This is a genomic window from Leptolyngbya sp. KIOST-1 (genome assembly GCF_000763385.1).
Taxonomy (GTDB): Bacteria; Cyanobacteriota; Cyanobacteriia; order Phormidesmidales; family Phormidesmidaceae; genus Nodosilinea.
In genome coordinates this window covers 55706-170806 of record NZ_JQFA01000005.1, presented here as the reverse complement: position 1 = coordinate 170806, position 115101 = coordinate 55706, and the positions used below count along the sequence as shown (strand labels likewise).

Here is a 115101-nt window from a genome sequence, read left to right as displayed (position 1 = left end):
CACTGGGGGCAGGGCTTGGTAGGCGCGGGCTTGCCGCTGCCGCCGCCGTCTTTCTTCACCGGCAGGTGGTAATCCTTGATGTCCTCCGGAAAGCCCAGCCGCTCTAGGTTGCCCGCCTGGTCGAGAATGATGCCGTACTGCTTACCCGTCTGGGGCGAAATTCGCATCACGCGACCAATCTGCTGCAGGTGCAGGGCGCTCGACTGGGTGGGCCGCAGCATCAGCCCCACCTCCACACTGGGCTCGTCAAAGCCGATGCTGATCACGTTGCAGGAGGTGAGTACCAGAATTTTTTCCTCCCGCAGCTCACTGTACATGCGCTTACGGTCTTTGATCGGGGTGCCGCCTTCGACAGTTTCTGAGGGAACACCCGCCGTCTGGAAGGCGTCAGCCACGTGGCGGGCGTGCTCGATGTCGACGCAGAAGGCGATCGTGCGCTTGCCGGGGCACAGGCGCTGCCACTCAGAGACGATTTTTTCGATTAGCTCGGGGCGATCGCAGGCATTCTTCAGCCCGGCTTCGTCGTAGTCCCCCCGCACGGTCTTGACCTCCTTCAGGTTGGCAACGCCATCGGGGGGCATGCTGTAGTACTTCATCGGGGCCAAAAAGCCTCGCTGCTGCAGGTCGCTGGGCACCGGCGAGGCCACCAGAGTATCCATATAGTCGCCCAGCTGCTCCTTGCCTAGGCGCTCCGGTGTCGCTGTCATCACCAGGTGCACCGCATTGGGAAAGGTTTTCAGCACCTTCTTGCCCACCTGGCTGAACAGGGTGATGTGCCCTTCATCGTAGAACACCACATCGGGCACCCACTGCTGCCACCAGCGCCGCTTGGCCATAGTCTGAATGCTGGCAATCTGAATTGGGGCCTCGCGATTTTCTTCCCAACCCGCCTTAATAAAGCCGCAGTGGAGGCCAAAGGCTTTCATCTTTTCGTAGGTCTGACCTACCAGCACGTCCAGGTGGACCAGAAACATCAGCCGTTTGCCTGCCCCCTCGGCGTGGGCGCAGATCTGGCCGCTGATCACCGTTTTGCCCGCCCCGGTACCGGCTACGATCGCCACCCGCTTGTGCCCTTCGTTGAGCTTGCGGTAGAGGTCGTTGATCAGGTCAACCTGGTAAGGGCGGAGTTGGGGAGGCATGGGGAGAGAATTATGGATTTTAGATTTTGAGCTAGCCCCAAAATCTAAAATCCATAATAAACCAGTACTAGCTTCCGCCCCCCGGCTCAAGCCTGGCGTTATCATGCAGGTAACGAAATTCAGGGATGGCGCTTGAGCATGGACAATCGCAGGCTGGGCAACACCGACATTGAGATCACGCCGCTGATCTTTGGTACCTGGCAGGCGGGCAAGAGCGGCTGGGTCGGCATCGAAGACCAGGCGATTATCGAGGCTATGCGGGCCGCGCTTGAGGCGGGCATCACCACCTTTGACACGGCGGAGGTCTACGGCAATGGCTACTCGGAAGAACTGGTGGGCAAGGCGCTGGGGGACAGGCGCGACCAGGTGATTCTGGCCACTAAGGTTTTTGCCAACCACCTGAAGGCTGACCAGGTGATCGAGGCCTGCGAAAATTCGCTCCGGCGCATGCAGACCGACGTGATTGACCTGTACCAGATTCACTGGCCTTCGGGGTCGTTCAACAGCGAGGTAGTGCCCCTTGGCGAAACCATGGGGGCGCTGAACCAGCTCAAAGAGCAGGGCAAAATTCGCGCGATCGGGGTGTCGAACTTTTCGGTCCAGCAGATCGAAGCGGCCATGCAGTTTGGCCGCATCGATAGCCTTCAGCCGCCCTACTCCCTCTTCTGGCGCGGGGTCGAGACCGAGCTGCTGCCCTACTGCGTCGAGAACAATCTCACCATTCTGGCCTACTCGTCCCTGGCCCAGGGGCTGCTGACGGGTAAGTTTGGCCCCGACCACCAGTTTCCGAAAGAAGACATTCGCAGCAAAAACAAGCTGTTTCAGCCGCCGCTCTACGACAAGGCCCAGGCGGCCCTGGACCGGCTGCGGCCCATTGCAGAACGCCACCACACCACCCTGGGCAACCTGGCCCTGGCCTGGCTCGTCGCTCAGCCCCAGACAACGGCGATTGTCGGGGCGCGCAACGGTTCGCAAGCTACGGAGAATGCTAAAGCTGCGATGGTGAACCTTTCCGCCACCGACCTGGCGGAAATCGACGCCATCAGCCGCACCGTCACCGACCACCTTCCCGCCGACCCGGTGATGTGGGCCTTTGGGTGATGGGCCACCCCAGACAGGCTTTGCGGCGGCGAGAAACACCCTGCCCAATGGGCTCGACTGGATTGTATTACAGTAATTGAGGGTGGATGGCTCAACTGCCCCCAAACATTCTCCTGTGCCTATGAAAATTCCGGTTTTTGGCCGTATTTATAACAGTTTGCTCAAGCATCCTCGCTACCGCTGGGTGGTGATGGGGGCATCGCTGATTTACTTGATCAGCCCCATCGACATTTCCCCCGACCTGATTCCTGTGGTGGGCTGGATTGACGATGGTGTGGTGGCAACCCTGCTGGCGACCGGCATTACCCAGGTGCTGCTCGATCGCCGCCAGGCGGTGAAAGAGCAAAAGGCCCTGACCAAACAGGACGATACGGCGGCCGTATCGGTTGATTCTGAGGTCTTGTAATGGACTGGCTGCTTGACCCGCTGAGCTACGAATTTATGCGCCAGGCCTTGCTGGCCAGCCTGCTGGTGGGGGTGTTGTGTCCTATTGTAGGTACCTACCTGATTGTGCAGCGCATGGCTATGCTAGGGGACGTGGTGGCCCATGGGGTGCTGCCGGGACTGGCGATCGCCAGCTTCTTCAACCTGCCCGTTTTACTGGGGGCCTTCGCCTGCGGCCTGTTGAGCACCGGCGTGATCGCCTGGATTCGCACCCAATCGCGCATCAAAGCCGATACCGCGATGGCAATTACCTTTTCCACCTTTTTCTCTCTGGGCATTACCCTGCTGACGGTGCTTCGCAGCCGGGTATCCCTGGAGCAACTCCTGTTTGGCGACATCCTCAGCATTAGCGCCAGCGATGTCTGGCAGATTGGGGCGATCGCAGCCCTGGTGCTGGTCGGTGTCGGCCTGTTTTACAAAGAGCTGCTCTTCTTCACCTTCGACCCCCTAGGTGCCGAAGCTCTAGGGCTACCCGTCAACCGCATCAACCTGGGCCTGATGGCGGGCATCACCCTCGCCATTATCGCTGGCATCAAAACTGTCGGGGTGATTCTGGTAGTAGCGCTGATGGTAGGCCCTGCCGCCACCGCCTATCTGCTAGTTAAGGAGCTGCACTGGATGATGGGTTTGGGTGCTACCCTAGGTGTGCTGTTTAGTGTGGTAGGTATGTACGGCAGCTACTATCTGGATATACCGTCGGGACCTGCGATCGGTTTGACGGTATTTACTGGTTTCTTGCTTGCCCTACTGTTCAGCCCCTACCAGGGAATTATTAGCCGACAGATTAGCGACAATTGTTAAAATTTTTGATGCTAAATTTCTTCATAAATGCAGGATGCAAGAGTAGATGATTTTGAGTGTTTATAGGGGGCGAGAAAGATACACATTATTTTCTGTCATTCTCTCATATAAAATTTGAGGGCTAGTTTGCGTAGCTTGCTGGCTTTCTTATTTTACGTAACATAAATAGACTAGAACCAATGCAAAACTTTAGTTCCTCTCCACATGAATTGGTAGCTAGCTTCTGGCGACATCGCGAGCTAATTAGAGCTCTTACTCAGCGTGAGATTATAGGTCGTTATCGTGGTTCTACTCTGGGTATTGTATGGTCATTTATCCATCCAATGTTCATGCTAGCTGTATACACTTTTGTATTCAGTGTTGTTTTTCAAGCAAGATGGGGAGGAGGCAGTGACTCAAGAGCTGAATTTGCTCTAGTGCTTTTCGCGGGATTGATTATTTTTAATCTTTTTGCAGAATGTATTAATCGAGCACCTAGCTTAATTGTTTCGAATGCTAATTATGTTAAGCGAGTCGTGTTCCCATTGGAGATATTACCGTGGATATCCTTAGGCTCAGCCCTATTCCATGGATTGATTAGTATCCTTGTATGGATAATATTTTATTTTATACTCTTTGGCGTACCGCAAGCAAGTATATTATTATTGCCACTTGTTATTCTTCCACCTATTTTATTGACAATTGGAGTCTCGTGGTTTTTTTCAGCACTAGGGGTATACCTGCGTGATGTTTCACAGGTTACAACGATTCTAACTACAGTCTTAATGTTCATGTCTCCAATTTTTTATCCTGTCTCAGCTTTACCCGAGAACATTCAGCCTTTATTAATATTGAACCCTTTGGCTCCTGCCCTTGAGCAGTTCAGGGGAATTCTGATATGGGGTGAAGTACCCAGCTTACGCGTATGGTTGCTTTATTCAGCTGCAACGGCTGCTGTAGCCTGGTTTGGTTTTGCATGGTTTCAAAAAGTTCGTGGGGGCTTTTCTGATGTCCTCTGAAATCGCTATCAAAGTTGAAAATATCAGCAAGTGCTACCAAATTTACGAAAAACCTCAAGATCGCTTACTTCAATTTTTTTCAAGGGGAAATAAGCAGTACTATAAAGAGTTTTGGGCACTTAAAAATATATCTTTCGAGGTTAAAAGGGGCGAAACCTTTGGAATTATTGGTCAAAATGGTAGTGGCAAGAGTACACTCCTACAGATACTTGCGGGAACCTTAGCTCAAACAAGTGGCGAAGCCATTGTCAATGGTCGAATTGCGGCCCTATTAGAGCTAGGTAGTGGCTTTAACCCCGATTTTACAGGGAAAGAAAATGTTTATTTAAATGGCAGTATTTTAGGTTTAAGTCACCAAGAAATAGAAGGTCGATACGATCAAATTGTCAAATTTGCAGATATTGGCGATTTTATTGATCAACCTGTGAAGACTTACTCCAGCGGCATGTTTGTACGACTTGCATTTGCCGTTCAAGCACATATTGATGCCAGTATCGTTATTATTGATGAAGCTTTAGCTGTAGGAGATGTGTTCTTTAGGCAGAAATGCTATTCTCGCCTTGAGCAGTTGCGAAACTCCGGGGCTGCAATTCTTCTAGTGTCTCACTCTATGCCTGACATAGAACAGTATTGCGAACGGGCCGTTTTGCTGGATCATGGCCACCAAAAATTTATTGGGGAAGCGTCAGAGGCAAGCAAATACTATTACTTGTTGCATCAAGAAAGAACTGAAAGGCATGAAAATAAATCATACAATTCGAGTGGTGAACTTCAAAACACTAACAGAAAATCTAGCATTTCTTCTGATCGACCACCAGTTGAAGCTTTCATAAATTTATCAGACAAACCTCAAGTCAGTAATGGACAAGCTAGCTGTTCAGGAGTTGCGTTAACCAATGTAAAAAACGAACCTTGTAATATATTCAGGCAAGGCGAGATTCTTGTTTTATATTATGAATTCTTGCTAACTTCTGATATAGGAATTCCTATATGTGGAGCTGTTATTTCCAACGAGAGAGGCATTATTGTCCATGGCAAAAACAATTGGGAAGCTGACACAATGATTAAAACCAACCTTCATAAAGAAGATATTTTTTCATGCAGACAAGAAATTGTATTAGATATTGCTCCAGGTGATTACATAATTGAAGTTGGTTTTGCCTCAATTGTCTTATCTGAACCTGAGCGTTTTTTTGACCTTTCAAATGAGGAATTTAGTGCCGGAGAAAATCGCATCTGTCATGTCCCTAATGCCGCACATTTTTCGGTAGGCCTAGCGGTACGAAATAACAAATATTTCTTGAAGCATCACGGAGTCGCTGATTTACCAACTAAGTTTAAATTGTCTACTGTTTCAAACGGAGATAAAGAATGGCTAAGTCAATAATTTGTTGGTGCGGTTGCGATGACTTTAAACCATTCTCTCCTGAATATTTAGAATGCAAAGCTTGCAGAACGCTAGTATCCTTAACCCCCTTGTCTGAGGAGGAACTAGTAGTCAATGATGATGATGTGGATTTTTATGGTAAGCAATATTGGCTTAATCATCAAAATCAAGATTTAGGTTTTCCTGACATTTTTGCTCGAACTCGTAATGATTTAACCGAGCGCAACCTTCATTGGCTCAAAATTTTGATGAAGTATCGTTTGCCCTCTTCAGATGTCTTAGAACTAGGGTGTAGCCACGGCAGTTTTGTAGCACTTATGCAACAAGCTGGATATTGTGCTGCTGGTGTCGAAATGAGCCCGTGGGTTGTTTCTTTTGGAAAAGAAACTTTTGACGTACCTATTTATTTAGGGCCTGTAGAAAATCTTGATTTAGCTGAAGGTAGCTTAGACGTAATTGCTTTAATGGATGTGCTAGAACATCTGCCTGACCCAGAAGCAACTCTCAAGCACTGTTCTCGGCTTCTTAAACCGGATGGTTTTTTCCTAATTCAAACTCCAGACTTCAAGGAAGACCTGAGCTATCAAACTCTGAGAGATAATGATTCTTCGTTCCTAGAGCAACTTAAAGCTGATGAACACTTATTTTTATTTAGCCAACGATCAGTTAGTCAACTCTTAAACCAAATCGGATTTGAGCACATTCATTTCGAACCCGCTATTTTTTCTGGTTATGACATGTGTTTTGTCGCTGGAAGAGAATCCTTTACTGTTCATTCAGTTGATGAGAGGGAAAAGTCTCTCTTAAGTAATCTTTCTGGAAGAATGGTGTTAGCGCTACTAGATATTCGAGAACGGGAACTGGCTTTGACAGAACAGTTGACTGCTTGCGACGCTGATCGGATAGATAAATTAAGTCAAATTAGCAATTTGTCGGATTGGCTCAAGCAAACCAAAGCTTCACTGCAAGAAACTCAAGCTTTGTTAGAGGCAGCTCAATACAAAATGTCTAATCCCTTGACCAAAGCTTCGATCAAGATATCTTCCTTGTGCGATCGCGTATTGAGAAAATTATTGAAGGAGTAATAACCAGAAGATAGAGTTTTAACTTTTCTGTGGCATAAAAAAGCTTGGACGCTGTATCCACACAGTGAAAAGTTAAGGAACATAAAGTTTAGAGAACGCCCTAACGCTTGAAAAATTTTTTCAACTTGAAGAAGTTACTATTCTTCATCCACTCTAACTTTGATTTTGCCTGAACTAGTTGAACAGAAAAAGGGCTATTGTAATCAATCTGTGGTCCTGGCTGTATATATTCTCCACGCATTTTCTTAAATCGAAAGGCAAAATTTCTAATTTTCCAAAGTTTACTATTCTCTACAGCTTTGATTTCCTCAAGATATTTATAAAGTAATCTAATATCGCTCGAATCCCAGTTTTGGAGAAGCATAAAAATCTCTGCATCACTGCCAGACGCGACTCCTTGCTCTTGAGCTTGGCAAGCCCGCAATTCTTTCCAGAGCCATGTTGATCGACTAGAGAACCCTTTATTATTCCTGATTGTAGCGAGTAAAAATTGTGAAATCTTGGTAGCCATTTCGGCCCAAGAGAACTTTTGTGCCTGGAGTATTCCTATTTCTATCATAGACTGCCGAACTTTAGGATTTTGAACTCTTTTTAGAGCTTCCTTCATTTCATCTACAGAATGCTCACTGACATACAGAGCTGCTTGACCAGCAACTTCAGGAATAGAAGAATTTCTACAAGTTATGACAGGACAACCGCATGCCATAGCTTCTGCAATTGGCATGCCAAATCCTTCATATTTAGATGGATATACCAGTGCCATAGCACCAGAATATGCAACTGCAAGTTCCTCATCAGGAACCCTGAGCAAAAATACGTCCACTCCTTGAGTTAAATGACAAAATTCCTGTTCTAGAGAATCACTTCCACCTAAACAGACAATGGAAAAATCTGATTTGTTGTCCAATTTACTAATGGCTTCAAAGAATAGCTCTGCATTCTTGTAGCCATTGAAACCACTCCGCTCTCCAACAGTACAGAAAAAAGGCTTTCTGATTCCGTACTTACTACAAAAATTTTGAATCTCTTTAGTAGACTTAGGCTTAAAACATGGCGAAACACCACAGTAGGCTACTTCTATCTGACTACTTTCAATGAGATGGGGATAGAAAAACTCCAAATCATCAGCGGTATTTCGAGAAATTGCTACGTAGCCCGAAGCATGATGCAAAGAGTATACTTTCTCGCTCCAACCACTTAGATCATTCCCCATAATCTCAGGGATCATATCGTACACTAACGAGATAGATGGTGTACTAATAGGAGTTGTGTAGTAAGTAGACAGAAATAGATCTGCACTTTCTTCATCGCATATCTTTTGCAGTAAAAAACTATCAATACTTGGAAACCCTTGGAGATAAGCAGGGATCTTTATATAACGAATTCCCTCAACTTTAGGGGATGTACCATCTCTATCTAAGACAACCAGGGAATCAGAAAAATCTGTACCTGACCATTCTTCAAGTAAAGTCCTCCAAACGCGACCAATACCAGAATTTAGTAATTGAAAGAAAACTCCATCAATTAAAATCTTAGGGCCAGCAATTTTAAATTTATTATTTCCCGCATGAGCATTTGCTTGCAGCGAAAAACTAAAATTCTCCTCTCCATCTGTCTGAATTAGCGGGGTGATGCCGCATTTGCTAGCAATATCTACTGTTGCTTCATCTGTGACCCACTCAAAATAATCTCTTAAGAAAACTGGAAATTTTGTTTTACTATTTAAATGCAACCAGTTCTGAAGTGCATTTTTATAGCCGTAATATTTTTCTTTGAATAGCAATTGATCACGAATGAAATATGCGAAATGTTGAAACACAAGCCCTTCTCTCTCGGTTCTTGAGTGAGAAAACGGATCGATTCTCGCTACATTCTGCTTCTCATTATCCTTTGATACTTGGCATAGAGTAGGAGGTTCATGAGCAGCCCAAAACATTCCAGGTTTAAAGCGCCAGGTTCTAAGCCAATCCTGGTTTGGATCTTGTGAATAACAGTTTCGACTATTCACGACTAGATTTGGGCCTACAAAGTAATGGCACCAATAATAAGCAGCTGTTTTATGAGGATATTTTATGAATAGTTCCCTACCTTTTATGAGTTGTTCAACAGACCAAAACTCATCAACATCAACCTGCCAAAGCACGCATTCTTCGTTAATGTTTTTTAGCGGAGCATTAACCATCTCACACTTACCATTCCAAAATTCACCCTTAGGCTTCCGATACAAAGTTATCTTGTCAGGAAACTCAGAGGACAAATCATCCAAAAGTTCTGTAGTACCGTCTAAGCTTAAGCCATCACGGTGTAACGACTCATCTACCCGGCCTCCTTTAGCTAGACTCCAAGCAGTGTCATGCTTAAGTTCTGCGACTCCCTCAACAATATGCCAATGCCAATTAAAGGGAAGTTGCTTGAAAATATTTAGATGATATTCAATAAAAGGTTTTCCATTAAGAACAATAGTCAAAAAATTTACAGGAATGTCAATGTCCTGTTTTGGCTTTTCCCCAATCCTTTTGAAAATAGAAAATCCATTACGAACCTCCCTGTCTTCTACAAGGAGTTGATAGTGAGAATCTGACGCCAAGGAAAAATGGCTGTCGTAATTTTTGAAAGTATTAATGTCATCTAAAAGTATGTACTTAGCTCCATATACTTCATCTAGCTCCGGCTTCCCAGTAAACTCAGAGCCATCGATTAAAACGACATCAAAAAAATCTATTTCATTTTCTGCCTTAATATGCTCAATTCCATTGTCTAGTACATTTTGAGCGGTAATATAATCAATATCTTGCTGAAGCCATTTGAGGACTTCCTTAAGATCAAACTTTCTTAGTCCTGTACTCTTCGAAAAGTAAAAATTTACAACCTCTTCTAATGTAGGAAAAGCATCAAGAGGTACAGAAGAGCAGTTATAACAGTGAACAAAATCTTGATTTTTATAAAAACCTCGGAGCGCATCAAATCTTACCTTAGAGACTTCAAGACAGAATAAGCGTTTGTCACCTTCTCTATTGGCTAACCCCGTTACAAATGCTAGAGTACTTCCTTGACCCGCGGAAGATCCAATTTCTAAAACAGTATTGATTGACGGATCGCTACATATTTCAACGATGTGCTTGTAAAAATCATCGTGGGAAATTTCGGGAGGAATTATCTGATTGAGTGATGAATTTTGGTTTGACATTAGATTCGCCGTAAGGATTGCTTCCAACAAACTAAACAATGATTTTGTTTCTAGCCTGAAAATACGTTTTGGCTCGGTTTTTGATTAAAACAGCCGCCAATTTCGCTCCTACCTTTTAGCTATCCTTTTTAGCATATATTTGAGACTACGTTTCAGTGGCAAAGAAAGATGGCTTAGTCTATTTCTGAATTCAAAGAAGTAAGATTTACTCTCTAGCTTCTCTAGCCGAAATAGACCCCAGCGCCCTTTAGGATTCCTAATAATCTCTTGGTAGACTCTTATTCTTTCATTTGTCCAGTATTCTGACTGATATATTTGAGCATTATTTTGAACATCAAACATTTCTCTTAATGCCACGTCAATGTTACTAGACTTACCTCCAATAAAGTAAGATGCTACTGTGCGCTTGACGTAGAATTTTTGAATGGTGTCATCTGATGCTACTCTTAACCACCACTCATAGTCGCCAACCGATTTGAAAGTTTCTTGAAATAAGCCAACTTTTTGGAAAACTGTACTGCACGCAAAAGTTGCTTGATGGTGCATAGCGCCGTCTATTAAAGTTCTCAAAATTTCTTCTGGCGGCGGAGAGTTTAGTTGCCAATGATTCATGTCGTCAACTCTAGCCTCAATGTCTCCATAAACGATTTCGCAATTTGGAGTCTTTTCAATAAAGGTGACAATATCTTCGATAACCTTTTCATCAACTAAAAAATCATCTGAATTTAAAAAGTATAGAAAATCTCCTGAGGCATTTTTAATCCCTTTATTCATGGCAGAAAATATTCCATTGTCAGGCTCACTGATGTAAACAGACAGGTGATTAATATACTTTCTAACAATTCCATTTGTTCCGTCATTGGATTGTCCATCTATAACAATATACTCAATATTTTTATAGGTTTGACTAAGTACGCTATTGATCGTTTTCTCGATCGTTTTTTCTGAATTTCGGGAAACAGTAATAATTGAGATAAGGGGTTCTTTATACATTGTGGTGAATAATACCTGTGAGATAGAGGTTTAGAGCAAAAACATTAAAAATTTTTATAGCGGTTTTCAATCGCATGAAGTACAGGTCAGTTGGGTGCATCCCACTTTTGTCATCCTGAGCGGAACGGAGTGTAGCGAAGGATATCAGTCCTTGGGCAAGACCGAGATCCTTCACTTCGCTATCGCTACGTTCAGAATGACATGTACATAACTGGGATGCACCCGGTCAGTTGCTCCAACCTATTCATTTTAACGGCTTCAGGTACTGAGGTGCACCTCATCCGCCCGAAACAGCTATATACTTGTGCCCCATCTTATTCCCTATGCTTTTGTGAAAGAGAAAGTTGGATTTTAGAGTCCTCTCCTTTAGAATATAGATTCAGATGGAGGTTGTAAAACTGGGTTACGCTCTTCAGAAGGTGTCACATCTCGCAAAGGCTGAAGTTGGATAAATGCCCAATCCAAGTAGGCTTGAGGTATAAGCTAAAATGGCTTCGTGAAATCATCCTTGACAAGAAGGCTTAGCAGTTGATTATGGTGGTCTGAGGAGCAAAGTATAGAGATTGTCACCTTGCTCAGAAATGAATTATACATCAAAGGTTCCTCGCTTTTGGTGCCGCCAGTGAGACTTATTCCTTTGAGCTTCACTAGCAGTGGTACTCTTCCGTAGTAATAAATAGGTCAGGGAGGCCTGTTAAGTTCCAGTCATTGCCTGGTTGACTGACCGACACCATTATCCCAAAGTATGAGTTTGGTTGTTCTAATGCTTGATTTAAGAGCTCCAACTTCTGGGGCAGCAAGCCTTACTGTGACGTGTTTTTGGGGAAATGCATCTGACGAGAGGTCAGGACTTTCCAGAGACAAAACAAGTGATTGGGAGGCATGGGCTCGGTTGATCGGAACTATTCCTCAGAACGGTTAAAGGTTATCATAATTCTTAAATGATTTAGATAAGCAGGAATGGATCGAAAAGGCATTGCTAAGCTAAAGGGGCAGCATCAGGTAAGATTACTCTCAAGAAAACCTCGGTTAATTGACCTCGTAAAGTTATGGTAAGTAATTTGCCGCATTGTTATGCATAAGCTTAGAGCGATAGAATACATGTAAAGGTATTAATCTTTGAATTCGGCTTCTTCAATTGGTTTAGTCACTATTGGTGGCTGAAAGGGAATCAGGGATTTATGCAGATATTCTTACGGGTTATCAATTTTAGGGATCTGCGCTTCGATAGCTAGCTTTGGTTCACTTTCTGCGTTCTGGATATGACTGAAACGGAACCTTACCTAAATTCGAATATAGGTTTCAGGGCATGAAAGTTACTTGGTCTGCATATAGCTTGACATCATGAATTCACTGAGGAAGATAAAAGTAGCTGTTGATCTAACGCCCATGAGGCCGGGGGGAGAAAATGGCGGAGCTAAAATACTAGTACTTACTCTTCTAAAAGAATTTTCTTTGCAAAAATGTGCTTGTTTTGAATACTTGATTATCACCGAATCCTGGAATCATGAAGAAATTGTGGCACTTCAAGCAGGCAATATTACATGCATACCTAAATCCGAGATTTTTTCAGTCAAACGCCCCATAATAGATGGCTTCGAAAGTGGACTTAACTTGCCCAAGCTCATCTTAAAATGGTCAACTTTTCAAGCAAGAAGATTAACTTTTGTTGTTTGGAAAATTGTTAAAAGGCTGGAATCTTATTTGCCCTCTGTTTTTTACATAAAGCATACCCCAGGATCTGAATGCCCAAAGATATTCGCTTTAGTTATACACTCAATTATATCCTTTGCCATTCATGTTTTAAGGTTTTACCCAGGCTTAAATATTCTTCAAGAAAAGCATAGAGTAGACCTCCTATTCTGTCCATTCTCTAGCCCAAACCTTTCGGAAAGGGGCTTGCCGATAGTTTCTACTATTTATGACTTGCAACATTTGGACATTCCTGATTTTTTCGATAAAGGTGAGTGCCTAATCCGAACAAGATTTTTGGAAGATTTATCGACCAAGGCAAACAGAATTATTTGCATTTCTGATTTTACTCGGCAATCTTACTTAAATTATTTCCACGTTGTTTCTGATAAACTGATATGTATTCCGGTTTGTATTCATGAGAGATTGAAGCATCAGACGAGAGAAAATGTAACTCGATCTTTAGATAAGCTAGGACTTGCCAAAAGACCTTATCTCTTTTTTCCTGCTAATTTCTGGCCTCACAAAAATCATTGTGCACTTTTAGAAGCCTACTCAAGATATTGGAATGAATACTCACTCTGTGAAGTGGACCTAGTATTTACTGGGGCACTAGAATCAGCTCAAAAGGATATTGAAAGTATTGCAAACACTTTGGGATTGCGTGATAATATCCATTTTATGGGATTTTTGTCTGAGAATGAAGTAATTTCTATCTGGCAAGGTTCTCAAGGTCTTATCTTTCCTTCATTATACGAAGGCTTTGGGATTCCTTTGCTTGAAGCTATGTGGTTTCAAAAGCCTATTGCTTGCAGTAAGGTTGCTAGCCTTTATGAGGTTGGTGGCGATGCAGCAATTTACTTTGATCCAAAGAATCTTGAAGAGATGGCTGTTGCTATGGCGCGTATAATTTTTGACGAATTGTTAGTAAAAGAATTGATATTGAATGGTCAAAAGCGTCTGCATATATTTGATCAAAAATCTATGGCAAAAATGTACTTAGAGACTTTTGAGATTGCTGTTGAAAGCGGCTAGCCTTTTTGGATTTCGAGTTTTTGCTCTAAAGGTAGATGCTTTGTCTGATTACTAAAATGTCTCTTAACTTTAGTGTTATTACTCCTTCCTATAACCAATGCCAATTCATTGAGCAAACGATCTTAAGTGTTTTAGCACAGTCAGGTGTTGAAATTGATTATAGGATATTTGACGGTGGTAGTTCTGATAATACATTAGATATCCTCGCTAGGTATCAGGATAAAGTTCGATGGGTTAGTCAAGCCGATGGAGGTCAAGCTGATGCTGTCAACAAGGGCATTCGAGCTACCTCTGGAGATATAATTGCTTGGATTAATTCTGACGATATTTACTATCCTTATGCTTTACAAAAGGTTCGAAGGGTCTTCGAGGCTATCCCAAGTGTTCAAGTCGTTTATGGTAATGCCCATCATATTGATAAAGAAGGAAAATTTATTAATGCTTATCCAACAGAAAAATGGAATTATAAACGTTTGAAGGAGAGGTGTTTTCTTTGTCAGCCAGCTACATTCTTCCGTCGCCAAGTCGTGAATGATTATGGATACCTTGACAATAGTTTAAACTTTTGTATGGACTATGAGCTTTGGCTGCGTTACGGTCAAAACACTGATTTCTTTTATCTCCCAGAGCTACTTGCCGGTTCCCGTTTTTACCAAGGAACGAAAACTTTAGGGCAGCGCGCAGCAGTGCACTATGAGATTAATGATATGATGGTGAAGAAGTTTTCGCTTTCCCCTGAGAGATGGGTGTTAGCCTATGCTTCCGTATTAATTGACGAGCAGGATAAGACTGAAAGTCGAGATATCAGCGATCCGAAGGTTCAGGTTCAGCGCGCTAATACTTTTTTCCTGGAAGTGTTCAAGAGCTACAGACGTTGGCGTAAGCTGATGATATCTCCAGTGTTTGCCTGGAGAATACTTCGTTGGACTGGTGCCTATATTAACTTTGTCAAAAGCAAATTCAACCTAGTTTTCCTAAAAAAGATTGATTAAAGAGCAATTCATGTTGGTTTTTTGACTGCTAGTAAGAGCTATTTCTTATAGCATTACTTTTCTTTCAATTCTTTCAATAAGAATTCCCATCGGTAAAATTTATATCTATTTTTCTGTTTTCAGTGGTGCTAAGCATTTATTTGAGAAGTATGTCGAGAATATGGTTTAGGGGTTGCTTCTACATGAGAGGCTAGCTGCGCGATCACTCTTTTGAGGGGTAAAACTCAGGCATATGAAGGTTGTTGTTGAAGCTACTCCAGTGCTGCCCAACCCGAGTGGTGTCGGGTTATATGTTCTAAACCTGTTAGCTGCGTTAGAAAAGTTACAGGTATCAGAGTCTTTTGAGCTTGGGCTTGCTTACCAACCGGGCTTGCGGAAATGGTTGCGCGGCGATTTGGTAGTGCCTAGGGTGTTAGACTGCTACGACAATATAAGTGTGCTACCCGTGCCAGTGCGTCTACAAAATGTGATAGCCCGAGTTCCCGGACAGCCGCTGCTAGGGCTGCTCGAACATCGATTTGGGAACCCTGATATATTCCATGGTACTAACTACTCGGTGTATCCCTGTCGGCGTAGTTTGCGAGTGATGACAATTTACGATCTTTCGTTCATTCGTTATCCTCAGTACGCAACGGCAGTAGTGCGCAGCTACAGGCAGCGAGTGCGACAGTGCTTAATCTGGACTGATCTAGTAGTAACAATTTCTGAAAGCTCTAAACGTGACATTGTAGAGCTACTGAGAGTACCTCCAGAGCAGGTATGGGTTACGCCGCTGGCTAGCCGCTATGCGACTGATACCCAAGGTAGTTCTAAAGGGATAATGGCGGTTGATCTGGGCGATCGCCCCTATATTCTCTTCGTTAGCACCCTGGAACCTCGCAAGAATGTAGTGCGCCTGATTCAGGCCTTTGACCAATTGAAGACTCAGCACCAGATCAATCATCAGCTAGTGTTAGTGGGTCAAAAAGGGTGGCAGTTTGAGCCGATCTTTGAGGCGATCGCGGCCTCTCCCTGGCGGCACCACATCCGCCACCTCGACTATCTCTCCGATGCTGAGGTAGCTTATTGCTACCAAAACGCTGATGTGTTTGCCTACCCATCTCTTTACGAAGGGTTTGGGCTGCCGGTGCTGGAGGCCATGACCCTGGGCTGCCCGGTGGTCACAGCCAATACATCGTCTCTGCCCGAGGTGGCTGGCGATGCGGCCCTGATGGTAGACCCTACCAGCGTGGAAGAGCTAGCCGAGGCGCTGGGGCGGGTAATTGGCGATCGCGCCCTGCGTCAAACCCTGATTGAGCGGGGATACCAGCAGGCGGATCAGTTTTCCTGGACTCGGACGGCCAAATCGACTCTGGCGGCCTATCGTTCATTACTATAGGTAAGCCTAGCCCTTTGACCTAACAAGCAGCAATGGCCAAAAAAGCACTGATTACGGGCCTCACCGGCCAGGACGGATCGTATCTTGCCGAGCTGTTGTTGGCACAGGGGTATGAGGTCTGTGGTATGGTCAGGCGCTCCAGTTCCAGCAGTTTTGAGCGCATCAGTCATTTTTCGAACCAGATCGAGGTCATTTCTGGCGACCTGCTCGATCAGTTCTCGCTAATTGATGCCATTGAGCAGACGCAGCCCGATGAGATCTATAATCTGGCTTCTCAGAGTTATGTGCCTCTGTCCTGGACCCAACCGGCCCTGACCGCTGAGTACACAGCGCTGGGGGTGTCCCGGCTGCTGGAGGCGATCCGCCGCTGCAAGCCCGATACCCGCTTTTATCAAGCGTCGAGCAGTGAGGTATTTGGCCAACCCGATGAGTCACCGCAGACAGAGCGAACGGCCTTTCGGCCCCGGAACCCCTACGGGGTGGCCAAGGCCTACGCCCACTGGATGACGATCAACTACCGCCAAAAGTACGACCTGTACGCCTGCTGCGGCATCACCTATACCCACGAGTCGCCGCGGCGGGGGGCTGAGTTTGTCTTTCGCAAAATCACCCGCGGGGCGGTGGAGATTAAGCTGGGCCTGGCCAACGAGTTGCGCCTGGGCAATTTGGATGCTCGGCGCGACTGGTGCCACGCCCAGGACGTGGTGACCGCCATGTGGCTGATGCTGCAGCAGGAGAGCCCCGATGACTACATCATTGCCAGTGGCGAAACCCATTCTGTGCGCGAACTGGTAGACTGCGCGTTTAGCTACCTGGGTCTGGACTACCAGCAGTACGTCAGCGTTGACCCCGCTTTTTATCGCCCCGATGAGGACGTACAGCTGGTCGGGTCGATTGACAAGATTAAAACCCAGCTGAATTGGCAGCCTCAGTACTCGTTTCAGCGGCTAGTAGAATCAATGGTGGATAACGATCTCAAACTGCTGAGCGAGTAAAGGGGGCAAGCCGATCGCAGGTATAGCCCCCCCCCATCGAACGACGATTGCATGAACAACTGCGTGACTGAGGCCTCGCTGCTGATCAACCTGGCGTTTGTGCCCACCAAACCGACGGGGCTGGGGGTCTATGCGCTCAACCTGGTGCAGCACCTTCCCAAAGCAGACAGCTGCATTCTCAGCGATCGCGCGATCGCCGGCCACCACCACTGGCCCTCGCCCCAGCGAACCACGACGGATGCAGGTAAGTGGGGCCACGCCCAGCGGCTGTGGTGGACCCAGTTTCAGGTGCCCCGCATTTACCGGCGGCTGAAGGCGAACCTGTTTTTTTCTCCCGTTCCCGAAGCGCCACTGTGGACAGCGTGCCGCACGGTCGTCACGGTGCACGATTTGATTCCGCTGCACTTTCCCCAACCGGGATCGCCGCTCACGTTGTACTGCCGGTACTACTTGCCTGAGGTCATTCGTCAGGCAAAGCACATCATTTGCGATTCTGAGTCAACCTTGCGGGATATTCACCACTTTTTTGGGTCGCCAACTGGGGCTACGACGGTTATTCCGCTGGCCTACGATGACAGCCACTATCGGTTTCTGGACTTGCCCCGGCAGCCCTATTTTCTCTACGTGGGTAGCCACTACACCTACAAAAATTTGGAGCGCCTGATTGAGGCCTTTGCTCAAGTCAGACTGCCTGAGTTTAAGCTTTTAATCGCCGGGGTGCCTGACCCCCGCTATACGCCAGCGCTACAGGCGCAGGTAGAGGCGATGGGGCTGGGCGATTCCGTCCAGTTTTTGGCCTACGTGCCCTACGGCGAACTGCCCCGGCTGATCAATCAGGCGATCGCGCTGGTGTTTCCCAGCCTGTGGGAAGGGTTTGGTCTGCCCGTACTGGAGGCGATGGCCTGCGGCACTCCGGTAATTACCTCTAGGGTGTCATCCCTGCCCGAGGTGGCGGGCGATGCGGCCATTTTGGTTGATCCCTACAACACTGGCGAACTGGCCGAGGCGATGGTTGCTGTCGCAAACGATTCACACCTCTGGCAGCGGCTCCATCAACAGGGATTGGCACGGGCAAACCAGTTTAGCTGGGCGAAAACCGGACAGCAGACCAGTGCTATTCTGCAGCAGTATTTGTAGGCCAGCCCGTGACCAGACGACTGACAAAACCTGCGGATTCTGGTCCTAGGCGTAGGTTGGGGGGCGCGCTAGCAGAACCTAACAAAACTAGCCTGGTGTTGGGTGGAACGGAGTGGAACCCAATCTACATTTTAAAATTTGGTGGTTCAGGGTTAGCGGTGGCTCGATCGCACAATCCAGTAGCTAATCGCCAGGGCCAAGATGGCGATCGCAAGCCCAATCAGGGTTGTGCCCGTCACTTTGTCTAGATCGAGAATAATAAATTTTCGCCCCACAGCCGTCAGGGCTGTAACAATCACCAGCTCGACCTGCACCACATGTTTTTGAATGTAGGCGGTGATATTTTCTAAAATCTCCAGGGCGATGAGCACGGTTAAAAAGAGGCCAAAAATATCGATCACGGTCTGGCCTAGAAACGCGCCGGGGGCTGTGGTGAAAATGGCCCGCACCAGCACTACCGCCAGGTCGAATACAATCGCCAAAATAACCAACACCATGCCCAAGCACAGCACTTTAGAAAGGGTGCCTTCAAACTGGTGTAGCCGCGATAGAAAGGTTTCATTGCTGAGCTGATCGATCAGTCGTCTGGCCCGTTTCGCCATAGAGGGTAGCTGCTCAGGGAGTGGGTGCTGCTGAGAGAATAGACGATCCCAGGGCCTGGGGTAAAGCCTCGGGTAGGGCCGTTTGCTCGGCGCTGAGACGGTTTAGGGGCACCACCTGCACGGCACAGGCCTTCAGCTCGGGCTGGCCCGAGATTGGGCAGGCTAACGGATGGGTGAGGGCGTTGCACTCGGCATCCTTGGCCCACAGGCTACCCCAGTGCATGGGTACAAACAGGCTGCCCCGGCGAATGTTTTGGGTGACCAGCACCGGCAGTCGGGCGCTGCCCCGGGGCGATCGCACCTCCACCCATTCCCCCCCCTGCACCTGCAACTGCTGGGCGTCGCGGGGGTTCATTTCGAGAAACGGGGCCGGATGCATCTTCTGAATTTTTTCGATCCGGCCGGTGCGGGTCTGGGTGTGCCAGTGGCCGTAGAGCCGTCCGGTGGTGAGCACGAAGGGATACTGGTCATCGGGGGGTTCAGCCAACCCGTTGGAGTGCAGGGCGGCAAAGCGGGCGCGGCGATCGGGGGTGGCAAAGATACCTTTGGTATAGAGGCGCTTGTCGTATTTGGTGGCGGCGGTTTCAGCGGTTTCGGGGTCGGGACAGGGCCACTGGATGGGGCCGTGGGCGGCGAGGCGATCGTGGCTGATCCCGGTCATATCGCAGGGCTGGCCTCGGGTGATGGCAGCAAATTCACGGTGTACCGCTGCACTGTCTGCAAAGGCAAACCGATCGGCAAAGCCCAGGCGGCGACCCACCTCAGCAAAAATTTCCCAGTCGGGGCGGGCCTCGCCCGGCGGGGGCCGGAAGGCGGGGCAGAGGGTGACCACCCGTTCAGAATTCGTCATGGTGCCGGTTTTTTCGCCCCACTGGGCGGCGGGCAGCAGCAGGTGGGCAAACTCGGCGGTTTCGGTGGGGTAGTAGGCGTCCTGATACACCGTAAAGGGCGACTGGCGCAGGGCGGCCTTGGTGCGGTTGAGGTCGGGCAGGCTGACCGCCGGGTTGGTGGCGGCAATCCACAGCAGGCCCACCTGCTGCTGCTCCAGGGCCAGCATCATCTCGCCTACGGCCAGCCCCGGCGTCGCCGAGATCTGCCCGGCGGGCAGGCCCCAGAAGGCCTCGACCTGGCGGCGGTGGTCGGCGTTTTTGACCAGGCGGTAGCCCGGCAGAATGTGGGATAGCCCCCCGGCCTCGCGGCCCCCCATGGCGTTGGGCTGGCCGGTGAGGGAAAACGGCCCCGCCCCCGGACGACCGATGTGGCCAGTCATCAGGTGCAGGTTGATTAGTGACCTGACCTTGGCGGTGCCCTCCGATGACTGGTTTAGCCCCATCGACCACAGCGAAAGCACCGCCTTGGCCTGGGCCCAGGTGCGGGCAGCGGTTTCGAGATCGGCGACCGTAATGCCGCAGCGATCGGCCACAATTTCTGGGCTGTAGTGGCGCAGCACCTCGGTATAGCTGGCAAAGCCTTGGGTGCAGCCGTCGATAAACTCTGGGTCGATCGCTCCCCAGCGCAGCAGCAGGTGGCCAATGCCGTTGAGCAGGGTGATGTCGGTGCCGGGGCGAATGGCCAGGTGCAGGTCGGCGGCCTTGGCGGTGTCGGTGCGGCGGGGGTCGACCACGATCAGCTTCACGTGGCTGTGGCGCTTGTGGTACTTGCGCAGCCGGTTGAACACAATCGGGTGGCACTCGGCGGTGTTGGTGCCGATCAAAAAGGCGCAGTCGGTGGCCTCCAGGTCGGCGTAGCAGCAGGGGGGACCGTCGGCCCCAAAGCTCTGAATATAGCCCGCCACCGCCGAGGACATGCACAACCGCGAGTTGGCGTCGAAGTTGTTGGTGCCCAGGCAGCCCTTCACCAGCTTCTGGGCCACGTAGTAGTCTTCGGTTTGAAACTGCCCTGAGCCGTAGACGCAGATGCCGTCCGGTCCCATCGTGTCGCGCACGGTTTGAATGCGGCTCGCGATCGCATCCAGCGCCACATTCCACGACACCCGCTCAAAGGGGGCGTCGAGCGAGGCCCGCAGCATAGGGTACTTGAGCCGATCGCGATCGAGAGACTCGGCCACGGTGGCCCCCTTGACGCACACCATCCCCTGGCTGGAGGGATGGGCGCGATCGCCCCTGGTCTGCCACAGCGGATGGCCCGCTGCATCGCGGTTGGTGGGCTTGTTGGGCTGGGCCGGGGGGAGAACTTCCAGGCCGCAACCCACGCCGCAGTAAGGACACAGGGTTTTGGCGGGGTCAGGCATAGGGGGGAATGGGTAGGAGGGTGGAGGGGTGAGGGCGGGGCTGAGGCATCGCCTCTGGTGACGCTGTGGTGAAAAGCTGACGTTTGCTCTCGCCACGGACCCACTGACTGTGCTACGTTTGCTTCAAATGCAAACTGTGTGTCCTGGGGCCCTTGGCCAGCAGGGCATTTTTTTTAGTCCGCCGTCACCATTGCGCCGTTGCGGGAGGGGCTGGATGCCGCCTTCGGCTGAGCGCCAAAGTTGTCGATCAGCAGCGATCGCAGCACCCCGTGCAGCTCATCGCAGGGAACGCCCTGCTGCACTTTTTCCCCCAGGTGAGCTTCTTTGCCCACTTTGCCGCCCATAAAAATATCCACCCCCTCCACGGTTTTGCCGTCCTTGCGCACTTTGGTGCCCATCAGGCCAATGTCGGCCACCTGGGGCTGGCCGCAGGAGTTGGGGCAACCCGTCCAGTGAATCCGCACCGGCTGGGTCAGGGTGAGTTCGGCGTCCAGGGCGTGGGCCAGGGCCAGGGCCCGCTGCTTGGTTTCGACCAGGGCAAAGTTGCAGAACTGCGCCCCGGTGCAGGAAACCAGCGATCGCGTCAGGGCGGAGGGAGCAATGGAAAACCGCTCCAGCAGCGGCTCCTGCAGCAGCACCGCCAGCCGCGAGTCCGGCACGTTGGGGATGATTACATTCTGCTCCACCGTCAGCCGCAGTTCGCCATTGCCGTAGACCTCCGCCAGCCGAGCCAGGTCGAACAGGTCGCTAGCCACCAGGCGTCCCACGGGCACGTGCAGGCCCACGTAGTTGAGCCCCACCTGCTTCTGGCGGTAGACGCCGATGTGGTCGCGCTTGTCCCAGTCCATCTCGTCGGTGGGGGCGGCACTCAGCAGCGGCTGACCGTAGGCCGCCTCCACCGCCGCCCGAAACCGCTCCAGCCCCCACTCGTCGATCAGCCACATCAGGCGAGCCTTCTGGCGGTTGGTGCGGGGGCCGTTGTCGCGGTAGACCTCCAGAATGGCGCGGCACAGCTCCACCACGCTGTCGTCGGGGGTTACCCAGGCATTGAGCGGAATCGCCGCCTCACAGCGCCGGGCCGAAAAGAACCCGCCCACCAGCACGTTAAAGCCCAGCACCCCCTCGCGGTAGGCGGGCACAAAGGCAATGTCGTTGATTTCAGCGTGGATAGAGTTGTCGCGGCCCCCCTCGATGGCGATGTTGAACTTGCGGGGCAGGTTGGTAAAGGCCGGGTTGCCCTCCCCGTTGGCGGTGATCATGTCCTGCACCTTGCGCACCAGCCCCTGGGTGTCGATCAGCTCGTCGGCGTCGAGGCCTGCCACGGGCGACCCGGTGATGTTGCGCACATTGTCCATGCCCGACTGCACCGAGGTCAGTCCTGCGGCGTGCATGCGGCGAAAGATGTCGGGAATGTCTTCGAGCAGAATGCCCCGCAGCTGGAGGTTTTGCCGGGTGGTGATGTCGGCACTGCCGTCCTCGCCGTAGCGCTGCACGATTTCCGCCAGGGTGCGGGCCTTGTAGCCCGTCAGCAGCCCGTTGGGCAGCCGCAGGCGCAGCATGAACTTGCCGGGGGTGACCGGGCGAAAGAAAATACCCAGCCATTTGAGCCGGTGGGTGAGGTCGGTATCGTCAACGGCTTCCCACCCCATTTGGGCAAACTGCTCTAGCTCGTGCTTGACCAGCAGTCCGTCTTTGGCGGCCTTGAATTGTTCAAATTTGTTGAGTTTGGCATTGGCCGTTGGGTTGGCCGTGTCGAGGGAAGTGGTCACAGGCTACACCGTAGTTGCAAGACGTTTGGGGCGCGATCTACCGGCCAAAGGAATTCCTGAAGAACCCAACCGGATCCCGGTTTGTTCACTAAAAACCAGTGTGGCTAGCCTAGTCCCGCTCCAGGGAGGTGTTTGTATAGGTTCATACGTTTTTGGCCACCCCATGCAGCCTCCGCAAGGGCTGGCTGCGCGGATTGCATAGCGCCCGGTTGGGAAAACTCGGCACAGCGCCTATGGTGGAGGGAGTTGGCCCAGGGCGTCGTCAGGAGTATGGCTGTGTCTGCGTTTAATGAGTTTTTACCCAATTCGGTGACCCTCGACGACCAGGCGATCGCGGTTCGAGCTGCCGTGGCCGAACTGGGGCGGGGCAACTTTCACGATCGCTGGGATCAGTCCCGGCAGGTGGCCCACCTGGGTGAGGCAGCCCTGGCCGATCTGCTGGCTCTGCTGGAGGATGAGGACAGCGACTGGGAGGCCCGCTGGTTTGCCGCCCGCGCCCTGGGCGAGTTCAGCCACCCCCAGGTGATTCAGGCCCTGATCGCCACCTTTGCCGCCACCACCGACGACGACCTGCGCCAGTCGGTGGCCACCGCCCTCACCCAGATTGGCCACCCCGCGATCGCGGCCCTGGGGGAGCAGCTGGCGCACCCCGCCCTGCGTCCGGTGGCGGTGCAGGCCCTGGCCCGCATTCCCCACCCCGCCACCCTACCGCTGCTGATCGAGGCCACTGGCGACCCGCGATCGCCTGTGCGGGCGACGGCCCTGGATGCCCTCAGCCCCTTTGCCGATCCCACCACCTGGCCGATCGTGGAGCGGGGCCTGCGAGATCCGGCGGCGGCGGTGCGGGCGGCGGCGATTCGCGGGGTGCTGGGTCTGCGCGGCCACCTCAGCCCTCAGACCGTGGTTGAGGCCCTGGCTCCGCTGGTTGACGATGTCGACCAGGGCATTGCCCAGCAGGCGATCTATGCCCTGGGGCGACTGGCCCAGCCCCCTGCGACGGCGGTGCTGCTTGGGGGGCTGGACACCCGGCCCCCAGACCCCCGTCAGACGGCCCTGGTGCAGGCGTTGCTCTGGCAGAACAGCGCCGCCGCTCTGACGGGCCTAATCGAAGCCTGGGCCGAGCTGACCGCCGCCGCCCGTCTGGTCCTGATTCAAGGGCTGCCGACCCTGGGGGCCGACCTGCACCAGCGGGCAGGGCTGACCCTCCAGGATTGGCTGGAAGAGCTGCCCGCCACCGCTGACCACAGCGCCCTGCGGCGGCACCTGGTGCTGGCCCTGGGCCAGGTGGGCCAGGCCGATGCCGAGCCGCTGCTGCGATCGCTGCTGCACGACCCCGACCGGGGAGTGCAGATCCACGCCGAGGCGGCTCTGCGCCAGCTACAGCAGCAGCAATCCTAAGCGTTTCTTTGGCTTGAGGGCATTTCAATGCTCGCGATCGCACGGGCTTGCGCCTGCCCGGCTCGCTCTGGCGAAGCCTCCCTACAGTAAGAGGCGCGATCGCCCCCATCGGTTTAGCATGGTCAATAGAAATTCCCAATTGCAAATCGGTTCTACAGCAATATTGACAGCGCTATCGACGGGGAGGGCAGCTCGCACGGGGGAGCGCGGCGACGGCACGGTGGCAACGGATGTGCCAAGACCCTGGATGGCCCTTCGAAAAATGCTCAGGTACTGCCGCCTGAATTAGGAAATATGGCTATGTCTCGTCGCTTACGTCTTCACAACGTTTACAAACTGGTAGCCAGCGCTGGGGTTCTGGTTGCTCTAGGCCTGGGAGGCGTGCCCGCGATCGCGCAGCCGGAGTCATACTGTGACGATCCCGGTTCCGTCGCAGCCGCAGACACCACCCGTGAACTAGAGCTGAAGCAATTTGGCGTGGAACTCGCCATTCCCTCAAACTTTAGAGCCATGTTGCTGAATAGCGGCACCGTCAAAATTGTCGATCCGGGCACCTACGAACTGCTGGTTTGCATCGCCAGGGGAGGTGAAGCCCTGGGGCGGGGGTATGCCCAAACCCGAGTCCGCACCGAAGAGAACCCCGACAACTTAGATCTTCGCCAATTGGTGGAACAAAACATCCACGAGAATCAGGACATTTCCCCATACAGCTTTGACGGTCAACAGGGCTATTTAGTCACGCAGGCATCGAACGATCAGCCCGTAGGGATTCCAGATAGCTATGCGGCCCTGTGGATTGAAACTGATGAAGCTCACGGGGCGGTTGTCATCTCCAGAAGCTGCGATTGCTCAGGACAACGCGATCGCCTGCTGTCTCTGCTGGAGCGCTCAACTATGCTGGATAGCAGCCAAGCTACTCTGCCCTGAACCTGAGTTGGGTTACGGCTACTTTCGATACCAAGCGCGAGGGTACTATCTGCTAATCAAAGACAGGGCTTGTCGGCGGCAGCTCGCCGTCCAAGTCCTGGTTAGCAGTGGTGTGGGTACAATTCGAGCATGCGTATTGAACAGCTCCAGGCGTTTTTATCGGTGGCCGAAACCGGCAGTTTTCAGGCGGCGGCCCAGCAGTGCCAGGTGACTCAGTCCACGGTCAGCCGCCAGGTGCAGGCCCTGGAGGCCGAACTGGACGCGCCGCTGTTCCACCGCGGGGCCCAGGCCAAGCTAACCGTGGCCGGAGAGCGACTGCTGCCCAAGGCTCGCCGGATTCAGCAGGACTGGACTCAGGTGTCGAAGGATATTGCCGACCTGATGGCGGGCAAGCAGCCAGAGCTGTGCGTGGCGGCGATTCAGTCGGTGTGTGCCACGGTGTTGCCCCCTGTCCTGCAGCAGTTTTGCGCCGAGTATCCCCAGGTGCAGCTACGGGTGACGGCCCTGGGCAGCGATCGCTCCCTCAAGGTGTTGCGCGATGGCCTGGTGGACCTGGCCATTGTGATGGACAACCCGCGCCTCACCACCCAGCCCGAAATGGTGGTCACCCCCCTGTTTGAAGAACCGGTAGAGGTGCTGATGGGGGCCGACCACGACCTGGCCAACCAGCCCGCGATCGCCTGGGAGATGCTGTCGCGGTTTCCTCAAATTTTGTTCAAAGACGGCTACGGCATGCAGCGGCTGGTGCAGCAGCAGTTTCAGGACCGGGGCGAAACCTTCAATGCCGCCCTCGAACTCAACACCCTCGATGCCTTTCGGGGGGTGATTCGCCAGGGCAACTTTGTGGCGCTACTGCCCCAGTCCGCCCTGACCGACTGCCGCGACGACCCTACCCTGGCGGTGCGCCCCACCGAGGCTCCGGTGCTCACTCGCTCGGTGGTGCTGGTCACCACCCGCGATCGCCTGGGGATTCCGCCCATTCAGCGCTTCCACGCCCTGGTGCAGAGTCTGTCCAGCCCCAGCTGGCAGCGCTCGCGAGCCGCCGCCGTATCCTATACCTGACCCCCAACACCTGACACCTGAGACCTGAGACCTGAGACCTGACACCAAATCCCGCTCCCTGACACCGACGAATCCAACAGCCCCTCTGCCCTGACGGGTTATGATTTGCAAATCAATACCCCCTGGGGGTCAGACCAACTATGAGTAACGAGTTTCGGGAATTGCTCAAGCACGTGGGCAGTGGCAGCCACACCTCCAGGGCCCTGACCCGCGCCGAGGCCGAAGCCGCCACCCGCATGATGCTGACCCAAACTGCCACCCCGGCCCAGATTGGCGCGTTCATGATTGCCCATCGGATCAAGCGCCCCACCGCCGAAGAACTGGCGGGCACTCTGGACGCTTACCAAGCCTTGGGGCCAACCCTACCGGCGATCGCCCCCGACAGTCCCTACAGCGGCCGCGCCCTCGTGCTCAGCTGCCCCTACGACGGGCGATCGCGCACCGCCCCGGTCACCCCCGTTACGGCCCTGGTGCTGATGGCGGCGGGGATTCCCGTGGTGCTTCACGGCGGCGATCGGATGCCCACCAAGGCCGGCATTCCCCTGGTGAAGCTGTGGCAACAGCTGGGGGTAGACCTCAGCTGTCACAATCTGGAGCAGGCCCACGCCCTGCTCAACGGCACCGGTCTGGGGTTTGTCTATCTGCCCCAGCACTTTCCGGCTGCCCACGGCCTGGTGCCCTACCGCGACCAGATTGGCAAGCGCCCCCCCTTCGCCACGGTGGAGCTGATGTGGTCGCCCTACGCGGGGTCCCACACCCTGGTGATGGGGTTTGTCCACCCGCCCACCGAAGACTTTGCTAAGGGCACCTTTGGCCTGCGCGGCCACGCCGATTGGATCAGCGTCAAGGGGCTGGAGGGCAGCTGCGATCTGGCCCGGGGCCGCACCGCGATCGTGGGTGTCAACCGCCAGGGCGACTTTGAGCGCCTGCTGCTGCACCCCCGCGACTACGGGCTGGAGGGGGACGATGTGGAGCTGGACGACGAGGTCACCCTGGGCCAGCGGCTGCGATCGGTGCTGGCGGGCCAGCCCACAGAGCTGTACAAAACCGCCCTGTGGAACGCTGGATTTTACCTGTGGCAGGGGGGCGCAGCGGCGTCGCTGACGGAGGGGTTGGCCCAGGCCGACGCCCTGCTGACTACCGGCAAGGCGCTGAGTCAGCTAGAAGCCCTGCGCCAGCAGGCCACCGCGCTGCAACCTACTCTCACCTATAGCCACGGCTGACCGATCCGGGCCACCGGGGCGGTGGAGAGGACAGTCGATACCGGCCCGGTGGCCTGAATTATCCTTGGGTATAGAATATTGACCCCTGGAACCATACCCCAGCTAGAGCGCAAGGGGCTTTGACCCCTTCTACGCTGGAGGAATCGCCAGACCGGGGTGCCGATCGCGGAGGGCGATGTCTCCACTGCCCTGTCCAACACCGGAATGGCTAAAGGTTCGCAACAGCTTGCCCATCGGGTCGATTTCGATCGCGCTCTGGCCGAGGTTACCACTGAGGCCCCAATCCAGGCCGCCCGCGCGGCGGGACTGCGCTACGTCAGCGACGGTCGCCCCGGCCTGGGGCGGCGGCGCTGCGGGCGCGGGTTTATCTATTTCGACGCCAAGGGCGATCGCATTTCCGACCCCGCCGAGCTGAAGCGGCTGAAGGCCCTGGTGATTCCGCCGGCCTGGGAGGAGGTGTGGATTTGCCCCTACCCCAACGGTCACTTGCTGGCCACCGGGCGCGACGCCAAAGGCCGCAAGGTCTACCGCTACCACCCCAACTGGCGGGAGGTGCGCAACCAGACCAAGTTTGATCGGCTGATTCCCTTCGGCTATGCCCGCCCGCTGATCCGCGAGGTCACCGATGGCCACCTGCGCCAGCGCCAGCTGTCGCGCCAGAAGCTGCTGGCGATCGTGGTGCGGCTGCTGGATGCCACCGTCATTCGGATTGGCAACGATGAGTACCGCGAGCAAAACCAGTCCTTTGGCCTGACCACCCTACAACAGGAGCATGTGGAAGTGGGCTCGAGCACCATCAGCTTTCACTTCATTGGCAAAAGCGGCGTGGAGCACGAGATCGAGGTGAGCGATCGCCGCCTGGCCCGGGCGATCAAGCGCTGCCAGGAACTCCCCGGTCAGCAGCTGTTTCAGTACGTCGATGAGGACGGCGATCGCCGCGCCATCGACTCGGCCGATGTGAATGAGTACCTGCAAACCATCACTGGAGCAGAGTTTACCTCCAAAGACTTCCGCACCTGGGCCGGCACCGCCTGCGCTGCCGAAATTCTCAACGACCTGGGGGAACCCACCTCCGCCACCAACGCCCAGGCCAATATTCGTGAGGCGATCAAAGCGGCGGCGGCACACCTGGGCAACCGGGTGGCCACCTGCCGCAAGTTCTACGTTCACCCCACCGTGACCCAGGCCTACGCGGACGGCTGGCTGCTGGAGGTCTGGCGCGAGGCGGCCGAGGCCCCCAGCCAGCTGGATCTGACCGCCGAGGAGAAGGCCCTAATCGCGGTGCTGAGCCATCCCCAGGCCCAGCGGTAGCGCCATGGCGAAGGGGACTACCGCGCCAGTTTTTATCGTCGGGGCACCGCGATCGGGCACCACCCTGCTGGCCACCCTGCTGGCCAGCCACAGCCAGATCAGCTGCGGTCCAGAGACCCACTTTTTTCCGTACCTGGAGGCCAACTACCAGCACCTGGCGGCCGTGCTCAGGGATGGGGACTGGCCGAGCAAGGCGACCGAATTTGTGGGGGCGATCGCCGTCGAAGACCGCCCAGTCGCCGATCTGTTTGGCGTTTCGCCCCAGGCCATTCATGGCTACCTGGCCGCCCACAAACCCTCGCCCCAGGCCCTGCTCGAAAGCCTGACCGAGCCGCACAGGCTGGCCCTGGGTAAGCACCGCTGGGCCGAAAAGACCCCCAACCACATCCTGCACCTGGCCACCCTGCGGCGGCTGTACCCCACCGCCAGGGTGGTGCGGATTGTGCGCGACCCCCGCGACGTGGCCCTGTCGATGGCGACCAGGCTGCCCTGGACCAGCGATGTGCCCCTGCACAGCGCCTACCTGATCGAGCGGTGGTATCGCCAGAGCAAGGGGTTTTTTGAGCGCGATCGGCTGGCCTACACGCTGCGGTACGAAACCCTGATAGCCGAACCAACCGAGACCCTGCACCAGCTGTGCTGCTTTCTCCAGGTTCCCTTTGAGCCCGCCATGCTCCACACCGAAGCCGCCGCCCGCCACACCGCCCCCGCCCACGAACCCTGGAAAAATCAGGTCGCCCAGGGGCTGGATTCGTCCCGCTGTTTGGTCTGGCAGCGGCGACAGCCCGACGACTCCCTGCAAGCCATCAGCACCGTCTGCCGGGAGATGATTGCCGACTTTGGCTACCGCCCGCTTGCAGGTGACTTTGCACCGATTTTGGCCCACCACACCAGCGAACGCTTTGTGCGCGATCGCCATCAGGAAATAGATCAACTCCTGGCCCACAACCACCTTTTAGTTCCCTGCGATCCGCTTCAACTGTCTAGCGGTGAACAGGTGGTCTATTGCGATGTGCCGATTAGTGGCCACAACTATGGCAAGAGCCTGAGAAAATTCTGGCAATTCTGCCTAACGCTGGTAGCGCTGTGGCTCAAGGGGGTGGCGATCGCCTTTAGCGCCTTTGGCCCCAGCCCCGAAGCTGAAAAGAATCGGCTCGGCCAACTGGCGGCACACCTGCTGAAGCGCCTGGGTTCGCCCGCAGAACTGTTGGCTATGATAGGGCAGTCCAGCTCTCAACAGTAACCACCATGGCGGCACAGGCACAGATCGGCATCATCGGCGGCAGCGGTCTCTATCAAATGGAAGCCCTCACCGACATTGAAGAAGTTCGCGTAGATACCCCCTTTGGCGCTCCCTCCGATGCCATCATCCTGGGCACGCTGGATGGTACCCGCGTAGCGTTTTTGGCCCGCCACGGGCGCGGCCACACCCTGATACCCACCGAGCTGCCCTTTCGCGCCAACATCTACGCCATGAAGTCCCTCGGGGTGGAGTACCTGATCTCCGCCTCCGCCGTGGGCTCGCTCAAAGAAGCCGCCAAACCGCTGGATATGGTGGTGCCCGACCAGTTCATCGATCGCACCCGCAACCGGGTCAACACCTTCTTTGGCGAGGGGCTGGTGGGCCACATCACCTTTGGCGACCCAGTGTGTAACGCTCTGGCAAAGGTGCTGGCCGACGCGGTCGAAAGCCTGGAGCTGCCCGATGTGGACCTGCACCGGGGCGGTACCTACGTCTGCATGGAGGGGCCAGCCTTCTCGACTAAGGCCGAGTCGGAGCTGTACCGCAGCTGGGGGGCCACCATCATCGGCATGACCAACCTGCCCGAGGCCAAGCTGGCCCGCGAGGCCGAAATCGCCTACGCCACCCTGGCCCTGGTCACCGACTACGACTGCTGGCACCCCGACCACGACAGCGTCACCGTCGAGATGGTGATCGGCAACCTGCAAAAGAACGCCGTCAATGCCCAGCGGGTGATTCGCGAGGTGGTCAACCGCATTGCCGCCAATCCACCCGAGTCGGAGGCCCACTCGGCGCTGAAGTATGCCATCATTACGCCGTTGGATAAAGCGCCCCAGGCCACCCTCGACAAGCTCAACCTGTTGATTAAAAAGTATTTGCCTTAGCCTGTTGGTCAGGATAGTGCTGGCGGCCAATCAGAGGATTGCGGCTGCCGAAGCGGGCTGAATCGATTTGATTAAGCCCTGCGGTAGAACCTGATTGGTGCGAAACCGTTCATTCAATAGAGGGGCTTTTGGGAGTCCACGATTAGATTGAACGTACTGATTCGTACGATTTAATCGAGGTTATCCCCATGACTGATAAAGAGCATAAGTCCTACGCCGAGAAGAACGAAGAGCGCATTACCAACTTCGTCGAAAAGGTTAACGAAAAAGGTGAGCAGAAGAAAGAAGCCAAGAAGCAGGAATCCGAAGCCGAGGTGTATGAGTAAGGCCGGCCCTGCCCTCAGCGGTGACTGAGGCGATCGCCCAGTAACACCGAGGCCAGACGGGGTGCGTCACGACTCTACGTGGGGCACCCCGGTTGTTATTAGTACAGCAAGGCAGAAAAACGCCCGCCGCTCAGGAGGCTTGAAAACTGAGCCATTGACAATTTTTCACTTTGAATTTTTGATTTTGAACGTTGAACCGCGCATAGCTGTACTAAATACCGCCCCTGTGCCTAACTCACTACAATAAATAGGCTCCCCCAACGGTTAGACCTGCGCTGTGACGGCTGATTCGCGCCTCACCCCAGTTATCGACTACTTTGCCACCCGAAGCTGGCAGCCCCTGACCTTTCAGGCGCAAACCTGGGCGGCCTACCTGGCGGGCCACAGCGGGCTGGTGCAGGTGCCTACCGGGTCGGGCAAAACCTACGCCGCTGTCATGGGGCCAGTCGCCGAGATGATTGCCGCCCCCGCCGAGGGCCTGCAGCTGCTCTACATCACCCCCCTGCGCGCCCTGTCGCGGGACATTGAGCAGGCGATCAGAGCGCCGATTGAGACGATGGGCTGGAACCTCACCGTCGAGTCGCGCACGGGCGATACCAGTTCGTCGCGCAAGACCAGGCAGCTCAAACATATGCCGAATATCCTCATCACCACGCCGGAGTCGCTGGCGGTGATGCTGTCGTACCCAGACGGAGCCAAGCGGTTTGGCCACCTGCGGGCGGTGATTCTCGACGAGTGGCACGAGCTGATGAGCTCGAAGCGGGGTACCCAGGCGGAACTGTGTCTGGGATACCTGCGATCGCTGCAACCCCAGCTCCGCACCTGGGCCATCTCGGCCACCCTGGGCAATCTGGAGGAGGCCGCCCAGACCGCTGTGGGTCTGGGCATCAACCCAGTAATCATTCGTTCAAATCTAAAGCGCGAGACGGTGATCACCAGCATTCGCCCCGACTCGGTGGACACCTTTCCCTGGGCGGGGCACCTGGGCCTGCGCATGTTTGAAACCCTGGTGGAGGCGCTGGACCTGGAAAAGTCCACCCTGATCTTTACCAACACCCGCAACCAGGCCGAGCGCTGGTACCAGGCGCTGAGCTTTGCCCTGCCCGAGGCGGCCGAGAAAATTGCCCTGCACCACGGCTCGATCGATGTCAAAGAGCGGGAGGCGATCGAGGCGGGGGTGAAGTCGGGCGACATCCGGTGGGTGGTCTGCACCTCATCGCTGGACCTGGGCGTCGATTTTCAGCCGGTGGAGCGGGTGGTGCAGATCGGCAGCGCCAAGAACCTGGCCCGCCTGCTCCAGCGGGCCGGCCGCAGCGCCCATATTCCGGAGGGCACCTCGGAGGTGTTTTTTCTGCCCACCAACGCCCTGGAGCTGCTAGAGATCTCTGCTTTTCGCCGGGGGCTGGCCCTGGGCGATATGGAAACCCGCCGTCCCCAGCAGAAGCCCTACGACGTGCTGGTGCAGCACCTGGTCACCCTGGCCTGCGGCGATGGATTTGAGCCAGCATCCACCTTAGAGAAACTCCGCCAGACCGTGGCCTACGCTGACCTCACCGAGGCCGAGTACCAGTGGATTTTGGACTTTATTGAAACCGGCGGGCGGTGCCTGGGGGCCTATCCCCGCTACAAAAAGGTGGTGCGCGAAGACGGACTGTGCAAGGTCAGCGACACCAAACTGGCCCGCATTCACCGCATGGGTATTGGCACCATCACCTCCAACACCCCAGTCAAAATTGTCTACACCAACCGCAAAGCGATCGGCACCGTCGAAGAAGCCTTGGTGTCGCGGCTAAAGAAAGGGGACGTGTTCTTCTTCGCCGGACGACAGCTGGAATACTTTCAGATGAAGGACATGGTGCTGTACGTCAAAGGCACCCGGCGCAAGTCCACAGTGACCCCCAGCTGGGGCGGCGGACAGCTGGCCATTTCCGACACCCTCAGCCACCACCTGCGCCAGGAGGTGGAGTGGGTGCGATCGCTGCTCAAGGATGCCAACGGTATGGCTTTCCCCCAGTCGGCAGAATTTACTGCTGACGAGACCCTACCCTCCCAGGCTCTCGCGGTAGCCGCTTCCTCCATTACCCCCCTTATCAAGGGGGGGAGGGGGGATCGCGCCAACGCAGAAATTCTCACCATCGCGCCCATTCTGGCAGCCCAGCAGCGGCTCTCTACCCTGCCCAGCGCCGACGAGCTACTGGTGGAAAGCTGCAAAACCCGCGAGGGCCAGCACCTCTACGTGTTTCCCTTCGAGGGACGCTTCGTCCACGAAGGCCTGGGCTTTCTCTGGGGCTACCGCTTCGCCAGGCAAAAGACGGCCACCTTCACCATTTCGGTCAACGACTACGGCTTTGAAATTCTCGGTCCTAAGGGGTACCCCTACCGGGATCTGTTCTCCAGCGATTTCTTTAGCCTGGAGAATCTGGCCGACGACATCCGCGCCAGCCTCAATATTTCAGAACTGACCCAGCGTAAGTTTCGCGGCGTGGCCCAGGTGGCGGGGCTGGTGTTCAAGGGCTATCCGGGTTCGCGCAAAACCTCTAGTCAGCTCCAGATCAGCACGTCGCTGCTCTATGATGTCTTCACCAAGTACGAACCCGACAATCTGCTGTTGAGGCAGGCCGAGCGCGAGGTGCTGCAAGACCAGCTCGAAACCCACCGCCTGACTCAAACCCTGAGCCGGCTGGACCAGCGATCTGTGGTCTGGAAAGACACTAAGCGCCCCTCCCCACTGGCGTTTCCGCTGCTGGTGGAGCGGCTCAACTCGCGCCTGTCAAATGAAACTCTACTCGAGCGCATTCAACGGATGAAGGAACAGTGGGACAAGCGGTAGTAGTCTGCTGACGACCAACATCCAGGGCCGTTCATCGGTGTGGATGTTGAAGTAGATGCCGTCGGCCCAGGTGTAGCCGTAGTGTGGTGGCCGTGGCGTGTAGCCATAGCGGCCAGCAAATTGGTCATGACTAACGGTTCTGACGATGGCTATGATGACAGCCTTTGGGGCATTACGGAGGTCCTCTCCTGCAAATGACATCGCCGGGGAAAGTCTGCTGAAGACCTTCCCCGGCGATCGCTCTCATTAAACAGACATCAGGCCATCTAAAGCCTAGGGATCGGTGCGCAGTTCCTGAGGCTGCAAAAATGCGATCATCTCGTCTACTCCGCGCTGAATGCGACGGGTCACGGTCATGGGGCTGACACCGATCTTCTCGGCCACCTCTTTGCGCGATAGGCCTTTGAAAAAGACGAACTCAATGGCGGTGCGGGTTTTAGCTTCCAGCTGATTCAGGGCTCGCTGGATCTGCTGGCGGTCCTCTTCTAGGGCCTGCATGAGTTGGTAGTGGGTGTCGGGCAGCGTTTCACCCAGGGTGATGTTGGAGTCTACCTGTTGGCACACGGTGGCATCGAGGCTCAGGGGTAGACGGTTCTTGTGGGCCATCTTGACTTCCCGCCACTCTTTAACCGAGACTTCGAGGGCATCGGCCATCTCATGGTCGCTAGGATTCCGCCCCAGGGTGCGCATCAGTTCCAGCTGTAGTTTTTGGGATTCTTTTTGCAGATCTTGCCAGCGGCGGGGAATTTTAACTGTAGTGCCGCGATCGCGCAGGAAGTGCAGCATCTCGCCACGAATGTAGGGAACGGCGAAGGAGCTAAAAGCACAGCCCTGACCAGGGTTAAAGCGTTCGATAGCGCGAATGAGACCAATGTAACCGATTTGTTCCAAATCTTCGTAGGGTTCAGAGCACTGGTGACTGACCCGGTGAGCAATTTTTCGAACCAGGCCCGCGTTGAGTTGCACCAGTCTGTTACGCAACTGTACCGAGGGAGACTGCTTGTACTGCATCAGCAGTTCCATGCCACGAGAGCGAATTGTCGAAGTTTGGGTAGCCATATCTGCGGATGTCCTTACGAGAGCGGGTTCGCTGGGAACTGTCCTTATTCTCGGGAGAGACACCGGCATTCACCATCGTTGATCTACGGTACTCTAGCGAAGGTCGAGCGCCGATCTCCGTAGTTCTACGGGAGAGCGGCAGGGGGAGCAACGCAAAACCTGTCGCCTAGAAGCCAGGGGCTATCGGCTTAGGGTTCCCAACGACAACTCCCAGGGCACGGCCCAAAAGCCCAAACGTGAAGCATGGAGCTGTAGTCTAGCGGCTTCAAAACCGGGCTAAGCTAGCAGGAGGCATGCCTAAGTTGCATTGCTTAATATTTCTCTGGCTAGGTTAATGGTTCTCAAAGCAGTTTTACTGGACTTTAACGGCGTTATCATTGACGACGAAGGCATCCACGGGCGTTTGATTGAGGAATTGCTCTTAGAAGAAAACCTGCGTCCCAACTCTCAGGACCTGACTGAGTGTTGCCTGGGTCGATCTGATGCCGCCTGTCTCAGGGATTTACTTGCGCGTCAGGGGCGAGTAATCTCTGAGGACTATTTGGCAAAACTGCTCGACCGCAAGGCGGCCCGCTACCAGGCGGTCCTCCAGGGCTTAGATCCCTTACCCCTGTATCCCGGCCTGGACGACCTGATTTACCACATCCGGACGGCGCAGCTTAAACTGGCCATCGTGTCTGGAGCCCGCCGCCGCGAAATTGAAACCGTTCTGTCCCTCGTTCCCTGGGGCGACTACGTAGGCCTAATTGTCTCAGCCGATGAGGTCGCCCCAGGAGTGAGCAAACCCGCCCCCGATGGCTACCGCCTCGCCGTGGAACAACTCAACCAGCAGTTTGCCGATCTGGCCCTCAGCCCGGCCGATTGTCTGGCCATTGAAGATTCATTTGCCGGGATTGAAGCCGCTAAGCGGGCTGCCGTACCCGTGCTGGGCGTTGCCCACGCCTACCCCTACCAGTTGATTCACCGCCGAGCGACCTGGGCCATTGACCACCTCTACGAGTTCAGCCTGGATTGGCTTACCCCCTACTATGGCGCGGTCAGCCCTACGGCCAGCGGCCAGTCAAAGTGACGCCAGTTTTTCCAGATAAGGCTTGGCCAGGTAGTAACTGGCGATAGATTTGGCGTCCACCGCTTCCCCTGCCAGAATCGCTTTTTCTAGCTGAAGAGGGGTAAACAGGACCACTTCAATGTCTTCGTCGGCATCGGTGTCGGGGGGCGTTTCAATTGGTTCAAGGTCAGTGGCCAGAAAGGCGTAAATAATTTCGTCGGAGTAGCCGGGGGCCAGGGGGAAGTTACCGATGGGCAGCCAGGTTTGGGCGCTGTAACCAATCTCCTCCTGAATTTCTCGGCGAATGGTGTCGCCAGCCGCCTCGTTGACCTCGATGGTGCCGGCGGGAAACTCCAGCAGTCGCCCCATGACGGCAAAACGATACTGGCGCACCATGACCAGTTCGCCCCTGGCGGTGACGGGTACAGCCAGGGCTCCCCCGGGATGACGAATACATTCCCAGTCGCCTTCGGCCCGGTTGGGCAACCGCAGTCGGTTGACCTCAAAGTTAAATTTGCGCCCTTCATAGAACAATCGCTGCTTTAGCAGTTGAGGAGGTTCTTGACCAAGCGGCATAGGTAGAGGCTCAGAAAGGGTACCGGTGATCACCCCATTGTAGGAGCTTGGACCCCTTAATTGAAAGGCAGTGGAATAGCCCCTAAATGCGTTACCCCTGCCGGGTCTACCCGCTCACAGAGCTGTTTGACCAACTCACCACTGACAGGATCCCGCCAGTTGGGCGCTATTTCCGCCAGGGGAATGAGGACAAAGGCACGGTCCCGCATGCGGGGGTGGGGAATGTGCAGGTTGGGTTCAGTTAGACAGACCTGGCCATAGAAAATAAGGTCAAGATCGAGGGTGCGAGGCCCCCAGCGCTGACGGCGCACGCGACCAAAGCGCTGTTCGATGTCTAACAGTTGAGCGAGTAAATGCTGGGGCGACAGGGTGGTTTTGACAATGGCACAGGCATTCAAAATGTCGGGCTGGGGTGGACCAATAGCAACGGTTTGGTAAACGCTGGACTGGGCTAAGAGTTCGATTGTTGGGGGGGTATGGAGGGCGGCCAAGGCCGCCTGCAGAATGTGCTGCGAATTGCCCAGGTTGCTGCCCAGGGCGATCGCGCAAGATACCGCAGCCATGCTAACTCAGATGCGCCCGCAGGCGGGCTACCAACTGGGGTGCGGCCAATACGCCTTCGATTCGATCCACAGGTTTTCCGGCCTTGAACAAAACCAGGGTCGGCAGAGCCGCAATTTGGTGCTGAGAGGCAATTTGAGGGTACTTATCGGTGTCAATTTTGACGATTTTGAGCTGGCCTTTTAGCTCGTTATTGACCTCGGCAAGAATGCCCGCCATCATCTGGCAGGGGCCGCACCAGGTGGCGTAGAAATCGACTAGAACAGGAGTTTTCGCTTCAGCTAAAAGATCTGCAAAGCTTTGAAATTGTTGTTTGACGGCCATTAAAAGCTCCTTGGGTCAAGGCAGCCCCAGCAGGGCCTGTAGCTCCAGCATAAACTATGGACTCGGCCTCTCTAAGGTGGGCTGGGCGGCTTGCCTGGATGACACGCCCTAAGGAACCATCTGGCGCAAAAACCCATCGAGGGCTGTCGCCACCTTTTCGGCCCAGTCCTCCTGGGCATAGTGGCCCACCTGCTCCAGGGTTTGCAGCTCACCGTTGGCCAATTTTTGGACTGCGGCTTCGGCCAGGCTGACCGGCAGCCAGGGGTCACTCAGGCCCCAGAGCGCCAGCGTAGGATGGTCCCAGCCCGGCAGACCAGCAGCGATGCTCTGCCTCACCTCCTCGATGGCAAGGCGGCGTACCGTTGTCATCAATGCCCGACCGACATCTGAACTTTTGAGGAAAGGCCGTCGATAGACATCTAAATCCGCATCGTCGATCTGGTAAGGGCCGCCCCCTTCCAGGGTGCGATCGACCAGCAGCGGGTCCTGAGTGATCATGTCTCCGGCCAGGGGCAAGCCCATTTGACGGATCTTCCAGGGCAGCTTGGCCTCTGGCCCAATGGGAGCGTTGATCATCACCAGGCGATCGACCCGCTCCGGGTGCTGTAGGGCGTACTGGATGCCGGCCGACCCCAGAAAGCCCTGGGCCACCAGGTGTACCCGGGACAGGCCCAGGGCATCGAGGAAGGCTCCCAGGGCGTTGACAAACGCCTCGGGGGTGTAGGCAAAGTCGCGGCGATCGGGCTTGTCAGAAAAACCGTGGCCGATCCAGTCGGGGGAGATGGTGCGAAACCCCTGCTGCGCCAGCGTGGGCATGACCTCGCGCCAGCTGTAGCTCTGAGACACCAGGCCGTGCAGCAGGAGCACGGGCAGCCGATTTGCATTGGCCATTGGTTCGTGTTCCCGGTAGAACCAGGTCAACCCATCAACCGTTACGGTGTGCTCGGCGATCGCGGCATTCTGCCCCATAGCTTTACCTCCTTCAGGCCCATCAGCTTACCGCTCCAGCGAAGGGGAAGGCAAGGGTCTTACAAGCGGTCAATCGTTAGGGCAGCAGTGGCGTAGTTTTATCAGTTCCGCGGCGATCGCGTTCCCTTGGCCCCCCGGTCTGGACGACGAACTCGCTCACTATCGCTACAGTAATGAAGGAAATGAAGGAGCAATCTCCCAGGTCAGACCCTGCCCGCCTGGGCATTCACCGCCAAAGGACGCACCCCCCGACTGTGATGAACTGGCAAGAGGTATCGGGCAACTGGATTTTAGTGCCCCCTAACCCAAGGGCGATCGTACATTTTTTAGGTGGGGCTTTTGTGGCCGCGGCCCCCAATGTCACCTACCAGTGGCTCCTCGAAAACCTGGCTCGGCAGGGGTTTGCGATCGTAGCCACCCCGTTTATCAACACCTTTGATCACAGCGTTATTGCCCAGGAAGTGCTGATTACCTTTGACCAGGCAATGCGCTATCTGGAGAAGCGCGTGCTGGGTAACGGTAGCAACTTGCCGATCTATGGTTTGGGTCACAGCATGGGCTGCAAGGTCCATCTATTGATCAACTGCCTCTGGGAGGTGGAGCGGGCTGGCAATATCTATATGAGTTTCAACAACTATCCGGCCCGGCGATCGATTCCGTTTTTGGAGCAGGCGGTGCAGTTCAATCCCGCGTTTAATGTTGAGTTTACCCCCGACCCAGAGACCACCCTGGGCCTGGTGCGCGATCGCTATCCCGTGCCCCATAACCTGCTGATCAAGTTTCGCAGCGACAACCTCGATCAAACCCGTCCTCTATCAGAGGTGCTGATCCGGCGCTTTGCCGAGTGCACCACCGTTCAGTTGCTGCCAGGGTCCCATACCACCCCCATCGCCCAGGAGTTTGGCTGGCAGCCGGGTACGTCGTTTAGTCCCCTCGATGCTCTGGGGCAGTTTGTCCAGCAAGAATTTTATCGTGACCTGAATCGGCTGCGTCGCAACCTGCTGGCCTGGCTGAACCCTTCCCAGTTTTAAGGGCTGTGTTCAATTTCCTCCAATAGGGAAAATATCAAAGATCTTAGCCCTTAGCCTATGGCTTGAGTCGCCCATAGCAACCCTGGCGCTAACGTTTGTTGGGCCCAAAATTGACGACATGCCCAAAGCCCGGGGCGAAAGCAAAAATAGATTTAAAACTCTTTGATTGAAAGCTTTTGCCGGGGTGGGCTTCGGCCTATGATGCAAAGGTGAGCGATCTAGCCCTAGCCTGTTTTGACCTACCAGCACACCAGCCAGATTGAAACTCAAACTGACCCTGCGGCCCTCAAGTCAGTCCTGGCGTGGTTCGATCAGTTTCAGGCTGCTCCAATTCCGCACAATATCTGGTTGCAATGCCAACTCGCCCTGATCGAAGGTTTTACCAACGCTGTACGCCATGCCCACACTGGGCTCCCGCTCGATACCCCAGTTCGCATTGAAGTAGCCATCAGCGATCGCACCATCGACATCCGCATTTGGGATCAGGGCCCCGGCTTTGATTTGGCCTCGGTGCTGCGCCAGCGAATTACCGCCAACAATACAGACTCCGAGGGAGGGCGAGGGCTTAAAATTATGTATTTGGTAGCCGATCGCTTGACCTACGAACCAGCCCTTGAGTCAGGCCATTGTCTCCACCTGCACAAGGCCTTTGCCCTGTAGGTAGAGCGTTGCGCGATCGTTGAGGGCTTTATCTATGGCGACATTCAAGCTATGGCACTCGATTTTTTATCTCCCCAGATGACGGGATGGCTGATTGGTATCTTGCTCAACACAGCCCTGCTGCTGCTGGCCTGGGGGCTGCCCAAAAAGCTGCTCACACCAGCGGGTTATTTCCACGCCTGGGTCTTGGGAGTGATCATTTGGGGTTGTATGGGCTGGCCAGGCTACCTGGTCGTCATGGCTTACTTTATAGCCGGGTCGGCCGTCACCCGCCTGGGGCGGCGGCGCAAAGAAGCTGCTGGTATTGCCGAAGGGCGTTCGGGGGTAAGGGGGCCCGAAAATGTCTGGGGTTCGGCCCTGGCTGCGGCCCTCTGCGCGATCGCGATCGCCCTGGTCAGCGCCTTTGCCCCGCCCGCGCGCCAGCAACTATGGCTGCCGCTGCTGGCCCTGGCCTACGTCAGCAGCCTCAGCACCAAACTCTCGGACACCACCGCCAGTGAAGTAGGCAAAGCCTACGGGCGGCATACCTTTTTGATCACCTCGCTTAAACCCGTGCCTGCCGGTACCGAGGGAGCCGTTAGCCTGGAGGGCACGCTGGCAGGCGTGGTCGGATCCCTGGTTATCGCGCTGGTGGGCTGGGGGGTAGGCTTGATCGGCCCCTGGGCGATAGTCCTTTGCCTGGGAGCGGCTTTTCTGGCCACCACCCTCGAAAGCCTGATTGGCGCCACCCTCCAACACCGATTCGCCTGGCTGACCAATGAGGTGGTCAACGGCATTAACACGGCAACTGGCGCAGTCCTGGCCCTGCTACTGGGTTTGGTTTTGCTGTGAGATAGAAAAGCCAAACTACAGCTGTGGTTTTACCGGAGTTCCGTAGGTTTACGGATGGTTTGGCTAGGGTTTTACCGAGAGCATTGGGTCAGATAGTGCTGCCAGCGCTAGCTTTGGCAAAATCCGGAAAGTTTTAGGGAATTTTACAAAATCCTCATACATCTCCGGCAGGCCAGGACAAAATCTCCGTGAATTCTCGCAACACTCAGTTCAGTGGGTCCCCTGTCGATGGTCTGGATGCACCTCGGCCTTAATAGATTTAAGCTTCGCTGATGGCCGTAGGTTGCTGCCTGCCGTGGTCAACGCAAGCCCGGGTCATCTTGTTGTTTAGGGAGCGTCTACCCTCAGGCTGAGCTCACCGAATCCTGGGGTTACAACGATACATCTCATGCAAACTCCGTTCGGACATACCGTTCGTTCTCGCCATTCAGCCCTCGCTCTGGGGACGCTATCGTTGACAGCTATTGTTGTTTTTCAGGCCTTCGGGGTAGAGTCGGTCGCCAGCGCCAAGAGCCGGGACGAGTTCCCAGGCCGACGTCAGGGCGGCGGTACCCACTGGGTCACACCCAGTCCGGCCAGGGTAGAGTAGGCTGGCCGGAACGCCTTCCATGCCTGGAGCTATAATCCCGCGCCAGTGAAGCATTATATAAAGTATCCTGCGGTGGCGGCGGACTCTAACCTGAGTCTGCCGCCACCGGTGTTTAGGCCGGGGAGAGAACGTTGATGGGATCGACAGGCAATAGATAGACCTGTTTACCAATAAGAAAGCTATAACACTGGCAAAAGGATCGTCGATCTGGGCATGCTTGACACCAGTTCTGCTCCCCTGGCGTCTTGACTAAGGACAGGGAAGCCCTGGTGTGTTACCTGAGCCATTCTCCGTCGTTAGTTTCTGTCTTTACAAAGGCCCAGCAATTGTGAAAGGGACGATCCACAGAATCAGCCATCGGCTGCGCCGAGACGTCGTACCTCAGACGCTGCAATGGTGGGGACGCACCCCGCTCAACAGCGGCGGCAAGATAGTGCTGTTGGCTAGTATCCTGGCCAGCACCCTGGTGACGGGGGTAAAGCTGCTCAACGTTCTAGAACCAGCGGAACTGTTTCTATTTGATCAACTGGTGCGGTTTCTCCCGAGTGAAGAGCTCGACCCGCGGATGACCATTGTGGGGATTACCGAGGCCGATATTCGCCAGTATGGCTGGCCTCTCAGCGATGCCCTGCTGGCTGAAGTGATTCAGACCCTTCAGGCCCAAAACCCCAGGGTGGTTGGCCTGGACCTCTACCGAAGCACCCTGCGCCCGCCGGGCTCGGCTGCCCTGATTGACGCCCTAGCTGCCCCCAATCTGATCGCCATCATGAATGTGGGCAGTTCCCAGGGCCAGGGTGAAGTGCCGCCGCCACCCACCGTTGAGCCAGAGCGGGTAGGGTTCAACGATTTTCCCACCGACTCCGACGGCGTGATCCGCCGCAACCTGATCTTCGTGCGCAGTCCTGAGGGTGGCTACTACTCCTTTGCCCTGCGCGTGATCATGGCCTTTCAGGGTTATGCTGCTGGGGCTCTGAAGGCGGAGGCCAATCACCTGATTTTGGGCGATCGCGCCATTCGAGTCCTCTCTTCCCAGGATGGTGGCTATCAAAACGTTGACAGCAGTGGCTACCAAATCCTGTTGCGCTACCACACCGACCACCTGCCAGCCCGCCACCTTTCCATCAGTCAGGTGTTAAGTCAGCAGTTTGAACCCGACTGGATCGAGGGCAACATCGTCCTGATTGGCACGACGGCCGCCAGCCTTAAGGATCGCTTTTTTACCCCGTTTAGCTTCAACCAGGACACAGAGTTGACCATGCCTGGGGTCGTCATCCACGGGCAAATGATTCGCCAACTGCTTGACATCATTACCGATCGGCCCGCCCAGTACCGGTTTCTGCCCCCCTGGAGCGAATGGCTGTGGCTATGGGGCTGGTGTTTGGCCGCCGGTAGCCTGGTCTGGTTCGCCCGGGGGCCCAGCGGTTTGCTGCTGTCGGGCGGTCTGCTGCTGGGAGCCTTGGGCGGCAGCGGTTGGCTGGGAATCAATGAGCTGGTGTGGCTTCCCCTAGCGGAACCGGCTACCGGCATAGTGGCGACTACCGCCGTGGTGCTGGCCTACAAGCTGCTCTACCGTACCACCCACGACGCTTTGACCGGCCTGCCTAACCGAGAGGCTTTTATCGGCACAATTCAGCATGCCCTGCACTACCGTCAAAATCCTGAACTGCCAGTGATTGTGGCCTTTATGGGTATTGATCGCTTTAAGGTAATTAACGAAAGTCTGGGGCACCAGGTGGGCGACGAAGTGCTGCAGATCATGACCCAGCGCCTGGTGCAGCACATGCCCCCCGAAGCCCAGGTGGCGAGGGTGGGCGGCGATGAATTTGCGCTGCTGCTCACCCATCTGCCCGGTGCTGCCGCTGGAGAGGTGATGGATCGGTTGCAGTACGCCCTCTCTGAACCGCTCCATCTACACGGCCAAAAGCTGCCCAGCACCCTCAGCATTGGCGTAGCCATCAGTCAACCGGGGCTGGCCTACAAACCCGCCAATCTCCTGCGGGATGCCCACACGGCCATGTACCGGGCTAAAGCCCTGGGCAAGTCACGCTTTGAGGTGTTTGCCCAGGGCATGCTCACCGAAGCCGTCAACCGACTACAGCTCGAAAGCGACCTGATCAACGCCCTCGACAACCAAGAGTTTCTGCTCTACTACCAGCCCATTGTCAATCTCAAAACTGGAGCCTTAGCTGGGTTTGAAGCCCTGGTTCGGTGGCATCAGAAAGACCGTGGCTTTGTGCTGCCCAGTGCCTTTATTCCGGCAGCAGAGGAAACTGGGTTAATTATGGCCCTGGGTCAGTGGATCTTTCAGGAGGCCTGTCGACAGTTGCGCCACTGGCACCTGCTGTTTCCGCACCATCGCCATCTGACCATGAGCATAAACCTCTCCAACCGCCAGTTTGGCCAGGCCGATCTGGTCAGTCAGATCGAGGCTGCCCTGCAGGAAACCCAGGTGGATGGTCGCTGCATCCGCCTGGAGATCACCGAAAGCATGGTGATGGGAGACGTCGATGCCGCGATCGACCTGATGCTCAAACTCAAGGCCCTGGACCTCAAGTTAGCCATCGACGACTTTGGCACCGGGTACTCCTCCCTCAGCTACCTGCACCGCTTTCCGATGGATACCCTAAAAGTTGACAAGTCCTTTGTGGGTCGGTTGGAGAAGAGTAATGAAGACCGGGCCATTATCAACACCATTTTGACCCTGGGCCAAAAGCTGGGTATGGACGTGGTCGCCGAGGGGGTCGAGACAGCTACCCAGATGGTTATTCTGCAGCAGGAAGGCTGCGACTACGGGCAGGGCTACTTTTTCGCTAAGCCCCTGCCCGCCGCCGATGCCCTGGACCTGCTCCGGCAGCACCAGCCTATCGAGTGTCCATAGCATGCTGGAAGCGTTGGAGCTGGGCGATCGCAGCCTGTCGGCCATAGCCTGATTATTCCTGGCCCTCCCGGGTTCCCGTTAGGCAGGGCTGTGTTAGGAATTTGGCACAATCGTTATTTTTGCCCATTAACTTCCATTCTCAACTGGTCTACAATGATCCCAATAGCAAACATAATATTTTCTCATTACCCTCAAACGTTACAGTCGAACGCTACAGTTTTCCGTGGGTGCTCCTGAGAGGGGATCCCAGACGGTTAGTCAAGCTCCTTTTATATAACCAATGTTAATGTCTGTTGGCGAAGCCACGTTTAGAACAGTCGTACTTGAGTCTGAGCTGCCTGTTCTCGTCCATTTTTGGGCTCCCTGGTGCGGGCTCTGTAAGCTAATTACCCCAGTTTTGCAAAGTTTTCAGGCCGAATGGGACGACCAGGTGCGGCTGGTCGATGTCAATGCTGACGAAAATCTGCGGTTGGCCAATACCTACCGGCTTTCCAATTTGCCCACGCTGCTGCTGTTTGACCAGGGCGAGGTCTCCCGGCGGCTGGAGTCATTTCGCGGTAAGGACGACCTGCGCCTGACGCTGGACGGGTTCATGCGCAGTCGGGAGCTCATCTACGACCTTCCCCGGCTGGTCCGTATTTATCCCTAGCCCTGAATCCCCTAGTTCTGAACCAGGTACGCCTCCAGCAGTAGGTCGTCCCCCAGGGTGCGCCAGGTGGTGCGCTCCAGGGTGAGTGCCTGCCCCATGTGCCGAATTCCCAGGTCCCCCACGGGTCCGGGGGCGGCGTCGCCCCCCACCAGCTTGGGCGCGACAAAGGCCCATAGCTTGTCGATAACACCATCTGCGATGGCTTGGGCGGAGAGCCGTCCGCCGCACTCCCACAGCACGGCGGCACAGCCCCGTTGATACAGCGCCTCGGTGACCAGGCGGGGGTTCAAGGCCGGAAGGGTCACCACCTCTACTCCCTGGGCGACCAGCCGCTCTTGCCTGGCTGGGTCGGCTGCGGTGGCGGTAAACACCACCGTTGGCGCCACCTCTACGGACCATAGATGGGCCTGGGCAGGCAATTCGAGTTCGCGGCTCATCACCACCCGGAGCGGGTTGTGGGCACTTTGCCCGTGGCTGGTCAGCTGAGGGTTGTCGCGGCGGACCGTATTGCCCCCTACCACTACCGCATCACAGGTTGAGCGCAGCTGATGAACGGCGGCTCGGGCCATCGGTCCAGTTACCCAGGCGCTGTGACCGCCCGTGGCCGCAATTTTGCCGTCCAGGGTCATGGCATATTTCAGCAGCCCCAGGGGGCGCTGGCGGGTGACCCGCTGAATAAACGCTTCATTGAGGCGCTGGCAGGCGGCTGCTTCTACCCCGACTTCAACCTCGATACCGGCCTGCTGCAGGCGCTGAATACCCGTGCCAGACACCCTGGGGTCTGGATCGACCATGCCGACCACCACCCGACGCACCCCCGCTTTGATCACGGCCTCGGTACAGGGGGGCGTGCGACCGGTGTGGTTGCAGGGCTCCAGGTTGACGAAGAGGGTGGAGTCTCTGGCCCGATCGCCCGCCTGAGCCAGGGCAAACACCTCGGCGTGGGGGTGTCCAGCCCCTGGGTGGAACCCTTCCCCCACCACCAGCCCCTGGTTCAGCACAACGCACCCGACCATTGGGTTAGGGGCGGTTTGGCCGGCGGCCCGGCGCGCCAGTTCCAGACAGCGCCGCATCCAGCGAGCCTGATCGGCCTGGGGAGACCTATCCTGGGCAAAATCGGGGGCGTGGGAAAAAATGGGCAAGTCAGTCAAGGCATTCTCCTGGGTTGGCGCAGCGGTAGATAGGGGGGATGGGCCGGTGCCTACCCCTGGGCTCTCTCGGACTCCGATGCAGCCATGGGGTAGGGTAAACTAGGCCTATCCACTAGATGAGTGTGAGCGAGTGAGTGTAATTCCTCCTGTCGATCTTACGGAGCAGTTTCGGACCATTCAATCTGACGTCAATGCTGCCGTAGCAGAGGTGCTAGCTTCTGGACAGTACATCAACGGCCCCATCGTCGGCACCTTTGCCCAGGCCTTTGGTAACTACGTCGGCACCGAGCACTGCATTGTGTGTAATTCTGGCACTGACGCTCTGTATCTGGCGCTGCGATCGCTAAATATTGGCCCCGGAGACGAAGTCATTACCTCGCCGTTTACCTTTATTGCCACGGCAGAGGCCATCAGTGCGGTAGGGGCAACGCCAGTCTTTGTCGATATTGATCCCAGCACATTCAATTTAGATGTGGCCAAGATTGAGGCTGCCATCGGCGATCGCACCCGAGCGATCATGCCCGTGCACCTGTTTGGTCGGCCCGTGGATATGGGGCCGGTGATGGATCTGGCTACACGCTACGACCTGAAGGTGATCGAAGACTGCGCCCAGGCTACCGGTGCCGAGTGGATGGGGCAGCAGGTCGGCTGCATCGGCCATGTGGGCTGCTTTAGCTTCTTTCCGACCAAAAACCTGGGGGGCTGTGGCGACGGCGGGGCCCTGACTACCGAGGATGAAAATCTTGCTGCCACCGCCCGGATGCTGGGAGAGCACGGCAGCCGGGTCAAGTATCACCACGAGGCGATCGGGGTAAACAGCCGCCTAGACTCCGTTCAAGCGGCCATTCTAGCCATCAAGCTGCGTCACCTCGACACCTGGAACCAGCAGCGCAGGGCCGTCGCCGAGCGCTACCATAGCCTGCTGGAGCCCATTGACGAAATCGTTTGCCCACAGCCAGTGACCTTCGGGCGCTCGGTCTGGAACCAGTACACCCTGAGGCTGCCCCAGGCCACCGCCGCAGGACAGGAGCGCAATCAGGTGCAGCAGCTCCTGCGCGAGGCCGGGGTGATCTGCATGGTCTACTACCCCGTACCGCTCCATTTGCAGCCGGTCTACAGCCACCTCGGCTATAAACCCGGTGACCTGCCCGAGGCCGAAACTGCGGCCCACCAGGTGCTGTCGCTACCCATGTTTCCCGAGCTGGGAGAAGCCGCCCAAACCCAAGTTGTTCAAACCCTGAAGGACACCCTGGCCCAGGTGGGCTTCAAGGCGACTCAATACTGCTGATCCCCAAGCTGGGCCAATCCAGCCTCAGTCCGGCGGGGCGCCAGCCCCTAGCCCCTGGCGTTGGAACGTTGGGACAGACTCGTCAAGGTTGTTTGTAGTTTTCTATACTATTATTAAAGGTGAATTAACCCAACTCAGGGGTTTTCGATCCTCGTTGGCCGCAACAGCTGTTGTTGGCGTCAGTGGGTCCGCGATCGACCCCGTCAATTTGGGCCGCACCGTACAGAGACGTAACTGTGACGTAGGGGGCAAGTAGGCGCAGTGGCAGCGACAGATCCAGCTTTATTGGGCACCTACGATGCAGGGGCGATCGCCCGCTACTTCCGCTGGCGATTGATCACCCTGGGCTGGCGGGTCTTGCAGATTTCCTGGTGGCTGGGCACCTTTGTGCTGGGCCTCCAGACGGACCGCTGGCTGAAGCAGGAAGCTCAAAACCGTCCGCGCCGCGCCGCCCAGCTGCGGCAGGTGCTCACCAATTTGGGCCCCACCTTTATTAAAGTCGGCCAGGCCCTTTCCACTCGGCCCGACCTGGTGCGGCAGGATTTTCTCGACGAGCTGACCAAGCTCCAGGACCAGCTGCCGCCTTTTCCAACCGCCGAGGCGATGGCCATTGTTGAGGCGGAGCTGGACTACAGTCCCCAGGAAATTTTCAGCCAGCTCTCGCCGCTGCCGGTAGCGGCGGCAAGCTTGGGGCAGGTGTATCGGGGGCGGCTGTTTTCCGGCGAAGAGGTGGCTGTGAAGGTGCAGCGACCGAATCTGCGTCCGGTCCTGTGCCGCGATCTCTACCTGATGCGCTGGGCCGCCAGCTGGCTGGGCCGGTTTTTGCCCCTCAACCTGGGGCACGACCTGACCCTGATCGTCGATGAGTTTGGCACCAAGCTGTTTGAGGAGATCGACTACCTCAATGAGGGCCGCAATGCGGAGCGGTTTGCCGCCAACTTTAAGGAGGATCCCACCGTCAAAGTGCCGATCATCTACTGGCCCTACTGTAGTCAGCGGGTGCTCACCCTGGAGTGGATTGACGGCTGTAAGCTCACCGACACCGCAGCGCTGCAGCGAGACAATCTGGACCCCAATCGTCTAATTGAAATTGGCGTTACGGCAGGGCTGCGCCAACTGCTGGAGTTTGGCTTCTTCCACGCCGACCCCCACCCGGGCAACCTGTTTGCGATGGCCGATGGCCGGATGGCCTACATCGACTTCGGCATGATGGATCAGCTCGATCAGATTACCAAGGAAACCCTGGTCGATGCTGTCGTGCACCTGATCAACCAGGACTTTGAGAGTCTGGGGCAGGATTTTGTCAAACTGGGCTTTTTAACTCCCGAAACCGACCTCGGCCCCATTGTGCCGGCCCTCAATCGAGTACTGGGCGATGCCCTGGGCTCCAGGGTCAGCGACTTTAACTTTAAAACGGTTACTGATCAGTTTTCGGAGCTGATGTACGAGTATCCGTTTCGGGTACCGGCTAAGTTTGCCCTGATCATTCGCTCCCTGGTGACCCAGGAGGGCCTGGCCTTGAGCCTCAATCCCGACTTCAAGATTATCAATGTGGCCTACCCCTACGTGGCTCGCCGCCTGCTGCTGGGCGAAACCCCGGCTCTCCGGCAGCGGCTGCTGGAGGTGCTGTTTCAGGACGGTCAGCTGCAGTGGCAGCGGTTGGAAAACATGCTGGCGATCGCCCGCGGCGACACTGGCTTTGACCTGCTGCCCACTGCCGGGCTGGGCCTGCGGTACCTGATGTCTGAGGAGGGCGTGCACCTGCGCCAAATGCTTGTCCTGGCTCTCACGGAGGACGACCGGCTCCATACCCAGGAGGTGCAGCGACTCTGGACCCTGGTCAAAGACGATATCACCTTCGATCGGGTGCTGGGGGTTGCCTGGGGAGCCCTGACGAACTATTCCCTGGAGCGGGCTGAACAACTGGTGCCAGTGGTCGGCGGTCTGCGCCAGGCACTGCAACCCTGATCATAGATCCAGGCTTGGCCTTGCAGGCAAGGGTTGCCACTGCTATTTACCCGAAAAACCTGTCGGTTGAGGAGCAGCTCTCCCCTATAATCAGGGGAAGTAAATTATTGTTTCGGTTTTTAAGCCTGTGTACTCACAACCGCCCTACGTTTTACTTCTGGCTGGTTTTTTGGCTGCGGTGACTTCGGGCTATGCCTTTAGCACCGCACTACAGCAGTCGGTTAGCGAATGGAACAGCAAACGGTCTACCCGCATTTTGGCAACGCTGCGGGGGCCACAGCTCCAGGTTCCCTTCTTCGGTATCTGTGCTGGCGTGTGCGTGTTTTTAGCCTCCGGGATCGAGCTCTTTGGCTTTTCGACCAAAGCGGCCTATGCCATGGGGGCCCCCATGACCCTGCTGTGCGGCTTGCTGATCTGGTCCCAGCTGGGCAGAATTTTGCTGCTAATCGAAGAGGGGGGGTCTAAAGCCCTCGACCTGGACGCTTTCTAGGGCGCCTCATCAATTGAGGCTAAAAGCTCGGTATATCCAGCTTTGCCACGCCCGACCCAAACACCAGGCTAGGGGCTGTAACCCTTCATTTTTGGGCGTTTGGCAGCTAATTGATAACAGACTCTATGAGTCGGCCATCGGCCCAGGGGCTGGCCGACTGAAGTCCTCCCCCTGGTCAGCGAAATAGGCGACTCAGGTGGCGCTGGTCAGGGGGAGCGCTACCGTCACTTCGGTCCCATCCTGGCTGGAGGAAATGCTCAGTTGCCCCTGATGGGCCTCGACAATGCGCTTGGTGATGGCTAACCCCAGACCGTTGCCCGAGGCTTTGGTGGTGAAGAACGGCTGGGTTAGCTTGGGCAAGACCTCGGGCGCGATGGGCTCCCCATCGTTGTGAACGGTGATGAACACCTGTCCGGCCGCGGGTGGTCGCACCGCCCAGGTAATAGCTCCGGTGGCGGTGCAGGCCTCACGGGCATTGGTCAACAGGTTGATGAACACCTGCTTGAGCTTGTCGCGATCGCCACTGACAATTACCCGGTAAGGCAGGGTTTTTACGGCCAGAGCCGGCAAGCGATCGCCCTCATTCTGCCCCAGGGTGGCGGCCAGATGCTGCACAAAGCTGTTGATGTCGATCGGCTCCAGCACCAGGGCCGGATCGCGCGAATACATCAAAATGCTGTTGAGCAGTTTTTGCAGCCGCTCAGACTCCTCTAGCGCCAGGGCCAGGCGACGCTGATAGCGATCGGGCAGATCCAGGGATCGAAACGCATTCAGCCCCAGCAGTACCGTGGTCAGCGGACTGCGCACCTCGTGGACAATCATGGCTGCCAGCTCGCCGATTTCGGCCAGGCGAGCCTGGGCCGCTTCGGAGGCCCTGCGATCGCGAATGTCGCGGGCCAGGGCCAGCCCGTAGCGATCGCCGCCCAGGTCAAGCACCCCCAGCCGTACCTCCACCGGAAAGCCCAGGCCATCCTTGCGCTGGTGCCAGCCCTCAAGGGTTAGCGGTGCCCCGGGTCTGAGCTGCTGCCAAATGGCCTCAAAGTCGCTCTGGCTATAGGTGGTTTGAATCTCGGTCACGCTCAGGCGCAGCAGTTCATCGCGGCTGTAGCCCAGGCTATCGCAGGCGTTCTGGTTCACGTCCCGAACCCGTCCACCGGCATCGACCACAAAAAATGCGTCCACCGCCTGCTCGACCAGGGTGCGAAAGCGGGTTTCGCTCTGCTTGCGGGTCGCCACGGCAGCGGTAATCTGCCCAAACATTTGCTCAAAGGCGACGATGACATCCCCCAACTCATCGGCGCTGGCGTAGGGCAGCGACGCAAAGGCCAGGGCTTGGGGGTCGCAGTCATCGCCAATGGCCCGACCGGCGGCGATCAAATCCTGCCGCAGCAGCATAATCGGTTTGATCAGCAGTTGCCGCAGCACCACCAGGGTGGCCCCGGTCACAAATATAGAAATAATGACCACCAGCCCGAGAATGCGCCCCACAAAGGCGAAAAACTCCCGCTGCACTCCCCGGGCGTCGTGGCGCACAATCAGCACGTAGCGACCGCGCAGGGGCGGCATGTCCCAGGGGGCGTCGTAGCGGTGCTGGCGGCGGTAGTAGCGATCGGGACGCCAGCGCTGCTCGCTCTCGGCCAGGGTCAGCTGGGGTGCTTCGCCAAAGCTGCCCACCCGAGCGCCATACTGGTCGTAGATTGCCCCCCCCAGGATGACTTGATTGGTTTCCAGCCCCTGGAGGTGGTCGATCAGCATCTCGTCCTCAAGGCTGGCCAGGGTAGCGGCATTGAGACGGCCTGCGACCTGAGCTGTAGACAGCGATCGGAGGGAGTTCAGCAGCTCCCACTCGCGCCGCATTACCGAGGGCACCAAAATCACGGCCTCAATCACGACAATGCTCAAAAACACCCAGTAGGCAATGCGCTTAGACAGCCTGGCCGTTAAAAATTCACCGATGGATTGCAGCGTTGGGCTCTGTCCAGCCATGCTAAATGTGGCTCTACTAGAGATCTTTTTGAATTTTTTGAGCACAATACTAGCATTCGCGACGGTGCAGCCATGCAGGCCCTTACCGTCGCAGTCGATGATCGCATCCTAACGAGACAGATACCCATGGGGCCCTCTGACCATCTACCTGATTCTTCTACTCCCCAGCCGGACACCCGGTCAGCTGAGGCCATTTTGCGGGTGCTGGGGCAAGACCTGGAGGTGCTGCGTCATCAAGTTGCGGACGACCTGTCCAACGATATTGCCCATCTCCAGGCCAAAAAGCAGCGGCTGATGGCCGACATCGAAGCCCTGGAAGGGGACTACGAGGTCCTACGGGGTCAGCATCAGCAGCTCCAAACCACCTACGCTGAAGGTCTGTCGCAGCAGCAGATTGCCCAGCAGCAGGCCTGGGCCAAACGACTGGCGGTGGCTCTGGCCACCCATTTGCAGGGGCGGCTAGAGACGGCCCTGGCCCAAGCTCATCCCAGGGGTATGCCCAGCCTCCCCCAGATCGAGGGGCTGGCTCCGTCAGCCCATGCCATCCAGGGGCTGTCCGACCTGGATGCAACCCTTCAGAACACCTTCAATTCGATTCAGCAGGATTTGACCAGCTACCACAGCAACCTCTCGCAGCAGATCAATCGCATGCAGAGCGTAGAGCAGCAGGGAGAAGCCATTCTAGAAGCCCTGGTGGCCAGGCTGAGCCAGCAACTCCAGGGACAGATGACATCGCCACCGGCCCAAACCGGCTATAGCCTGCCGCTCTCGGAGGCAACCCCTGCCGGACTGACCCTGCCCCCCAGGACCTACCGCAGTCCGCGGCCCCATCCGGGTTCGGCTGCCTCGGTGGACCAGCGCCAGCCCTCGCCTGACCCCGGTCCGCCCGGCGCGGCCCAGGCTCGTCCTCGGTCCCAGCCCCAGGCCAGTTCTTTAGGAGTTGGCCCGGCGGGGATTGCCTCCCCAGGAGCCCCGGTCTCTGAGCGGAGCAGCCCTCCCACCCAATCCCAGCTTCAGTTGGGACTGATCCTGGTGGTGCTGTCGACCCTGGCTCTTTCGCTGCACAACGTCATCGTCGGCGTCATTGGCTATGGAGGACAGCTTTTAGGGCAATTGCCCATTGAATCAGTGCTGCCCCTCACCATTCCCAACTCCCTGCTGCTGCTGTGGCTGCGAATGGTAGTGGTGGTGCCCCTGCTGGCTCTGGTAGCCCCACGCCTCTACCCCCGAGTAGGGGGCGATCTGCGGCAACTCTTCCAGAACCCCGACCGCCGACCCCTGGCGCAGGTCGTGGCCAGCGGCAGTTTTTTGTTTCTGTCCCAGGTGCTGATTTACAAAGCTATTGCCGATGTCGGCCCGGGGGTCGCGGTGACGCTGCTGTTTATGTACCCGCTGATCACGGTACCCCTGGCCTGGTTTCTGTTTGGCGATCGCCCCACCCCACTGCGGTTGGTGGTCATGTTTGCCATCAGCATGGGCATTGTGTTTACGGCCCTACCGCGGATCTATAGCGATCTGACCGGCAGCGGCGTGTCGCTCTGGGGCGTGGGCGCGGCTCTCCTGGCCAGCGTCGCCTTTGCGCTCTTTTTGATCGCCATGCAGCTTAGCTTTAAGCGGCTACACCCGGTTTCGGTCAGCCTGATGCAGTTTTCGACGATCTTTATCCTCACCAGTCTCATCTTGATCGTTGGCACGTTCTTTGGGCTGGACCCTGGCCAACCTAACCAACCCCTGAACCTCTACATTGGAGCCGGGCTGCTGGGACTGCTGACCCTGCTGGGGTATTTGTTCAATAACTACGGCGTCAAGCTGCTGGGTGCTTCCCAGGCCTCGATTGTGGCCGCCAGTGGGCCAGTGGTTACGGCGCTGCTGGCTTACATTATCACCCCCGGTGAAAAGTCCACCCTGCTTTTTATTCAGTGGATGGGCGTCATTTTGGTCACCCTGGGGGTGATCTCGCTCAGCCTGGAACGCCTGGCCAGCCAACGCCGTCAGACCAGACGCCGCAGCGCAGTACCCACCAACACCGGGCAGTGGCACTAACAAGATATATCTAAAACGGAGAGAGAGGGATTCGAACCCTCGTTAGAGTCACCCCTAAACAGCATTTCCAGTGCTGCGCCTTCAACCGCTCGGCCATCTCTCCAGGGGGAGTGGTTCAACACCACCGAGAGGCTATCGTAGCAAACAATGGAGCGCGATAACAGGGGCCAGGGCGGATTCTGGGATGAGGTGGCCAAATTTGCCCAGGGACAATTTTTCGTGCGACCATGGAAAGGCAGACACTGCGGCGATCGCCTTATCCTGCCCGTTCCCCTAGCGCCACTTCCCCGACCCCATGGTTCGTACCCACACCGTTACCATTCACCATCGCCAGACCGGGCGTTTCTACACCGTAGAGGTGCCCGAGGACCGCTACATTCTCCAGTCGGCTGAGAGCCAGGGGGTAGAGCTGCCGTTTGCCTGCCGCAATGGAGCCTGCACCGCCTGCGCCGTGCGCCTGCTCGAGGGCGAAGTCGAGCAGCCCGAGGCCATGGGGCTATCCCCCGACCTGCGCCGTCAGGGGTACGCGCTGCTGTGCGTGAGCTATCCCCGCAGCGATCTGCGGGCCGAAACCCAGGACGAGGACGAGGTGTACGAACTGCAGTTTGGTCGTTACTTTGGCAAGGGCAAGGTGCGCAGGGGTCTACCGCTGGAAGACGATTGAGGGCTGAACCTCCCCCCTCTACCCACTCTTTAGTTGCTAAATTTCAGCCCTCTGTTTCCTATGCCGCTTCCCCCTGCATCCGATCTACAGCGGTGGCTCGACAGTGCCACCGAGGCCGCCCTGGCCGCCGGAGCTGTGCTCCAGCACCACTGGGGCAACCTCAGCCACATTGATGAAAAGGGGCGATCGGGCGACCTGGTCACCGAGGCTGACCGGGGAGCCGAGGCGGCGGTGATGGCGGTGCTGGAACGGCACCTGCCTGCCAACCACGGTATTTTGGCCGAAGAATCGGGGGTGATTCGCGATCGCGAGGCCAGTCTGCTCTGGGCGATCGATCCCCTCGACGGCACCACCAACTACACCCACCAGTACCCCTTCTGTGCGGTTTCCATTGGCCTGCTGGCCGAGGGAGAGCCGGTTTTGGGCGTCATTTACGACCCCATCCATCGCGATTTATTTCGCGCCGCGGCTGGGTTGGGGGCCACGCTCAACCGCCGCCCAATTCATGTTTCCAAGACAGAGCACCTGGCCCAAAGCCTCCTGGTAACCGGGTTTGCCTACGATCGCCGCGAAACCGCAGACAACAACTATGCCGAATTTTGCCACTTCACCCATCTGACCCAGGGGGTCCGCCGCGGCGGGGCGGCTGCCATTGATCTGGCCTACGTGGCCTGCGGGCGGTTGGACGGCTACTGGGAGCGCGGCCTGGCCCCCTGGGATATTGCCGCAGGCATTGCCCTGGTGCGGGAGGCGGGCGGCAAAGTCACCGCCTACGACGGCACCCCCATCGACGTAATGGCTGGTCGGCTGCTGGCCACCAACGGCCACCTTCACCAGGCTATGAGCCATACCCTGGGCCAAATTAAGCCCCTGGAGCTGCCGCCCTTACTCGAAGGGCCCAACCCTGGGGCGTGAGTTTAGCTCACCTCTGCCAATAAAAACGGCTGGAGCTGGTTAAACTGAGGTTGGCTGGGTAGAGTAAGGAGCCCTTTACCCCCTGTATCCATTGACGTACTTTTCCTAGGCCGTCCCTGCAGTAGGTGACTATGAAACCAGAACAAGGGCTGTTTCAAGCTGACTTTGACGACCATCACGCGGTGCTGGGGGTGCCCATTACTGCCGATGCCAAAGCCGTCCGCAAGCGCTACCTAGCCATTGCCCGCAGGCTACATCCCGACAGTTTGTCAGGGTCTTCTCCCGAGGAGGCCCAGCGGGCCAGCGAAGTTCTCTCAAAACTGGTCAACCCCGCCTACGAAGCCCTGAGCCAGGAAAAATCGAGCACCGAGCACGGACTGATGCTCAAGCTCAAGGGCCAGACCCTCCGCCGCGGCGGCAAGGCCCCCGCCGTGACCTCGACAACCGCCCAGGATCTGCTCAAAGCGCCCCACCTCGATGCCGCCTATCGCCAGGCGGTCACCGGTCTGGCCGCGCAGCAGTTCGACCAGCTCGAGTCCCTCACGGAGGTGATGGGCACGTTGAGCGAGCTAAATGTGATTTATCTGTACCGCAGCAGCGGGGATGCAGGCACTCCAGCCAGTGCCCCGGTCACGTCCGCTCGGCCGGCGACGCGATCGCAGCCAGCCACCGCTGCCCCTCCCCCGCCCCCCACGCCGCGCCAAAACCAGGCCGCTATTCTGGGCAGCTACATCAACCGAGCCCAGGAGTACGAGCTGAACAAAGACTACAGCCGCGCCATTCTGGAGCTCCGCGAAGCGGTCAAAGTCTATCCCAACGACGTCAATTGCCACAGCTATCTATCGGCCCTTTACCTCAAGGCCGGTCAGGGCACCATGGCCCGCATCCATGCCAAGCGAGCGTTAGAAATTGACCCTAACGACGAACGAGCCAAAACTGTTCAGGCCCGAGTCGATCGATCCGCTGGGGCGGCCTCCGGTGGAGCCAAGACCAACGCCAAAGCCTCCAGCGCTAAACCAGCCAACAAGGGAGCCTCTGACAAAGGCGGTGGTTTCTTTGGTCTGTTTGGAGGAAAGAAAAAGTGATCGCCTACCAACCCCCTGCCGGAGCGCGCGACCTGCTGCCCCTGGATGTCGCTCAAAAACACTGGATTGAAAATCGCCTGGAGCAAGTTTTTCAGCGCTGGGGCTATCACCGCATCATCACCTCCACCGTGGAGCGGATGGATACGCTGATGGCGGGCGGAGCGATTGATCAGGCCGCTGTGATTGAGCTTCAGCCCGTGGCCGGCAAGCGCCTGGGACTGCGGCCTGAGCTTACCGCCTCGATCGCCCGGACCGCCGTGACCCGCCTGGCCAGGGTGACCTACCCCCAGCGCCTCTACTACAACGCCAATGTCTTTCGCCAGGCCACCGAGACCAGCCACGGCGGCCAGCAGGAGTTCTACCAGGCCGGGGTAGAACTGCTGGGAGCAGGGGCCACGGTGGCCGATGCCGAGATTGTGCTGCTACTGCTGGATTGTCTCCACCACCTGCACCTCGACTCCTGGTGTCTAATTTTGGGGGATGCCCAGCTGACCCAGGCGCTGCTGGCCCCTTTTGCCGCCGACCAGCGGCAGGCCGTGCGGCAGGCCCTGGCCAACCTCGACCGGGTAGCCCTGGAGGCGATGGAACTGCCCCCAGAGCTACACCGGCATGCCCTCAACCTGCTGGACCTACGGGGCCACCCCGAGGACGTCCTCCAGTCCCTGGGGCAGCTGCCTCTGGACGGTGATACCCAGGCGGCGGTGGAGCGGCTCAAGTCGCTGGTGGCCCTGGTGCGCGAGGTCACCCAGGCCCAGCCAGCCAGCCGACTGGCCCCAGGGGGCGATCGCGCTGCCCCAGCCCTAACCCTAGACCTGAGCTTGATTCAGCCCTTCGACTACTACACCGGTCTGGTCTTTGAAGTAGTCACCGGCCCCGCCCAGGGGTGCCAGGTCCTTGGCCAGGGCGGCCGCTACGACAACCTGCTGGGGGTGTTTCAGGGTCAGGGTCAGGGGTTCCCGGGGATTGGCTTTGTGCTCAACATCGAGGCGCTGCACCAGGCGCTGCTGCCCGCCGGACAGCTGCCGCAGGACACTCCCCCCAGCGACTGGCTGGTGGTCCCCACCGCACCCCAGGCGGCGGCGGCAGCCTTTACCTACGCCCAAACCCTGCGCTCCTCGGCCAGCCTGGTACGGGCCGAGGTCCACCTGGCCACCGATGAATCGCCCGCCGCCACCCGCGCCCTGGCCCGCCAGCGCCACATCAGCCGCATTGCCTGGATTGGCCCCGACGGGTTGCCAGATATTGAAGCCCTGAACTAACGTAGGGGATGGCTGCCGCCCCTGACCCGAAGGCTCGATGGCAAAAGGGTCGTAGCGGAAACAGTCCAATATGTCCACACTGGGGAAACAGAAATTCCCTGGTTGTTGGCTTGCGCTGCTAAGTTGTTTTGCCCTGGTAAGGAGAGCCTGTGGCCCACACCATTGTGACAAACGTCTGTGAAGGGGTAGCCGACTGCGTCGATGCCTGTCCGGTAGCCTGTATCCATGAGGGGCCGGGCAAAAATACCAAGGGCACCGACTGGTACTGGATTGACTTTTCCACCTGCATTGACTGCGGCATTTGCCTCCAGGTCTGCCCCGTAGACGGGGCAATTTTGCCGGAAGAACAGCCTGATTTGCAGCAAACTCCAGCCTGAGCGCCCTCCGGTTCTGTTTTTGCCAGGGGGCGATCGCAGCTTTGGGCCTGTCGCTCTAAAACCTGCGATAGGTCTTTGGTTGGAACTCTGCCTCCTGATCTAGCCTAGAGGTCTGACCTCCCCTGCCCTGGCTCAGCCCTGCGTTTTTGTCTATGGCCAAAGTTAGTCTACGGAGTCGCCTGTTTTTCTCTCACCTGGCGGTGATGGGAATTGGCATTTTGACCCTGGCGGTGATTGGCCGTCTCTACACCCCCCGTCTGTTTGTCGTTTCGCTGGAGCGCTACGAGAACGGGGTGCTCAGCGTGCAGCGCCGAACCCAGCTGGTGAAGGGGTTTGAAGCGGCCTGGAGCCGGGGCATGCTGTGGGCTATTTTGGTCGGTGGCGGCACGGCGGGCGGGCTGAGCTACTGGGTGTCGAGGCGCATCATTCGACCCCTGGACCAGATGACTGAGGTGACGCGATCGTTTGCCTCTGGCCGCCTGGACTCCCGTGTCCCGCCGTCAGAGATCCTGGAAATTCAGCGCTTGGCCAACAGCTTTAACCGGATGGCCGCTGACCTGGAGGGGGTGGAGGAACATCGGCGCGAGCTGATCGGCGACCTCACCCACGAATTGCGTACGCCCCTGACCATTATCCACGGTTACCTGGAGGGTTTAGCCGACGGCACCGTGAGCCCTGAGCCCGAGCTTTACCAGCGGCTGGCGGGAGAAACCACCCGCCTTCAGCGCCTGGTCAACGACCTGCAGGAGCTCTCCAAGCTGGAGGCGGGCTACCTACCGATTCAGGCCCAAACGGTTGCCCTGTGCCCTCTGCTGGCGGCGGTGGTGCACCCCTTCAGCGATCAGTTTGTCAGCAGCGATCGGGTCGCCATCACCCTCCAGTGTCCGCCGGATCTGCCTTCGGTCAATGCTGATCCCAGCCGGATTGAGCAAATTTTGATCAATCTGTTGGGCAATGCGCTGCGCTACACCGAAAAGGGATCGGTGACGGTGAACGCCTGGGCGGAACCCGAGCGAGTTTACGTCAGCGTGGCCGATACCGGCATTGGCATCGCCGAAGAAGATGTACCCTACGTGTTTGAACGGTTTTGGCGGGCCGATCGCTCCCGCAACCGCAGTTCTGGAGGAACCGGTCTGGGCCTGACCATCTGTCGTCGCCTGGTGGAGGTGCAGGGGGGCAAAATTGAGGTGAAAAGCCAGCTGGGGGAGGGGAGCGAGTTTACCTTTTGGCTTCCCCAGGCGAAGAAAACCTGAGTCTAGAGGTCTTACCCCGGCTCGCTGGGCAACGGGATTACATTACGGCGTGTCTATTCCGAGCTGGAGCAGCTGGGCTGGCGGGGTCAGCAGCTGTTGCCGGATGTGGTTGGACTGCTTGCGATCGCACTGTACCTCCAGCAGCCGCGCCCCGCGCTCAGGCAGGGTGCTAAGGCTGGCCTCCAACTGGCTCCAGGTGAAAACCCGCTCGTAGTTGACCCCGTAGGCAGCGCAGAGGCGGCTGAGATCAACGGTTTGAGGCGTCGTAAAACAGTCCTCAAACCAGGTGTCGCCGGGGGCTGAGGCGGTGGCAATCGGCAACCGCTCAAAGATGCCGCCGCCCCGGTTGTTGATCACCACCACGCTCAGGTGCCCCCGCAGGCGGGGCAGGCTGAGCCAGCCGTTGGTGTCGTGCAGCAGCGCCAGGTCGCCCGTCAGCAGCACCGTGGGCGGGCCGCCGTGGGCGATGCCCAAAGCGGTGGACAGCGTACCATCGATGCCGTTGGCCCCCCGGTTGCAGTAGGGGCGCAGGGCGCGATCGCCCGGCGGCCAAAACCACTCCACATCGCGGATCGGCATACTGTTGGCGATTACCAGGGGGGTCCCCGACGGCAAGCAGCGGGCCAGCAGCCAGGGTACCTTGCCCTCAAAGCTCTCCTCCAGCCCGCCCAGAGCGGTATCCAGGTGGTGGCGCAGTCTGCGCTCCAGGGTCAGCCACTGCTGCAAGTAGGGGCTGCCTTGGTCTGTGCTCCACTTCGGCGGGCGGGGCTGGAGGGTGGCGATGGCGCTCCCCAGGTTCTCGGGGGCCAGGGGCACGGCGGTGGCTGGACCGTGGAGGGGGTCGAGGTTGGCCCCCAGGGGGTCGATTACCCAGCGGCGAGGCTGGGTGGTTTGCAGCCACTCGCGCAGGCGCTTGCTGGTCGGCAGCGGCCCCATCTGGATCACCTGCTCCGGCACCAGGGCCTGGGCCGCCTGGGCCACCCCCTCCGGTTCACCCAGGGCCAGGTCGTAGGTGCTGACCAGGTAGGGATTGAGGAGGGCGGCCTGGCGGAGGGGAGACAGCCCCTCCGCCAGCACCGGCCAGCCCAGGTAGGCGGCCAGGGCCGCCACCGCTTTACAGTAGGCCAGCGGCTCGACGGGCTGGGCCGGGCCAGCAACAATCAGGCCGCGATCGCACGTTCGCCAAATTTCCAGCAGCGGCGTAACGGCGAGGCTGTACTCCCCTGCGGTCCTGGCTGGGGCTGCAACGGTCGCTAAAAAGCCCTCGTCCAGCACCTGCTTCAGGCCCACCGCCGAATCGTCCGCCATAGGGGCCAGGGGGTCGCGCAGGGGACAGTTGAGGTGCACAGGCCCAGGCACCGGGTAGAGCGATCGGCCCCAGGCCTGTCCTAGGGTCTGTCGTAGGTAGCGCAGCATGGGCTCGGTCGCCACGGGCACCGCCAGCTCGGCGTACCAGTTGGGAAATGACCCAAACAGCCGCTGCTGATCGATGGTCTGGCCCGAGGCGCAGTCGCGCAGCTCCGGTGGGCGATCGGCGGTCAGCAACAGCAGAGGAATACGGCTCTCCTTCGCCTCAATGACGGCGGGGTAGTAGTTGGCTCCGGCCGTGCCCGAGGTGCATACCAGCGCCACCGGCAGCCCCGTTCGCCGCGCTACCCCCAGGGCAAAAAAGGCCGCCGAGCGCTCATCGAGCACAGGCACCACCTCAACGTCGGGGTGCTGGGCCAGGGCCAGGGTGAGCGGAGCGGAGCGCGAGCCGGGGGAAATTACGGCGGTCTCTAACCCCAGGCGCACCAGGGTAGCCACCAGCACCGAGGCCCAGAGGGTATTTGTGTTGCGAAAGTCAAAGGTCATGGATGGAGGTCAGGGGCAGAGGGGCTACACCAGCGACTCGCCCAGGGCGCGCAGCTTGAGCTTGATCTCGGCCCACTCGCGATCGGCATCGGACCCTGCCACAATACCAGCCCCAGCGTACAGCCGCACCCAGGTTTTCGTCACCAGCGCCGAGCGAATGCCCACCACAAATTCGCTGTCACCGTTGGCCCCTACCCACCCCAGCGGCGCGGCATACAGACCCCGATCGAAATCCTCAAAGCGCAAAATTTGATCGCACGCCTCCCGGGTGGGAACGCCCGCCACGGCCGGGGTAGGGTGGAGTGCCGCCACAATGTGCAGCGGGTGAATGTGGCGGGGAACTCGGGCCCGCATCGGCGTGTGCAAATGCTGAATATTGGAGAGCCGCCGCACCCCCGGCCAGGGCTGATACTGGGGCTGTAGCCCCACCCCCGCCAGCTGCCGCGCCAGAAACTCCACCACCAGGCGGTGCTCGCCCCGCTCCTTGGGATTGTGCAGCAGCCCCTGGGCCAGGCGGTCATCCTGGCGGCGGTGGGCCCCCCGGGGAGCCGACCCCGCCAGCGCATCGGTAATTAGCTGTCCCTGGGTCAAACTCAGCAACCGCTCCGGGCTGGCCCCCATAAAGGTCTTGCCATTGCCCTGCCCTACCGAAAAAATATGGCAGTCGGGATAGCGCTGTCGCAGGCAGCCCAGGGCGGCCAGGGGCTGAACGGGGTCGGCGCTGACCCAGTCCAGGGCATGGGCCAGCACAATTTTCTGAACCGGGTTTTGGGTCATATACCCCAGCGCTCGGTTGACCGCCGCTTTGAAGCGCTGACCCGCCTCGGTGGTGGGCTGCACCGTTAACCTGGCTGAGGGCCGAGGATCTTGCCAGAGGGTATTGCCCAGACGATCCACCGATCGCAGCTGGTTGGCCAGACCGTCCAGGAGGGTCTCCAGACCGGTGGTTGCCGTCACCAGGTGGTTGAGGGTCAGCACCCCCTGGGAACCCTGACGCACCAGCTGCCACTGGGGCAGCACTACCAGGGCCGCCGGGAAAGTGACCTCGCCACCGCACGGGTCGGCAAAAAAGGTAAACGCGCAAAAAAATCGGGCCCAGTCGGCCCCGCTGAGGGAAGCAGCTACCCCTGCTTCGCTGTAGCGGTGGGTTTTGCCCCGCCACTGCTCAATATACTGACGCGCCTGGGCAAACCGATCCACCCCTGCGGTTTCGTAAGCCAGCGCGGTGCCAAAGCCGACCATGGAGGTTTGAGCGACGGGGTTTTCCAGGTACAGGTGGCGATCGCTGCGGGGAGCCAACCGGGCCAGCACCAGCAGCGGGTCCACCGGGGGAATGTCAAAACTCAGGGTCACCAGCTGGGGCTGATGGGTCTGCTTTACCTGAGCGAGCCGACGCTCTAAAAACCGATGGACCGATTGCAGCGTTTGACCGCGATCGGAGCAGTGAGAAACAACGGGCATACACTTTGTAACTTTAAAGCAGTTTGCTTAACGTTGCAGTCGGCGGAAGGGGCCAAACCAGACCAAATCACCCCGGCACTCCAGGCTTAATAAACCCAAACTACCGGCGCCACAACTGCGTTGCCCTGACCCACCAGGCCTAAGATCCTAGGCCCCATAGCAGGCCGAAACGTGCTCCGGCTCAGCCGCTCAGCCCTTTGGGCAGTATCCTTACTCGTAGCATATTCAGTTCTGGCGTAGTCAATTCAGCGCCAGTCGTTCACGCAGCTTAATAGTGTGTACCAGTATTGCGGTAGTGAACGGCGGTTTTGCCGTCGCCGTCCAGGACTCGGCCGGCCTGTACCGTGGCATAGACCAGCCAGTGGTCACCACACTCCATGCGCTGGTCGACGGTGCACTCCAGGTACGCGATCGCCTCGGTGAGAATTGGCGCACCATTCTCAGCCACCTCGGTATCCACCGCCGCAAAGCGGTCTTCGCCGGGGGCAAAGGGCTTGAGAAAATGCTTCATCGGCCCCAGGTGCCGCCCCTCTGCCAAAATATTTAGCACAAAGCCATGGCCGGGATACAGCAGTGACTCAATGGCACGATCCTTGGCCACCGCCACCGTGAACCCCGGCGGCGCAAAGGAGGCCTGGGACACCCAGGAGGCGAGCATGGCGCTCGACACCTCGCCTTGGCGGGCGGTCACGATACACAGCGACCCGACGATGCGCCCCACCGCCTGCTCCACCGCCGAGGCTGGGGTGCGGGGTTGCTTGGCCCGCTTGGCCTTTTTCAAAGCCTGGGCAAAGTCGGTACCCACCTCTTCGCAGTACTTGAGGGTGACATCGGTGGGCTTGAACTTGACCCGAATTGATTCAAACCCCAGACTGTAGCCACCGTCTTTGAGCTTATTCTCCAGTAGGTCGATGGCTTCGCCACTCCAACCAAAGGACCCAAACACCCCGGCCAGCTGAGTCTTAGAGGCGGTTGAGAGCACGATGCCCAGGGCTGTCTGCATTGGGGTAGGGGCATGGCCACCCAGGGTGGGCGACCCCATTAAAAATCCCGCTGAGGTCTCCACAGCGGCCTTGATGTCCTCGGGGTGGGCCTGCTCGGCATTGATCGACTCCACCGACACCCCGGCTTTGGTGATGCCCCGCGCCAGCGCCTGGGCAATGGTGGCCGTATTGCCGTAGGCCGACGCGTAGATGAGCGCTACGGAGAGATCCTGGGTCGTTTGGGCCTGGCCCCAGTCCCGGTAGCTCTGCATCAGCTCTCGAGGGCTATAGCGCACCACCGGCCCATGGCCCGGGGCCAACACTTGAAAGGGCAGCAGGGTCAGTCGGCCCAGGGCGGCCAGCACCTGGCGGGTGCTGGCCGCAAACAGACAGTCGAAATAGTAACGCCGATCTTCCAGCAGATCCTGCCAGCTGAGGTCAAAAACCGCATCGTCGCAGCGGTGGGCCCCAAAAAATTTGTCGGAGTAGAGCACACCAGAATAGGGGTCAAAGGTGGCCAGCCCACCGGGATAGCGCGGCGTCGGAATGAGTTCAAACTGAAGCAGATGCCCCTGCCCCAGATCGAGGCGATCGTCGCCACTGCGCACCACCCGCAGCCGGGGCGACGCATCGGGTAGCAGATCCTTGAGGGCCAGGGCCGCTGGGTTTGAGCACACTACTGTGACATCTGGCAACCGTCTTAGCAAAATCTTTAAAGTTTCGGCACGGTTGGGATTGATATGCCCCAGGACAATGTAGTTGAGCTGATAGAGATCGATATTGCGCTCTAGCGCCGCCAAAAATATCTCGCCAAAGGACTCGCCCGGCGGGTCAATCAGGGCGGTGCGATCGGCCTGGATGAGGTAGCTATTTGCCGTAGTTCCTCGTTCAAGTCCGTATTCAATCTCAAACTGCAGGCGATTCCAACTGCGGCAGCGAAATACGGTCGTACCGGCTGCCATAGCGTAAAGCTGAACATCGCGGGGAGGAGAAGTCATGGGGAATGCCAGGTTTATAGGGCACTGGGGGTAATCTGTACGTAGCCCGCCGTTACAGACGAATGACCGGCCTTAAAGCAACGTCCCGCTCAGGGGAGTGAACAAGACAACAGCTTAAACAGCTACCGACTCAATTTTATAAGGATCAGGGGCGGCATCCCGGTTTTAGGGCAGGTTTGTCTGCTCAACAACGGTCCTAACCATAGCTATCACGGGAAAGCTCAGGGGCAATGTCTAGCTTTACAAAGGTATTCAGCTTTTATGAACTCCGCTGCGAATCTCCGTGCTTTCTCGCACCCTACCCTAGGATGAATGAGCCATCCCCAAGGATTGGCGAACCGACTGAGCAAGTCAAGCGGGGACTTACCCCAGGTCCAGAAATCATCCGGCGATCGCCCTGACTGCTTCCGCAAACATACTGATATGAGTAGTCGTTTTTATTACTCTGAGTTAGCCTGTAGCCATGATCGCATCTGCTGTAAAACTTGAACTATGGAGAGGCCGGTATGGGAGAAACAACCTGAAATTGGGCTGACAGTGGCCTCAGCACTGTAGTCAAGCGGTTATCTCTCTAGTTCTAGGTATTGGACTATCCTTATGGAGCCACAATCTACTGGACATGTTTTCGCACCAGCTATTGATCACGCGGTCAACGGCAGCTCAGGGGGCAGTAATAGGGTGATTAAAGACACTCTCAGCCAAGAATCGATGAGTGACGATGTGCGGCTGGTCGCCTCCAGCGACCCTACTGAGCCTGAGGCCACGGTCCTACAGGTGGGCCCAAACGTGCCTGCTACCGAGGTCAGGCAGCTCTATCGGCAGTTTCGCAAGGCAGCCCTGGAGTCCACGGCCCGCGAACTGCGCAAGCAGCAGTACGAGCGCATTCAGACTCAGGTCGAAATTCTCAGCATTCCCATCGACAATATTTCGGTCAATGACTTTTTAAGTCAGCTCAAGCGGGGTGTCGTGTTTACCCCCAACGTCGATCACCTGATGAAGCTGCAAAAAGACATGGATTTTGTCCGGGCCTACAGCCAGGCTGATTACCGCGTCTGTGATAGCCAGGTGTTGATGTTTGCCTCAAAGTTTTTAGGTACGCCGCTAAAGGCTAAGATTTCGGGTTCCGATTTGTTCCCGATGTTCTGCGAACACCATCGCCACAACGAGGCGATTAAGATCTTTTTGATGGGGGGGGCTGAAGGGGTTGCGGCCCTGGCCATGGAGCGCATCAATGCGCGCATCGGCCGCCAAATTATTGTGCAGGCTCACTCGCCGTCCTTTGGCTTTGAAAAAGATGAGGCGGAGTGCGAGCGCATTCTAGAGATGATTCGTCAGTCACCCGCCAACGTCCTGGTGGTGGGGGTAGGGGCACCTAAGCAGGAGAAGTGGATTGCCAAGTACCGCGACCAGTTGCCCAATATCGATATTTTTCTAGCCGTAGGGGCCGCCATCGATTTTGAGGCGGGCAACAAGCCTCGGGCCCCAGAGCTGCTGAGCAAGCTAGGGTTAGAGTGGCTCTACCGGCTGAGCACTGAGCCCGGGCGGCTGTGGAAGCGTTACCTGCTAGACGACTTTCCCTTCCTGTGGCTGGTGCTCAAGGAGCGCTTTGTCCGTCTACGCCGTCGGCCTGCCTCCGAAGACAGCTGAATTGGGCGCTGGCACGGTCTGGGGGCTGTCATCAATTAGCTGCCTAAACGCTCAAAAATTAAGGGTTACAGTCCCTGGCCTGTCGTTTGGGTCGGGGGTTGCAAAGCTTGATACACCGGGCTTTCGACCACAATTGATGACAAGCCCTAGGGCCGCTACGCAGAGTTCAAAATGCAAAGGGCAAAATGTGGCACCCTAGGAGGGTTCCCTGCGGTAGTGCACTATGGTTCCTGTGTCGGTGGGCGGCATGGCTCAGTCTGCGCTTTTTACGGATCAATTGCTGGCCTACTATCGCCAGTTGCCCGAAACGACTCTGACCGTGGTGGATGTAGAAACCACCGGGTCTCGCCCGCCCGATGCCAGAGTGATCGAGATTGCGGTAGTGCAGGGTTCGCTGGAGCAGGGGATTACCTACGAGGCGACGTTTTTGGTCAACGCTCAGGTGCGGGTACCCGCTACCATCACCAGGCTGACGGGCATTACCACCGCCATGGTTGAGCAGGGTACCGATGCCGACAGCGTCTGGCAGGCGCTGCGATCGCCCCTCGACCAGGGGGTGCTGACCGGCCACAACCTGGCCTTTGACTATAGCTTTATTCAGGCTGAGTATCAGCGGCTGGGCCAGGGGTTTAAGCGCCCTGCGGCTCAGCAGTTTTGCACGGTGATTTTGTCGCGGCTACTGCTGGCGGACTTGCCATCCCGCAGTCTGCCTCAGCTGGTGCAGCATTTTGGCTTTGATGTGGGGCGATCGCATCGGGCCATGGCCGATACCAAAGCCTGTTGGCTGCTGGCTAACCTATTGCTGGAGCGCCTTAGCCACACCTCAGATCAGGCCTTGCGGCAGCAGTTCGAGGAGCAGTGGGTTCCTCTGCGGGAGGCGGCCAAGGTGTTTGACCACCCTCGCATGGAGCTACAGCAAAGACTTGACGCCTGCGGCTGTGAGCGGCGCACCTCGCGGCGGGGCAACCGCCACATGTACCGCCGCCGCGACCTGGAAGCCCTCTACCGGGAACTGCACCCGGCCCAGCTGACCCTAAACCTGAGTGACTGATAGCGATTAGCAGGGCAGAGCCCCTTGCCCAGCTTAAAGAGGAGCCAGGTTTGAGGCGTTGTGGCTCTGACGCGATGCTCCTATGGATAGATTTTGGCCCAGCAACCTGAGCTTTTCTTAAAATTCCTCCCCGATGGCAAAAAGATCCGTCATGGTGAAAAAGGAAGAAGGGTTGTTTTAGGCATTTTGCAAACGCTGAGGGGAAGCAATGGCGCGATCGCACAGAGCCTGGGGGCGGGGATGTGGCTTGATTGGGCTGGGGTGTGTAGTTCTGGCCGCCTGTGCTCCGCTGGCCGAAAACCGCGATCGCCCATCGCAACAGGCCACGACAATGCTACAGTTCATAAACCCTCAGCCCGTCGCTCTGGCCAGCGCCATGACCAGCCCTCTGCTTTTTGATACGGTGTCAAACTTTGCCGAAGGGGTGGCCCTGGTGCGGCTGAAATCGCGGCTGGGCTACATCGATCGCGAGGGCAAGCTCGACGTCCGCATCGCCGACAGCAACGTAACCGTGGCCGCCGACTACGCTGAGGGGCTGGCCGTCGCCCAGGTGGGGTTGTACCTCGGCTACCTGAACCGTCAGGGAGAATGGGCCATTCCGGTGCAGTTTCGCCAGGCCAAGTCCTTTTCTGAGGGGTTAGCGGCGGTGCAGGGGGGCACTAAGTACGGCTACATCAACCCCGAGGGCGAGTGGGTGATTGAGCCCCAGTTTGACCTGGCCGAGCGCTTTGTCGACGGTCGTGCCCTGGTCAAGCTGGGTGACGACTACGGCTACGTTGACCCCGACGGCCGCCTTGCCATCCCCCTGACCCTGAGCAATGCCTGGAGCTTTTCTGAGTCCCTGGCGGTGGCCAGGGTAGACGGGCTCTACGGCTACATCGACCCCAGCGGCACCATGGCCGTTGCCCCCCGCTACGACGGAGCCTTTAGCTTTTCGGAGGGGCTGGCGCGGGTGCGCCAGGGGCGCACCTTTGGCTTTATCGACACGGCTGGCACCCCGGTAATTGAGCCGACGCTCTCCTTTGCCTCCGACTTTTCGGAGGGGCTGGCCGCCGTGCTGATCGATGGCCAGTGGGGCTACCTTGACCGCACGGGGGACGTGGTGATTGCCCCTCAGTTTGCCTACGCCGCCGACTTTTCCGAGGGGTTAGCCGTTGTGCAGCAAGACGGGCGCTACGGCTTTATTAACCGCCGGGGAGACTGGGTGGTAGAACCGGAGTACAGCAACGCTGGACCGTTCGTGGAGGGGCGGGCGCGGGTACAGGTGGACAACCTGTGGGGGTTCATAGACCCGGAGGGCAATCTGCTGACTGGGGGCTTGCCCAGTCTGCAATAATCCTGTCCCAACGCTGACAGAGCAAAGTTTTTGCAAAATTTCTCCTACTTGTCCCTATTGTCGAATAGCGGTCCCACGACTCTGCCCTGACCGCTGGCTAAGCCACCCAATCACTTAGACATTGCTGAATCAGCCCGATGGTCAGCCCCGGTTGCTCCAGCTGGGGGGTTAGCCCCACTCCGGGCAGCACCTCCAGCCGAGTAGCGATGGGGTTGAGGGCCGTCAGACGGCGACCCATTTCCACCGGAGTAAACTGGGCCATTTCGCCCCAAAGCATAACGGTGGGAGTAGTCAGCTGGGTCAGGTAGGGGGCCAGATCAAAACTTAGATCGCCCCGGACAAAAGCGAGGGCAGCGACCTCGGCCCTGGGCTGCTGAGCCGACTCGAGGTAGGCCGCCACCATATCTTCAGAAATTTTGCTGGGGTCGGCAAACTGACGCTGGGCCAAAAACAGGCGAATGCCCTCGCTGGTGGCGATCGCTCCCCGATAGATCAGCTGATCGACCAGGGGCAGGTTGACGATCTGGTTGACAAAGGCCGCTCGGGGGGATTGGCCGAAATCCGCCAGTCCGGCAGGAGTCACTAGAATTAGCCCCCGCAGGCGATCGGGGTGGTTGACAGCCCCTCGTACCACCATGGCGGCACTGAGGGAGGAGGCTATCACCACGGGGGGCTGTGGGCAGAGTTGTGTCACCATGGCCTCTAGCAGGGCCAGGTAGTCGGCGGTGGTGAGGGGGCGGTCCGGATGGTCGGACTGGCCCCAGCCGATCAGGTCCGGGGCCAGCACCGGGTGCTCTGCCGCAAAGGCTGGATAGACCTTGGACCACTCAAAGCTGGATGAACCACCCCCAAACCCGTGGACAAACAGCAGGGGCACCGATGTCGACGGCGGCTCAGGCCAGAAACCGGGATCGGCCTCGACATAGGCCACCGTGCCCTGGTCGAAGACAGCCGATCGCTGGATAAAACCCGGAGGGATGAACATAGCACCACGGTGTTACTGCCTTCTGATTACCACGAAGCCGGGCTGCTTGCCCAGCGATCGGTGGCAATTCTCCAGCGACGGGAGTGGGTTTGCCGCCTGCCTGTTTGCCGCCCTGCAAATTTTATTTTTGATCTATCCTTCGCCCAGCAAATGGTGGACTGATCGCCGTTCCCGCCTTTACCCAGGAGGCTCCTGCCCAGAACGATCCTGCCTCGGGCCAGGGCTGAGTGCCCCATTCTCCCAGCCCAGGATCGCTCCAGATGGCTTGAGCTCCCTAGCGAAAGGCGTCGGGGTTGAGGGGCCGACCGGCGGGACGGCCGCCGCTCAGGCGAGCCCCGGTACCGCCATCAGCAGGGTCGAGGAAGGGCTTGAGGTAAATGCCGTTGGTACGACGGCTGGGGGACATTGCGCCCGGCAACCCCAGCACGCTGCCGATCTGGTCCAGGATGTCGCTGTTGCCGCCGGTAAAGGTGGTCACCCCCTGGGTTTGGTCGCCCCGGTCAGCAACGGTCAGGTTGTCAAACACGCGATCGCGCGTCAGGGCCGGATCTTGCCCCTGGGGCACCGTAAACACAATCCGACAGCCGGACACCGCTTCGGTGGTCACACAGACGGTGTTGTAGCCATTTTCCACCGAGGTTTCCAGGGCCAGCATGCCGTCGGGGCGATAGCGCTCCAGGCGGGCGCTAATTTCCGCACAGCGGCGATCGGCGGGCCAGGCGCTGCCCATGTCCTGGGGCACGGCCCAGGGGTAGACCTGCCCTGGCTGGCTGGTAGGGGCGTACATGACCGTGTACTGGCCGTTTTGGAGCTGACAGGTGAAGCGCGGGGTGCTATCGGCCTCTGCCGGGGGCGTTTCGGGCGTGCCGGTCTCTGTTTGGGCCTGCCCTACCCCCGCCAATGGCCCCAAAAGGAGCGCGGTGGCCAATCCACCCCTTAGTAACTTCACAAACGTAGCGGTCGTAGAACCGGCCATGGTGTGCTGCCTCCAGTCAATTGGCGTAGGTGTACATCTTTGCCCAGGGTGCCCCGGCGGCTAGGAATTGGACCAAGCCTCAGCGTTGTTTCATTCCCAGCGTTGCTCGACCCAGGACTCAAACGTCTCTCTCTTCTCCCGCGACGCGATCGCTCTTTGACAAGTTCCCCCAATGCCTTTACATCCGCGTTTTGGCCCAGCTCAGCGGCCCGCTGGTCCCATGTCCCTGGAAATGCTCAGCCCCCTTGAAATTCTCAAAATTGTGCGTATCCTTAGTTAGGCTTTGGGTTCACGCTGCATTTAGGCGATCGAGAGTGGACGCTTACGCTGCATCTAGCGTTTAGCCAACACGCAGCGATCGCCTGCTCCAGGTCACACCAGGTTCACATCACACCATGCACCAGAGGGGGACAAAACCCATGGAACACGCCAATCAACCATTCGCATTGACCGGCCCAGGGGCGATCGCCCATCGTCTCGGGGGCTGGGCAGGGACAGGCTTAATGGTGTCTACCCTGCTGGTGATCAGCCCTGCGGCCCGGGCCGATACCCTTGCCGCCTGGCAGTTTGACCCGGCCACGCAGCAGCTGACCCTGACGTTGCCTAGCGGCATCACTCCCCAGTACACCGTCGAGGCCAACCCGGCCCGAATTGTGCTGACGCTGCCCCAGACCCAACTGGGGGCGATCGCTTCGTCCCAGACCTATAGCGGAGCCGTGAGCCGAGTGCACCTCAGCCCGGTTGACGGCGCCACGGTGATAGTGCTGGAGCTGGCCGATAACGCCGTGCTGGCGGCAGAGGGAGCCAGCCTGGTTGCGATCGCCGCTGGGGATCAAACCCGCTGGGTGCTCACTGCCCTGGCCACCGTTCCAGGGGCGACCCCGCTGGCGGCTGTCCCCGGCAGTGGGGCCAATCCAGCCATGATTGTGGAGCTGCCCGTCATTCCAGGCAATGACCCACGGCTGGGCTTTCCCGCTGCCGGGACCGGGCGACTGAGCACTTCAGCCGCCAACCTGATGCTGCCCAGCGATGTCAACAGCCTGGCGAACCTGCCCGAAACCCTGCCCGTCGATCCCTTCAACCTGGGCCGACCGGGGGAGCAGGTGACGGTCCCCAGCCTGGCCGAACTCGATGCCGCCGTGGGCCCCGTCGCCACCGCACCCCAGACCGCCAGCCCAGCCGAGCTAGAACCGCCTGCGGCCGGGGCCCCGGTCCAGCCGGGTGGGATCGCCACTGCGTCCGTTCCGGCCTCCGCCGCTAGTGCCGCTCCGGTGCTGACCCAGGAACCCCCAGCCACCCCCGGCACGGCCCCGGCCACCCCTGTCGCTGGAGCCCCGGTGCCTGCGGAGGCCGTGGCCACCCAGCCCGCCGAACAGCCCGAGTCCCAGCCCCTGCCCACCATCGATAGCGAAACCAGCGGAGTCCCGATCGCGGTAACACCACCGGAGCTGCCGACCCCAGCCCAGCCCGCCGTGCAGCCAGAGGCGATCGCCGCCGATCCGCCTGATGCCCCCAGCCCCGAGGTCAGCACTCCGGCGGTGGCGCTGACGGCCGAGCCGCCGAGCTTGCCCGACCTGGCCACGGAGTCCGCGATCGCCCCCCAGTTCACCCCTAGCAGCTCCACTCCCAGCAGCCCCACCCCCAGTAGCCCCGTTATCAGCCAGGAACCCCCGCCCGTAGCCTCGGTGCCCGTTGAAGTCACCGGCACCGATCCCAATCTGCTGGCCGTACCCGCCGCCCCCACCACCACCAGCCAGGGCAGCGTGGTTCCTCCCGATAGCTCGCTGGTCTTAGCGGCCGCCGGAGAGCCAATCTTGTTTGGCAGCCCGCTGCCGGACAGCGGTGACCAGGCCGCCCTGCCCCAGGTCATTAACCCCACTCCCCCCGGAGCGCCCCCTCTCCCCTGATACTCTGGTGGCAGCAGGCACCATTCTGCAGCTGCGCTACGTAGGTAGCGAGCCCCTCGATCTCAACACCGGCTCCAGCCAAAGCCAGGTGCTGCTGCTGGCCCACGACCTCCGCGACCCCATCACCAACGGCATTGTCGCTCCGGCGGGCAGCCAGCTAATCGGCCAGTTTGAGCCGACCCCCGAGGGACAGCGCTGGGTGAGCACCATGCTGATTTCCCCGGCCGGGCAGCGGGTGGACTTTGCCAGCACCACCGAGTACATGGTGGGCAGCCCTGAGGTCAGCAGTCCTCGGATGGCCGCTGGGGCCGGCCTGGGGGCCCTGGCCCTGATGCTGGTGACGGGCTTTAGCGGCATTGGCCTGATTGGTGGTGCCCTGGTCGGAGCCACTACAGTGGTCGGCACCTCGCCCCAGACCGTTGTCATCGCCCCCAACCAAATTATCCAGGTGCAGGTAATTCAGGACGTGCCCCGGGCCATACCCATCGCTGCCGCCCCCGAGCAGAGTCGGGAGTGGGGTACGGGTGGGTGGTAGTCCCACCCCCTTGCATCCACAATTAGCGATGGACCAAAAATTAATTGTCATACCCCTAGGGGCTGTCATCAATTAGCTGCCAAACGCTCATAAATCAAGGATTACAGCCCCTAGCCTGGCTTTTGGGTCGGGCATGGCAAGGCCTGATATACCCGCCTCTTGGCCACAATTTGATGACACGCCCCAGGCTGCTTCCTGAGTTGGGCGTGGTAAAGCTGGCAGTAAAGGAATTTGGACCAGAAGCCTTAGGCATGGCATCAGTTCTGGTCAACCATGAATTCTGGATTACAGCGACGGGCAGTTTTTGTGGCTCTAACATCTCTGAATTGCCATTCTGTGGCACTCTGGGAGGTAGAGCGTGCAATCGCTACAAACCCTGTTAATCAGCACCGGCAACCATTGAGCAAAGGCTATGCAAACGCTTCCCAACCCTATTTCCCCGACCTCCGCTACCCCCGCCTTTGACCCCTTCGACACCACCATCCATCGCCGCAAAACCCGCCCGGTGCCGGTGGGCAGCGTTACCATTGGCGGCGGTCACCCGGTAGTGGTGCAGTCAATGATCAACGAAGACACCCTCGACATCCAAGGGGCCGCCGCTGCCATTCGCCGCCTGCACGAGATCGGTTGTGAAATTGTGCGGGTGACGGTGCCCAGCATGGCCCACGCCAAAGCTCTGGCCGACATTCGCAAAATTTTGGCAGACACCTACCAGCCCGTACCCCTGGTGGCTGACGTGCACCACAACGGCATGAAGATCGCTCTGGAAGTGGCCAAACACGTTGACAAGGTGCGCATCAACCCTGGCCTCTACGTGTTTGAAAAGCCCCAGGCGGGCCGTACCGACTACTCCCAATCCGAATTTGACGCCATCGGCAGCAAAATTCGCGAAACTTTAGAGCCCCTGGTGGTCTCCCTGCGCGACCAGGGCAAGTCAATGCGGATTGGCGTCAACCACGGGTCGCTGGCCGAGCGCATGCTGTTCACCTACGGCGACACCCCCGAGGGTATGGTGGAGAGCGCCCTGGAGTTCATTCGCATCTGTGAGTCTCTCGACTTTCGCAACCTGGTCGTGTCCCTGAAGGCGTCGCGGGTGCCGGTGATGGTGGCCGCCTACCGGCTGATGGCCCATCGCATGGACGAGCTGGGGATGGACTACCCCCTGCACTTGGGGGTCACCGAAGCGGGCGACGGGGAGTATGGCCGCATCAAGTCGACGGCAGGTATTGCCACCTTGCTGGCCCAGGGCATTGGCGACACCATTCGCGTCTCACTCACCGAAGCGCCTGAGAAGGAGATTCCGGTCTGCTACAGCATTTTGCAGGCCCTGGGGCTGCGCAAAACCATGGTGGAATACGTGGCCTGCCCGTCCTGCGGTCGTACCCTGTTCAATCTCGAAGACGTGCTCCACGAGGTGCGCGAAGCCACCAAGCACCTAACCGGGCTCGATATTGCGGTGATGGGTTGTATTGTCAATGGCCCTGGCGAAATGGCTGATGCTGACTACGGTTACGTGGGCAAAACCCCTGGCTATATCTCGCTGTACCGTGGCCGCGACGAGATTAAGAAGGTGCCAGAAGATCAGGGCGTAGCGGAGCTAATCAACCTGATTAAAGCCGATGGACGCTGGGTAGATCCCTAGGATGTGTTATCGATTTTGACCAAAAGTCTTCCCTGGGGGACTACGGGCTTATAGACAGCGAAACTCTGTTTATCCTTGGATAAACAGAGTTTCGCCGTAGGGAGCTGAAGGATTGGAACGGTATCTGTTCCAAAAATCCTGCCAAGAATGCTTGTTTAGCGTTCTTCAGAAACAGGGCGGATGATGGGAATCGAACCCACGAATGGTGGAACCACAATCCACTGCCTTAACCACTTGGCTACACCCGCCACAATTGCGTTTTTCAATATAGCACCCAAGACGGTGCTTAAGCCATCAAAATTCGACTTTTTGGTTGGTGGCAAGGTCAGCAGCCTAGACCTTAGGATTACAGGGGACAGCGATCGCCTATCCCATGCCCACTGCGCCCCTTCTCTGGCTTCGGGCAGTTGGAATGGCGGCTCCGAGTTGAGAATTTGGCCATATGTCTGTTTCGATCATCATTCCTACCTGGAACGAGGCCGCCTGTTTGGGCCGCACCCTGGGCGTGCTGGAAAGCCTCAATCCGTCGCCTGCTGAGATTTTGGTGGTAGATGGCGGCAGCGGCGATCGCACCGTGGCGATCGCCCAGACCTGGGCCAGCTGCCTGCCTCTGCGCGTCATTCATGCTCCGGCGCGGGGGCGATCGGTGCAGATGAACCTGGGGACCGAGGCCGCTGAGAGCGACATCCTCTGCTTTCTCCACGCCGATACCCTGGTGCCCGACGACCTGGTCAAGCTCGTCCAGAGTACTCTGGATGACCCGGCGGTGGCTGGGGGCGGCTTTGTGTCACTCATGGCGGGAGCTGAAACAACCCGCTGGGGCATCTCGCTGCACAATGCGGTCAAAACCTACTACGCGCCGCTGCTGTTTCGACCCCACCTGTTCTTTGGGCGGGGGCTGCGGCTGCTGTTTGGCGACCAGGTGATGTTTTGCCGCCGCGCCGATTTTCACGCCTGTGGCGGTTTCGACCCGGCTATGCCGATCATGGAAGAGGCCGATCTGTGCCTCAAACTCTGCCGTCGAGGGCGCCTGCGTCAGCTCAGCCGGGTGGTGCAGTGCTCTGACCGTCGGGTAGCCGCCTGGGGTGCCCTCAAGGCCAACGCCATCTACCTGATGATCGGATTGCTCTGGGCGTTGGGGGTCCCGGCTGTTGCCCTGAAGCAGTTTTATGAGGAGGTGCGGTAGGGGCGGGGCATGCCCCTTCATCCCCTCACCCCGGCTGCCGGTTCAGGCTCCAGTCGTAGGGGAGGTGGCGCACCTCGATCGGGGCAGACGGCGACGGGCTGAGGTTGAGGTAGGTGCCGATGTAATTCGTCACTGAGGGAGCTACCCGCAAGAAGTCTTCTCGGTACCATTTAAAAATTTTGCTGCAGTAGAGCACTCCGGCCTCGCTGTCGTAGCGCACCTTGGCAGGGTTATGGATGAAGCGGTGGGCGTCGGTTTCGAGCTGGGCCTCGACGATGTCGGGCCAGTAGGCTTCGTTGCGCAGAATGGGGTAGCTGCCCGAGGCACAGACGAGGGCAAAGTGAATGCGTGGCTCTTTGAACTGGGGCCGCAGCAGGTCGTGTTCCAGGTGGTTTAAGCTGATGGCTCTACCGTCGAGCGGGTAGACGGAGCGGCTAAAAAAGCGCCAGAAGGCCAGCCAGTTGGGCAGCCCCAACACCCGCGGCAACACTGACTCGATAGGGTAGTGCTTCAGCACCTGCTGAATGGTGAGGGCGTTGTAGAGGTTGATTAAAGTTGTAGAGGTTGATTAAAAGCGCCAGGGAGTCCTCTGGCGCCAGGCCATCGAGGCTGTTGGGGAGCGAGGCCAGCCAGGTCTCCAGCTCCGGTTGGGCCTGCTGTTGCCAGCGGGCGTAGTCAACCCGCCCCTGGTCGTCCACGTAGGTCTGAAGCAAGGTATTCCAGGGGGTAAAATCTAGCATGGCCTGTCTCCTGCCTCTGCGCGTAATGCCTGTCCTCTCGACGTTCCCCCCCCGGCTGTGGGCCGCTGCCCGCCCGGTAGCCTGGTGGGGGATAAAGCACTGGATACAGCGATCCTTTCCGGAGGTGTCCAGCCTGACGCCCCAGAATCTTGACCACTGGTTGAGCCAGGGCAACGCCCCTATACCTATTTTGCTCGATGTACGCCGAGACGATGAATTTGCGGTTAGCCATCTGCCTGGAGCCTACTCTGCCCCCGACCTGAAGGCCGCGCTGGCCCTGGACCTAGCCCGCGATCGCCCGATTGTGGCCTACTGCTCGGTGGGATATCGATCGGCTCGGCTGGCGGCTCAGCTAAAGGCGGCGGGCTACACCCAGGTATACAACCTGGCCGGGTCCCTTTTTCAGTGGGCCAACGACGGGCGATCGCTCGTCCAGGCGGGGCAACCCACATCGGTGGTACACCCCTACAACCGGTGCTGGGGGCTGCTGCTCAGGCCAGGGCTGGCTGCCCTGCCCCATTCTCCCCCTGCCGCCGAGGAGTAGGTCAAGGCCTCGGCAAACCTCAGCCCGACCCGCCCACGATCGCCTCCCACTGGGGCAGATCCTCGGGCCGATCGATGTCGGTGAGGGGGGGCAGTAGCTCTACGCTGAGGCCCTGGGCCTTAGCGGCAGCGAGGGTCTGCTCCAGCACCCGGTCGGTGCCCCAGTCGATCGCGGCAAACAGCGCCCGGTTAAGCTGCCGCAGGCCAATCAGGTAGTAGCCGCCGTCGGTGGCGGGGCCAAGCACGACATCCACCTGGTGCAGCGCCTCGATCGCCATTCCCAGGTGGCGGGCCGTCAGGGCAGGGCAATCGCTGCCAATGGCGATCGCCCCCGGTCGGCCCTGGTCAAAACTTTGGCTAAAGGCAGCGATCAGGCGATCGCCCAGTCCCCCCTGGGCCTGGGGGTAGTAAACTCCCGCTACCCCCAGCCAGGCCTGCATCTGCTCCCCATTCCCACCGGCAAAGTGAACCTCCACGGCCAGGGGCAATTGCTGGGCGGCGACCTGCACCTGCCCCAGCACATACTCGGTCATCTGGCGCTGCACCGCCGCCGCCCCCATCGCCCCCAGCTGGGGTATCAGGCGGGTTTTGGTACGGCCCGGTTCGGGGTAGCGGGTAAACAGCATCAGACCAAAGGGTGGCTGTCCAGGCTGTGAGGTTGGGGCGGGTGCAGACAAGGGCATGGAAATCAAAGGTTTTCTCTACCTAAAACTAATTGTGACCGGAGGGTAGCTTTTGGGCTCGGTTTGGGCACCCTAGGTCGAAATACACAAAACCATGGGTTGCATGGCTCACAGTCTATCTACGTGTACGGGGGTTTAGGCGTACCAGAGCCAATCTAGCCATGACACAGCCAACATCGACTGCCCCCATTCGGGTGGGCGTTCTCCACTCTATAACCGGGCCGATGGCGTTCAGCGAGGCTCCCCTGGTAGACGCCGCTCTGATGGCCATTGACGAAATCAACCAGGCTGGAGGGGTGCTGGGCCGCCCGATCATCCCCCAGATTGGGGACGGGGCCTCCGACCCCGGTGGCTTTGCCGCCGCCGCGCAACACCTGCTGACGGTAAACAGGGTAGACGCAATTTTTGGCGGCTGGACCTCCATGAGTCGCAAGGCGGTGCTGCCGGTGCTGGAGGCCCACAATTGCCTGCTCTGGTACCCCGTCCACTACGAGGGCTTAGAGCAGTCGCCCTGGGTGTTTTATACCGGGTCCTGCCTCAACCAGCAGGTGGAGCCAGCCCTGGACTGGTTGCTGGGCCAGGGCTACCGCCGCCTGTTTTTGCTGGGGTCTGACCACCTGTTCCCCCGCGTTACTCACAAAGTGCTGAAGGGCCAGCTCAAACACCGCCAGGGCAGCATTGTGGCCGAAACCTACCTGCCCCTGGGAGCGACTGACTTTAGCGATACGGTTGAAGCAATTTTGGCGGCCCAGCCCGATGCTGTGTTCAGCACCCTGAATGGCGCCAGCAACCTGCCGTTTTATCGCCAGTGCCAGGCCCAGGGGCTCAGCCCCGATCGCATTCCTATTCTGACCGTCAGCATCGGTGAGCTGGAGCTGCGACAGATTGGCGCGGCAGCGGCCGGACACTATGCCTGCTGGAGCTACTTTCAAAGCCTGGAAACCGCTGCCAACCAGAGCTTTGTGGCGCGCTTTAAGCAGCGCTATGGGAGCGATCGCGTCACCACTGACTCCATTGAGGCCGCCTACACCCAGGTTTACCTGTGGCGGGCTGCCGTCATCGCCGCCCAAACCACCGCCACCGACCCGGTGCGCCAGGCCGCCTACCACCAGCGCTGGGCCGCCCCCAGTGGCACCGTCTGCTGCGAGCCCAACCACCACCTGCAAAAGCGCTGTCATGTGGGGCAGGCCCAGGTCGACGGTCAGTTTCGGATTGTCTACTCCAGCCCTGGCCCCATCCGCCCTCAGCCCTGGCTGGGGATGGAGGATCAGGACTTTCCCACAGCGGCGGTGGTGGTGGAGATGCTGGGGGAGGTATCTACCTGTGTGCAGTCCAGCTGGGAACTGGAGCAGCAATCGCAGCGGCTGGAGCAGGCCCTGACCCAGCTGCGCCAGGAGGTGGCCCAGCGACAGCAGGCCGAGGCTGCCCTGCGGGCCGCCAACGCCGAAATCACCAGCCTCAACCAGGCTCTCCAGGCCGACAACAGCCGCATGAGTGCCGAACTGTCGGTAGCCCGCCAGATTCAGCGTATGGTGCTGCCCCGGCCCGAGGAACTGGCGGCGATCGCCGATCTGGAGATAGCCGGGTTTATGGATGCCGCCACCGAGGTGGGGGGCGACTACTACGACGTTTTGTCGGACGACGAGCACCCGGGCCAGGCTATGCTGGCCATCGGCGATGTCACCGGCCACGGTCTGGAGAGCGGCGTGCTGATGATTATGGCTCAAACCGCCGTGCGGACCCTGCAGGCGCTGGGGGTACAGCGGGGCAACCTCGATCCGGCTAAAGCCTTTCAGGCGCTCAATACCGTGCTCTATCAAAACCGACTGCGAATGGGGTCGCAGCGCCACCTCTCCCTAGCTCTGCTTGACTATTGCGAGGGAACGCTCACCATCAGTGGCCAGCACGAGGAGGTGATTGTGGTGCGCAACGGCAGGGCCGAGCGGGTCGACACCCTGGACCTGGGCTACCCCGTCGGTTTGATTGCGGACATCACCCCCTTTGTGGCCCAGTACCGCCTGACCCTGGCGGTGGGCGATGGCGTGGTGCTCTACAGCGACGGCATCACTGAAGCTGAAAACAGCCAGCGCGAATTCTACGGCCTCGATCGCCTGGTTGCCACCGTGCAGCGCGCCTGGAACGGTTCCGCCCAGGCGATCGAGGCCGCCGTGATCGAGGATGTCCAAGCCCATGTGAAAGGTCATACCGTCTATGACGACATCACCCTGGTGGTCCTCAAACGCCGCGCCTAGTTGGTTTGCCCCTAAACCCTGACCCCAACCCTGACCTTTGTCCTACCGATGCCCCCTACCATGGCCCCCGACCCGTCCACTGATCCCCCGTCTCTATTGGACCTACCCGAGGTGCTTCGGGAAAACGAGCAGCTGCGCCAGGACAATCAGCAGCTGCGCCAGGAGAACGAAGACCTCCGCATCGCCCTGCTGACCACCGCTGAACACGGCGACCTGATCGAGGCCGATCTGCACAGCACCAACCAGCGCCTCCAGGCCGAGATGGCTGAGCGCCTGCGGGCCGAGGCCACCCTCAAAACCCTGGTGGATCTAATCTCGCGCCAAAAGGCCGATCTGGAGATCATCATGCACACCATCATGGAGCATGGCGATACCCTCGACACCCAGTGGCACCAAAAGTTTTGCGCTGCCATGGTGCGCGCCGACATCGACGGGCTGACCCAAATTCATAACCGCCGCCGGTTTGATGAGTACCTGGTGCAGCAGTGGCAGGACATGGCGCGGGAGCAAAGTCCGCTGGCGGTAATTCTCTGCGACCTCGACGCCTTTAAGATCTACAACGACACCTACGGCCACCTGGCGGGAGACACCTGCCTGGTGCAGGTGGCCACTGTGCTGCGCCACTGCCTGCACCACGCCAGCGATATGGTGGCCCGCTACGGGGGGGAGGAATTTGTGGCTATTTTGCCTCGCACCACCCTGGCCGAGGCCCAGGTGGTAGCCCAGCGCATCCAGCGGGAAGTCTTAGGGTTGCGGATTCCCCATCAGTTTTCCACTGTGGCCCCGGTGGTTACAGTCAGCATCGGCGTCGCTGGCACCATTCCCCAACCCCACACCAGTAGCGCCGATCTGCTGCAACGGGCCGACGAGCAGCTGTATCAGGCTAAGCGGCTGGGAAAAAACCAAATTTTCTCGGCCAGTGTTTGACCGCCTCTATTCATCGTTTGCTTTTCCCTGTAGGGACTGATTTTATGATGTCTACGTCTGCCTCTGTGTCTAATCAATTTGGCCGCTTCGCCACCTGCTTAGACCACAGCAAAGAATACCTCACCATTTGCTTTTCGCCCTCGGCTTCGGCGCGGCAGCAGCGGTGGCGCAACTACGGTCTATCGGCCGATTTTCTGGGCGACTACTTTGCCACCTTTTTTCCGGGCAGCCCCCAGAAGGGCGGTGCTGATGAGGATCTGATGCAGCGGGATACGGTCAAGTCAGCGATCAGCTACATCGCCAACGAACTGCTCGAAAATGCGATCAAGTACCACGCCGATCGCTCCCCCGAGCCGATCAGCATTTCGCTGTTTCTCTACGAGGACTACATTGTATTTCAGTCGCTCAACCTGGTTGAGCCAGGAGCGGCCGAGCAGTTTATGGGGTTTATTCAGAGCATTTTGAGCGCCGCCGACCTGGATACTCTGTTTGCCCAACAGCTGGAAAAGACGGCGATGGGCGAAGGGGATTCCCACATGGGCTTCTTGACCATGATGTGTGACTACGGCGTGGAGTTTGGCTGGGGATTTAGCCCCAACCCGGGGCTACCGGAGTTTACCCAGGTGGATGTGCAGGCCTACCTCTACCTCAAATCAGCATTTTGACCCAAACATCGGTATTTTGTAGGGGAATAGGCACGTCCCAGCGTGTAGTTACCCCCATGCCTGGCCCCAACGGTTTTCCTGGCCTGAGTTCACTGTCAATCCCTGCCATAGCGCCTGATCCCATGATTGAAACTGAAGACTACCGCGTGTACTACCAGGCAGAAACGGCCACTGTTGTAATGGAGGGGTTTCTGCGGCTGGACGGTATCGAGGCTTACCAACCCGTCATGGATCTGCTGCTGGCGGCGGCGATGGAGGAGGCCTGTACGGTTGACTTGCACCAGCTAGAGTTTCTCAACAGTTCGGGCATCAGCATGCTGTCGATGTTTGTGGTCAAGGTGCGCGATCGCGGCACCACCCGGCTCAGCTTTCGCGGCTCTGAGGGCATTCTCTGGCAGACGCGATCGCTCAAAAACCTGAAGCGACTGATGCCCGAACTGCACATTGAAATGCTGGCTGCCCCGAACAGTTCCGCCTGAGCCGGATTGAGCGCAAACCAGAAAAAAGGGCGCGGCAGTCTGCCGCGCCCCCTGCATCAACTCCGCTCAGCAACCTGAACGGAGCCGGGTAGATGCATTACTGGTTGGGGATGTTGCCGGGACGCACCGTGACGGTCTGCTCGCGACCACCGCGCCGCAGGGTGAGGGACAGGTTTTGTCCCACCCGGGAGCGCTCCACGGCCTGCTGAACAGCAATGCTCTCAGTCACGGGGCGACCCTCAACCGCCGTAATGATATCGCCCTCTCGCAGACCCCCCTGAGCGGCCGGGGAGTTGGGCAGAACGCGCCCAATCAGGACGCCAGAGTCTGTATCAACAGAGAAGGATCGGTTGGGGTTGCTGTTGATGTTCTGGCGCAGCTCCGGGGTCAGATTCACCATTTGAATGCCCAGGTAGGCGTGCTCAACCCGGCCATTCTGAATCAGTTCGGCGCTGATGCGCTGCACGGTGTTGATGGGAATGGCAAAGCCCAGCCCCTGAGCCCCCTGGATAATGGCGGTGTTGACACCGATTACCTCGCCGTTGAGGTTGAGCAGCGGGCCTCCAGAGTTGCCGGGGTTGATGGCGGCATCGGTTTGAATGAAGTCGACCCGCTTGTCGGGCACCCCCACCTGGCGGCTGGAGCGCCCCGTGGCGCTGATGATGCCGGCGGTTACGGTGCTGTCGAGGCCCAGGGGATTGCCAATGGCGATCGCCCACTCCCCGGGCCGAATCCGGTCGGAGTCGCTGATCGAGACCGTGGGCAGGTTCTGCGCATCGATTTGAATCACGGCAATGTCGGTCACCGAGTCGGCACCCACCACCCGACCCCTGAAGGTGCGCCCGTCGGACAGGGTGACCTGGACCTCGTTAGCTCCGGCCACAACGTGGGCATTGGTGATGATGCGGCCGTCTGCGGAGGTGATGAACCCAGAGCCCACGCCCCGCTGCACCTGCTGCCGCTGGGGCGCCGGCAGGTTGTTGCCAAAGAACTGGCGGAAGAAGGGGTCCTGAAACATGGGCGGCAGACTGGTCTGCACCGTACGGGCAGCGTCGATGCGCACAACCGACGGTTCTACGCGCCCCACAATGTCGGCAATCAGGTTGGGGCTAGACAGCGAAGGGGCCACAGCCACATTAACGCCGCTGGACTGGGGAGCCTGGGCCTGAATGTTGGCGGCCGGAGGAGCCTGTTCACTGCTATTCCAAAAGCCGTTGTCCCAAAAAACGGGGGTGGCGGTGGGAGCCTCGGCCCCGGTAGGCTGCCCCAGACCGCTGAGGGCTTGCCCGCCAGCGGTGGCTATTCCTGCACCCAAGAGCACCAGGGCCAGCGACCGAGCCCCTGGCCGCAATTTACGCCCAGAAGCCTGGTCAGAGCCCTGCCCAGAGGTACGCCCAGAAGCCTGCCTTGTCATTGCTGTTACCTCGCTTGAATCTCGCATGATATTGACAACAGTAAAGGTATGGTATTGCGTCTGCATGGCATGACCATGGCGAAGCTGTGACACTTTACCGCCGTTCACTGTGCCAATTCGGTGGCAAGACCAGGGACTAGTAGTCTGCCAAGCCAAAGATGACAGGTTAGTGGGGCTCACGGTGCACGGTGTACGGTTCCCGGCAGTCCTTAAACCGTACACCGTGTACCCTGCACCGTTAGACCGTTGGAGCCTGTCACAATCAGGTTGGTCAAGGACTAGTACTTAATGCGATCGCGGTCTTTGCCGGGGGCCGCGTGTTTGACCACAAAGTCGATGATCTTGCCTGCCACATCGATATCGGTGGCTTTTTCAATTCCCTCCAGGCCGGGGGATGAGTTGACCTCCATCACCACCGGACCGTGGTTGGAGCGCAGCAGGTCCACCCCGGCCACCCGCAGGCCCATGGCTTTGGCGGCGCGAATGGCGGTGCTGCGCTCCTCGGGGGTGAGGCGCACCCGGCTGGCCGAGCCGCCCCGGTGCAGGTTGGATCGAAACTCACCGGGGGCTCCCTGGCGCTTCATGGCGGCCACCACCTTGTCGCCGATCACAAAGCAGCGGATGTCCATGCCCCCCGCCTCTTTGATAAATTCCTGCACCAGAATGTTGGCGTCGAGGCCGCGAAAGGCCTCGATCACCGACTTGGCCGCCTGCTGAGTTTCGGCCAGCACCACGCCGATGCCCTGGGTGCCTTCCAGCAGCTTGATCACCAGGGGAGCACCGCCAACGATATCCACCAGGCCGTCGATGTCCTTGGTGGAGTGGGCAAAGCCTGTCACCGGCAGGCCGATGCCCCGGCGAGCCATGATTTGTAGCGATCGCAGTTTGTCGCGCGATCGCGAGATGGCCATTGAGGTATTGGCGGTAAACACCCCCATGATTTCAAACTGCCGCACCACCGCCGTACCGTAGAACGTGTTCGATGCCCCAATCCGGGGGATCACCGCCTCAATGTCCACCAGCGGCTGGCTCTGGTACATGACCTTGGGCTGATGGGAGGTGATATTCATGTAGCAGCGCAGGTGGTCGATTACCTGCATTTCGTGGCCACGCTCTTCCCCTGCCTGTTTCAGTCGTCGGGTTGAGTAGAGGGTGGCGTCCCTGGATAAAATCGCAATCTTCATAGCGCTTCAGGAGTCATCCTCGGGGATAGTTTAGGGGGAAATCGGGAATCAGGCGGGGGGGACGGGCAGGGGCTGCAGGTACGATCGGCCCGGATCCACCAGGTAGCGACGGCGCACCGCCTGCCGCCCCAGCAGCATGCGAAACCCCATCTCGTCGCGATTGGTCAGGGTCAGCTCGATGGTCCAGACGGCCTGGCCCACCTGTACCTGGGTTTCGATCACCGGTCGCAGCTCTGCCTGCCCCCCCGAATTGCGCACCTCACGCTCTTCCAGCAGCACCGCCACCGCTGTGATGAGGTAGTCGTCGTTGCGCTGCAGGGGGTGGGCCTGAAAGCGCACCATGGCGCGGCCTGCCTGCTCGAACCGCTCCACGTCAAAGGCGTGCAGCGCCGACGATCGCGCGCCGGTATCGATCTTGGCCTTGATCGCTGGAACCCCCAGCCCCGGCAGGGCTACCCACTCTCGCCAGCCAATGATCGCAGCCGATACAGTGCCAGAACTCATACCGCCGTTAAGACCATATCAGGGAGCATAGCAGGAGAGGAGAGGGTTTGAACCTGGGGAGTTTTAACCTAGGGAGCCAGGGGCGCAGCGGGGGGATCGTCACCCTCGAACGCGGGGTCCGAGGGGGGGGCTGCCGGGGCGATAGGGAGAGGGCTGATCAGGCTCAGCTCGTAGGGATCTGTTTGGATGGCGTTGGCAAAGGCCGCCTGGAGGGCAGGGCGAAACCGCTGGTCGCCCTCCAGAGTAAGCTTGAAGTAGGCCAGCCCCAGCACCTGCATGTAGGCCCACACCAGCTCGGGGCGCAGCCCAATAATGTCGGGAGGAATGGGCAGGGGCTGATCGCCTGCGACCACATCGCCGATGGTGGAAAAGTGGGTACCCCGGCTGATCAACAGCAGGTAGCGATCGGGGGTGGTCAGCCAGCTAAAGGGTTCGATCTGTTCTGGAAACGCTGGTGCCACGGTGTCGGCGGTGCCCGCCACCACCATCACCGGCAGGTCGAGCTGACTGTACCCCGTCGGCCCAAACAGCACGCTGCCCACCGGATTCATGACAAAGATTGACCTCACCCTGGGATCGACTAAGCTGTTGCCGGGGTTGCCCAGGCGCAGGGCCTGACACTGGAGCAACAGGGAGGGATTGAAGGAGAGGGTGCCGGGGGGACAGGCCGCCGCCAGCCTGGCCAGGTCAAAGCTGGCTCCGGCCAGGGCCAGGGCCGTGTAGCCGCCAAAGGATTGCCCCACCACCCCCACCCGGCTCAGGTCGAGCTGATTTTGAATCACAGAAGGGTTGCGGCTGAGGTTTTCCAGGGCGTTGAGGGTGAGCGACACATCGCGGGGACGGCGCAAAAATTCTTCGTCCTGCACCACCGCATCCGACTGGCCCGCCAGCAGCGCGTAGAGCTGCTGATCGTTGCTGCCGGGGTGCTCCAGGGTAGCGACGGCAATCCCCCCAGTCACCAGGTATTCGGCCAGGTAGCTGTAGCTGTCGCGGGTGCCCCCCAGTCCGTGGGAAATGACCACCAAGGGAAAGCCGCCGGGCGGTACCGGCGGCCCGCCTGGCTGCACCTGGGGCAGATAGAGCAGCGCCGGCCGAGGCAGCCCCGGCACTACCACTTGAATTAAATCGATGCCATACCGGCGCTCGCTCTCGATCAGCTGTAGCAGGGCTCCCACATCGACCGGGTTGGCCTCGGCCTGCTGGCGGGCCAGGGTCTGCACCTGCTCAAAGGCCGCCTCCGACTGCAAAATGGCCTGATTGATCTCCTGGGCGATCGCCAGTCCCTCGGCCAGATCGATGCGGATAGCAACCGTGGGGTAGGTTTTAAGCACGTTGAGCAGGGTAAAGCCGGTCTCAGGGTCGGCCGCCGCCAGAATCAGCGCCCCCCGCAGCGCCTGCACGTTGGCCTGGCGCACCGGCGTTTGCACCACCCGGCTCACCTGCTCCAGCAGCAGGATACCCTGCTCGGTGTAGAGGAACTGGGCCACCCCCACCGCGCTGATACTGGCCGGGGTGACTAGAACCTCGCGAATTTGGCTGAGCTGGTCGTCGGTGATCTGGAGCTGCCGACGGTAGATCTGCAGCTGGGTAGTGAGCTCTCCGGTGGTGGCAAACCGCTCCAGATCGGCGATCGGAATCGAGCGCTCCAGAATGCCGTAGGACACCAGCAGCGCCTCTGCCGCCTGACCGGGGGTGGCCGTTGCCAGCGCCCCCGCCAGCCCCAGCAGCCATGCCAAACAGCGCCGCCGCCACGATCGGGCAAACGGTATCGATGGTTGCCGAGGGGCAGGACTGTTGAGCGTCACAGGATTACCAGCTTGCTAGCGAGAGGGTACCACCGGGTGGTCAAAGATGTGATCGAGGAACCCCTCACAGGCATCGAACAGCAGTTCAATCACGTAGGTGAACCCTTCGGCCCCCCCGTAGTAGGGGTCGGGCACGTCGCGATCGGGATGGGTGCGGCAAAAGTCACACATCAACCGCACCTTCTCGGTGTGCTGGCTGGCCGGGTCGAGGGCCACAATGTCGCGGTAGTTCTGCCGGTCCATGGCTAGAATGTGGTCGAAGCGTTCGAAATCGGCAACTTCGAACTGGCGGGCGCACCCCACCAGTTCAAGGCCTCTGGCCCTGGCGGCCTGAGCCATGCGGCGATCGGGAGGGCTGCCCACATGGTAGCTGGCGGTGCCCGCCGAGTCGCACACCACTCGATTGCCCAGCTGCCGCTGAGCAATCAGGTAATTCATGATGTTTTCAGCTGAGGGCGATCTGCAGATGTTGCCCAGGCAGACGAACAAAAGACGAGTGGTCATGGCGTTCGAGGCCTAGAGACCGGGCAGGTTGAGGCCGCCGGTGAGTAGCTCCATGCGATCGCGCATGGTGGCCGTCGATTTTTCGTAGGCATCTTTCATCGCCGCCGCCACCAGGTCGGAGAGCACCTCGGCCCCTTCGTTGAGGGCTTCGGGGGCAATCGTCACGCCCTTGGGCTCCTGGTTGCCGCTCATGGTCACCTTGACCAGGCCGCCGCCCGACTCGCCCTCAATCTCCATTTGCTCCAGTTCTTCCTGCAGCTGCTTGGCCCCCTCTTGAATCTGCTGGGCTTTTTTGAAGGCTTCGGTCAGCTCCTTCATCTTGCCTAACCCAAACCCAAACCCTTGACCTTGTGACATGGAGTTTCTCTCGAACGTACGGCGTGCTGGCAGCGGCCAAGTGGGTGGCGGCAATCAGCTCTACGATTCTAACTCCCAGCGACAAAATCGCAGAGATTAAGTAGGGTTATCTACCCTTGGCCGGGGGCTCGCCCAAACCTTAGGCTTTTAGTATTGAAAGTCTCGATACACAACCACTCTGGTTTGCCGTCTGGGTTCTCCTTCTGGGTGTGACGAGGGTATTGACCATAGCGCTCAGCGTAAAACGCATAGAACCATGGGATTTTTTGATTCAGATATTGTCCAGCAAGAGGCCATGCAGCTGTTTCAGGATTACCAGTCACTGGTGCAGCTGGGGGGGAATTACGGCAAGTTCGACCGCGAGGGCAAGAAGATGTACATCGCCCAGATGGAGGCGATGATGGATCGCTACCACATCTTTATGAAGCGCTTTGAGCTGTCCGAGGACTTCATGGCCAAAATGACCGTCGAGCAGCTCAAGACCCAGCTGGGTCAGTTTGGCATGACCCCCGACATGATGTTTCAGCAGATGCAGCAAACCCTGGAGCGCATGAAGGCCGAGATCGAGGCATAATTGGATTTTTTCCTATGCCAGATTTAGCCGCCGCCCAGGGGGACGTGCAGCGCTACCGCCAGTGCCTCGACGCTCTCTTGCTCTACGGCAGCGCCTTCCACAACCCCGTTGGCCAGGCCTTTGACGCGCTACTGCGGGCGCTGCAGGGGGGAGAGGCCACCCCGGTGCTTAAAGCCTACGCCACCTGGTTTCAGGCCCTGGCCAGCACGGGCTATAGCTGGGGCACCTATCTGCTGTGCCAGATTGCCTATGCCGAGAATCCGTTTACGACCCAGGCCCAGGCCCAGGATTTTAACCATCTGCCCACCGCCCTGGTTGCCGCCGCCCGCCACGACCTGGAGCGGCTCCAGGCGCTGTACCATCTCAGTGGCGAGCAGGTGGCTGGGTGGGTGGGGGCGATCGCCGCTCTACCCCAGCCCCCGGTAGCCTGGGCCACGGCCTCAGCTGCGCCCTCGCCGCTGCCGCTGCCGCCCGCCTCGCCCTGGGCGGGGGCCATTGCCGCGCTGGCGGCCCACTACCGCCGCCACGGGGCCGGGCTACTGGCCCAGTACCGCGCTTTGAGCTGGCGGGACGGCGCGCTGCGGGGCATTGCCGACCCCGATCCCATTGGCCTGGACCAGCTCACTGCCTACGACCACCCCCGCCAGCAGCTGGTGCAAAATACCCTGGCCCTGCTGAAGGGCTACCGCGCCCTCAACGTGCTGCTCTACGGCAGTCGGGGGTCGGGTAAGTCCTCGCTGGTGAAGGCGCTGGTGAACGAGTACGCGCCCCAGGGGCTGCGGCTGGTGGAGGTGGCCAAGGGCGATCTGCGGGCTCTGCCCCAGATTGTGGAGGATTTGCGATCGCGGCCGCAGCGGTTCATCATTTTTGTGGATGACCTCTCATTTGAGGAGGACGACGACACCTTTAAAGCGCTCAAGGTAGTGCTGGAGGGCAGCGCCACGGCCCGTCCTGCCAATGTGGTGGTCTATGCCACCTCCAACCGTCGCCATCTGGTGCGGGAATTTTTTAGCGATCGCCCCCGCCCCAGCGATCAGGACGAAGTGCAGGCCTGGGACACGGTGCAGGAAAAGCTGTCCTTTAGCGATCGCTTTGGGCTCACCCTCACCTTCGAGCCCGCCGACCAGCCCACTTACCTGGCCATTGTCCGGCACCTGGCCCAGCAGGCTAACCTCACGCTAGCCGACGACGACCTCACCGCCCGGGCGCTACAGTGGGCCACCCGCCACAATGGCCGATCGGGTCGGGCGGCGCGGCAGTTTATCGACTGGCTGACAGCAGAGCTCGATCTGGCGCAGCCCTAGCCGAAACCCGCACGAAAAAAGCGATCGCAGCTGCTGCGATCGCTTCAAAACACCACTACCAGTTAAGCTTTCAAGCTGGGGCTTTAGCGCTTTTCGGTACCCTGGTTAGGAGCGCCTTCTACACCTGTGTTGCTGCTGCCACCCTCGGGCTGGGCTTCGTCTTTGCCATCGCCAGCTTCGTACATGCCGGTGTGGCGCTGCATAGGATCGATAGGCGTGTTATACCCATCTTGCTCTTCGCTGCTGCTCTTAGCCTTGCTTTTATCCTCTGCCATAATATTTGACCTCTAAGTCAGGTTTCTTCTATCAGGCTAAGGCGATCGCAGGTTATCTCAATCCCTCTCTGGAAAGGAGTAGCTCTCACCCCAAAGGCAGACGTTGGCAACCCGGCGCTGGGGCTTTTGCCCTCAGGTCATCCTAAACCCGCGTCACCCAACCCCGATTCAAACCCGATACCTTCCAGGGAGCATTGCCCTGCAACGCCCCGACAAACCGGGGGTATACCGATAAGATTCAGGATCAGATAGGAAGGTCTCACTGGCCGTTGGGGCCGGTGAATGGCCCTGGGGAGGTTCGCGTTTTTATCGCCCTTTACTGACCTGATCGCCCCCCATTGCAGGCGTCGCTGGAGGTCTAGAGGTTTTCTGTAGAGCGGCCAGGGAAGCTTGCAGATTATGGCGCGCCTGCTGCTCCAGTCGGGACCGGAAAAAATCAAGGCCAAAAATCGCGGGGCGGGCCAGAAAGGCGCGCATCAGCTCAGCTCGTCTGTGGCGAAACACCGCCTCAGGCACCCAGGCATACTCCTGGCGAATTTGGGCTTCATACTGCTTAAAGCGGCAGGGGGATGCGCCCAGGATGGCCAGGTCGCTATCCAGAACGGCGCCGATGTCGCCCCCAGGGGAAGAATTGTGGTGCCTGGTGGCCAAAATCATGCCGTGCACCGTCTGCTGCAGCCGGAGGCTACCACCGACGCTGGCAATCACCCGCACCGCCCAGTCTGCGCTCTGTTCCTCATTGTCTGTGCAGTGGGGATCGTAAATCCCATCGTGGAACCAGAGGGCCAGTTCCACCGCGGCTGGATCCTGGAGACAGGGAGTGCTGCGATCGCACCAGGCCAGGCAGTCCCTCAGGTGCTGCAGGGTGTGGTAAGCGCGGTGGGGTTCGGTGTAGCGATCGCACAGCTGCCCTAGAACCGCTGGCGCAGGCAGGTGCAGGCTGCGCCACAGGGTATGCCAGCGATCGCCTAACCGCCCCGGCAATTACAACAGCCCCCGGTAGCGAATAAACAGCAGCGTCACCGCCCAGGACCCCAGGGCCACCTTGAGCGCCACCAGCACATTCAACAGAGGAATCATGCCGCCGCTGAGCAGGGTGCCAAACTGCGCCGAAGGTAGGCTAAAGCCCATGAGGGTAAACACTGACAGGGCAATAAATACCAGCACCGACACCTTCTCCCAGGTGGCCGCGTGCCAGCGTTCGTAGATCGCCTGCATCCACTCCGGCGAGGCGGCGGTGATGGCAATTAGCCCGATCGCGGTGCCACCCGCCACCCCCGCCGCAAACCCACCGCCGGGGCTGAGGTGGCCGCGAATCGCCAGCTCAATCCCCACCAGGGCCGCGATGGTGGCCCCCAGCCGCGCCAGCACAATAGATGGCTCATCGGTGAAGCTATAGAACGCTGCCGTAGGGGTTTCGTCGGCCAGCAAATACTTGGCCCCCATAACGGCGATGGTAAACACCACGACCTCAAAGATGGTGTCGTAGAGACGGTTGCGAAGGATGATGCCCGATACTGCATTGGGCACAGCGCTCTCGGTGGCAACCGCCTCGGCGATCTGCACTTCCAGCCCCTCGGCCACGGGGTCAGGAAACACCACCATTTTGATAAACAGCAGTGCCCCGGCTACTAGATAAACCCACTTCATTGCTTTTCCTCCATCAAGCCTTCGGGGGGCAATACGTTGGGGGTTGCCATCTGCTGGCGATCGCCTTTGGCCATGGTGACCTCCGCCATTACCGGCGGCAGCTCCAGGGAAAATATTTCGTAGAGGCGCGGCACTCGGGTAATCAGCTGATAGGGAGCCTGATCCAGCGACTTTGCCGAGTGGTGGTGTTCTGCCTCTGGCTCGTCCCCGCTGCTCCAGCCCAACGCCCCCAGGCTCAGGCAGCTGCTGTGAATGGCCTTTTCCGCCAGAGCCTGTTGCAGTGCCGCTTTGTCGGCGTAGGGCACCAGCTCCAGCCGCAGCTGGTAGCGCTTGAGCATCGCCCGCAGGTAGTCGAGCAGCGGTTGCCATTCCAGGCCGTCTTTGACGCGGTCCTCCTCCAGCACCCCCAGGCGCATTACCAGCGAAGATCGCACCGCCACCGCGCAGAGGGTGACCGCCAGCATCGTACCCACCAGGGCCTCGGTCAGAGCCACATCGGCTCCCCCCAGCATGGCGTAGACCAGGGCCGCCACCGCCCCCAAAATTCCCCGCATCACCATTGCCTGGTAGGGGTTTTGCTGCACGATTACCATCGTTGCCGCCAGGGGCAGCAGCAGCACAATTGCATAGATGTAGTTAGGCATCATAGCTACTGTCCCCCGTTGAGCAGTAGGCCAGCACGTAGCCCAGTACCGTATTCCAGATGGCCAGGGAGATCAGCCCCAGCACCAGCAGCGGCCATTCCTCGGGAATGCGCAGCAGCAGCCCCACGATGATCGCCATCGATCCCAGGGTGTCGGCCACCGACAGCCCGTGGAGCTTGTAGAGCACCGACCGTCGCCCCAGCAGCGGCCAGGTGCCCCAGTACCAAAACACCAGGCCCACAGCGATGCAGGTGTAGCTGAGAAAATTGATCATGCTGAGTCTCCTGCTAAAACTGTTCGTATAAAGTGGGTTCCAACCTCACGTCCCGAGCTGCATTTCACGTTATAAAGCAATCCCATAACGACCCTCACCGATCCATCACGTCGTTGACCCGCTTGATAATTTGGGCCAGCAACATCAGTGCCGCATTGCCCACGCTGAGAATGATCACCCCCACCACGCCGATCATCCAGTCGTCCTGCAGAACGGCAATCACCAGGATCATCACCGAGGTCTTGGTGGCGATACTGGCAAAGGCCAGCATCCGCTGCCAAATGTCTTCGTCCTGCAGCGCCTCAACCATGGGAATCAGCAGTGCGCCAATCATGGCAATCAAAATTAGGGTCATGGGTTGGGCCTCCGGCTAATGCGGTGCACCTCGTACCAGCCCTGCTCGCGGTAGTGCTGCACGATGGTTTTGGGGGTGAAGGTGATCAAAAAGATATCAAGGAACAGCAGGCTGGGGGTGCGGCGGGGTTTGGCGCGATCGATCGTCACCACCTCGTGGCGGTGAGGCCGCACCATAATTTCCACGGCTTCGGCGTAGGCCTGGGGAATGGCCACCACCACCTCCCCCAGGGTGCGTAGCCAGTCCTTCAGCGTGCCGGGGTTGGTTACCCCCCGTGGCAGCAGCACCGACACCGTTACCCCGATCAAAATGTTTGCCCAGCTCAGGTCAGCGGTGAGCAAAAACCAGATTAACAACCGCAGCAGCAGGTTTAGATAGCCAGCCATGACCACACCATCCAGAACAACACGACTAAGGTCAAACTCATGCCGCCAATCAGGTGCTCAAAGTCTTCCAGCCCCCGAGGTAAGGCGACCTTCACCCGCTTTATCAGCAGCAGATGAATGGCCAGACCACCGCCGATGGTGGCCAGCGCCGCCAGCAGCTTTGGCCCGTTGTAGGCATCTAGATAGACCACGTTGGAGAGAATGAGCGCCCCCAGCAGCAGCACCAGTGCTGTCCACAGCCCTGGGTTGGTGGTGGGTTTGCCGCTGGGCTGGTGGGGCAGCACCATAAACTTGGCGTAGATCACCGCCGTACCCAAGGCCGCCAGACCCAGGGGTCTACCCTGCCAGGGAAGGGCGTACTCCAGCGTCAGGGCCTTGGCCCCAAAGCCGACAAACAGCGGTAGGCCTGCGATCGCCAGACTGCCTACCAGCAGCGGCAGCCACAGACTGGTGGCCATGGGCCGCTGCTCAAGCACCGTCAGATCGCGGCTGGGCAGGTTGCCCACGGTCAAAAACAGCGCCGCCTTGACCAGCCCGTGGGCCAGGGCGTAGACTCCGGCCACTGGGGGGGCCGCCATCACCCAGCCCACCTGGGAAACCGTGCTCAGGGCCAGCACGCGCTTGGCGTCGGTTTCGACCAGGGCGTAGACTACCCCCAGCACCGCCGTAGCCACCCCAAACAGCCGCACCAGGGGGTCAATCTCCTCCACCAGCAGGGCAAAGCGCACCAGGGGAAATACCCCGGCTTTCACCACGACCCCCGACAGCAGGGCCGACACGGGGCTTTCGGCCTCGGCGTGGGTGAGGGGCAGCCATAGCCCCGACACGAACACCCCCCCCTTCACCAGCAGGCCCAGCACAATCAATACCACCGCTTCTATGGGGGCACCGCGCAGGCCCGTGAAGGCAAAGGACTGGTGGGCCTGGTACACCAGCACCGCCCCTACCAGGTAAAACAGCATCGCCGTGTTGCTGATGAACAGGTAGCGCAGGGCCACCCACAGGGTGCGGTTCTGGCGCGGATAGGCAATCAGCAAAAATGCCGCAATGCCAATCACCTCCAGGGCCACGTAGAGGCTAATAAAGTCGGCGCAGATAAAGGTCGCATTGATGCTGCCGTGGAGAATGATCGCTTTGGTGTAAAAAAAGGCCGTCTTGCCGGTGTCCCAGCAGTAGAGAATCACGGCCGCCGTCACCAGGGCATTGGTGAGAATAAAATAGGCGCTGAGCTGATCGGCCAGCAGGGTGACGCCAAAGCTATCCAGCAGGTGCAGATCGATGGGACCGGGCTGGCCAAATAGAGCCGCTGCATAGGCCAGCGAGGCCAGCGTCACAGCCAGGGTGAGCAGACGCGCCGTTTGGGGAAACAGGTACACCGTAAACCCGATGAAGAAGGGCAGTGCTACCCAAACAATCGTGATGTTGGTCATGGGCACCGCTCCTGGGGCTCCGGTTGCCCCCCTGGGCTTTGCTCAGCTGGCGCGGGGACAATACGGGCTGCTGCGCCTGGATAACAGCCTAGATAACTGACCATGACCACACCATCCAAAACAGCACAACTAACATCACACCCATGCCTCCCAGCAAATGGTCAAACCCCTCCGGGCCAGGGGGCAGCTCCAGCGCCACCCGCTGTCGCAGCTGGCCGTAGACAAACCATCCCGCCGCGATCAGCCCCACGGCCTTGAGTAGCTTGGGCCAGGTGTAGGCGTCGAGGTAGGCGACGTTGGCCGCGATCGCCCCCCCCAGCAGCAGGCCTGCGGCCAGTCCCATACCCGGCGATGGCGGTGTCCACCCCGGTGCCGGTGGGCCGTCTTGGTGGGGTAGGCCAATCAGCTTGGCGTATACCGCCGCTGTACCGATCGCCGCGCCGTTCATCACCAGCTCTGGCCCCAGCCCCAACGCCTCCAGGGTCAGGGTCTTGGCCCCAAACCCGGCCAGCAGAGGGGCTCCCGAAATCGAGAGACCGCCCAGGGTGAGTGGCAGCCACAGGGCGGTGGGCATGGGCTGCTGCCGCAGGGTGGCCAGGTCGCGCTGGGGAAACTGCCCCACCGTAAGAAAGAGCGCCGCCTTGGCCAGACCGTGGGCCAGGGCGTAGAAGCCCGCCACTGCCGGGGCCACCAGCAGCCAACCCAGCTGCGAGAGGGTGCTACAGGCCAGCACCCGCTTGGCGTCGGACGCGGCCAGGGCATAGGTCACCCCCAGCACCGCCGTCGCCATCCCAAACGCCTGCACAATCGGCTCAAACTCCTCCAGCACCAGGGAGATCCGCAGCAGCGGAAACACCCCGGCTTTTTCCACGGCCCCTGACATCATGGCCGAGATTTGGCTCTCGGCGGCGGTGTTGGTAGCGGGCAGCCACAGCCCTGAGACAAAAATGCCGCCCTTGGTCAATAGCCCCATCAAAATCAGCGCCGGGGCCTCGGCGGGGACACCGCGCAGCCCTTCAAAGGCAAAGGACTGGTGGGTGCGGTAGACCAGCACGGCCCCCACCAGATAAAACAGCATGGCGACATTGCTGATGAACAGGTACCGAAGACCGACCCACAGGGTCCGGTCGGTGCGGGGGTAGGCAATCAGCAAAAAGGTGGTCATGCCCACCACCTCCAGGGCCACGTAGAGGCTGATCAGATCGGCACAGACAAAGGTGGCGTTGACGCTGCCGTGGAGCACGATCAGCTGGGTATAAAAGAAGTCGGTTTTGGGGCTATTCCAGCTGTAGATCAGCACCACCGCTGTCACCAGGGCATTGGTGAGAATAAACCAGGCGCTGAGCTGATCGGCCCGCAGCGCCACCCCGAAGCTGTCCAGCAGGCTTAGATAGAGGGGCGCAGGCTGGAGAAAGACCGCCGTGGCGTAGGCCCCAGAGAGCAGCGGCACCCCCAGAGTGAGCAGCCGGGCCGCCGGAGGCAGCAGGTGAATGCTGAAGCCGATGAACAGGGGTAGGGCGATCCAGAGAATCGTAAATTCGCTCATCGCCGGTACTCCTCCTCAATAGCGCGGGTCTCGAGGGTGGGGTTGTCGCGGGCTAGCTTCATGACCCCCACCAGCATCAGCGCCTGAATCGAAAACCCAATCACGATCGCCGTCAAAATCACCGCTTGGGGCACCGGGTCGGCATAGCCCTCCTCCGGCAAGAAGCCCACAATCGGGGTCCGCATCCCGGTTCTGGCCGCCACCAGCACAAACAGCGCGATCGCCCCGGTGCTCATGACATCCATAGCAATGATTTTCATCACCAGGTTCTCCTTAAAGATGATGCCGAAGAAACCTAGCAGGATTGTGGCGTAAACGCAGGCGTGGAGCATTTTGAGTGGATGGGTAGGGGGTGGGCAGGTGGGTGGGCGAGTGGATGAGTAGGTGGGTGGATGGGTAGGTGGGTAGGCGAGTGGATGGGGGGGCGGGTGGATGGGTAAAAGTGGTGGATGACTTCAGGGTTTAAAGCCGCCTACCAGTCGGTTGGCAGAACAGGGGTTTAAACCGATGATCGATCAGTCCTTTCCGTGAGGTGAAGGACGGCCGATTTTGGTTTGCGCCCCTCAGGGGCGACGTCCTTCTCGTAGGCCGTAGGACGCGCGGAGCCGGGGGTCTGGGGCCAGCGAAATGGCCCCAGCAGCAGATCTGGCTTTAACCCCCAACTGTGCGCCGCAAAACCAACTGCAAAATCAACCCGACCAAAGACTATTGAGGTGATTTCAGCAAAACAACCTCTTCAATGGTGGGCCGTGCCCAGCCTACGGCGACTAACTAGGCAGACACCGTTAGGACGCCACGTCGGCGGGTTCGGGGGCCGCCTCTGCGGCGATCGCCTCCGCCTCACTGCCCTTAAAGGCAATCCGCAAAAACGGCGGAGCCAGAAACGTGGTGGCAATCACCATGATGATAATCGCTGCCTCCAGGGGCTTCGTCAGCACCCCGCTGGCCGAGCCAATGCCCGCAAACACCAGCCCCACCTCGCCCCGAGGCACCATGCCGATACCGATCGCCAGCTTATTCAACGGCTGACCAAAGGCCGTCCAGCCCGTGATCACCTTGCCCACGATCGCTACCGCCAGCAGGAACACGGCAATTACCAGGCCCTCCCGGTTGGCCGCCACGGCGGGGTTCAGCACCCCCAGGTCGGCCTTGGCTCCCACCGTAACAAAGAAGATGGGCACCAGAATGTCAGCGATGGGCATTATCTGGCGATCGAGTTCCTTGCGCTTGTCGGTTTCATCCAGCACCAGACCCGCCGCAAAGGCCCCCAAAATGGCCTCCAGGTGAATCACGTTGGCGAAAAAGGCCATCAGAAAGGCAAAGGTAATCGCTGGAATCACCAGGTTGCCGCGGGTTTGCAGCTTGTCTGCGATCGCCACAAAAGACGTATTGAAAAACTTACCCAGGAAAATTGCCCCCAGCAGGAACCCCGTGGCGCTGACAATCAGGTACACCACATTCAGCACATCCACCTCGCCGGTCTTGGCCAGACTGGCCACCACCGCCAGCACGATAATGCCCAGCACATCGTCAATCACCGCCGCGCCGACAATGATTTGGCCCTCAGCGGACTTCAGCTGGCCAATTTCCGACAGCACCTTTGAGGTAATGCCAATGCTGGTCGCCGTCAGCGCCGCCCCGGCAAAAATTGCCGGAATCGTCGGCACGTGGAACAGCGCCATCAGCCCCGCTGTGCCCAGGGCAAAGGGAGCCGCTACCCCCACTACCGCCACGATCGCCGCCTGGGAGCCCACCTTTTGCAGCTCTCGCAGGTCCGACTCCAGGCCGATCTCAAACAGCAGAATAATTACCCCTAGCTCCGCCAGCACCGAGACTACCTCGCTCTGGCTGCGGAAGACCTCTACTGCCGCCTCGGGGGTGAGCCCGCCCAGCCACTGCAACAGCCCCATCAGCTGGGAATCGGCGGCGGTGGCCCCACTCTCGGGAAACATAATCAGGTGCAGGGCCGATACCCCAACAACCACCCCGGCCACCAGCTCTCCCAGCACCGGCGGCAGGTCGAGCAGCTTAGACAGTTCGCCGCCCAGCTTGCTGGCCACATAGATCACCACCAGGCTGAGCAACACCCCAGCCAGCACCATCGGCCCGGTGTCGGCCTCCGGAGCAGCGGCCAGCAGCGGCCACGCCCCCATAGAAGACACTACGGAATTCAGCATCAATACCTCCTAAATCAATCGTTTCAACGCGGAAAACATAGGTAGGGTGCATGTGCGGCTACCCAGCTAGAACTAACCACCCTCAATCGGGAAGAAAGCTGCAATGCACCCTTGACTGGATAGGGAAAGTCTTACCCTGGGGTTCGAGCGGTGCGCTGCTTTGTGCTGGCAAACCCTGGCCCCAGGGCAATACCCCAGCAGGGGTCCCTAAAGCGTTGCCGTCCCAGGTTCTAGGGCAACGGCGGGAGGCTCTATCCCGTCCTGGGCCGCCAACAGCCGTAGGGCTGCGCGCAGGGCCTCAGTGCGGGTCGTCACCAGGTGGTCAGGGGGCACAAATCGCAGCACTCCAAGCTTTTCGAGCCGACTCAGGGTCTTGCCCCGCGCCCCGGCCAAGAACACGGGCCGACCGGCATCGCTGGCATCCTGAATGGCGTTTTCCAGAGCCAGGGCGGCAGTTACCCCCAGGTGGGGCACATCCTGCAAATCCACAATCAGCACATCGTGGGCATCCATGGCGGTGTGCTCCTGGGAAATTGCCCGCGCCACCCCAAAGATCATCGGGCCGCTGAGGTGAAACAACAGCACTCGGCCATTGGCCTGGTCGATCAGCGCCTTGTCCTCGGCGTTCATGGGCACATCTTCGTCGAAGTCGTTGATTGCCTTCACCTGGTCAGACTGGAGCTTGGTGAGCCGTTCGATGGTGAGCACGTTGGCAATGAACACGCCCACACCCACCGCCACAATCAGGTCCACGAACACCGTCAGAAACATAACGCCGTACATGATGGCGGTGCCTTTCCACGACACCTGGTGGGCCCGCTTCAAAAAGCTCCAGTCGAGAATGTCGAAACCGACCTTGACCGCAATCCCCGCCAGCACCGCCAGGGGAATCTCTCGGGTCAGCGGGGCGGCCCACAGTACCACCACCAGCAGAATGCCGGCCCGGATCAGACCCGAAAGTGCCGTGCGGCCCCCGGCCTGAATGTTCACCACCGTACCCATGGTGGCCCCGGCCCCCGGCATACCGCCAAACAGGCCCGACATCAGGTTGCCAATCCCCTGGCCGATTAGCTCTTTGTTGGAGTCGTGCTGGGTGCGGGTGATGCTGTCGGCAATCATCGCCGTCAGCAGGGCGTCAATACAGCCCAGCATCCCCAGCACCAGACCATCCACCAGCATGACCCTGAGCTGATCGGCCCCAAACACAGGCAGTTGCAGAGACGGCAACCCGGTGGGAATCTCGCCAATCAGCCGCAGATCGGCCCCGGCAAACACGGTCAGGGCCAGCAGAGTGCCGACCACCAGCACCAGCAGCTGCGGCGGCACCCAGCGACCAAACCGTTTGGGCATGAGAAACAGCACCGCCAGGGCAAAGGCCCCCAGGGCTACCTCCGCCGGATCGAGGGTGCTCACCATTCCCGGCAGACTGGTCAGGGTGCCGACCACACCGCCCCTGGGGGTGGCGTGGCCCAAAAATGGCCCCAGCTGCAGAATGATCAGGATGATGCCGATGCCCGACATAAAGCCCGAAATCACCGGGTAGGGCATCAGGGTGACGTAGCGCCCCAGCTTGAGTACGCCAAAGATAATCTGAAACAGACCGGCCAGCATGGCGACCGTAAAGGCCATAGCCATGCCGTTTTCGGGGTCTGACGCGATCAACTGGGCAATGACGGCGGTAAACACCACGGTCATTGGGCCCGTGGGTTCTGAAATTAGCGTCGGCGTGCCCCCAAACAGCGCCGCAAAGAAACCAACAATCACGGCCCCGTAGAGACCCGAAGCGGCCCCGGCCCCCGAGGCGACCCCAAAGGCCAGGGCCATTGGCAAGGCAATTACTGCGGCGGTAACGCCCCCAAAAGCGTCTCCACGCAGATTGCGAAAGTTAATGCGATTTGTGATGCCCATCGCCAGCACCTCAACTCCTAAATTGATTCAGGTAAATGAAAATTGATTTGGCATCGAAAAAACTCTATAGGCAAACTGTACCATTTCTGTCTGAGAAATTGGACTGGGTTGGCAATTGTTTTTTCTGATGACAATGACAAGGAGACGTTAGGACGGGCTAGCAGAGGTAGAGCAGCTTTTGCTGGGGGTGTCAGGTGTCAGGTGTCGGGTGTCAGGAACGGTTGGCTGGCTTCTGCCGCAGAGTATTAGTCTTTCTTGGGTGCTGGCTAATCCCTACGGCGGACGGATGACGGCGGGAAAGTCTTGCGGTTTGCTGCGGCGATCGCCTGTCTGCCCGTCTGCGGTGCTATAAGGGCACGGTAGTTGACTGAAACTGGCTATGGTTGAGCGCTCGATCGTTCGTCGCTCTCTGGGGGCGGTGCTGCTGGGGCTGCTGCTGGGTTTCATCGTAACAGTGGCAAACGGGGCCGCGATCGCCCAGCCTGTCCCCGATCCCACCTACCGGGTGGGGGAAACCTTCACCCTGCAGACCACCACCCGGCTGCGGGGCCGCACTGGCGAGTACCGGGGCTATCGCGAGGAGGAGCGCGATCGCCGCACTTACACCATTACTAATGTGGCGGGCAACGTGGTCTCCTGGCGGGTGACCTCTGATTTTCGCTACTCCGACAGCGATGGCGGCAGCATGGCGGAGCGCTTTGTATTTGATGTGCAGACCGACGCCACCACCCGCGCCTACCTGAACGGCACCTACGACGGCCCCGCGATCGCCCGCGACTACTACACCTTCGACTACATCTGGTTTCGCATCGACCCCACCGCCGCAGGCATCGAAACCCGCCACCCGATTTTGGGCAATACCTTTGTGGTGCAGGGGCCGAGGGCGGCGCGGCTGGGGCCGCTGCGGGCGGTGGATAGCCTGCACCTGGCCCTGGAGCAACCCTATTCCCGCACCGTAGCCAACACCGAGTACGACCCCACCGGCCAGTGGCAGCTCGATGTGGGGGATGAGAACTACGACTTTGACCCCGCTACGGGCTACGTGGTGCGGGCCGACTGGCAGGCGGCGGGCCGCACCAGCGTCGGCCAGTTTGACTGGTCGGAAGCGATTGTGCTGCAAGACAGCTCGTTTCCGCTGGCGGTGAACTGGGGGGCCACCGCCGCCGGGCTGGTGGTCCCGGTGGGGCTGGGGGGTGGGGCGATCGCCCTGCTGCTCAGCTACCTGCCGTTCCAGGGCTGGCGCTGGCGGCGGCAGGTGGAAACCCTGCTGCGGTCAATGGCCCCGGGCGGCAGCGGTCTGGTGGCCGAGGCGGCGGCCCGGCGCGCCCTCTCCGCCTGGAACCCGATGGCGCTGCGCTACACCGACCTGCTCGACCCCAGCGCCCTGGGGGGTGACTATCTGGAGCTGCGATCGGGGGTCTACATTATTAATGACCTCAACAACCGACTGGGAATTGTCGATACCCACGCCAACGACTACCTGCCCACCCAGATTTTGCCCACCCAGCTCGACAACCTGCGGCTGCTCTACCGGCTGGCCCTGGGGGTGTCGCCGGGGCAGGGGGACAGTTCAACAGCAGGCGACCCAGCCCGACCCCCAGGCAGCGGAGTTGGGAACGCCCCTGATTTGTCCCTCTATGGGGTGCGATCGCGCGGCTTTGCCCAGCCCGACGCCCACGGGGTCGAGGTGTACAGCGCCCATCGCGGCTCCGCCCCCGCTAACCCGTCCTACCAGGACACCATTCAGCTGCTGGCCCGGCGGCGGGTGCTCGACTACACCCTGGGCCAGGCCCCCCTCTCCCCCCAGTCCCACCTCAAAAAGGTGGAGAGCATCCTGCGCGATCGCCCCCGGCAGGTGCTGCTGGTGGGGGACGACGACCTGGTGTCGGTGTCTTTGGCCCGCCAGGGCATCGCCGCCACCGTGCTGGAGGTCGACCCCTACACCTGCGCCCTGATCCAGGGCATCGCCCAGCAGGAGAACCTGCCCATTGACCTCTGGCAGCACGACCTGCGCCGCCCCCTGCCCCCAGACCTGGACGACCCCAGTCGCCGCTTCGACCTGTTTGTCACCGACTCCGACTTCACCATCGAGTCGTTCTTTTTGTTTCTCAGCCGGGGGCTGGCGCTGCTGCGGGTGGGGGGCACCGGCCTGATCAACTTCGAGCACCGCCGCGCCCAGCGCTACCGCGCCCGCTACCTGCTGCAACGGCTCCAGGTAGAGATTGTGGAGGAAGACCGGGAGCGCTGGCGCTACGTGATTTTGCGCAACACGAAAAGCAGGGCCAGCGGCTTCTATACGGGCAAGTACATGGCGGTAAACTACCGGGAGGGCGACATTGGCCTGGCGGAGGCCAGCTACGGGTCGGTGCTGTTTCGCATCCGCCGCACGATTAATACCCAGGTGCCCCTGCGGGCGGGGGCACCCTTCGGTGGCGGCGATCGCTCCATCTATGATTACTAATGCCCACCCAATTCACCATTGAGCGCTGCCACAGCGCCCCCGCCATTCTCGCCGCCGCCCGCCCCGGCCTGGCGGACGTGGAACAGTGGATTTCTGCGGATAAGCTGGCCTTTTTCCTCGACCGGGGCATCTACATCGCCTTTTTGGCCTACGGCCAGCCCCGGGTCATCGATCTGCCCCTGGGGGTAATCATGGGCGGCCTGGAGGAGGAGGGGCGGGTGTGGGTGGAGGCCCTGTCAGTACACCCCACCTACCGACGGCTGGGGGTAGCCACGGCGCTAATGGCGGAGCTGCGCGCCCAGGCCCGTTCGGCCCAGGCCCGAGGGCTGATGGTAGATCTGGACGACGACAACACCGCCGCCCTCCGGTTCTACAAAAGCGTGGGCTTCAAAAAGGTGGGCTCTGTCGATCAGTACTACTACGACGCTTCCAGGGCGATCATTCTCTTCTGCCCCTTGGGCTGATCTAGGATGACCATTGTGCAGAGGCAAAGAGCTTGTACCGACAATCTGTAGGCAGAGCCGATAATCGCTGCCCGCTGCGACCCGGCCTGGCCCTCGCAAGATGGTCTTTGTGATCTGTCGCCCTGCGCTAGAGTTAAGCCAAACCACCCTCACTCTCAGCAGCGCTATCGTCCAAGTTCGGTCGTCCCTATGATTGCTGTTCCAAACTACATCAGTGCCGACGAATACCTTGACCTCGAACGCCAGAGCAATCTACGCCATGAGTATCGACGCGGCCTGGTCTATGCTATGGCGGGCGGCACCGACAACCATGACCGGATTGCCTTCAATCTGCTCAAGCTGATCGATAACCACTTGGGCGACATCCGGCTGCCGGTTCTACTCAGGCAACGTCAAGGTCAACTACCGCGACGAGTTTTACTACTACCCCGATGCCTTTGTCACCTGCGATCCGCGCGATCGCAGCGATCGCTACGTCAAGCGCTTCCCTAAGCTGATCGTCGAGGTGCTATCCACTAGTACCTAGGGGTTTGATATTGATGAAAAGTTTGCGGACTATCAGCAGCTTGAATCTCTGGAAGAATACGTGTTGATTTCTCAGGATGGTCAGCAGGTGGAGTGCCGTCGTCGTACGGCCATCGATAGCTGGGAAACGGTGCAGTACGATGAGGGCGATCGCGTCACCCTCACCAGTCTAAATCTCACCTTTGCCCTGGCTGACCTCTACCGGGGGCTTGACCCGTAGATTCCCACCTCCTACCTGGTTACCTCGGGTGTTTATTTCTGGTAAACAGTTTCCTACTGCCTACGACCCCGCTCAGGATACAAGCTTCCTGAGCGGGGTCGTAGGAGGCATTGCTGCCCCAAGGCGGCCAGGGTAATATTAGAAGGTACTACCTGCTCTGAAAATCACCCTAGACCTCAGCCACCGCCTTTTTGCGGGGGAACCAGTGCTTGAGCTGTACGGTGGCCAGGGCGGTGACCAGGGTGCCCGCTGCGATCGCCACAATATACAGCCCCACATTTTCCACCGCGTTGGGAATCGCCAGCACAAAGATACCGCCGTGGGGGGCGCGCAGGGTACAGCCAAAGGCCATCGACAGCGCCCCGGCCACGGCAGACCCAGCAATGCAGGCGGGGATAACCCGCAGAGGGTCGTTGGCGGCGAAGGGAATCGCCCCTTCGGTAATAAAGGAGATGCCCAGCACCGAGGCCACTTTGCCCGCCTCCTGCTCCGCCTGGTTGAAGTATTTTTTCGAGACAAAGGTGGCCAGGGCCAGGCCCAGGGGCGGGGTCATGCCCGCCGCCATCACCGCCGCCATGGGCGCGTAGAGGTTGGTGGTCAGCAGCCCCACCGCAAAGGTGTAGGCCACCTTGTTGACCGGGCCACCCATGTCAATGGCCATCATGCCGCCCAGAATTAACCCCAGCAGCAGGGCGTTGGTGCCGGTCAGCCCCTCCAGGTAAGTGGTCAGCCCCACCATCAGGAACCGCACCGGCCCACCAAACACGTAGACCAGCAGCAGCCCGACGATCAGCGTCGCTAGCAGCGGGATCACCAGCACGGGCTTCAGCCCCTCAAAGTTGGTGGGCAGTTTGACCTTGTCGCGCACAAACAGCGCCACGTAACCGGCCAGAAAGCCCGCCAGAATGCCGCCGAGGAAGCCCATATCTAGATTCGCCGCCAGCATGCCGCCAATCAATCCGGGGGCCAAACCGGGGCGATCGGCGATGGAAAAGGCAATAAAACCCGACAGCACCGGCACAATCAGCGCAAAGGCCGCGCCGCCGCCGATCTGCATCAGCGCGTCGCCAAAGGTGCCGGGCTCGGGGTTGATGCCAAACACAAAGGACAGGGCTATGATCAACCCCCCGGCCACAATCACCGGCAGCATGTAGCTGACCCCAGTGAGGAGGTGCTTGTAGGGGCCAGAACGGCTTTCGGAGCGCTCGGCCTTGGCCCGGTTCACGTCGTCTATGTAGCTGCCCGAGCCGCCTTGGCCGCCGCCCGCCACTGGGGCAGCCAGCGCCGCCGTCACCACATCGGTGCCGCTGTGGATGGCGGCCTTGGTGGAGGTCTGGTAGAGGCGCTTGCCGCCAAAGCGCGACAGATCCACGTGGGTGTCGGCGGCGATGATCACCGCATCGGCGCGGGCGATGTCGTCTTCGGTGAGGGCGTTCTGCGCCCCCACGGAGCCCTGGGTTTCCACTTTGATGTCGTGGCCCAGCTTAGTGGCCCCCTGCTTCAGCGCCTCGGCGGCCATAAAGGTGTGGGCAATGCCCGTGGGGCAAGAGGTGATGCCGACGAAGAACTTGTTGGCAACGGTAGTCTCTGGGGCCACCACGTCCTCCGGCAGCGGGTCGTTGGGGTGGGGCGTGGTTTTGAGCGCCCCCAGGGCGGGGCGGTATCCCACCAGGGCCACGGCGCTCTGGATCACCATTTCGGTGTTGCGGATGGCTTCGCTGGTGGAGACGGCGTAGACGGGTTTGCCGGAGAAGCGATCGCGCTCCACCGCCCCGTCAGCCCCCACAATCACCACCTCAGCCTGGGCAATAGCCTCGTCGCCAAGGGCGGTGACGACATTGCCCCCCTGGGCTTCGACAAGAATCTCATGGCCGAGGGCCTGGGCGGTGCGGCGGAGGGCTTCCGCCGCCATCTGGGTATGGGCCTCGCCAGCGGGGCTGGCGGTGATGGCAACAATTTTGGTCATGGGCGTTTTTGGCTTTTGGATTTTAGATTTTGGGTTTTGGATTTTAGCGATGGATGAGTTGGGGCGCACTGCGGTGCGCCCGTACGAGGGGTAGGGGTGGGGATCAGCTGACCTCCCGGACGGTGACGAGCTTTTGCATGGCGAGAATTTTCTCCATTGGCGGTAGCCTCGGCCCGATCTCCCCCAGTGCTCCCATGGAGAAGGCGGTGCCCAGGCTGGCGCACTCCCACAACGACTGGCCGCTGACCAGCCCCGCTACGGTGCCCGCCACCATGGCATCCCCCGCGCCGACGGTGCTTTTGATGGGCACCGGGGGCGGCTGGGCGTGGAAGGCCTGGGTGCGATCGATGAACAGTGCTCCCTCGGCCCCCATGGACACCACCACGTAGCGGATGCCGGAGCCAATCAGCTCGCGGGCAGCGGCGACGATCGCGCCGTGGCTCTCCAGGCGGGTGTTCAGCACCTCCTCCAGTTCGGCCTGATTAGGCTTGATCAGGTCGGGCTTGGCGGGCAGGCCAAAGCGCAGGGCGTCGCCGCTGGTGTCGAGCACCACGGTTTTGCCCTGGGCCTTGAGGGGGCCGATCAGCTCGTCGTAGATTTCGGTGGAGACATTGGCGGGCACGCTGCCGGAAAACACAAACCAGTCGCAGTGGCCCACCAGGGCGTGGATCACGCTTCGTAGACCGTCTACGTCCTGGTGGGTGGGGGCCTGGCCGGGGTAGTTGATGTCGGTGACCTGGCCCTGGGCGTCGTCCACAATCTTGATGTTGATGCGGGTTTCACCGGGTAAGTAAACGAAGTGATCCCCAATATGCTTCTGGTGAAACAGGGTTTTGAAGGGGGCATCATTCTCGCGGCCCAAAAAGCCGCTGACGCTGACCCGATGGCCCGCCTCGGCCAAGAAGGAGGCCACATTCACCCCCTTGCCCCCCGCGTTGTCCTGCTTCCAGGCCACCCGGTTGACCGCATTGGCCGCAAAGTTGGGAATCGAGACCGTCTGGTCGATCGCCGGGTTCAGCGTCACCGTAGCAATCCGATGCGTTCTGAGGGGATTGGTCATAGGGCGCGCACCTCCTCGGCGGTGCGGCAGGTTAGAGCGCGTTGGGCCAACCGCCGCATCTGCTTCATCGAGGCTCCCCGCAGCCGCGCCTTCACCTTGGGAATGCTGGGGATATCCATGCTGAGTTCCTTCACCCCTAGCCCGGCGAGAATGGCCGCCCCCTGGGGGTCGCCCGCCAGGCCGCCGCAGACGCCCACCCATTTGCCGGAGCGCTCCGCGCCCTGGACGGTCTGGGCGATCGCCCGCAGGACAGCCGGGTGCAGGGCATCGGCCTGCTTGGCCAGGGTGGGGTGGCCCCGATCCATCGCCAGCAGGTACTGGGTGAGGTCGTTAGTGCCCACCGAGAAAAAATCCACCTCCTGGGCAAACTCCGCCGCCATCAGCACGGCGCTGGGCACCTCTACCATCATGCCGACTTCCACCGGGGGGCCATCCGTCGCCGCCCGCACCGACTCCAGCACCGTCTTGGCGGCGCGAATGTCCTCCAGGGTGGCCACCATGGGGAACATAACCCGGATGTAGCTACCCCAGGCCGCCCGCAGAATGGCCCGGAGCTGGGTCTCAAACAAATCCGTCCGCTCCAGGCACAGGCGCAGGCCGCGAATGCCCAGGAATGGGTTGTCCTCGGCGGGCTGGTTCAGGTAGGGCACATGCTTGTCGCCGCCGATGTCCAGGGTGCGGACGATCAGGGGCAGGCCGTTGAGCGCGTCAGTCATCTGGCGCAGGGCCTCGTACTGCTCCTCTTCGCTGGGGGGGGCGCTGCGGTTGAGAAAGAGAAATTCCGTTCGCAGTAGCCCCACCCCCTCGGCCCCGGCATTGATAGCGGGGGCGGCCTCCGCTGGCCCACCGATGTTGGCCACCACTTCAATGCGGTGGCCGTCGGTGGTGATGGCGGGCTGGAAGCGGGTCTGCTGCTCCACGTCGCGGAGCTGGGCGCGTTCTACCTGAGCCTGCCGTGCCTTGGCTAAATCCGCCTCGGTGGGGTGGGGGTAGAGCTGGCCGCCGTCGCCGTCGAGGATGGCCGTAGCCCCCTCGGGTAGATCCAGAATTTCGACGCCCGTTCCGGCTACGGCGGGGATGTTGAGCGATCGCGCAATGATCGCCGTGTGGCTGGTAGCGCCGCCCGCCGCCGTGCAGAAACCGTGGATCTTCTCAGGATTCAGCCCCGCCGTATCCGAGGGGGCCAGGTCGTCGGCAATCAAGATGACTGGATGATCGGGCAGGCCCGCCTCCGCATCGCCGCCGCCCACCAGCCGCGCCAGCACCCGCTGGCCCACGTCCCGCACGTCCGCCGCCCGGCCCGAGAGAACGGGGTCGGCCAGCGACTCCAGTTCTTTGGCTCGGGCTTCAATCACCTGCTGCCAGGCCCAGGGGGCGCTGTGGTGGGGGGGAATGCGATCCAGGGCGTCCTGTTGCAGTTCCGGGTCGGCCAGAAATTCTCGGTGGGCCTGGAAGATCGCGGCTTTGGCTTTGCCGGAGCGTTCTTTGATGGTGGTGTAAAGCTCGGTGAGATCCATGTCGGCCAGGGCGATCGCATCCCGCAGCCGATCCTGCTCGGCGGCGGCATCCTCAGCGGTTTCGGCAAACTCCAGCCGGGTGTGCCGGAAGCGGTGCAGGGGGGCGATCGCTAGCCCCGGCGAGGCCGCCACCCCAGCCACAGCGGGACTTTCCAACTCCAGCACCGGGAGTTCCAGCGCGGGACTAGCCGCCGACTCGTCCTCCTCCTCCAGCCCGTCCTCCACCGCCTGCTGGAGCGCCGTCAGGGCCTCGCTGGCATCGCTGCCCCTGGCCAGCACCCGCACGACGCCGTCTTTCTCAACGCCGAGCTTGAGCAGCGACATCAGGCTTTTGCCGTTGGCCACCTGGTCGCCGTAGCGCACCCGCACCTCGGCGCTAAAGGACTTGGCCAGGTCGGCAAACACGGTGGCCGGGCGGGCGTGCAGCCCCGTGGGCGCATCGATGGTGACATCGACAAACTGGTCAAAACCCTCGGTGTCGAGGGTTTTGGTGGCGGTAGACTGGCCGGTGAGGCGATCGCAGATCACCTGGGCATCCTTGGTCTCCACCAGCGCCCGCACCGCCGCCGGATCGTCCAGCACGTGGGTGAGGTTGGTGAGAATTTGCAGGTGCTCGTCGGACTTGGCGGCAATGCCCACCACCAGATGCACCATCTCGCCGGGGTTCCACTCCACCCCCGCCGGCACTTGCAGCACTGCAATGCCCGTGGTCACGATCAGGTCGCGCTGGGCGGGTTGGCCGTGGGGAATGGCAATGCCGTTGCCCAGGTAGGTGTTGGCCTGGGTCTCGCGGGCCAGCATACTCTCCACATAGCCCGGTTGAATGCGCCCGTTGGCCACCAGCAGCTCGCCCACCTGGCGAATGGCCGCGTCTTTGCCCTGGGCCGTGGCCTTCAGCCGGACATCCTGCGGCGTTAGGTTAATCATTGCTTACGTATCTCTCTGAGGAATTTGAAGGGCTGTAATCAGGGGTTTAATTCAGCGAACTTAAGCACACAAAATTATCCACGCACAAAATTGCCCAGAAACCAGTTGTTCTGGGTTAGGGATCAAGGCCAGCGGGGGACCATTTTCGAGGTTTTCCCCCAGGGTTATTGGCCAATGGTTGTTAGCCAACAGAATGGTTTATCGGCCAATAATTTAATTGTTCAAGACTAAAGACGACCTGGGAGAGCTTTGTCATATTTCCTTAGGCATTGCTTAAAGATTTGTATCGCCCTAGCCCAGCCAGGAGATCGTCACAACGGGACTCTCTCTATCGCTAGTGCCGATGGCCTGCTTTGCCTAACCTGCGATCGCCAAACGCCATCAGGCGTTGCTAACCCCAGGATGAATCAATCCCCCAACCCCTCTGCTAGGGGCAAACGGCTGTTCGCCACTGCTCAAATTCATGTTTCAATTCAGCAACGCCCGCCATCAACGGCAGAGCGGAGGCAAACATTGGCCCAAAATCTTACAAAAGTTGCCCCGATCGCCCCATCTCCCGGCCTGCCCGACTAGCATGGGCCCATGGACAGAGACTCTTTTTTGGCCCTGCTGCGGCAGCACCGGGCGATCGCCGTCATCCGCGCCGCCGATGTCAATGTGGGCCTGCAGCAGGCCCAGGCGGCTGCCGCTGGCGGTCTGCGACTGATCGAAATCACCTGGAACAGCGCCAGTCCTGAAGATTTGGTTCACAAGCTCAGGCACTACCTGCCCCACTGCACGGTGGGCATCGGTACGGCCCTGTGCCCCGGCGATCTGAGGGATGCCGCCGCTGCCGGGGCACAGTTTTGTTTTTGTCCCCACACTGACCCGGAGTTGATTCACCTGGCCCAGGACCTGCACATTCCCCTGGTGCCCGGTGCGCTTACCCCCAACGAAATTGTGGCGGCGTGGCGGGCGGGGGCGGCGGCGGTCAAAGTATTTCCCATCAGCGCCGTCGGCGGGGCCAGCTACATTCGCAGCCTGCGCGGCCCTCTGGGGCACATTCCCCTGGTGCCGACGGGGGGCGTGTCGGTGGACAGTGCCGCCAGTCTGATCCAGGCGGGGGCGATCGCCGTGGGGCTGTCCAGCGAGCTGTTTCCCCGCTCTGCCGTCGCCGCCGAGGACTGGGGCCACATCAGCCAGTTGTCGAGCCACCTGAACCACAGCCTGACCCATCCCGTTTAGTCAATCCACTAGCTACCCAGCTTGAAGGCTTCCACACACAAGGCGTACATGGCCCCAATCTTGAAGCTGTTGACGCAGTCGAGCCACAGGGGTTTGGGCACCTTTCTGAGCAGATCTGGATCGCGCCAGCGACGGCTGTACACCAGCCAGCTGGCGAACTCTGCCCCCAGGACCAAAAATACGGATACAACTGTATCCTGCACGGCGGCCTGACCCGCGATCGCCGCTATAGAGACCGCAAAGAAGTAGCCCAGCAGCAGGCTAATCAGCACCAGCGACACCCGCCGCCAGGGGTTGATCAGCCACAGACTCAGCTGGTCTCCCAGGTCGTCTATCAGCGTACTTAACCGGGTGCGCTGCATGCGTCAACTCCCCAAAACAAGCTGAAGTGGTCCCAACCCAACGGTTTTTGCCCTGCGGTCTCACCGACCCTACCGCCCTGCGGCCCAGGTCAGCTCACCGTTCCCGCTACCGGAAGCCTGACATCCTTGGCCAAAGTGGCCCGATTTTGCTAGCTGAAATAGGCCAGCTCAGCTCAAAGGACAGCGAACTCTATCGAGGGCAGGCCGGGTGAATGCCGCCCTGAAGACAGATATATTCCAGCTGATCGACTTGCAGGTTGAGGGCTTTAGAAAAGTCTACACCGACCAGCGCGCTGCCTGTGTCCGGTTCGGCCAGGGTCATCACAAAGCCCTCGACGGGCGATAGCTGGGAGGGAGAAAACTGGGCTCCAGCCAAATTCACCCCGCTCAGGTTTGCCCCGCTCAGCACCACCCCAGCCAAATTTGCCCCGCTCAGGTTGGCATTCTCCAGGTTGGCCCCGCTCAGGTCGGCCTCTCGCAACCAGCTAGAGGACAAGTTGGCCTGCTTCAGGGTTGCCCCAGCCAGGTTGGCCTCGCTCAGGTTGGCCTCGCTCAGCTCAGCCCGGGTCAGATCAGCCTGGGCAAGCTGCGTGGCCATCAGGGTAGCCTGGCGCAGGCGGGCTTCCACCAGGCTGGCCTGGGTCAGGTTGGCATCGGTCAGATCGGCACCGACCAGACTGGTGCGGTCAAAAACCCCGTGGCTGACGTCGGCGGCAATAAACCAGGCGCTGCTGGCGTTGGCCTGGGAAAAATCGGCATAGGGCGCGATGGAATTACTGAGGTTGGCCCGCAAAAGACTGGTGTTGCGGAAGACGGTGTGGCGCAGCTGAGCCGCCACCAGGCTGGCCTCGGTCAGGTCTGAACCGCTAAAGTCAGTGATCCAGTCATCAAAGGTATCCCGGCGACCGTCGGCACCGGGGGCAAAGAACTTGGCCTTGCGGAAGCGTGCCCCCGATAGCACCGCGTTGCGCCACACCACCCCCGCCAGGTGCTGCTGTTCGAGTACCAGGGTAAAGGCGTCAGGGCTTTCGATCACGTAGCCCAGGTTGGTGCCGCTCAGGTCCACCTGGTTGAGGTTGCCGCTGTGCAGCACCAAAATTTTGGCCAGGGTGCGTTTCACCGTCCGCTGCCTCAGCTGGGGACCGAGTTGCTGGTCTTGGGGCAGAGCCAGCAGGTCGTTAGCCAGGGCCAAATTTAGCCGCTGGAGATGGGGAATGGCCTGGGGGCCCAGGGTCACCAGGGCTTGCTGCAGGGTGTCCAGCAGGCTGGGGTCCTGGGTCTGGGCCAGCATGTCCACCAGCAGGGGGACAGCGCGAGGGTCTTCGGTACTGGCCAGGGCCAGGGCAGCCGCCTGGCGATCGCTAAAGGAGGTGGCGTTTTGGCTCAAATTTTCGACCAGCGCCAGAAACAGGGCGTCGCGATCGCCGCTGATTGGGGGTAGCCGCCGATCAAGCCAGAACGCCCCCAGGCCAGCCAACACCACCGTTCCCGCCAGCACCCCGCCCACCACGGGCAGGTGCTGCCGCCAGCCCCTTGGCCCCAGCACCTGGGCCGATTCCGCCGGGGAGAGCACAATGGCGGTCAGGCCGCCGTGCTCCTCGGTGGTCAACCCCAGCAGCGGTCGGTTGGGCAGGGTCAATACGCTAAAGTCGTCGCCGTCGTCGGCCTCATCGGTATCCTGCTCAGGACTGTAGCGGGCCGGCATCAACCCGCCCCGCAGGCTGACCACCTCGGTACCGGCCAGGCGGTCGTACCAGGCCCGCTGCCAGGAGCGGCTCTGCCCCAGGGCGGCGGCTCCAATCCCGCAGATCAGGGCGGCTCCGCCCAGCCAGGGCAAGCTGGGAAACGCGCCGCTGGCCAGCCAGAGCCCGTAGGCCCCTAAGGCTGGCACGCCCCAGCGCCCCGCTTCGCGCCCGAGGATAGGCCCCATACCCAGCTCGGAGCGATCGATCGCGACCACCCGGAGGCCAAGCCACCCCTTGGGCCAGGTTTTACCGCGCGTAATCAGGCCGTGAATCTGGGTGCCAGCTACCGCTACCGGCAGCACCAGGGCCCCAAACCACAGCAGGTTGGTTACCGGCGGCACCTCCGTCACCAGCCGCTGGCGAGGCAGCCCCAGCGGTCGCGCGATCGCATTCTGCACCGCCACCAGCCCAGGATTGAGCGGTACGGTTTCGAGGGCGGGGCGCGATCGCACCACTTCCCCAAGGCTCCACGGCAGGGCTACGCTGCCTGCCACCAGGCCAAGCTCCAGCCCCCAGGCCGCCAGCCGCCGCCAGGCCAAACTGTGGGATGCCGCCAGCCGCCTCGGCACGCGCTCAGCGGAGGCCTGGGCTGAAATCGGTTGCGAATGAGAGGTCTGCGCCATGGAAAACCCAAAACAATCCAGACTCTAAAAAACCTCTGGCCCATACGCGGCGGGCCCTGGTTTTCCAGCATAAACGCCATTCATGATAGCGAAGGCGCCCAAATCTGAGCGCTTTTGCCCCCAAACGTTGTCCCAATCGTTACTCCTGGGGCAGTAACGTCCAGGCAGCTTGAAATCTGGCACATTTACTGGCATACCCTCCTGTATCACTAGATACTATGGGGTTATAGAACATACTCCTTAGCGAGGAGGACACGCGATGAGATCTCTAATTAAATCCTCGATTCTGTCTGCCGCCGCCTTTACCCTGGCCCTAGGCACTGGCGTGGCCTCCGCTCAGCCTGTAGCCCAAACTCCCCTCAGCCAGCCAGTCCAGACCAGTGGCTCTGTCAATCCCAGCCGCGCCTCAGGCTGTGGGGTGCTGGGCGAAGGCCCCGTTCAAATTTTGAGAGTCAGCCAGGATTTCGCCGCCATTGACATCGCCGTCAGCGGCACCAGCGGCCTGACGCTGATGATTCAGGGAGACAATGGCTTCAGCGAATGCCACACCGGCGGCGGTGGTTCCATCAATGCGCCGGGGCTGCTCAACCGTGGCACCTACTCCTTCTTCATTGGCAATAGCAGCCCGACCGCCACGAACTACAATCTCACCCTCCGCGAGAACTAATCCTGACCAGGTGATTGGAACAGGCCTCAGCCCCTGATGGCATAAGTGCGCCTGGGTCGGGCGCGGCAAAGCTTCATATACCGAGCTTTTGGCCACAATAGATGACAGGCTCCAGGGAACCTGTTTCAACCCAGCGAACCCATGGCCAGATTTGGTGTCATCGTCCGGTTAAACCGGTGGATGGCTGGGTTATATTCAGTGCATTCCCGGTGAAGTACTGTAGTGCCATGAGCACAGACATGCCTCCCCTGCCTGAGTCGCGCAGTGAGCTGGTGGAGTTTATTCTGCTGGCGCGCGATCGCGGTGCCTCCGACGAGTTTATTGGCAAGCTGCTGCGCGACTACGGCTGGCCCTC

At 59.2% G+C, this 115101-nt stretch carries 100 protein-coding genes, 2 tRNA genes and 1 pseudogene (2 of these 103 only partly in view); 57 read left to right on the top strand and 46 right to left on the bottom strand.

What is annotated here, in order from left to right; all coding sequences use genetic code 11:
• Positions 1–1139: the 5' portion of a DEAD/DEAH box helicase gene (locus NF78_RS26975; protein WP_035994542.1), read on the bottom strand. It extends 433 nt beyond the left edge of the window; the window shows 1139 of its 1572 coding nt (coding positions 1–1139); it begins with the start codon at positions 1137–1139; the stop codon falls past the left edge of the window.
• A gap of 138 nt (positions 1140–1277) precedes the next feature.
• On the opposite strand from NF78_RS26975, the gene NF78_RS26970 reads away from it, so the two are divergent.
• From NF78_RS26970 to NF78_RS30150, 6 genes are all read left to right on the top strand, one after another.
• Positions 1278–2240: an aldo/keto reductase gene (locus NF78_RS26970; RefSeq protein WP_035994539.1), complete on the top strand. Its 963-nt coding sequence runs from the start codon at positions 1278–1280 to the stop codon at positions 2238–2240.
• A gap of 121 nt (positions 2241–2361) precedes the next feature.
• Positions 2362–2646 carry a YkvA family protein gene (locus NF78_RS26965; protein WP_035994537.1) on the top strand — a complete coding sequence of 95 codons (285 nt, stop codon included), beginning with the start codon at positions 2362–2364 and terminating at the stop codon, positions 2644–2646.
• Positions 2646–3485 (top strand): metal ABC transporter permease, encoded by an 840-nt coding sequence (locus tag NF78_RS26960; protein WP_035994533.1) that lies wholly within the window; start codon positions 2646–2648, stop codon positions 3483–3485. Before NF78_RS26965 ends, NF78_RS26960 begins: the two co-directional genes overlap by 1 nt.
• 179 nt (positions 3486–3664) lie before the next feature.
• Positions 3665–4483, top strand: coding sequence for an ABC transporter permease (locus tag NF78_RS30160; protein ID WP_072016290.1), 819 nt, complete (start codon positions 3665–3667; stop codon positions 4481–4483).
• Positions 4473–5870 carry an ABC transporter ATP-binding protein gene (locus NF78_RS30155; RefSeq protein ID WP_072016289.1) on the top strand — a complete coding sequence of 466 codons (1398 nt, stop codon included), beginning with the start codon at positions 4473–4475 and terminating at the stop codon, positions 5868–5870. Before NF78_RS30160 ends, NF78_RS30155 begins: the two co-directional genes overlap by 11 nt.
• 89 nt (positions 5871–5959) lie before the next feature.
• A complete protein-coding gene (locus tag NF78_RS30150; RefSeq protein ID WP_072016288.1) occupies positions 5960–6955 on the top strand; it encodes a class I SAM-dependent methyltransferase in 996 nt (331 codons plus the stop codon).
• Between the two features lie 100 nt (positions 6956–7055).
• Here NF78_RS30150 and NF78_RS30145 read toward each other — a convergent pair whose 3' ends face one another.
• Both NF78_RS30145 and NF78_RS26945 read right to left on the bottom strand, forming a co-directional pair.
• Positions 7056–10142, bottom strand: coding sequence for a glycosyltransferase family 4 protein (locus NF78_RS30145; protein ID WP_072016287.1), 3087 nt, complete (start codon positions 10140–10142; stop codon positions 7056–7058).
• 108 nt (positions 10143–10250) lie between these two features.
• The gene (locus NF78_RS26945; protein ID WP_035994528.1) at positions 10251–11135 is read right to left on the bottom strand and encodes a glycosyltransferase family 2 protein; all 885 of its coding nucleotides are present in this window, start codon (positions 11133–11135) and stop codon (positions 10251–10253) included.
• A gap of 1344 nt (positions 11136–12479) precedes the next feature.
• Between NF78_RS26945 and NF78_RS30585 the strand changes: the two genes are divergently transcribed.
• The 5 genes from NF78_RS30585 (at position 12480) to NF78_RS26920 (ending at position 18364) form a co-directional block, all read left to right on the top strand.
• On the top strand, positions 12480–13862 hold the full coding sequence (locus tag NF78_RS30585) for a glycosyltransferase family 4 protein (protein ID WP_081973014.1): 1383 nt from the start codon (positions 12480–12482) through the stop codon (positions 13860–13862).
• Between the two features lie 56 nt (positions 13863–13918).
• A complete protein-coding gene (locus tag NF78_RS30135) occupies positions 13919–14854 on the top strand; it encodes a glycosyltransferase family 2 protein (RefSeq protein ID WP_081973038.1) in 936 nt (311 codons plus the stop codon).
• A gap of 820 nt (positions 14855–15674) precedes the next feature.
• Positions 15675–16232, top strand: coding sequence for a glycosyltransferase family 4 protein (locus NF78_RS33180; protein ID WP_263970717.1), 558 nt, complete (start codon positions 15675–15677; stop codon positions 16230–16232).
• A 32-nt stretch (positions 16233–16264) separates the two neighbouring features.
• Positions 16265–17227 (top strand): GDP-mannose 4,6-dehydratase, encoded by a 963-nt coding sequence (locus NF78_RS26925; protein ID WP_035994519.1) that lies wholly within the window; start codon positions 16265–16267, stop codon positions 17225–17227.
• Between the two features lie 63 nt (positions 17228–17290).
• The gene (locus tag NF78_RS26920; protein ID WP_081973036.1) at positions 17291–18364 is read left to right on the top strand and encodes a glycosyltransferase family 4 protein; all 1074 of its coding nucleotides are present in this window, start codon (positions 17291–17293) and stop codon (positions 18362–18364) included.
• Between the two features lie 152 nt (positions 18365–18516).
• On the opposite strand, the gene NF78_RS26915 is transcribed toward NF78_RS26920, so the two are convergent.
• The 3 genes from NF78_RS26915 to NF78_RS26905 all read right to left on the bottom strand — a co-directional run bounded on the left by NF78_RS26915 (position 18517) and on the right by NF78_RS26905 (position 22986).
• A complete protein-coding gene (locus tag NF78_RS26915; protein ID WP_035994513.1) occupies positions 18517–18966 on the bottom strand; it encodes a phosphate-starvation-inducible PsiE family protein in 450 nt (149 codons plus the stop codon).
• A gap of 13 nt (positions 18967–18979) precedes the next feature.
• On the bottom strand, positions 18980–21217 hold the full coding sequence (locus tag NF78_RS26910) for a molybdopterin oxidoreductase family protein (RefSeq protein ID WP_035994510.1): 2238 nt from the start codon (positions 21215–21217) through the stop codon (positions 18980–18982).
• Positions 21218–21390: 173 nt separating this feature from the next.
• Positions 21391–22986: a ferredoxin--nitrite reductase gene (locus NF78_RS26905; RefSeq protein WP_035994508.1), complete on the bottom strand. Its 1596-nt coding sequence runs from the start codon at positions 22984–22986 to the stop codon at positions 21391–21393.
• Between the two features lie 276 nt (positions 22987–23262).
• Between NF78_RS26905 and NF78_RS26900 the strand changes: the two genes are divergently transcribed.
• From NF78_RS26900 to NF78_RS26865, 9 genes are all read left to right on the top strand, one after another.
• Positions 23263–24384, top strand: coding sequence for a HEAT repeat domain-containing protein (locus NF78_RS26900; protein ID WP_197065013.1), 1122 nt, complete (start codon positions 23263–23265; stop codon positions 24382–24384).
• Between the two features lie 300 nt (positions 24385–24684).
• On the top strand, positions 24685–25311 hold the full coding sequence (locus tag NF78_RS26895) for a hypothetical protein (RefSeq protein ID WP_156119994.1): 627 nt from the start codon (positions 24685–24687) through the stop codon (positions 25309–25311).
• Positions 25312–25440: 129 nt separating this feature from the next.
• Positions 25441–26373, top strand: a complete 933-nt coding sequence (locus tag NF78_RS26890) for a LysR family transcriptional regulator (RefSeq protein ID WP_035994501.1) — start codon at positions 25441–25443, stop codon at positions 26371–26373.
• Positions 26374–26513: 140 nt separating this feature from the next.
• Entirely contained in the window at positions 26514–27596 is a 1083-nt protein-coding gene (locus NF78_RS26885; RefSeq protein ID WP_035994498.1) for an anthranilate phosphoribosyltransferase family protein, read from the top strand.
• Between the two features lie 204 nt (positions 27597–27800).
• Positions 27801–28907 carry a DNA topoisomerase IB gene (locus tag NF78_RS26880; protein WP_081973034.1) on the top strand — a complete coding sequence of 369 codons (1107 nt, stop codon included), beginning with the start codon at positions 27801–27803 and terminating at the stop codon, positions 28905–28907.
• 4 nt (positions 28908–28911) lie between these two features.
• Entirely contained in the window at positions 28912–30150 is a 1239-nt protein-coding gene (locus tag NF78_RS26875) for a sulfotransferase family protein (protein WP_035994495.1), read from the top strand.
• Between the two features lie 5 nt (positions 30151–30155).
• A complete protein-coding gene (locus tag NF78_RS26870) occupies positions 30156–31034 on the top strand; it encodes an S-methyl-5'-thioadenosine phosphorylase (protein WP_035994492.1) in 879 nt (292 codons plus the stop codon).
• Positions 31035–31222: 188 nt separating this feature from the next.
• The gene (locus NF78_RS31625) at positions 31223–31360 is read left to right on the top strand and encodes a hypothetical protein (protein WP_156119993.1); all 138 of its coding nucleotides are present in this window, start codon (positions 31223–31225) and stop codon (positions 31358–31360) included.
• Between the two features lie 277 nt (positions 31361–31637).
• Positions 31638–34190, top strand: a complete 2553-nt coding sequence (locus NF78_RS26865; protein ID WP_035994490.1) for a ligase-associated DNA damage response DEXH box helicase — start codon at positions 31638–31640, stop codon at positions 34188–34190.
• A gap of 273 nt (positions 34191–34463) precedes the next feature.
• On the opposite strand, the gene NF78_RS26860 is transcribed toward NF78_RS26865, so the two are convergent.
• Positions 34464–35249 (bottom strand): RNA polymerase sigma factor SigF, encoded by a 786-nt coding sequence (locus NF78_RS26860; protein WP_035994486.1) that lies wholly within the window; start codon positions 35247–35249, stop codon positions 34464–34466.
• A gap of 334 nt (positions 35250–35583) precedes the next feature.
• Between NF78_RS26860 and NF78_RS26855 the strand changes: the two genes are divergently transcribed.
• Complete coding sequence (locus tag NF78_RS26855; RefSeq protein WP_035994483.1) at positions 35584–36318, top strand: HAD family hydrolase; 735 nt, start codon at positions 35584–35586, stop codon at positions 36316–36318.
• Here the strand turns inward: NF78_RS26855 and NF78_RS26850 are convergent.
• From NF78_RS26850 to NF78_RS26835, 4 genes are all read right to left on the bottom strand, one after another.
• Entirely contained in the window at positions 36310–36873 is a 564-nt protein-coding gene (locus NF78_RS26850; protein WP_035994481.1) for an NUDIX hydrolase, read from the bottom strand. The two genes, NF78_RS26855 and NF78_RS26850, sit on opposite strands and share 9 nt — an antisense overlap.
• Positions 36874–36929: 56 nt before the next feature.
• The gene (gene folK / locus NF78_RS26845) at positions 36930–37436 is read right to left on the bottom strand and encodes a 2-amino-4-hydroxy-6-hydroxymethyldihydropteridine diphosphokinase (RefSeq protein WP_052051054.1); all 507 of its coding nucleotides are present in this window, start codon (positions 37434–37436) and stop codon (positions 36930–36932) included.
• 1 nt (position 37437) lies between these two features.
• Positions 37438–37758, bottom strand: a complete 321-nt coding sequence (gene trxA, locus NF78_RS26840) for a thioredoxin (RefSeq protein WP_035994478.1) — start codon at positions 37756–37758, stop codon at positions 37438–37440.
• A gap of 108 nt (positions 37759–37866) precedes the next feature.
• The gene (locus tag NF78_RS26835) at positions 37867–38727 is read right to left on the bottom strand and encodes an alpha/beta fold hydrolase (RefSeq protein ID WP_035994475.1); all 861 of its coding nucleotides are present in this window, start codon (positions 38725–38727) and stop codon (positions 37867–37869) included.
• Between the two features lie 257 nt (positions 38728–38984).
• Between NF78_RS26835 and NF78_RS26830 the strand changes: the two genes are divergently transcribed.
• The 5 genes from NF78_RS26830 (at position 38985) to NF78_RS26810 (ending at position 45365) form a co-directional block, all read left to right on the top strand.
• Positions 38985–39758: a DUF1350 family protein gene (locus NF78_RS26830; RefSeq protein ID WP_035994473.1), complete on the top strand. Its 774-nt coding sequence runs from the start codon at positions 38985–38987 to the stop codon at positions 39756–39758.
• Positions 39759–39992: 234 nt separating this feature from the next.
• On the top strand, positions 39993–40418 hold the full coding sequence (locus NF78_RS26825) for an ATP-binding protein (RefSeq protein WP_035994471.1): 426 nt from the start codon (positions 39993–39995) through the stop codon (positions 40416–40418).
• Positions 40419–40469: 51 nt separating this feature from the next.
• Positions 40470–41249 (top strand): TIGR00297 family protein, encoded by a 780-nt coding sequence (locus tag NF78_RS26820; protein WP_197065012.1) that lies wholly within the window; start codon positions 40470–40472, stop codon positions 41247–41249.
• 917 nt (positions 41250–42166) lie between these two features.
• Positions 42167–44716 (top strand): putative bifunctional diguanylate cyclase/phosphodiesterase, encoded by a 2550-nt coding sequence (locus tag NF78_RS26815; protein ID WP_197065011.1) that lies wholly within the window; start codon positions 42167–42169, stop codon positions 44714–44716.
• Positions 44717–44996: 280 nt separating this feature from the next.
• The gene (locus NF78_RS26810; RefSeq protein WP_035994464.1) at positions 44997–45365 is read left to right on the top strand and encodes a thioredoxin family protein; all 369 of its coding nucleotides are present in this window, start codon (positions 44997–44999) and stop codon (positions 45363–45365) included.
• Positions 45366–45376: 11 nt separating this feature from the next.
• On the opposite strand, the gene ribD is transcribed toward NF78_RS26810, so the two are convergent.
• Positions 45377–46516, bottom strand: a complete 1140-nt coding sequence (gene ribD, locus NF78_RS26805; protein ID WP_318655521.1) for a bifunctional diaminohydroxyphosphoribosylaminopyrimidine deaminase/5-amino-6-(5-phosphoribosylamino)uracil reductase RibD — start codon at positions 46514–46516, stop codon at positions 45377–45379.
• Positions 46517–46646: 130 nt separating this feature from the next.
• Here ribD and NF78_RS26800 point away from each other — a divergent pair, with 130 nt between their 5' ends.
• The 3 genes from NF78_RS26800 to NF78_RS26790 all read left to right on the top strand — a co-directional run bounded on the left by NF78_RS26800 (position 46647) and on the right by NF78_RS26790 (position 50262).
• Positions 46647–47804: a DegT/DnrJ/EryC1/StrS family aminotransferase gene (locus tag NF78_RS26800; protein WP_035994459.1), complete on the top strand. Its 1158-nt coding sequence runs from the start codon at positions 46647–46649 to the stop codon at positions 47802–47804.
• A gap of 261 nt (positions 47805–48065) precedes the next feature.
• A complete protein-coding gene (locus NF78_RS26795; protein ID WP_035994457.1) occupies positions 48066–49772 on the top strand; it encodes an ABC1 kinase family protein in 1707 nt (568 codons plus the stop codon).
• A 178-nt stretch (positions 49773–49950) separates the two neighbouring features.
• The gene (locus NF78_RS26790) at positions 49951–50262 is read left to right on the top strand and encodes a hypothetical protein (protein WP_263970723.1); all 312 of its coding nucleotides are present in this window, start codon (positions 49951–49953) and stop codon (positions 50260–50262) included.
• A 192-nt stretch (positions 50263–50454) separates the two neighbouring features.
• On the opposite strand, the gene NF78_RS26785 is transcribed toward NF78_RS26790, so the two are convergent.
• Positions 50455–52248, bottom strand: coding sequence for a sensor histidine kinase (locus tag NF78_RS26785; protein ID WP_225885437.1), 1794 nt, complete (start codon positions 52246–52248; stop codon positions 50455–50457).
• Positions 52249–52374: 126 nt separating this feature from the next.
• On the opposite strand from NF78_RS26785, the gene NF78_RS26780 reads away from it, so the two are divergent.
• Positions 52375–54291: an EamA family transporter gene (locus tag NF78_RS26780; protein WP_225885436.1), complete on the top strand. Its 1917-nt coding sequence runs from the start codon at positions 52375–52377 to the stop codon at positions 54289–54291.
• Between the two features lie 16 nt (positions 54292–54307).
• On the opposite strand, the gene NF78_RS26775 is transcribed toward NF78_RS26780, so the two are convergent.
• Positions 54308–54394, bottom strand: a tRNA-Ser gene (locus NF78_RS26775).
• A gap of 192 nt (positions 54395–54586) precedes the next feature.
• Between NF78_RS26775 and NF78_RS26770 the strand changes: the two genes are divergently transcribed.
• The 6 genes from NF78_RS26770 (at position 54587) to NF78_RS26745 (ending at position 59844) form a co-directional block, all read left to right on the top strand.
• Positions 54587–54955: a 2Fe-2S iron-sulfur cluster-binding protein gene (locus NF78_RS26770; RefSeq protein ID WP_035994451.1), complete on the top strand. Its 369-nt coding sequence runs from the start codon at positions 54587–54589 to the stop codon at positions 54953–54955.
• Positions 54956–55015: 60 nt separating this feature from the next.
• Entirely contained in the window at positions 55016–55870 is an 855-nt protein-coding gene (locus NF78_RS26765; RefSeq protein WP_035994448.1) for an inositol monophosphatase family protein, read from the top strand.
• Between the two features lie 131 nt (positions 55871–56001).
• Positions 56002–56955, top strand: a complete 954-nt coding sequence (locus NF78_RS26760) for a J domain-containing protein (protein WP_052051053.1) — start codon at positions 56002–56004, stop codon at positions 56953–56955.
• The gene (locus tag NF78_RS26755) at positions 56952–58214 is read left to right on the top strand and encodes an ATP phosphoribosyltransferase regulatory subunit (protein ID WP_318655520.1); all 1263 of its coding nucleotides are present in this window, start codon (positions 56952–56954) and stop codon (positions 58212–58214) included. The genes NF78_RS26760 and NF78_RS26755 overlap by 4 nt, the downstream gene beginning before the upstream one ends.
• Positions 58215–58363: 149 nt before the next feature.
• Positions 58364–58591, top strand: coding sequence for an indolepyruvate ferredoxin oxidoreductase subunit alpha (locus NF78_RS26750; protein ID WP_035994442.1), 228 nt, complete (start codon positions 58364–58366; stop codon positions 58589–58591).
• 152 nt (positions 58592–58743) lie between these two features.
• Complete coding sequence (locus NF78_RS26745; protein ID WP_035994439.1) at positions 58744–59844, top strand: sensor histidine kinase; 1101 nt, start codon at positions 58744–58746, stop codon at positions 59842–59844.
• Positions 59845–59886: 42 nt separating this feature from the next.
• Here the strand turns inward: NF78_RS26745 and menD are convergent, their stop codons facing one another.
• From menD to NF78_RS26730, 3 genes are all read right to left on the bottom strand, one after another.
• Complete coding sequence (menD, locus tag NF78_RS26740) at positions 59887–61698, bottom strand: 2-succinyl-5-enolpyruvyl-6-hydroxy-3-cyclohexene-1-carboxylic-acid synthase (protein ID WP_035994436.1); 1812 nt, start codon at positions 61696–61698, stop codon at positions 59887–59889.
• 24 nt (positions 61699–61722) lie between these two features.
• Entirely contained in the window at positions 61723–63159 is a 1437-nt protein-coding gene (locus NF78_RS26735) for an isochorismate synthase MenF (RefSeq protein WP_035994435.1), read from the bottom strand.
• A 268-nt stretch (positions 63160–63427) separates the two neighbouring features.
• Positions 63428–65140, bottom strand: coding sequence for a diflavin flavoprotein (locus NF78_RS26730; protein ID WP_035994432.1), 1713 nt, complete (start codon positions 65138–65140; stop codon positions 63428–63430).
• A gap of 678 nt (positions 65141–65818) precedes the next feature.
• Between NF78_RS26730 and NF78_RS26725 the strand changes: the two genes are divergently transcribed.
• From NF78_RS26725 to NF78_RS26715, 3 genes are all read left to right on the top strand, one after another.
• On the top strand, positions 65819–66787 hold the full coding sequence (locus tag NF78_RS26725; protein ID WP_263970716.1) for a WecB/TagA/CpsF family glycosyltransferase: 969 nt from the start codon (positions 65819–65821) through the stop codon (positions 66785–66787).
• 223 nt (positions 66788–67010) lie between these two features.
• Entirely contained in the window at positions 67011–67838 is an 828-nt protein-coding gene (locus NF78_RS26720; protein ID WP_052051052.1) for a PolC-type DNA polymerase III, read from the top strand.
• 331 nt (positions 67839–68169) lie between these two features.
• Positions 68170–69174, top strand: a complete 1005-nt coding sequence (locus NF78_RS26715) for a WG repeat-containing protein (protein WP_225885435.1) — start codon at positions 68170–68172, stop codon at positions 69172–69174.
• Between the two features lie 97 nt (positions 69175–69271).
• Here the strand turns inward: NF78_RS26715 and NF78_RS26710 are convergent, their stop codons facing one another.
• Both NF78_RS26710 and NF78_RS26705 read right to left on the bottom strand, forming a co-directional pair.
• Entirely contained in the window at positions 69272–70159 is an 888-nt protein-coding gene (locus NF78_RS26710; RefSeq protein WP_035994426.1) for an alpha/beta fold hydrolase, read from the bottom strand.
• A 274-nt stretch (positions 70160–70433) separates the two neighbouring features.
• Positions 70434–71135 (bottom strand): COP23 domain-containing protein, encoded by a 702-nt coding sequence (locus NF78_RS26705; RefSeq protein ID WP_052051051.1) that lies wholly within the window; start codon positions 71133–71135, stop codon positions 70434–70436.
• Between the two features lie 419 nt (positions 71136–71554).
• Here NF78_RS26705 and NF78_RS26700 point away from each other — a divergent pair, with 419 nt between their 5' ends.
• The 3 genes from NF78_RS26700 to ispG all read left to right on the top strand — a co-directional run bounded on the left by NF78_RS26700 (position 71555) and on the right by ispG (position 75219).
• Positions 71555–73042 (top strand): AMIN domain-containing protein, encoded by a 1488-nt coding sequence (locus tag NF78_RS26700; protein ID WP_197065009.1) that lies wholly within the window; start codon positions 71555–71557, stop codon positions 73040–73042.
• 7 nt (positions 73043–73049) lie between these two features.
• A complete protein-coding gene (locus NF78_RS26695; protein ID WP_035994421.1) occupies positions 73050–73577 on the top strand; it encodes a hypothetical protein in 528 nt (175 codons plus the stop codon).
• A 412-nt stretch (positions 73578–73989) separates the two neighbouring features.
• The gene (gene ispG, locus NF78_RS26690; RefSeq protein ID WP_035994419.1) at positions 73990–75219 is read left to right on the top strand and encodes a (E)-4-hydroxy-3-methylbut-2-enyl-diphosphate synthase; all 1230 of its coding nucleotides are present in this window, start codon (positions 73990–73992) and stop codon (positions 75217–75219) included.
• Positions 75220–75394: 175 nt separating this feature from the next.
• On the opposite strand, the gene NF78_RS26685 is transcribed toward ispG, so the two are convergent.
• Positions 75395–75467, bottom strand: a tRNA-His gene (locus tag NF78_RS26685).
• A 194-nt stretch (positions 75468–75661) separates the two neighbouring features.
• Between NF78_RS26685 and NF78_RS26680 the strand changes: the two genes are divergently transcribed.
• Positions 75662–76405 (top strand): TIGR04283 family arsenosugar biosynthesis glycosyltransferase, encoded by a 744-nt coding sequence (locus tag NF78_RS26680; RefSeq protein ID WP_035994417.1) that lies wholly within the window; start codon positions 75662–75664, stop codon positions 76403–76405.
• 25 nt (positions 76406–76430) lie between these two features.
• Here the strand turns inward: NF78_RS26680 and NF78_RS26675 are convergent, their stop codons facing one another.
• On the bottom strand, positions 76431–76922 hold the full coding sequence (locus NF78_RS26675) for a DUF547 domain-containing protein (protein WP_263970715.1): 492 nt from the start codon (positions 76920–76922) through the stop codon (positions 76431–76433).
• Positions 76840–77145, bottom strand: a complete 306-nt coding sequence (locus NF78_RS33175) for a hypothetical protein (RefSeq protein WP_263970714.1) — start codon at positions 77143–77145, stop codon at positions 76840–76842. The genes NF78_RS26675 and NF78_RS33175 overlap by 83 nt, the downstream gene beginning before the upstream one ends.
• 25 nt (positions 77146–77170) lie before the next feature.
• Between NF78_RS33175 and NF78_RS26670 the strand changes: the two genes are divergently transcribed.
• On the top strand, positions 77171–77689 hold the full coding sequence (locus NF78_RS26670; RefSeq protein ID WP_052051076.1) for a rhodanese-like domain-containing protein: 519 nt from the start codon (positions 77171–77173) through the stop codon (positions 77687–77689).
• A gap of 19 nt (positions 77690–77708) precedes the next feature.
• Here the strand turns inward: NF78_RS26670 and NF78_RS26665 are convergent, their stop codons facing one another.
• Complete coding sequence (locus NF78_RS26665; protein WP_263970713.1) at positions 77709–78314, bottom strand: TIGR04282 family arsenosugar biosynthesis glycosyltransferase; 606 nt, start codon at positions 78312–78314, stop codon at positions 77709–77711.
• Between the two features lie 218 nt (positions 78315–78532).
• Between NF78_RS26665 and NF78_RS26660 the strand changes: the two genes are divergently transcribed.
• The 4 genes from NF78_RS26660 (at position 78533) to NF78_RS26645 (ending at position 82694) form a co-directional block, all read left to right on the top strand.
• Entirely contained in the window at positions 78533–80623 is a 2091-nt protein-coding gene (locus NF78_RS26660) for a transporter substrate-binding protein (RefSeq protein WP_035994410.1), read from the top strand.
• Between the two features lie 48 nt (positions 80624–80671).
• Positions 80672–81550 (top strand): diguanylate cyclase domain-containing protein, encoded by an 879-nt coding sequence (locus tag NF78_RS26655; protein ID WP_081973008.1) that lies wholly within the window; start codon positions 80672–80674, stop codon positions 81548–81550.
• A 65-nt stretch (positions 81551–81615) separates the two neighbouring features.
• Positions 81616–82215: a slr1658 superfamily regulator gene (locus NF78_RS26650; RefSeq protein WP_225885434.1), complete on the top strand. Its 600-nt coding sequence runs from the start codon at positions 81616–81618 to the stop codon at positions 82213–82215.
• Between the two features lie 122 nt (positions 82216–82337).
• A complete protein-coding gene (locus NF78_RS26645; RefSeq protein WP_035994407.1) occupies positions 82338–82694 on the top strand; it encodes a slr1659 superfamily regulator in 357 nt (118 codons plus the stop codon).
• Positions 82695–82791: 97 nt separating this feature from the next.
• Here the strand turns inward: NF78_RS26645 and NF78_RS26640 are convergent, their stop codons facing one another.
• The 6 genes from NF78_RS26640 to NF78_RS26615 all read right to left on the bottom strand — a co-directional run bounded on the left by NF78_RS26640 (position 82792) and on the right by NF78_RS26615 (position 88462).
• Entirely contained in the window at positions 82792–84108 is a 1317-nt protein-coding gene (locus NF78_RS26640; RefSeq protein ID WP_035994405.1) for an HhoA/HhoB/HtrA family serine endopeptidase, read from the bottom strand.
• 278 nt (positions 84109–84386) lie between these two features.
• The gene (rimK, locus tag NF78_RS26635) at positions 84387–85292 is read right to left on the bottom strand and encodes a 30S ribosomal protein S6--L-glutamate ligase (protein ID WP_035994402.1); all 906 of its coding nucleotides are present in this window, start codon (positions 85290–85292) and stop codon (positions 84387–84389) included.
• 48 nt (positions 85293–85340) lie between these two features.
• A complete protein-coding gene (locus NF78_RS26630) occupies positions 85341–85796 on the bottom strand; it encodes an ATP-dependent zinc protease (protein ID WP_035994398.1) in 456 nt (151 codons plus the stop codon).
• A 68-nt stretch (positions 85797–85864) separates the two neighbouring features.
• Positions 85865–87601: an alpha/beta hydrolase gene (locus NF78_RS26625; RefSeq protein WP_081973006.1), complete on the bottom strand. Its 1737-nt coding sequence runs from the start codon at positions 87599–87601 to the stop codon at positions 85865–85867.
• A gap of 15 nt (positions 87602–87616) precedes the next feature.
• Positions 87617–88105 (bottom strand): low molecular weight protein-tyrosine-phosphatase, encoded by a 489-nt coding sequence (locus NF78_RS26620; protein ID WP_035994396.1) that lies wholly within the window; start codon positions 88103–88105, stop codon positions 87617–87619.
• Between the two features lie 12 nt (positions 88106–88117).
• Positions 88118–88462, bottom strand: coding sequence for a YbaB/EbfC family nucleoid-associated protein (locus NF78_RS26615; protein ID WP_035994394.1), 345 nt, complete (start codon positions 88460–88462; stop codon positions 88118–88120).
• A 256-nt stretch (positions 88463–88718) separates the two neighbouring features.
• On the opposite strand from NF78_RS26615, the gene NF78_RS26610 reads away from it, so the two are divergent.
• Together NF78_RS26610 and NF78_RS26605 are read left to right on the top strand one after the other, a co-directional pair.
• A complete protein-coding gene (locus NF78_RS26610) occupies positions 88719–89036 on the top strand; it encodes a DUF1825 family protein (protein ID WP_035994392.1) in 318 nt (105 codons plus the stop codon).
• A gap of 14 nt (positions 89037–89050) precedes the next feature.
• Positions 89051–90340 (top strand): ATP-binding protein, encoded by a 1290-nt coding sequence (locus NF78_RS26605; RefSeq protein ID WP_035994391.1) that lies wholly within the window; start codon positions 89051–89053, stop codon positions 90338–90340.
• Positions 90341–90423: 83 nt separating this feature from the next.
• Here NF78_RS26605 and NF78_RS26600 read toward each other — a convergent pair whose 3' ends face one another.
• The 12 genes from NF78_RS26600 to NF78_RS26545 all read right to left on the bottom strand — a co-directional run bounded on the left by NF78_RS26600 (position 90424) and on the right by NF78_RS26545 (position 100985).
• Positions 90424–90615, bottom strand: a complete 192-nt coding sequence (locus tag NF78_RS26600) for a hypothetical protein (RefSeq protein ID WP_035994389.1) — start codon at positions 90613–90615, stop codon at positions 90424–90426.
• A gap of 306 nt (positions 90616–90921) precedes the next feature.
• Positions 90922–91599, bottom strand: a complete 678-nt coding sequence (locus NF78_RS26595) for a hypothetical protein (protein ID WP_052051049.1) — start codon at positions 91597–91599, stop codon at positions 90922–90924.
• Entirely contained in the window at positions 91600–92265 is a 666-nt protein-coding gene (locus NF78_RS26590) for a Na(+)/H(+) antiporter subunit B (RefSeq protein ID WP_035994386.1), read from the bottom strand.
• Positions 92262–92912, bottom strand: coding sequence for a DUF4040 domain-containing protein (locus NF78_RS26585; protein ID WP_072016284.1), 651 nt, complete (start codon positions 92910–92912; stop codon positions 92262–92264). Before NF78_RS26585 ends, NF78_RS26590 begins: the two co-directional genes overlap by 4 nt.
• On the bottom strand, positions 92902–93183 hold the full coding sequence (locus tag NF78_RS26580) for a monovalent cation/H(+) antiporter subunit G (RefSeq protein ID WP_035994384.1): 282 nt from the start codon (positions 93181–93183) through the stop codon (positions 92902–92904). Before NF78_RS26580 ends, NF78_RS26585 begins: the two co-directional genes overlap by 11 nt.
• A gap of 94 nt (positions 93184–93277) precedes the next feature.
• Complete coding sequence (locus tag NF78_RS26575; RefSeq protein ID WP_035994381.1) at positions 93278–93538, bottom strand: hypothetical protein; 261 nt, start codon at positions 93536–93538, stop codon at positions 93278–93280.
• On the bottom strand, positions 93535–93924 hold the full coding sequence (locus NF78_RS26570; protein WP_035994379.1) for a Na+/H+ antiporter subunit E: 390 nt from the start codon (positions 93922–93924) through the stop codon (positions 93535–93537). Before NF78_RS26570 ends, NF78_RS26575 begins: the two co-directional genes overlap by 4 nt.
• Positions 93909–95354: a cation:proton antiporter gene (locus tag NF78_RS26565; protein ID WP_035994377.1), complete on the bottom strand. Its 1446-nt coding sequence runs from the start codon at positions 95352–95354 to the stop codon at positions 93909–93911. The genes NF78_RS26570 and NF78_RS26565 overlap by 16 nt, the downstream gene beginning before the upstream one ends.
• 88 nt (positions 95355–95442) lie before the next feature.
• Positions 95443–96900 (bottom strand): cation:proton antiporter, encoded by a 1458-nt coding sequence (locus NF78_RS26560; RefSeq protein ID WP_035994376.1) that lies wholly within the window; start codon positions 96898–96900, stop codon positions 95443–95445.
• The gene (locus NF78_RS26555; RefSeq protein ID WP_035994374.1) at positions 96897–97232 is read right to left on the bottom strand and encodes a cation:proton antiporter subunit C; all 336 of its coding nucleotides are present in this window, start codon (positions 97230–97232) and stop codon (positions 96897–96899) included. The genes NF78_RS26560 and NF78_RS26555 overlap by 4 nt, the downstream gene beginning before the upstream one ends.
• Before the next feature lie 453 nt (positions 97233–97685).
• Complete coding sequence (locus tag NF78_RS26550; RefSeq protein WP_035994372.1) at positions 97686–99077, bottom strand: cation:proton antiporter; 1392 nt, start codon at positions 99075–99077, stop codon at positions 97686–97688.
• 207 nt (positions 99078–99284) lie between these two features.
• Positions 99285–100985, bottom strand: coding sequence for a SulP family inorganic anion transporter (locus NF78_RS26545; RefSeq protein WP_052051048.1), 1701 nt, complete (start codon positions 100983–100985; stop codon positions 99285–99287).
• A 379-nt stretch (positions 100986–101364) separates the two neighbouring features.
• Here NF78_RS26545 and NF78_RS26540 point away from each other — a divergent pair, with 379 nt between their 5' ends.
• The 4 genes and pseudogenes from NF78_RS26540 to NF78_RS33280 all read left to right on the top strand — a co-directional run.
• On the top strand, positions 101365–103446 hold the full coding sequence (locus NF78_RS26540) for a bis-aminopropyl spermidine synthase family protein (protein WP_035994371.1): 2082 nt from the start codon (positions 101365–101367) through the stop codon (positions 103444–103446).
• Positions 103446–103910: a GNAT family N-acetyltransferase gene (locus tag NF78_RS26535; RefSeq protein ID WP_052051047.1), complete on the top strand. Its 465-nt coding sequence runs from the start codon at positions 103446–103448 to the stop codon at positions 103908–103910. Before NF78_RS26540 ends, NF78_RS26535 begins: the two co-directional genes overlap by 1 nt.
• A 189-nt stretch (positions 103911–104099) precedes the next feature.
• Complete coding sequence (locus NF78_RS33285) at positions 104100–104402, top strand: Uma2 family endonuclease (protein WP_318655519.1); 303 nt, start codon at positions 104100–104102, stop codon at positions 104400–104402.
• Positions 104338–104655: pseudogene (locus NF78_RS33280) on the top strand (Uma2 family endonuclease); the annotation flags it as partial. The gene NF78_RS33285 and the pseudogene NF78_RS33280, both read left to right, overlap by 65 nt.
• 169 nt (positions 104656–104824) lie before the next feature.
• Here the strand turns inward: NF78_RS33280 and NF78_RS26525 are convergent.
• The 3 genes from NF78_RS26525 to ptsP all read right to left on the bottom strand — a co-directional run bounded on the left by NF78_RS26525 (position 104825) and on the right by ptsP (position 110125).
• Complete coding sequence (locus tag NF78_RS26525; RefSeq protein ID WP_035994369.1) at positions 104825–106621, bottom strand: PTS fructose-like transporter subunit IIB; 1797 nt, start codon at positions 106619–106621, stop codon at positions 104825–104827.
• Positions 106622–106724: 103 nt separating this feature from the next.
• The gene (pfkB, locus tag NF78_RS26520; protein ID WP_035994368.1) at positions 106725–107681 is read right to left on the bottom strand and encodes a 1-phosphofructokinase; all 957 of its coding nucleotides are present in this window, start codon (positions 107679–107681) and stop codon (positions 106725–106727) included.
• Positions 107678–110125: a phosphoenolpyruvate--protein phosphotransferase gene (ptsP, locus tag NF78_RS26515; protein WP_035994366.1), complete on the bottom strand. Its 2448-nt coding sequence runs from the start codon at positions 110123–110125 to the stop codon at positions 107678–107680. The genes pfkB and ptsP overlap by 4 nt, the downstream gene beginning before the upstream one ends.
• A 582-nt stretch (positions 110126–110707) precedes the next feature.
• Here ptsP and NF78_RS26510 point away from each other — a divergent pair.
• Positions 110708–111349, top strand: coding sequence for a bifunctional 4-hydroxy-2-oxoglutarate aldolase/2-dehydro-3-deoxy-phosphogluconate aldolase (locus tag NF78_RS26510; RefSeq protein WP_035994365.1), 642 nt, complete (start codon positions 110708–110710; stop codon positions 111347–111349).
• Between the two features lie 8 nt (positions 111350–111357).
• On the opposite strand, the gene NF78_RS26505 is transcribed toward NF78_RS26510, so the two are convergent.
• Together NF78_RS26505 and NF78_RS28670 are read right to left on the bottom strand one after the other, a co-directional pair.
• A complete protein-coding gene (locus NF78_RS26505; protein WP_035994363.1) occupies positions 111358–111711 on the bottom strand; it encodes a DUF565 domain-containing protein in 354 nt (117 codons plus the stop codon).
• Positions 111712–111901: 190 nt separating this feature from the next.
• The gene (locus NF78_RS28670) at positions 111902–114079 is read right to left on the bottom strand and encodes a pentapeptide repeat-containing protein (protein ID WP_052051046.1); all 2178 of its coding nucleotides are present in this window, start codon (positions 114077–114079) and stop codon (positions 111902–111904) included.
• Positions 114080–114338: 259 nt separating this feature from the next.
• Between NF78_RS28670 and NF78_RS26495 the strand changes: the two genes are divergently transcribed.
• Together NF78_RS26495 and NF78_RS26490 are read left to right on the top strand one after the other, a co-directional pair.
• The gene (locus NF78_RS26495) at positions 114339–114746 is read left to right on the top strand and encodes a hypothetical protein (RefSeq protein ID WP_035994361.1); all 408 of its coding nucleotides are present in this window, start codon (positions 114339–114341) and stop codon (positions 114744–114746) included.
• A gap of 227 nt (positions 114747–114973) precedes the next feature.
• A protein-coding gene (locus NF78_RS26490) for a DUF5671 domain-containing protein (protein ID WP_072016283.1) crosses the window boundary here: on the top strand, positions 114974–115101 show its beginning. It continues 562 nt past the right edge of the window; 128 of the gene's 690 nt are visible here — the first part of the coding sequence; its start codon is at positions 114974–114976; its stop codon lies beyond the right edge, outside the window.

Excerpts from the sequence above, each read along its gene's own strand:
- NF78_RS26970 (WP_035994539.1), top strand. The coding sequence starts at position 1,278 with ATGGACAATCGCAGGCTGGGCAACACCGACATTGAGATCACGCCGCTG.
- NF78_RS26965 (WP_035994537.1), top strand. The coding sequence starts at position 2,362 with ATGAAAATTCCGGTTTTTGGCCGTATTTATAACAGTTTGCTCAAGCAT.
- NF78_RS26960 (WP_035994533.1), top strand. The coding sequence starts at position 2,646 with ATGGACTGGCTGCTTGACCCGCTGAGCTACGAATTTATGCGCCAGGCC.
- NF78_RS30160 (WP_072016290.1), top strand. The coding sequence starts at position 3,665 with ATGCAAAACTTTAGTTCCTCTCCACATGAATTGGTAGCTAGCTTCTGG.
- NF78_RS30155 (WP_072016289.1), top strand. The coding sequence starts at position 4,473 with ATGTCCTCTGAAATCGCTATCAAAGTTGAAAATATCAGCAAGTGCTAC.
- NF78_RS30145 (WP_072016287.1), bottom strand. The coding sequence starts at position 10,142 with ATGTCAAACCAAAATTCATCACTCAATCAGATAATTCCTCCCGAAATT.
- NF78_RS26945 (WP_035994528.1), bottom strand. The coding sequence starts at position 11,135 with ATGTATAAAGAACCCCTTATCTCAATTATTACTGTTTCCCGAAATTCA.
- NF78_RS30585 (WP_081973014.1), top strand. The coding sequence starts at position 12,480 with ATGAATTCACTGAGGAAGATAAAAGTAGCTGTTGATCTAACGCCCATG.
- NF78_RS30135 (WP_081973038.1), top strand. The coding sequence starts at position 13,919 with ATGTCTCTTAACTTTAGTGTTATTACTCCTTCCTATAACCAATGCCAA.
- NF78_RS33180 (WP_263970717.1), top strand. The coding sequence starts at position 15,675 with ATGGCGGTTGATCTGGGCGATCGCCCCTATATTCTCTTCGTTAGCACC.
- NF78_RS26925 (WP_035994519.1), top strand. The coding sequence starts at position 16,265 with ATGGCCAAAAAAGCACTGATTACGGGCCTCACCGGCCAGGACGGATCG.
- NF78_RS26915 (WP_035994513.1), bottom strand. The coding sequence starts at position 18,966 with ATGGCGAAACGGGCCAGACGACTGATCGATCAGCTCAGCAATGAAACC.
- NF78_RS26910 (WP_035994510.1), bottom strand. The coding sequence starts at position 21,217 with ATGCCTGACCCCGCCAAAACCCTGTGTCCTTACTGCGGCGTGGGTTGC.
- NF78_RS26895 (WP_156119994.1), top strand. The coding sequence starts at position 24,685 with ATGTCTCGTCGCTTACGTCTTCACAACGTTTACAAACTGGTAGCCAGC.
- NF78_RS26890 (WP_035994501.1), top strand. The coding sequence starts at position 25,441 with ATGCGTATTGAACAGCTCCAGGCGTTTTTATCGGTGGCCGAAACCGGC.
- NF78_RS26885 (WP_035994498.1), top strand. The coding sequence starts at position 26,514 with ATGAGTAACGAGTTTCGGGAATTGCTCAAGCACGTGGGCAGTGGCAGC.
- NF78_RS26880 (WP_081973034.1), top strand. The coding sequence starts at position 27,801 with ATGGCTAAAGGTTCGCAACAGCTTGCCCATCGGGTCGATTTCGATCGC.
- NF78_RS26875 (WP_035994495.1), top strand. The coding sequence starts at position 28,912 with ATGGCGAAGGGGACTACCGCGCCAGTTTTTATCGTCGGGGCACCGCGA.
- NF78_RS26870 (WP_035994492.1), top strand. The coding sequence starts at position 30,156 with ATGGCGGCACAGGCACAGATCGGCATCATCGGCGGCAGCGGTCTCTAT.
- NF78_RS31625 (WP_156119993.1), top strand. The coding sequence starts at position 31,223 with ATGACTGATAAAGAGCATAAGTCCTACGCCGAGAAGAACGAAGAGCGC.
- NF78_RS26860 (WP_035994486.1), bottom strand. The coding sequence starts at position 35,249 with ATGGCTACCCAAACTTCGACAATTCGCTCTCGTGGCATGGAACTGCTG.
- NF78_RS26855 (WP_035994483.1), top strand. The coding sequence starts at position 35,584 with ATGGTTCTCAAAGCAGTTTTACTGGACTTTAACGGCGTTATCATTGAC.
- NF78_RS26850 (WP_035994481.1), bottom strand. The coding sequence starts at position 36,873 with ATGCCGCTTGGTCAAGAACCTCCTCAACTGCTAAAGCAGCGATTGTTC.
- folK (WP_052051054.1), bottom strand. The coding sequence starts at position 37,436 with ATGGCTGCGGTATCTTGCGCGATCGCCCTGGGCAGCAACCTGGGCAAT.
- trxA (WP_035994478.1), bottom strand. The coding sequence starts at position 37,758 with ATGGCCGTCAAACAACAATTTCAAAGCTTTGCAGATCTTTTAGCTGAA.
- NF78_RS26835 (WP_035994475.1), bottom strand. The coding sequence starts at position 38,727 with ATGGGGCAGAATGCCGCGATCGCCGAGCACACCGTAACGGTTGATGGG.
- NF78_RS26830 (WP_035994473.1), top strand. The coding sequence starts at position 38,985 with ATGAACTGGCAAGAGGTATCGGGCAACTGGATTTTAGTGCCCCCTAAC.
- NF78_RS26820 (WP_197065012.1), top strand. The coding sequence starts at position 40,470 with ATGGCACTCGATTTTTTATCTCCCCAGATGACGGGATGGCTGATTGGT.
- NF78_RS26810 (WP_035994464.1), top strand. The coding sequence starts at position 44,997 with ATGTTAATGTCTGTTGGCGAAGCCACGTTTAGAACAGTCGTACTTGAG.
- NF78_RS26785 (WP_225885437.1), bottom strand. The coding sequence starts at position 52,248 with ATGGCTGGACAGAGCCCAACGCTGCAATCCATCGGTGAATTTTTAACG.
- NF78_RS26780 (WP_225885436.1), top strand. The coding sequence starts at position 52,375 with ATGGGGCCCTCTGACCATCTACCTGATTCTTCTACTCCCCAGCCGGAC.
- NF78_RS26770 (WP_035994451.1), top strand. The coding sequence starts at position 54,587 with ATGGTTCGTACCCACACCGTTACCATTCACCATCGCCAGACCGGGCGT.
- NF78_RS26765 (WP_035994448.1), top strand. The coding sequence starts at position 55,016 with ATGCCGCTTCCCCCTGCATCCGATCTACAGCGGTGGCTCGACAGTGCC.
- NF78_RS26760 (WP_052051053.1), top strand. The coding sequence starts at position 56,002 with ATGAAACCAGAACAAGGGCTGTTTCAAGCTGACTTTGACGACCATCAC.
- NF78_RS26745 (WP_035994439.1), top strand. The coding sequence starts at position 58,744 with ATGGCCAAAGTTAGTCTACGGAGTCGCCTGTTTTTCTCTCACCTGGCG.
- menD (WP_035994436.1), bottom strand. The coding sequence starts at position 61,698 with ATGACCTTTGACTTTCGCAACACAAATACCCTCTGGGCCTCGGTGCTG.
- NF78_RS26735 (WP_035994435.1), bottom strand. The coding sequence starts at position 63,159 with ATGCCCGTTGTTTCTCACTGCTCCGATCGCGGTCAAACGCTGCAATCG.
- NF78_RS26730 (WP_035994432.1), bottom strand. The coding sequence starts at position 65,140 with ATGACTTCTCCTCCCCGCGATGTTCAGCTTTACGCTATGGCAGCCGGT.
- NF78_RS26720 (WP_052051052.1), top strand. The coding sequence starts at position 67,011 with ATGGTTCCTGTGTCGGTGGGCGGCATGGCTCAGTCTGCGCTTTTTACG.
- NF78_RS26715 (WP_225885435.1), top strand. The coding sequence starts at position 68,170 with ATGCTACAGTTCATAAACCCTCAGCCCGTCGCTCTGGCCAGCGCCATG.
- NF78_RS26710 (WP_035994426.1), bottom strand. The coding sequence starts at position 70,159 with ATGTTCATCCCTCCGGGTTTTATCCAGCGATCGGCTGTCTTCGACCAG.
- NF78_RS26705 (WP_052051051.1), bottom strand. The coding sequence starts at position 71,135 with ATGGCCGGTTCTACGACCGCTACGTTTGTGAAGTTACTAAGGGGTGGA.
- NF78_RS26700 (WP_197065009.1), top strand. The coding sequence starts at position 71,555 with ATGGAACACGCCAATCAACCATTCGCATTGACCGGCCCAGGGGCGATC.
- ispG (WP_035994419.1), top strand. The coding sequence starts at position 73,990 with ATGCAAACGCTTCCCAACCCTATTTCCCCGACCTCCGCTACCCCCGCC.
- NF78_RS26680 (WP_035994417.1), top strand. The coding sequence starts at position 75,662 with ATGTCTGTTTCGATCATCATTCCTACCTGGAACGAGGCCGCCTGTTTG.
- NF78_RS33175 (WP_263970714.1), bottom strand. The coding sequence starts at position 77,145 with ATGCTAGATTTTACCCCCTGGAATACCTTGCTTCAGACCTACGTGGAC.
- NF78_RS26670 (WP_052051076.1), top strand. The coding sequence starts at position 77,171 with ATGCCTGTCCTCTCGACGTTCCCCCCCCGGCTGTGGGCCGCTGCCCGC.
- NF78_RS26665 (WP_263970713.1), bottom strand. The coding sequence starts at position 78,314 with ATGCTGTTTACCCGCTACCCCGAACCGGGCCGTACCAAAACCCGCCTG.
- NF78_RS26660 (WP_035994410.1), top strand. The coding sequence starts at position 78,533 with ATGACACAGCCAACATCGACTGCCCCCATTCGGGTGGGCGTTCTCCAC.
- NF78_RS26655 (WP_081973008.1), top strand. The coding sequence starts at position 80,672 with ATGCCCCCTACCATGGCCCCCGACCCGTCCACTGATCCCCCGTCTCTA.
- NF78_RS26645 (WP_035994407.1), top strand. The coding sequence starts at position 82,338 with ATGATTGAAACTGAAGACTACCGCGTGTACTACCAGGCAGAAACGGCC.
- NF78_RS26640 (WP_035994405.1), bottom strand. The coding sequence starts at position 84,108 with ATGACAAGGCAGGCTTCTGGGCGTACCTCTGGGCAGGGCTCTGACCAG.
- rimK (WP_035994402.1), bottom strand. The coding sequence starts at position 85,292 with ATGAAGATTGCGATTTTATCCAGGGACGCCACCCTCTACTCAACCCGA.
- NF78_RS26630 (WP_035994398.1), bottom strand. The coding sequence starts at position 85,796 with ATGAGTTCTGGCACTGTATCGGCTGCGATCATTGGCTGGCGAGAGTGG.
- NF78_RS26620 (WP_035994396.1), bottom strand. The coding sequence starts at position 88,105 with ATGACCACTCGTCTTTTGTTCGTCTGCCTGGGCAACATCTGCAGATCG.
- NF78_RS26615 (WP_035994394.1), bottom strand. The coding sequence starts at position 88,462 with ATGTCACAAGGTCAAGGGTTTGGGTTTGGGTTAGGCAAGATGAAGGAG.
- NF78_RS26610 (WP_035994392.1), top strand. The coding sequence starts at position 88,719 with ATGGGATTTTTTGATTCAGATATTGTCCAGCAAGAGGCCATGCAGCTG.
- NF78_RS26605 (WP_035994391.1), top strand. The coding sequence starts at position 89,051 with ATGCCAGATTTAGCCGCCGCCCAGGGGGACGTGCAGCGCTACCGCCAG.
- NF78_RS26600 (WP_035994389.1), bottom strand. The coding sequence starts at position 90,615 with ATGGCAGAGGATAAAAGCAAGGCTAAGAGCAGCAGCGAAGAGCAAGAT.
- NF78_RS26590 (WP_035994386.1), bottom strand. The coding sequence starts at position 92,265 with ATGAAGTGGGTTTATCTAGTAGCCGGGGCACTGCTGTTTATCAAAATG.
- NF78_RS26585 (WP_072016284.1), bottom strand. The coding sequence starts at position 92,912 with ATGATGCCTAACTACATCTATGCAATTGTGCTGCTGCTGCCCCTGGCG.
- NF78_RS26580 (WP_035994384.1), bottom strand. The coding sequence starts at position 93,183 with ATGATCAATTTTCTCAGCTACACCTGCATCGCTGTGGGCCTGGTGTTT.
- NF78_RS26575 (WP_035994381.1), bottom strand. The coding sequence starts at position 93,538 with ATGACCCTAATTTTGATTGCCATGATTGGCGCACTGCTGATTCCCATG.
- NF78_RS26570 (WP_035994379.1), bottom strand. The coding sequence starts at position 93,924 with ATGGCTGGCTATCTAAACCTGCTGCTGCGGTTGTTAATCTGGTTTTTG.
- NF78_RS26565 (WP_035994377.1), bottom strand. The coding sequence starts at position 95,354 with ATGACCAACATCACGATTGTTTGGGTAGCACTGCCCTTCTTCATCGGG.
- NF78_RS26560 (WP_035994376.1), bottom strand. The coding sequence starts at position 96,900 with ATGAGCGAATTTACGATTCTCTGGATCGCCCTACCCCTGTTCATCGGC.
- NF78_RS26555 (WP_035994374.1), bottom strand. The coding sequence starts at position 97,232 with ATGCTCCACGCCTGCGTTTACGCCACAATCCTGCTAGGTTTCTTCGGC.
- NF78_RS26550 (WP_035994372.1), bottom strand. The coding sequence starts at position 99,077 with ATGCTGAATTCCGTAGTGTCTTCTATGGGGGCGTGGCCGCTGCTGGCC.
- NF78_RS26545 (WP_052051048.1), bottom strand. The coding sequence starts at position 100,985 with ATGGGCATCACAAATCGCATTAACTTTCGCAATCTGCGTGGAGACGCT.
- NF78_RS26540 (WP_035994371.1), top strand. The coding sequence starts at position 101,365 with ATGGTTGAGCGCTCGATCGTTCGTCGCTCTCTGGGGGCGGTGCTGCTG.
- NF78_RS26535 (WP_052051047.1), top strand. The coding sequence starts at position 103,446 with ATGCCCACCCAATTCACCATTGAGCGCTGCCACAGCGCCCCCGCCATT.
- NF78_RS33285 (WP_318655519.1), top strand. The coding sequence starts at position 104,100 with ATGATTGCTGTTCCAAACTACATCAGTGCCGACGAATACCTTGACCTC.
- NF78_RS26525 (WP_035994369.1), bottom strand. The coding sequence starts at position 106,621 with ATGACCAAAATTGTTGCCATCACCGCCAGCCCCGCTGGCGAGGCCCAT.
- pfkB (WP_035994368.1), bottom strand. The coding sequence starts at position 107,681 with ATGACCAATCCCCTCAGAACGCATCGGATTGCTACGGTGACGCTGAAC.
- ptsP (WP_035994366.1), bottom strand. The coding sequence starts at position 110,125 with ATGATTAACCTAACGCCGCAGGATGTCCGGCTGAAGGCCACGGCCCAG.
- NF78_RS26510 (WP_035994365.1), top strand. The coding sequence starts at position 110,708 with ATGGACAGAGACTCTTTTTTGGCCCTGCTGCGGCAGCACCGGGCGATC.
- NF78_RS26505 (WP_035994363.1), bottom strand. The coding sequence starts at position 111,711 with ATGCAGCGCACCCGGTTAAGTACGCTGATAGACGACCTGGGAGACCAG.
- NF78_RS28670 (WP_052051046.1), bottom strand. The coding sequence starts at position 114,079 with ATGGCGCAGACCTCTCATTCGCAACCGATTTCAGCCCAGGCCTCCGCT.
- NF78_RS26495 (WP_035994361.1), top strand. The coding sequence starts at position 114,339 with ATGAGATCTCTAATTAAATCCTCGATTCTGTCTGCCGCCGCCTTTACC.